Genomic DNA, 81,345 nt, shown 5'->3' on the forward strand with positions numbered 1-81,345 from the left:
CCTGGCACTTTAAGTGTCCTGAAGGGTTGTTCGAGACTAGAACGTTGATAGGCAGGGTGTGTAAGCGTTGTGAGGCGTTGAGCTAACCTGTACTAATTGCCCGTGAGGCTTAACCATACAACACCCAAAGGGTTTTGATGGACTCAAAGTAGAACATTGAATGTGTAGAGAACACAAAACAGCTTTCCAAGTTATTCTCTAGAAATAGAGAGAAAGAATTTGCTTGGCGACCATAGCGTTGTGGACCCACCTGATTCCATGCCGAACTCAGAAGTGAAACGCAATAGCGCCGATGGTAGTGTGGGGCTTCCCCATGTGAGAGTAGGACATCGCCAGGCTTTACATTTAGACTTAGTGTCTAACCAGTGCGGAGCGGTAGTTCAGTTGGTTAGAATACCGGCCTGTCACGCCGGGGGTCGCGGGTTCGAGTCCCGTCCGCTCCGCCACTTATTCAGACAAAGCCCTAACAGAAATGTTAGGGCTTTTTCGTATATGAAATATTATTGTTGGTCTGTGGCCAACGACTCCCAGCTGTAACCCTGAACTAACTCTCTCCACTACTGTTAGCCATTTATTGAGAAATTCAGCCCGCAGGCTGGGTTTTGTTGTTTAGAGACAATGGTGTCGATTATTTGAAAAGTGGCAGAGCCTCCCACGATAAATCTCCGGCCTTTGACTCTTAATGCTTTGTCATTCTAAGGCGACAACCTTAGTGACGAAGCCTTTGCTTATAATGATTTGTTGTGTGGAACAACTTAGTTTGATGACTAGGTGTAGTTACGAATACTACTTATACGCACAAAAAAGCCGACCATCAGGTCGGCTGAAGATAATATCGCTAGGGTGCTAAGCTTGGACTAACGTCAATGCTTTCTTTGATACTTCATGAGCAGCCTTCGTCATGTTTTGTTTTTCTAACGCATCAGCTAAAGATGAATAATCCGCTACGCTTGAGCGAACAGAAAGCGCTTTTTCTAAATGCTGTTGTGCCTCAGACCAGTTTTCATTTCTTAAATGGAACTGAGCAAGGGCACTGTGTGCGTGGGCGTTGTTACCATCTTTTTTGAGAGCCTCTTCTAGGAAGACTATAGCTGGATGTTCATCGGCCAAATTCATATCGGGTAATAAAGTGTATAGGTTGGAAGCTGGATGTTTCTTAAGGCTCTCTTTTACCAACGTGAAGGCCTCATTGTCTGCTTTACGAGCCATTAGCTGTTTTGCAAAACATTCGACTAAATGAGTATCGTTTTTTTGTTTACGGGCAAGATTGTTCCAATGGGTGATCAGCCCTTCACTGCCTTTTTGTTCCGCGACTTGCTCTAACAGACCGCACTGAGCACGTTGGTTCAATTGCTCCTGCTCATCTTTCGCAATGATTTTATTTTTTGCTAGGCTAGGCAAGGTGTCCAGCAGTGGCTGCCACATTTTTAGCTCGACATAGACAGTCTTAAGTAGGTTAAGAACAATGCGGTTTTCTGGGTAGTCGGATTTTAGTTTGGTTAGGGTGTCTAAAGCATGTGTGTATTGCGCTTCTCTTACCTGCTGTTTTGCTCTGGTCAATTCAACGGCCAGTTGAGCATGTTCCTGCTCAGATGCCAGCGTTAAGTAGTGATCACGTTTTTTCTTATCGCCCATTCCTTGAGCTGCTTCAGAAGCGACCAAGTAGCATAGTAGGGGCATGTCGTGATGATTAGCCCAGCGAGTGACTTTCTTCTCTGCCGACTTGAAGTCACCTTCAAGTAATTTGATGATCCCTTCATTGGTATAACGGCGAGAACGGCGCATCTTACGCACACTGAAATAGTTCCAAGTTGCTGAGCTGGCCGAGAACATTTTCTTGATTAAAAATTCCAAGCCAAAGAGTACGGCTAAAGTTGCAATAATGAAGATTACTAACGTTGTGACACTCATCTCGATGGTTTTATCTGCCACCGAGATCAGTACGTAGCCCTGCTGACCCGCATATTGGGTTCCGGCAAACAGCCCTGCCCCTAAGACAAGGAAGAGAAAAATGATTCTGAACATTATTTTTCCTCCGTAACCAGAGTGGTGACTTCACGGCGCAGGCGATCACGAATCACGTCGGACAGAATTTGCTGTGTTTCAAGTTTCACCGGGTAGTCGACTTGTACATTCTGCTTGCTTAGCATTTCCAGAGTTTTATTGAACTCGATAACGGTGTTGGCGTCTTGGTTGAAGAATGCACTCGACCATTTGTCGGCAGTGGTTAATGCTGTTTGATAAATATCTTGCTGCTCAACGTACACCGCTTTAATCGCTGTTTCTAATTTGGCCTTGATGTTTTCTTTAAGATAGAAATGTTGTTCAGGCGATAACAGAGGAATGACATTGCCATCTCGAGTGCGGAAGGTAATGAAATTCTCCGAGAAGTCTTTGAGTGAAGTCATCAGGTTATCTTTCCAATCATAGATGTCTTCGGAGACCTGTTGCTCTTTCTGCTCTGGTGCCTCAGGAAGAATGGCATTGGCTAACGGCAGGCTGTCAACTTGCTGTTGTAGTGCTGTTAATCTGAGAACAAGGCCCTCGCGGTCGATAATGGGCACAGACTTAAGCTTCGTAATGTCATTGGCCATTGATTTACGTAACGGCACCAAGCTTGGGTCATTCAGTGCTGCGATACGCTGATCGGCACTTTCCATCAATTTAGTGGCACTGACTGCATCATGTTCTAGAAATAACTTACGGCCTGCTAGTTTGACGAGGTAGTCTGCCTCGGCAAGTAGCCAATCGTTGGGGCGACGGCCTTTGACATCAGCAATTGCAAGTTGCAAACTTTCGATACTTTTCTGCTGTTGCGATAAAGCGGTTTCGGTTTTATGAGTGATTTCCGTTGCTTTTTCTAAGGTTACTTTCTGAGTAGCAATGAGGTCTTGCTTAACGGAGGCTGTGGTTTGCTCTAGTTGTGTTTTAAGTGATTCAATTTGGGATTGATATTGAGCGCTTTGTTGCTCCAACTGAATGGTTAAGCCGCCACCAAATATCAGTGAAATCACGATGGCGACAGCACCGAGTTTAACCCCGCGCTTTGCATTTTTTTCTTGTTTGGCAGTGTCTGTTGACGCTGTAGGCTCAGACTTTTTATCGGAAGACGTAGAGGGAGATTCAGACGCATTGGAAGTATCATTGGAAGACTGTTGAGTCTCAGCAGGTGACGCTGTTTCTTGGTCTTTCTCAGGTTCAATGTGGTCGTTTTTATTTTTACTTGTCATTGGTCTTGTCCTGTTCACTTTGGCCGGAGAGTAGCCAGTAAATCTTTATTGGAAGCGCTGCCGGTATTATTTACATGGAGAAACCCCAGCTGTCGCGCTTCATTCGCGATACGTTCACTCGGTACATAGAGTTGCAACCCGAATGCCCAGTTCAATTGCGCTGGCGTCAGCTGAGATACAAAGTAACTTAGCTGACCTGAACTGGTGATGACTAATTGTTGAATGTCTTTATCCTGCCATAGAGGTACCAACAAATCTGAGTCAAAAGCGAGGTTTTCTCGTTTGTAAACCTCAAAGTAGCGGACTTGAGCCCCTCTGGATTTGAGCGATTCATAGATGAGTTCTCGACCACCATTGCCTCTTAGGATTACCACCTTTTTGTCTTTGACGTTTTTAAGTATGTCCAGCTTGAGCAGGTGCTCGCTGTCACCAACGTCAGGGTAGTGTACTTTTTGCTGGCTAAGTTTGCTTAAAACATGTGCGGTTTTTTGACCGACGGCAATGTAGGACGCTGCTTTCGGCCATTTTTGTTGAGGTAGGAAAGCCTTTTGTGTGAGCGTCACCGCATGTTGACTGACAGCAATAATGAGGTCGAATTGTGCGAGCTGAGATGAAATGCCGGGGAGATCTTCCTCAGGTCGAATTTCAATAAGACAATGGTGTAACGCGCAGATTCCTGCGCGATTGAGTTGATGGCAAAGTTCGCGGCCTTGTTCACCGGGCCGAGTGACTAACACTGCCATCGGCTTACTCGTGATCCGCGTACAGTCTGGTCAATATATCACGCGCACCATCGTCAAGTAATTGGTTGGCTAAAGTGACACCCAGCTTTTCGGCTTCGGTACGTGGACCTTTGATCTCACCACGCACAATCTTTGAACCATCGGGCTCACCGACTAGAGCTCGAAGCCAAATATCATCACCATCTAGAAGAGAATAACTACCAATAGGCACCTGACAGCCACCTTCTAGTGTGAGGTTCATGGCGCGTTCGCACAGAACGCGATCGGCAGTATCTTTGTGGTTGAGTGGCTCAAGTAATTTGATCAGACGCTCGTCATTAAGGCGACATTCAATGCCAACAGCTCCTTGTCCTACAGCAGGCAGAGATTGCTCTGGTTCGATAAAGCTGCGGATTCGTTCTTCAAGTTCGAGGCGTTTTAGGCCTGCTGCGGCAAGGATGATTGCATCATATTCTCCGGCATCAAGTTTACCCAAACGCGTTCCAACGTTGCCGCGAAGCTCTTTAATCACTAAGTCAGGACGATATTCTTTAATTTGGCACTGACGACGCAGGCTGCAAGTACCCACTACTGCACCTTGTGGTAATTCGTCAATGTTGTTGTAGGTATTGGATACGAAAGCATCACGCGGGTCTTCACGTTCGCAAATCGTGACCAGCCCTAAGCCCTCTGGAAAATCAACGGGCACGTCTTTCATTGAATGGACCGCCAAATCTGCGCGTCCTTCTAACATGGCGACTTCAAGCTCTTTTACGAATAAACCTTTACCTCCAACTTTCGCCAGAGGAGTGTCGAGAATAACGTCACCTTTGGTGACCATGGTGACAAGTTCAACTTGTAAGCCGGGGTGTGCAGCTTGAAGTGCATCTCGTACATAATAGGCTTGCCAAAGGGCGAGAGGGCTTTTGCGTGTGGCAATTCGAATTGGAGTCGATTGTGTCATGATGGTCTTTGGATAACAGTTCAGATGGGCTAATCCTACCATTCTCTAAGAAAAAGTCTTCCTGCTAGATCGTCTCGTTGAAAGTGAGTTATTGGGCTAGCAGAAAATATTCAAAATAGTGTGATGAGTATCTCGTTTGCAAAATGGGCTATTATTACAAAAGGTAGATACGTACCACACTATGTCGCGAGAATATTGATGAACAAAACAGTGTCGATTCGATCGTACATTTCTTTACCAAACGAAATAAAAGTGTTAAATTGATCACGTTTTGTTAGTGCTTTAGAGCAATTTATCGTCAGAGCACAGTTAGGAATTAACCAAGGAATCACCCTTGCAGGCTTATACAAAGACGCTTATTCAAAGACTTGATAATCTAAACCAGCAGCGTATTGAGCGCGCGCTGGCTCTTATGGATATGCAAAGTCAGCGTGTATTCCATCTTATTCCCACTCTTCTTCATTTCAATCATCCAGTCATCCCAGGTTATTACGACTCCCAAGTCCCTTTTGGTGTATACGGTCTCGAATTTAATGAGGTGCAACAGCAGTTTGTCGAAGACACAGAATTGACGATTGGTCAGTCACTTCGAACCAGCGTTGAGCCCGCTATTCTTGGCTTGTATACCATGGGAAGTACTTCTTCCATTGGGCAGAGCACTTCAAGCGATCTCGATATCTGGGTATGTGTATCTCCCTCAATGAGCTGTGAAGAAAGAGAATGCCTGACCAATAAATGTTTGTTGATCACCGATTGGGCTCAGAGCCAAGGGGTTGAGGCGAACTTCTTCCTGATGGATGAAGAACGTTTTCGCACCAATCGTTCTGAAGAAATGACAGGGGACAACTGTGGCTCATCCCAGCACCTACTATTGTTGGATGAATTCTATCGTTCCGCGGTTCGTCTTGCGGGCCAGCGTTTGTTGTGGCAAATCGTGCCACCAGAGATGGAAGAGTGCTACGACGAATACGTGCGTGATCTGTGCAGCCAAGGTTACATTGATTGCTCACAGTGGATTGATTTTGGTCAGTTGAATCGCATTCCGGCTGAAGAGTATTTTGGCTCGAACTTATGGCAGTTGTATAAGAGCATCGACTCTCCATATAAGTCCGTGCTAAAAGCCATCTTGCTTGAAGCGTATTCATGGGAATACCCTCATACGCAACTTCTCAGTCTTGATACCAAACGTCGCTTCTTTGCTCATGAGCCAGATCTCTACGGCATGGATGCTTACTACTTGATGCTTGAAAAGGTGACCCGCTATCTTGAACGCATTGGGGACTACAATCGTCTTGATTTGGTACGTCGCTGTTTTTATCTCAAAACGCACGAGAAGTTGTCTCGTGAACCTGGAATGGGTTCCGTTGCTTGGCGCCGTGAAGCGATGAGCGACATGATCAAAACATGGAATTGGGACCACTCCGTGCTTGTTGAGTTGGACGATCGCCGTAACTGGAAAGTAGAGCAAGTTAAAGTGGTTCACCATGCTTTGCTTGATGCTTTGATGTTGAGCTACCGCAACCTGATTCAATTTGCTCGTCGTAATGACATCACTTCTGCCATCAGTCCACAAGACATCAGTATCCTAGCGCGTAAGCTCTATGCGGCGTTTGAGGTTTTACCGGGTAAGGTAACTTTGCTGAACCCGCAAATTTCTCCTGACTTACACGAGCCAGACCTGAGCTTTATTGAAGTTAGGCCGGGTCGTACAAACCGAGCGGGTTGGTACCTCTATAAGCAGCCCCTTCAGCCCGATCGTATCCTTGGTCAACCATTCCTTGAGCACAATGAATATCTCAGTAAGTTGGTTGCTTGGTCATTCTTTAATGGTTTGATTACAGAATCGACGCGTCTGCACTCAGTGGTTCGCGATGCTCATCTGGATATTGATAAGTTTTATCAGATGGTCAGTGATTTGCGTAATACCTTCTCATTACGTAAACGCCGCCCAACGATGCAGGCCCTAGCGAGTCCTTGTGAAATTAGCCAACTGGCGATGTTCATCAACTTTGAGGATGACCCAACAGCGGAGCTGAGTGGCCGTGCTCTGAAGGTAGACCTGAAAACGACCGATATTTTTAGCTTCGGCTCAAAGCAGACTTGTCTGGTCGGTAGTGTCGATCTGGTGTATCGCAACTCTTGGCATGAAGTCCGTACGCTGCATTTCAAAGGTGAAACGGCCATGCTCGATGCGCTGAAGACCATTCTGGGTAAAATGCACCAAGATGCGTTGCCTCCTGAGTCGGTTGATGTGTTCTGCTACAGTAAAAATCTACGTGGTGTGATGCGCAATATGGTGTATCAACTACTGGCGGAGTGCATAGATTTACGTCTCAAGCCGATTGAACAAGAGAAGCGTCGTCGCTTTAAAGCGCTGCGTATTGCTCAGCAAACCTATGGCTTGTTTTTTGAGCGTCGGGGCGTGTCTGTGCAGATGTTGGAAAACTCTATTGATTTCTATCGCAGCATCTCGACCAGCAAGTTAAAAGGACCGCCGTTGCTAGTCTTGGACAAAGAACAGGACTACCAGTTGCCGGAGATCGTTGACAGTTTTGCCAGTGAGGGGCTAATTCAGTTCTTCTTTGAAGATTCTGAACAGGGCTTCAATATTTACGTGCTGGATGAAGCGAATCGCGTTGAGGTATACCATCAGTTCAGTGGTATGAAAGATGAGATGATCGCCAGTGTGAATAGTTTTTACACGTCAGTCAAAGATGACAATCAGTTGTCGACTCAGTTTATTAACTTTAATTTACCGCAGTACTATCAAATTGTTCACCCTGAAGAAGGGGATTCTTATATCGTGCCATATCGTAATGATGGCGCGAACTATTCCAAGCCAAGTCGGGCGGTGAATGCGTAATTCGAATCGATGAAAAAGAGCACGTTATGTGCTCTTTTTTGTATCGGAGTTTTACAGGGAATTAAACCCACTCGATCTCTTCATCTGAATGCTTTTCACATTCCTGCTTAACCATCGCAATCAACTCTAGGCCTGTTTTGGAACAAACCCACTGCTCGTTGACCATCGCGAAGTGGAAGCCACCAGATTTGGATGCCAGCCAGATTTCTTTCATTGGTTCTTGGCGATTAATAATGATTTGGCTGCGATCTTCAAACTCTAGAGTCATTACATTGCCAGACGTTTCGTAATCAATGTCCGCGCCTGAATCATCAATCATTTCTTCGATGATTTGCATTTGAACATCTGCCTGCTGATGAAATTCAGTCTCGTTCATCTTTTTATCCTATTGCTTTTCCTGAGTGTGGTGCGATTATAGGGGGCATTGAAAGATTAATCACGACACAACCCATGAAAAAATCACTCATCGCTCTGTTTCTTTTATCTGTTCTGGGTTTGGCCGGCTGTGGTCAGACAGGTCCTCTTTATATGCCCGAAGATGCCTCCCAGAATGAGCAGCCTTCACAACAATAAATAACAACATAAGGGATAGCATTTTGGATTACTTCAACTATCAGGATGATGGCCAACTTTGGGCCGAAGATGTTCCACTGACAGACTTAGCAGAGCAATTTGGAACGCCACTATACGTATATTCCCGCGCAACGTTTGAGCGTCACTGGAATGCATTTGATAAATCCGTGGGTGAGCACCCACACCTAGTGTGTTATGCGGTCAAAGCGAATTCGAATTTAGGTGTGCTCAATACGCTGGCTCGTCTAGGTTCCGGCTTTGATATCGTTTCAGGTGGTGAACTGGAACGTGTTATTGCTGCAGGTGGTCAAGCAAGTAAAGTGGTTTTCTCCGGTGTGGGTAAGACGGCGGCTGAAATGAAACGCGCCCTAGAATTGGGTATCAAATGTTTCAATGTTGAATCTGAACCGGAACTAGAGCGCCTTAACAAGGTGGCGGGTGAGCTAGGGGTGAAAGCGCCTATTTCACTACGCATTAACCCAGATGTTGATGCCAATACGCACCCTTATATTTCAACGGGTCTGCGTGATAATAAGTTTGGCATTGCCTTTGATCGCGCGCCTGCGGTATATCAGTTTGCACAAAGTCTCGAGAATTTGGAAATCAAAGGTATCGACTGCCACATTGGTTCTCAGCTTACAGATATTGAACCGTTTATTGATGCCACTGATCGCTTGTTGGCGCTTATTGATGATTTAAAAGCGCAAGGTGTCAATATTGAACACCTTGATGTGGGTGGCGGTCTAGGTGTGATTTATCGCGATGAATTACCGCCTGAGCCTTCTGAGTATGCCAAAGCACTTCTAGGCAGACTGAAGAATCACCAAGATCTAGAACTTATTTTTGAACCGGGCCGTGCTATCGCTGCTAACGCTGGGGTGTTACTGACCAAGGTTGAATTCCTAAAACATACCGAACATAAAAATTTCGCCATTATCGATGCTGCGATGAATGACCTGATGCGTCCGGCTTTATATCAAGCATGGCAAGACATCGTCCCTGTCACTCCTCGTCAAGGGGAACCTGTGACATACGATCTGGTTGGCCCTATTTGTGAGACAGGCGATTTCCTTGGTAAAGATCGCGCTTTGGTGCTGCAAGAGAATGACTTGCTTGCGGTTCGTTCAGCTGGTGCGTATGGCTTTGTGATGTCATCGAACTACAATACACGTACCCGGGTCGCTGAAGTGATGGTGGATGGCAATAAAGCTCACCTAGTACGTCAGCGTGAAGAGCAGTCGAGCCTTTGGGCCCTAGAAAACATTCTTCCGGAGTAATTGGCGTCTTATGCATTTCCACTTTTCTAAAATGCATGGTTTGGGTAATGACTTTATGGTCGTTGACTGCATTACTCAGAACATCTTCTTTTCTCCTGATTTGATCCGTCGCTTGGCGGATCGTCATACAGGAGTCGGCTTCGACCAGCTTTTGGTGGTGGAAGCCCCTTATGATCCCGAAACCGATTTCCACTACCGCATCTTCAATGCCGATGGCAGCGAAGTGGAGCAGTGTGGTAACGGTGCGCGCTGTTTTGCCCGCTTTGTGCGTATGAAAGGTTTGACCAATAAATACAGCATCAGTGTCAGCACTAAAAAAGGCAAGATGGTTCTCAATATCGAGGAAGACGATCAGGTGACGGTTAACATGGGTGTACCGGAATTTGAGCCAAGTAAGATCCCATTCAAAGCCAAACAGACCGAAAAAACGTACATCTTACGAGCTGAAGACAAAACTTTGTTCTGCGGTGCGGTGAGCATGGGTAATCCTCATGTTGTGACCGTGGTTGATGACACTCAAACCGCCGATGTGGATACTTTAGGCCCACTGCTGGAATCTCACGAACGCTTTCCTGAAAGAGTCAATGCGGGTTTTATGCAGGTGTTAAGTCGCAATGAAGTCAATCTCAGAGTCTATGAGCGCGGTGCCGGAGAAACTCAGGCGTGTGGCAGTGGTGCTTGTGGTGCGGTTGCAGTGGGCATTGTGCAGGAACTGTTGGATGAGAAGGTCACCGTCAATCTGCCCGGTGGATCGCTAAAAATTAGCTGGCAAGGACCAGGTAAACCACTTTACATGACTGGCCCAGCCACACATGTATTCGATGGTCAGCTAAGCTGTTAATAAGAAAATAATTAAAGGAACGAACGTGTCGCAGATTGAAGCGGATGCGCTGACCGCAGAGGTTGTTGCTGAATATTTACGTGACAACCCAGATTTTTTTAGTACCCGACGTGACTTAGTTGATCGCCTTGCTTTACCCAATCAGGAGCAGGGCGCCGTTTCGTTGGTCCACGTCCAAATGACTAGGCAGCGCCAACGTATCGAAGAGTTGGAAGAAGAGATCACGACTCTGATGTCGCTGGCGAAAAACAATGATCGTACTTTTCATGAATTTATGAGCCTACAGGAGCACGTTCTGACTTGTGATGCGCTGCTTCCTGCGATAAAAGCCGTGGAAGAAATGGCGAAATCTCTAGGCTTAGTCGCCTATGTACGTTTGCTAGACAGTGAATCGTCGTATTATTCGCTCGATAAAGACAATTATCACCGATTCGCGACCAATCATCTCAATGGTAAAAGCGCTTATTTGGGAAGAATGCGTAAAGCGGATCGAGAGTTGTTGTTTGGTGAAACAACGCGTGCGCCAGAGATGGGGTCTTACGTTGTGTTGCCACTGAACAAGAAAACATTACAAGGTATTTTAGCCTTTTCCAGCAGTGATGGGGGGCATTTCCAGCCGCACATGGACACCTTATTCTTGCGCCATCTTGCTCTGGTGCTTTCGCATTTGATTGAAACCCTTCCATGGCAAAGCGATGACCATGAGCGACTCAGTAATACCTCTGCCTAACGGACTCCAAAGCCCTCTCAATCGCTTCTACGAGTATTTGAGAAGTGAGAAAGGGCTGAGTCTTCATACCCAGCGTAACTACAAGCAACAACTGGAAACCATGGCCCATCACCTAGTCTCTATGGGATTGACAAATTGGTCTCAGGTTGATGCGGCTTGGGTGCGTCAACTGGCAAGCAAAGGCATGCGTGATGGCATGAAAGCGAGCAGCTTAGCGACCCGATTGTCGGCGCTGCGTAGTTTTTTTGATTTCCTAATCCTGCGTGGTGAGTTGACTGCAAACCCTGCTAAAGGGGTGTCGGCTCCACGTAAGAAAAGGCCTTTACCCAAGAATCTTGATGTGGATGAAGTGGGTCAATTACTTGAAGTGAATGAAGATGACCCGCTGGCGGTACGTGACCGCGCCATGATGGAACTCATGTATGGGGCTGGTTTACGACTGGCGGAAATGGTCAGTGTTGATGTTCGCGATGTGAGTCTATCATCGGGTGAGATACGCGTTGTAGGTAAAGGCGACAAAGAGCGCAAAGTGCCTTTTGCTGGGATGGCGGAGGAGTGGGTAGCAAAGTGGCTCAAAGTTCGTAGTGCATTGGCTAATGCCGATGAAACTGCCCTGTTCGTGTCTAAACTGGGTGTACGGATTTCGCATCGAAATGTGCAGAAACGTATGGCGGAATGGGGACAAAAGCAGTCTGTTGCGAGCCATATTAGTCCGCATAAACTTCGTCACTCATTTGCTACTCATATGTTGGAGTCAAGTAATAACCTCAGAGCCGTTCAGGAATTGTTAGGACACGAGAATATTTCTACTACTCAGATCTATACGCATTTGGATTTCCAACACCTTGCTGATGTTTACGACCAAGCTCATCCAAGAGCCAAAAAGAAAGAGAGCGAGTAATGCATTTCTATCGTCAGCTGCCGGTCATTGAAGCGATGACGTTTGACCTTGATGACACCTTGTATGACAACCGCCCAGTGATACGTCGAGTCGAGACACAGGTGACGACTTGGCTGCACAAGCATCATCCGTTGTCTGCCAGTAAGCCTTCAAGCTGGTGGCGTGAATTGAAGATGGAGTTAGCAAAGGCCGATAGCTGGCTGATGAATGATATGACGCTATGGCGTCAGACTCAGATTGAACAAGGTCTGTATCGCCTTGGTTATGAGCAAGCCGAGGCTAAGCATGCTGCTGAGCAAGCGATTGAAGAAGTCCTCCATCTACGCAGTGATTTTTCAGTCCCAGAGCAAACGCATCAAGTGATGCAGCAACTGGCGAAACGCATGCCTTTAGTCGCAATCACCAATGGTAATGTGAATGCAGAGCGCATCGGTCTTTCCCCGTACTTTTCTTTAATCCTCAAAGCGGGCCCCGATGGATATGCTAAACCCCATCCACAGATGTTTAATAAAGCAGCCCAACATCTTCAATGCCCTGCTCATCGCATTTTGCATGTAGGTGACCATTTGGTGAGTGATGTCCAAGGCGCCAAGCGTAGCGGTTTGTCGGCATGTTGGTTTAACGATCAGAATGCCAGCCTTATGCAGCATCGTAGGGCTCGGACCCTACCTGATGTTGAGATTGCCAGTTTGTCAGAGTTACTGTTGTTGATTGAGAGCTAAGTGATGCCTTGATAAACAAGGCATTTGGCTATTTTAATCGGTGGCCGCTTTTGTCAGCTTGGAATGCTTGCATGTAGTGGCGGAGAAATGCACGCAGTTGCTCAGCTTGATGTTGTTGCCCTAAAGTGCGGATGATTTCCGCTCCTACTTCCAGTGTGCAGAGGTTTCCCGCCTCCTGATTCCGTCTGAGCTGGTAGCAAGACTCACTCTCAGGAGCGAGGTGAACGGTTGTCAATTCTCTGAGCCATGGGCTTTTGCGCAGCATCTTTTTGGCTTCCTTCCAAGTCCCATCCAAAATAATGAACAGTGGTATTCTTCCTTGCTGGCTGGCGTTCTCAGCCTTAGCCTTCAGAGGCTGACTTTCCTCACTGGGAAACACCAACAGTGGTTGGTATTGTTCATCTGAGATGAGTCTGCTCAGTTCAGGGCAGGGCAGTGTACGTTGCCAAACGTGTTGGCTGCTTGGTTGAACGGCTTTGAGTAGCCAGCGTCCGGTATTGGTTACGCGGTGTTGCTCATTTTCGTGTATGAGTGTTGCAATATAAAAAGAAGCACTCACGGAGGGTAAGTGCTCACATACACAATTATAGTTTAGTAAACAGCCTGGGCATGGAGTGAGGGCTTCCATATTAAAGTGTGACTCCACCCTGATGCGGCGTCAGTCCATCGGAAAAAAGTTGAACTGGGCTGATGTCATCATAATTTGCCACTGGAGCCATGCTTGGATTGAGTGGGTATTGGTTACCGTCAAATTGCAACGTATGTTGATTAGGGACGGCACCTCCGCCACTGACAAACATCACCAAGTCACGCCAATGATGATGCTCTTGTGTACCCAGATTTAATGGGGTTTGAACCAGCGTGATGCGACTGTTGAATTGCCACTTCTGATTAACATGGTTAAAAATCAATAAAGTGCAACCACCTGAGCCACACCAGTCTAACTGAGCCAGTAGCTCTTTTTGGCCATCACCATTGAGATCATAGGTGAGCCAGCGGTAGCGTGTTCCCGTTGGATCTTGTTTTTCGCTTTTGAAGTAGTCACGTAATGCCCGATCAACCTGGGGATTGAATTCGGCATTGGATGGAATTTTATTACCGCTCTCACTGGTGGTAGGGGGCAAGTGGACGTCGTTCGCCTTAAAAAGTGTCAGTCCACCATCGGCAATATCGTAGATAACGTCACCTACTTTTTCCTGTGCAGCATTCAATTGATTGTTCTTTTTGGTGTAGATACGCTCTGACTTTAATTTCTGTCCTTGTAGGTGAGTACTTACAACCTGGACTTGATGGCGGTTTAACTGTTGCCAGAAACCTTTCTCTACGGTATCTGCACCGCCATTTGGATAATGATAAGTGGTACTCGCAGTGTGATCTGAGTTCATAGACAAAGTAACGCTAAATGGAGAGCTTTGACTGGCTTGCGCTTGGTACGTGTCGGCCCATTGCTGAGTGGCGTCTTGATTAGACAGTGTGGCGCAGCCGCGATAGGTTTTCTCTCCTACCTTTAACGAAGCACGCCAACCATACAGACTGTCACTCATACCATCATTGCAACTGCGTTGATTTAGCTCTAATTCACCCTGTTGGAATGTATAACGGCGGCGATCAGCTTCAAGTTTGGTTGAGGTCAGTTCAAATTGTTGTGCTTCCTCACCCATCACAGTGAATTTCAAAGCATTACCCACAAATTGTACCGACCAAAACGGTTCATTACCGAATGCTTTGGTGGGTTGAGTTGGTTGAGTGCAGCGATGAGGGTTTTCAGCTGTGAGTAAGTTGATTTTGTCGACCACAAAGCGTGCTGCATAGTCAGCAGCGAAGCCCTCTTTCCCTGGGGCTTCAAGGTGACCAATCACTTCACCATACAAGGGTGCATAAGGCGAGCGTACGAGCTTCATTCCTTGCTGGAAACGGTCTGCAGGTAGATCCAACCAATATTGCTGTTGGCTACCACAGGGGACAATGGAGCGGACTTCATGGCCAAGGACGACTTCGCCACGCATAACAAAAGTCTGAGGTTTGATTGAGGAAGGGTTATTCAGTGACGCTTGTGGAGCCTGTAACTTTTCTGCATCGGATTGAAAACCGGAACAGGCCTGAAGGGCCAGTAAGATCGTGAGTGCGACTGGGTTTCTTAACGCCTTCATGCTATATCTTCCTCATCATAAAATCATTCGGACGTCATTATGGCATATTGGCTATTCAAAACAGAACCTGACACTTTCTCTATTGACACACTTCGAACACAAAATATCTCTTGCTGGGAAGGTGTGCGTAATTATCAGGCGCGCAACATGATGCGAGATGAGGTGAAAGAAGGTGATTTGGTATTGATTTACCACTCCTCTTGTAAAAAGGTTGGTGTGGCTGGGATCGCAAAAGTCGTCAAAGAGGCTTATCCGGATCATTTTGCCTTTGATCCTGAGAGTGATTACTTTGACCCTAAGTCGTCACCAGACAAACCTCGCTGGGTCATGGTCGACGTTGAATTCGTGCGTAAGACCAAGCGATTGATTCCTTTATCGGTCATGAAAGCGATGCCAGAACTAGAGAACATGCCGCTAGTGAAGCGATGCAATCGCCTGTCGATCATGCCGGTGACTGAGCAGGAATGGCAGGCGATCCTAGAGAAGGAAGTGCTCTGACTAGAACAGGTGAGTATGTAGGTAGTGAGCGACCGCATCGTCGGCATTGCTACCTATGACTTCATTCTCTGGTAAAGCCTGTTTTACTTTAATGTGGGACGTTTCCATCACTAAGCCTTTCCCTGCCATTGACAACATTTCGACATCGTTCATGCCATCACCAAAAGCAATGCAGTTTTCCAGTGTCAGATTGAGAGACTCAGCGACAACTTTAAGGGCTTCTCCTTTCGATACCTCTGCGGCCATTACCTCAAGACACCAAGGTGTGGAGAACGCGATATTGAGCTGGTCACCAAACTTGTCATTTAACTGTTGCTCAAACTTAACCAAGTGCTCGTGATCTTTGGCTGGATGAGTGAAGAAGATTTTTGCAATCCCGTCTGTGGGTGCGGCCTTTGCTTCAAAGAGTTGATAGGCAAAACCGGAGTCGCTATGAAATTTCGCTAGCATGTCGTCTTCACGGTCCAGCAGCCAGCTTTCGTTTTGGTACATGTGGATAAAAATGCCCGGATCTTGCCTGATCACATCGATCACTGGCTGCACAAGTTCTGATGGGACATTATGGCTGTACATCAGGTTGTCATGCTGATCATGAACCCGAGCCCCATTGGAAGTGATCATGTAGGCTGGGATCGCCGTTTGCTTTCGGATGCCCGCTACATCGACGTGGTGACGACCTGTCGCAAAGATAAAGGTGTAGCCTTTCTGATGCAGTTCACTCAGCGTTTGTTTCGAGAATTCACTGAGCTGGTGGTTAGGGGCCAGTAAAGTACCATCAAGGTCGGAAGCAACCAATTGGAAAGGCGTCTCTTTGTGTGTGTCTGTCATATCACCCTCATGCGTAATGCGTTAATAGCCCCCGGAAAGGCAGAACCGTCATTCTACTGGAACTGAAAGGGGAAAAAGAGGGTAAAGTTCACTCTCCATTGTTTCCTGTTTTATCAATGCTGATGGAAGAAAGATAGGATAGCGTCCAAGGCTTGATCGCGATATTCATCTTTCTCAAACAATACTTCATGACGAGCGTTGTAGATGATTTTGAGCGCACATTGATAATTGGTTTTAGCTAATTTCTTGATGAATTTGATCTGGGCTGGATTAGAAACAATTTGATCACCGCTGGCTTGAAGTAACAACAATGGAATCTTGATATGGCGAGTCATCAAGTGACACTTTTTGGCAGCCATCAACCCTTGCCATACCCACTGTGTACTGGCACCACCAATTTTCAGTTCAGGCTTTTGTTCATAGAGATCACGAAACCAGTGGTAGCGAATCTGGCTTTGAGTGAGGAAGTTACCGTCAAATGGTTTTGGGTAATAGGGAGCCTGACCGGGGGCAAAAGTCGGCTTAGGCGCAAGCGCTGTCATGATTTGGCCAAGGGGGATTGCGATTGGTTTTAGATGCCAGGGCAGATTGACGCCAAACATGGGTGCACTGAGTGACACCGCCGAAAATGAATGATCTGGATAGCTCTGCAGGTAACGAGTGGCGATATTGCCTCCCATTGAATGGCCGAGCAAGTAACGTTTATCGTAACCACTTAAGTCAAAGTGCTGAATCAAACCATGTAAATCTTGCACATAGTCTTCGAAATCCTCGACATAACCCATTTGCTGGTCTTCAATCAGTCGATCTGACAGGCCCTGACCTCGATGGTCGAAGGAATAGATATCATAGCCTTGTTGAAACAGGTCATAGAATAATTCCTGATATTTCCAGGTGCACTCTATACGGCCATTAACCACGACGATCGCTTTGGTGTGCTCAGGAGAGGTAAGTTTCACCCAGAACAGCCGGGTTTTATCAAATGATTTAATAAACCCTTCTTCACGAGAGTGCCAGAATTGAGCAATATTGCTATTGATTGCTTGCTCAAAATTCGACTCTTGAGTATAAGGTGACTTAATGCTGAAGCTCGATTCATTCATGATATCGGGGCCTGCTTTCAATACAGAGAAGTGAACACGTCTAAATTATGTGTGGCTAAAGTATTTTAGTCGAGAGGAAAACACGATGGATATGCATGTTTGGTTAGCCTATGTCGTTACCGCAGTGGTATTCAGCCTTGCACCAGGTTCAGGCACCGTCAATTCAATCAGTAATGGTTTGAGTTACGGAACTCGTAAATCATTGTCAGCAATAGCGGGGCTTCAGATTGGTCTGGCGTTGCACATTGTGTTGGTTGGGGCCGGGATTGGTGCCTTGGTGGCTCAATCGGCAACAGCCTTTACAGTGATTAAATGGGTGGGTGCGGCGTACTTAGTATGGCTAGGTATTCAGAAGTGGCGTGATACGTCGGGGCTGGCTACCGCTACTGAAGGGCAGAGCCTGTCGGGTAAAACCTTAATGCGCAACGCCGTACTGATTAACCTGACTAACCCTAAATCGATCGTGTTCTTGGTTGCATTATTCCCGCAATTTATTAACCCAGCCAAAGATCAACTGACGCAATTGGCAGTGTTGGGAGTGACGACGGTCGTGATTGATTCGATTGTGATGCTAGGATACACCTCGTTAGCCTCCCAATTGGGGCGTTTTATCCGCTCTGATAAGATTATGAGTAAGATCAACAAGGTATTTGGTTCCATGTTTGTCGGTTGTGGGGCATTATTAGCGGCTACCAAAGCATAGTATTTGGGGATGTAATAGCGAATGCGCGATACCTATGTGGCTCGTCAGCCCATTTTTAACGCCAAAAGACAAACTCTCGGCTATGAATTGTTGTTCCGTGACGGAGAAAACAATGCATACCCAGCTCATGTCGATTCCAACCGTGCAACGTATCGTTTAATTGTTGAGAATTTTCTATCTCTAGGTATGAATCCCGCTTTGCCGCAATCACGCAGTTTTATTAACTTCCCTTATAAGAGCCTGATCCGCCGTTTACCACTTGTGCTGCCTAAAGAGCAGATTGTTGTGGAAGTGTTGGAAACTTGCCCGCCAACGGATGAGTTGTATGAGGCAATCAAAGAGCTCAATTCCTCAGGGTACATCATTGCTTTAGATGACTTTGTATATAGCCCTGAATGGGAGCGCTTTCTGCCGTTCGTGCAGATCATTAAACTTGATATCATGGCGATGGGTTTAGAGGCGGCTTGCGAATTTGTCAAAGAACGGCGCTCACGGGGTATTCGACGTAAATTTCTTGCGGAGCGGGTGGAAACCGAAGAAGAGTTCTTAACCACACGCTCTGCTGGCTTTTCGTTTTTTCAAGGCTTCTTCTTCAGTAAACCTGAAATCATTCGTCAGCAGTACATCAGCCCAGAGCAAGTGATCGCAATGGAGCTGCTCAGTGAGGTGTGCAAGACCAACGTCGATTTTGAAAAGGTCGAAGCGATTGTTGCCAAAGATGTCGCCTTATCTTACAAATTACTTCGCTTTGTCAATACGATGTCGGAGAGGCTCGAAGTCACCATCTCATCGTTTAGGCAAGCTTTGGTGTACCTTGGCGAAGATAAGCTACGTATTTTTGTCTCACTGGCGGTGGCGTCGTTTATCTCCGCTAAAAAGCCTAAAGAGCTATATAACCTTTCCTTACAACGAGCTCAGTTTTGCCAGTTGATGGCGAACGAAAACCCTTTCAGCCAGTTCCGTGAACAGGCGTTTTTGATAGGTCTATTCTCTACTCTAGACGCTTTACTGGATTTATCGCTTGAAGAGTTAGTTCAGCAATTACCTCTTAATCAGGCGATTAAGGTCGCTTTACTTGAGCGCCAAGGGCCTTATGGCATCTTGCTTGGATTGGAAGAGTGCTATGAACGCGCAGACTGGCAGGGTATGCAAGATGCGTGTCAACAGCTCAACCTTTCCGTTGATGATGTCATGCCGCGCATTTCAGAGGCGCAGCGCTGGAGTCAGGATATCAACCGCCTCGTGTAAAGCGGCTTCTCCATTGTGTGAATATTTTATGACAATCTGACAGGGACATTGATCTTCACTTTTATTTAAATAAATATATACGCATATCCGTATATGAGTATGTATAAATGCTGCCACATCAGTTTTTCAAATTATTATCCGACGAAACCCGAGTTCGCTGCCTGATGCTGATAGAACGTGAAGAGTGTTTGTCAGTGGGTGAATTGACTGAAGCGCTGCAGGAAAGCCAGCCGAAAATTTCTCGTCATCTTGCTCAGTTACGATCGAGTGGAATTCTGGTTGACGTTCGTCAGGGCCAATGGGTGTTTTATCGTTTATCCGCAGATTTACCTGGTTGGATGAAAAAACTGATTGATGATCTTGTCGCGTCTAACTGCCTGAAAACAGAGTACCAACAAGATATAGAAAGACTTCATGCTATTCAGGCTCGTCCTGTTTGCTGCCAGTAATTTGAAATAAGAGAGATAGAAAGATGACAGTTAAAGTCGGAATTAACGGTTTTGGTCGTATTGGACGTTTAGCGCTACGGGCGGCGTTTGATTGGGAAGAGCTGGAGTTTGTCCAAATCAATGATGTGGCGGGTGATGCCGCAACACTCGCACACCTGCTGGAGTTTGATTCAGTTCAAGGACGTTGGAATCACGAAGTCAAAGCGGAAGGCGATAACATTTTGATTAACGGTCAGGTTATCAAAACGACGCAAGAGAAAGACATTGATGCTATCGACTGGTCTGGTTGTGACGTCGTGATCGAAGCGACCGGCAAACACCGTAAAACCTCGCTTCTTAACAAGTATCTAGCTCAAGGTGTGAAACGAGTCGTGGTTTCTGCGCCGGTTAAAGAGGAAGGTGTGGCGAACATTGTGGTGGGTGTGAATGATCATATCTTTGACCCTGCAGCACATCAGATTGTTACGGCAGCGTCTTGTACGACTAACTGTATTGCGCCAGTGGTTAAAGTGATTCATGAGAAATTAGGTATCGCGCAGTCTTCTTTTACCACTATCCATGACCTGACCAACACGCAAACTATTCTTGATGCGCCACATAAAGATTTGCGCCGTGCGCGTGCGTGTGGCATGAGCCTTATCCCGACAACGACCGGCAGTGCAACAGCGATTGTGGAGATCTTCCCAGATCTGAAAGGCAAGATTAACGGCCATGCGGTGCGCGTTCCTCTGGCTAACGCGTCACTCACAGACATCATCTTTGATGTGAAACGTGATACCACAGCGGAAGAAGTGAATGCGTTGCTTAAAGAGGCATCACAAGGTGAATTGAACGGTATTCTTGGTTTTGAAGAGCGTCCATTGGTTTCGATTGACTATAAAGGCGACCAACGTTCAACCATCGTTGATGCCCAGTCGACTATGGTGGTAGGTAACCGCATGGTGAAAATCTACGCTTGGTACGACAATGAAATGGGCTACGCAACACGTACCGCTGAGTTGGTACGTAAAGTGGGCTTGGCATAAGGAGTAATTGAGATGACACATCCGACTTGGCAATTGGACCTTGAGCAAGGTGCGTTAGTACTTACTCCTTGTCCAGGTACTAAAGGTGTTGATCTGGAAGCTTCGCTTGTTCAGCTAAAAGAGCAAGGTGTCGAAGCGATAGTGACGGCTCTAGATAACACAGAATTAGAGAACAAAGGCGTTGCTCAGCTTGGTGAAGCGACAGAAAAACTAGGTATGCAGTGGTTTCAGATTGAAATTGAAGATGACTGCGCACCGGGTGATGATTTCGCCGTGAAATGGCAGCAAGCCAGCTCTGCTCTGCATCAGGTTGTCGATAATGGCGGTAAAGTTGCGATGCATTGCATGGGCGGGTCAGGTCGTACGGGCCTGTTGGCGGCACATCTGCTGTTAGAAAAACAGTGGTCGCTGAGCGACATTGTCAAAGAGGTTCAAGCTCTACGTCCGGGTGCCTTTACCAAACCTGTTCAGGTTGATTACATCAACGCAGTCGCGACGAAATAATCCCTTGAGGAGCTTTTGGATCATAGGTGTCGGAAAGCTCCCATCGCTGTACATAAGAGAAAATTGGGTACTCTATGATCGCAAATCTGAGTAAGAGTGTGCGTCAATATATGCTGGTGACGTTCAATTACTGGAATTTCACCATTACTGACAGCGCGTTGAGAATGCTGGTGGTGCTGTATTTCCATGATCTGGGTTACAGCACGTTAGAAATCGCATCCCTGTTTTTGTTCTACGAGTTCTTTGGTGTGGTAACCAACTTGATTGGTGGTTGGCTTGGCGCGAGGCTTGGCTTAAACAAAACCATGAACCTTGGACTGGCGATGCAGATAGTGGCACTGGCGATGCTGGCAGTTCCCAATGTCTGGCTGACCATACCTTGGGTGATGCTGGCTCAGGCGTTGTCTGGTATTGCCAAAGATCTCAATAAGATGAGTGCCAAAAGTTCCATCAAGGCACTGGTGCCTGATGAGCAGCAAGGCGCTTTGTATAAGTGGGTCGCGATTCTGACGGGGTCTAAAAATGCCCTTAAAGGTGTTGGCTTCTTCATCGGTGGTTTACTGCTGTCTCTGATAGGCTTTAAGTATGCGGTGCTGCTAATGGCGGGTGTGTTGACACTGGTTCTGATCGGCAGCTTAATCGGCCTTGAAAGTGATTTGGGTAAAGCCAAAAACAAGCCTAAGTTCAGCCAGATTTTTTCTAAGTCGAGTTCAATCAATATCTTGTCTGCAGCACGTATGTTCCTGTTTGGGGCACGAGATGTTTGGTTTGTTGTCGCTCTACCTATCTATCTGGGCAGCGTGTTTGGCTGGGATCATCTTTGGGTTGGCGGCTTTTTAGCAACTTGGGTGATTGCCTATGGTTTTGTCCAAGGTTTTGCCCCTAAGATCACCGGTAAAGCACAAGGTAAAGTCCCTGACGGCAGTGCAGCGCTGATGTGGGCTGGCTTGTTGGCAGTGATCACCGCAGGAATTGCTTACGCAGTGCAAATTGGCTGGCAACCTCAGTTGGTTATCGTAGTTGGACTCTTGATTTTTGGCGCGGTATTTGCGGTTAACTCATCCCTGCATTCTTATCTGATCGTCAGCTATGCCAAAGGGGATGGCGTATCACTGGATGTCGGCTTCTACTATATGGCAAATGCCATGGGGCGCTTAATTGGTACAGTGCTGTCAGGCTGGATATTTCAGGTTGCGGGTTTGGCCGCGTGCTTATGGGTTTCCTTTGTATTTCTTGCGCTGACTACCCTGATTTCCATCAAGCTGCCTAAGGTGAGCAATCCCGCAACTGCTTAAATTAAGAACAATTTCATGACTAAAAGTTGACCAAGGTTACACCGTGGTCAACTTTTTTATTGCTATCTTCAATAAGTTAATCAATGAAGGTGGCTATATGAGAAATGGGTACTGTTCTTCGATTTGCTGCGATGTGTCGCTGCTGTGGCGGTTATCGCAATTCATGTTCTTGCCCCCTATCGACAGGAATTAGGCAGTATTCCTTTCTCTGAATGGGCCACCGCAATCGGTATAAATAGCATAAGTCGTTGGGCTGTCCCTGTGTTTATTTTGATCACCGGAGCGTTGATGTTCAGTGATACCCGGCCATTTGATGCCAAATACTACGTCAAACGTCGATTAGGCAAAGTTTTGGTGCCGTTTATTGTTTGGTCGCTGTTCTATGCGTATCTTTCGGGGTGGAGCTTGAACGGTTTTAATCCTGAAGAAACCAAGCAAGTGCTTGCCAATAGTGCTTTTCACGCCACTTATTATCATCTCGGTTTCTTCTACTACTTCATTCCTTTGTATTTCGTCATTCCGTTTTTTCAATATGTGATCAGGCAGTATGGTGATAGCTCGTTGTATTCCTATGTAGTGATTTGGTTGGTGACGACCTTACTGTTTTTAATCGGTATTGATGGGCCTTGGAGTCATCAAATGTGGCTCTACAGCGGCTATTTACCTCTAGGGTACTTGCTGTATAAAAGAGTGCCTCTGACTTCGCCTTATGTCGCCATGTTCGCGGTCGTGGGAATAGGGGCTCTTATCATGACGGGATACGCGGTCATCACCAACAGTGTTGAAGCACAAGAATATACCGTAGGGCGATGGCTGTCGTATAAGACACTCAATGTGGTACTGGCTGCGAGCATGATTTTCATGTTATGTCGTTATGTTGGTGAAAACTTGCCTGATAAGGCCAACAAAGTGATCGGCTTCATTAGCCAACACAGTCTTGGCATTTACATTCTCCATCCGATCTTTCTCTGGCCAATGAAAGAGTATGGCTGGTACCAAGGCCACCCCGCTTGGGTGATTCCTGTGTGGATTGTCTTGAGCGGTTCTGGTGCGCTAGTGATGAGTTGGATGGTGTCTAAATCCCGACGTACTCGCTGGTTGTTGCCTTAGTATTGCTGTCAGCTAGTCGCCATTGATTGGTGCTCGCTTATATTTCCAAAACCGTAACCGATTAAATTAAAAAGGTTTATGTCTAAAACATGGCATGAATCTGCCTGAATCATCAGGTTAATTGTTATATTGAATACTTAATCGCTGTGAGGTGAGCGGTAATACTCGTTCAGGAAGGGAATATGAACAGAAAATGGTTAGCGAGCTTAATGTTGTCAGTAGCCCCATTTGCCTACGGGTATGACGGCGGTTTTAATGATGCCGAGATCCATTATGTTGATTTTTTTCAGCGTACCGATGGCATCAAATATCTGGTGCATAAGATGGATCAAAGCAACATTGAACATGCGTTTGTAATGGGTCTGCCGATTATGAAAAAGTGGAATGCTCACGATCCTGTCGCACCACGTTATGAATTTGGCGATGACTCACCCGTCTATTACTACTCACGGACTGATGAGATTCTCTATCGAGCACTGAAAGACTCGCCGCATCAAGAGCGACTGTTTCCTTTTATTACCGGCTTTAACCCCACGGATATGTTCGCAGCGGAACAAGTCGAACAGATGATTGAAAGCGACCCCGGTTTCTGGAAAGGAATTGGTGAGATTCTGACTCGTCATGATGGCTTGTCTGCGCTGACATTAGGCGAACAAGCCAGAGCCAATCATCCTGCTTTGATGAAGGTGTATCAGGTTGCGGCGAAGCACAAAATGCCGGTGATTCTACACACCAATATCACGTCTGAGCGAGAAACGCACCCGTTGTACAAGCATGAGCTGGTGGAGGCGTTAGAAGAAAACAGCAAAACCAACTTTATCTGGGCGCACGCGGGGACGAGTTCGACACTGCTACGACGTCAGAATCTGTCGTTTCTCATCGATGAAGTCAGCGAGCTGCTGGATGATTACGATAATCTCTACATCTTGGCATCTTGGAGCTTGCGCGATGTGATACTGGCGAGCCCTGAATCAAAGAAAGAGTGGGTGGCGTTGATTAAAGAGTATCCCGATCGTTTCATGATTGGCTCTGATGTTGTAGGTCGCTTTAAAATTACGGGTGAAGTGTTATCTCGTTGGGATAAAGTATTGGAAGCGCTGCCGGATGACGTGGCCGAAAGCATGGCGAAAAACAACATGCTCAAGATGGTGAAGCGCTAGGTTAGCGCTTCATGGCAAAATGGATAAATTTATCACCTTGGTAGGTCAGTGTGCCTTTATCGCCAGGGTTTAAAGCGTGGAAATAATGAATGCCAACCTGAAACTCACGCTTTGGCCCTAAACGCCCTTTCTGTACGTAGATCCAATACTCCTGATCCTCTTGTCCTGGTTGAGTATCCTGAATATCTATCGACTGTTTATCCAGTACAGTCACATCTGCGGTTTGTTCTGGCGCATCTTCTCCTTGAATATGTCGACGATAGAATCGACTAAACGCCCAGCCGCTGGCTATAACAAACACGATAATAGCGATAAATAACGTTAATGGCATTGTCGCTCTCCCCAAAAAGCCGATGGGTTATTTTAGTGCTAATTTGGACTCAAGTTGGGGCTTTGAACACAACTGTGAGCCTCTGTTGTTGTCCTTTGTATCATTCTTCGAGACACATCACACGCTAGTAGTAATTTTGTCATTATGCTGATAAGGCTAGTCGTTGATTCCTTTACATTAATTTACTTGCAAAGGACAGTGAAAATGGGGCTATATAGTAGGTAATGAGACAGATTGTTATTGACTAAACTACTGGTTGGAAGAAGCCAGTTTCACCCCTTAGACTTACTAGTGATGGAGGGAAGCCATGTCTGATATCGAACAAGTGGTGACAAGGACACGTAAAATTGAAAAGCTGCTTCGCACGCAATATCACGCTGAAGGAAAGGGATTGCATCAGTTGATCACCAGCTGTGAAGAGCGATTACCGCATGATGTGATCGATAAGCTGCGCTATATCGCTACCATCCGAAATAAAATTGTACATGAAGAAGATTATAAATTAGAAAGCAGTCATGACTTTCTCTCTGTGTGTGATCAGTGTGAAAAAGAGCTCACGCCACGTAGTAGTCGCTTTATCTGGCGAGCTGCGATCACACTCATGACGCTGATTACCTTGGCTGCGCTATTTTTCTATTATGCGCACTGGGATATTTTGTCTAAACACTTATAACAAAAGCCTTAAAAGATAAGGTTTTAGCTAAATAGTTAAACTTAGAAATCCGTTGGATTTATAAGCGGGTTTTGTGTGAAAAATCTGCTGAATAACAAAAAGGGACGCTAAAGCGTCCCTTTTTGTTTTTGTATGTATGACTTAGTACATCATCGGCAGTGTCATGAGGCCAACAACAACCGCGATCATTACAAGTCCTTGTTTTTGTGAAGAAGTAATCATAACTCTGCTCCTATTTAGTGATGTTTAACTGTATGTAATTTAGAATAGCAGTATTTTTGTGCTTTGATCAAGTTTTTATTTTTCTAAGCCTTAAAAGTTTAATTTGTAAATCGATAAAATGATGGTTTTTAGTGGTTTTTTCACTGTGATTTCTATGCTTTTTACTCTGATTTAAAAGTGTTCTGTTCGTTGTGTTTTTGTTTTAAGTTGTTGATTTTAAGGTTTTTAATTATTGTTTGTTGTTTGTTAATTTAAAGAGATTGTTGTTTTTACAATAAAATTGGATTGTAAGTGTCATTGTCGGGTTAAATTGATAGTTATAGGCTTGGTGTTTCTTTAGATGAGAGTGATTCTCTATTGGGCTAAGTCTTAGTCCCCTTTTATAGACCGAAACTTTTAAGCTTTAAATGGCTAACCTTATGGTTTTGTTTTTATCTATTTGATTTTTTTTGTGTTTTTTTCTTTCTTTAAAGTGACCTGTTAGTTTTTTTAGGTTTGTTGTTGGCTAGGTGTTCAATTTGCTAAAAAGTCGGATTTCTATAACCTGAATGAGCAGCGAAGGCATAGAAGAATGGAGTGGTAGGTTTAAACCGCTAGTTTAATACTGGCAAAGTCAGTATTTCAGAAGCCAATCAAGATCCAAGTTTTGCTTTCCATTTCTGGACATCTTTATCTGCCTGCCTACACTGGCGACTCAGTTTAAAAGAGGTGGACCCATGTGGAGCTGGCTTTCAGTCGCGCTATCAGGATTTATTAGTATTTCTGCTAATGAAAGCAACCAGAACAAACAAGCGGTCGTGTTTAAAACATTGTCGTTAGCTATGCTCGTCGTCATGCTCTGGAGTCAGAGTGATGCGATTGGTATATCGGTCTGGTGGGTGACCCTAGGGTTGTTGGTATCCATGTTGGCTGATGGCCTTTATATCTATAAGCGACATCAAAAGCTGTGCTTTGCTGCGTTTGTTGGGGCTCAGCTTTGCTATAGCACCTCTTTTTGGCTCCAATTATCCGGTGAGATAGTCTGGTGGCTTCCTGCTATGCTGCTGGCGATTGGTATAGTGGTATTTTTCCTAATGCTACCTAAAATTGATCGTCTGATCTTTCCGGTTGTGATAATGGGCATGATGCTGTTGCAGCTCAACTGGGCTGCGGGTGAAGTCTGGTTATTGACTGGTACCTTGGCTAGCCTATTAGGTTTCTTTGGAACTCTGACACTTACTTTATCAGCAGGGCTTCTTGCCGTGCATGATTACAAACACTCCATTCACTATGGTCGGTATCTTATTTCGGGTAGCTATCTGTTGGCGCACTCACTGGTTACCGCTTCGTTGATTATTTGAAATCAAAGTTGACTTGATAGTCTCAGGTTATGCTCATTCCACTGATCATAAGTGGAGAAAGTTATGTCTAATGAAATACACGCACATCAAGTTCTAAACTTACTGCATGAACGACCAATGGCAATGCAGGAATTACGCGAGGCTGTTTGCGCTGCATTTGGTGAGCAAGCAAAGTTCCACACTTGTAAGCTGGATGGGTTGGATCTGGACGCATTGATGGCCTTTTTTATCGAGCGAGAGAAAATTGTTGCGGTGGGTGATAAGTGGGCGTTGAACTTAGAGCGTGTTTGCAGCCATTAAAAACTCTGCTTTTGGCCTCCAAATTGTCCAACTGTGTTGATATACTTCGCCGACTTTTTGCTCTGCTGTTGAGAATCTTTGGCTTTGGAGGCTAATTCATGGAAATTCTTTCTGCCGCAACCATGTTGTTCCTTATCATGGATCCGCTTGGCAATCTTCCTATCGTCCTTTCTATTCTCAAGCATCTTGACCCAAAACGCAGACGCAAGGTGCTTGTTCGTGAGCTGTGTTTTGCGTTGATCATTCTCATGCTATTCCTATTTGCAGGTAAGGCGATTCTGAGCTTCCTTCATGTTGAACCAGAAACGCTGAGTATCTCTGGTGGCATCATTCTGTTCATCATTGCGATTAAGATGATCTTCCCAAGTGCGGGCAGCATTACAGGCCTTGCGGCGGGTGAAGAGCCATTTATTGTCCCTATGGCCATTCCTATGATCGCTGGACCATCGGTGATTGCTGCATTGCTACTTCTGTCGACACAGCACCCGGACAAATTGCTTGAGCTGTCTGGCGCTGTCTTGCTGGCGTGGGGAGCGACCTTCTTTATTTTGATGTTTTATAACTTTTTCCACCGTATTTTAGGTGAGCGTGGTCTGAAGGCGATAGAACGCTTGATGGGGCTGCTGCTAGTGATGATTTCCACCCAGATGTTCCTAAACGGAGTTAAGGGTTACCTGAGTTAAAACAAGAACGCCGCTTATTATGAGCGGCGTTCTTATATTAGAGATGGTGATCTTACATCATGTACTTGCGACGAATATCGAGCAGGGCGAAAATGCCGAAAATTAGAATCGACCATTTTTCCCAACTGGTCATCTTAATCTTGTCACCAAACGCGCCGATAAAGATGGCTGATTGCAGGCCATGCATGATGAACAGGAAAGCCGTCATGATGTAAAGCGCAATCGCCGCTTTGCCCGGAAAGGGCATAAAGAAGTTCAGGATCAGGATGAACCACACAAAGCCAATCGCGGCTTTGGCCAGTAAAAGTAGAGCTTTCATGAGACTTCCTTTTTAGTCTTGTTGTCTTTCAAATAATCGGTAACTGACTTGGCCTGCCGTTTTTTCTCGGTGTAGGTGCCAGTTGGCTGGAATGCCTTCCAACTCAAGTTCTTTCTCAGTTTCAATGTAAATCATGGCATCGTTGGCCAACCAGCCATTACTTTCCAGCAAAGTGACGGTTTGTTCCAGCAAGCCTTTACGAAATGGTGGATCGATAAATACCACATGATGCGGTGCCCCAGCTTGTTGGAGAAAGCTTAACGCATCGCTGTTAATCGCGGTCAGGTTATCTGAATTAAGAGCCGCAATGTTTTTTTCTAACTGCTTGAATGCATTTGGGTTGAGCTCGATCATGGTGACACTATCAGCCTGACGCGAAGCCGCTTCAAAGCCTAATCCGCCGGAACCGGCAAACAAGTCGAGGCATTTTGCTTGAGGCACATCCTGAGCCAACCAGTTGAAAAGGGTTTCTTTTACACGATCGGTTGTCGGGCGCAGCCCTTCTGCATCATGAACAGGCAGTTTTCTCCCTCTCCATAAGCCGCTAATAATTCGAACAAAGCCTGTTGAAGGCTTTTTTTGTGATGTGTTTTGCTGGCGACGCCGTACCATAGATTTTTTGACCGCTAATAAAGTGATACTATACCCAGTCGCTCAGTGAGTTCATCCTGAGTACAGCCCAAATTTTGTTGATGACAAAGTGTATACCATCGTTATAACGCTGGAAACTTTTCACTCTGTTGTCATGTTTCTTTTCTTAACCGGGGCAATACCTCGGCGAAAAGTGTCAGAATAAATTAAGACAATCTAGGATATCCCCAGATGACGGAAAAAAAGAAGCGCGGATTACTTTCTTGGCTTGGCTTCGGTGACGAGGAACAACAAGCTAAGCAAGCTGCTGAAGAAACCCAATCGGACATTATTGAGGAAGTCGCAGCAGAGGCGCAAACCGTTGACGAAGCACAGTCAGAACCTCAGGCTGACTTAGCAGAAGCAGAAGCAGAAGCAGAAGCAGAAGCAGAAGCAGAAGCAGAAGCAGAAGCAGAATCGCCACAAGAACCTCGTGTGAGTGAGCAAGACAAGCCAAGCGAAAGCTTTTTTGCTCGCTTAAAGCGCAGCTTGGCGCGCACCAAAGCGAATATTGGGGCGGGCTTCTTTGGTCTATTCAAAGGCAAGCAAATTGATGATGAGCTGTTCGAAGAACTGGAAGAGCAGTTGTTGATTGCGGATGTCGGTATGGATACCACGATGAAAATCATCGACAGCCTGACTGAAAAAGCTTCGTGTCAGGATTTGAAAGACGGTGAAGCACTGTATGGCCTGTTAAAAGAAGAGATGGCAGGCATTCTCTCGACCGTTGAAAAACCACTTGAAATTGATACCAATAAAACCCCTTACGTTATCCTGATGGTTGGCGTGAATGGTGTTGGTAAAACGACAACGATCGGTAAGCTGGCTAAGCAATTCCAATCACAAGGTAAAAAAGTCATGCTGGCTGCAGGTGATACCTTCCGTGCTGCGGCTGTCGAACAGCTTCAAGTATGGGGTGATCGCAACCAGGTGCCTGTTGTGGCGCAGCATACAGGTGCAGACAGTGCATCGGTTATTTATGACGCCATTGAGTCTGCAAAAGCCAAAGGTGTTGATGTGGTGATTGCCGATACTGCGGGGCGTCTACAAAACAAAGCCAACCTGATGGAAGAGCTGCGCAAGATTGTCCGTGTTATGAAGAAAGTGGATGACTCAGCACCGCATGAAATCATGCTGACACTGGATGCGGGCACGGGCCAAAATGCGATTAGTCAGGCAAAACTGTTCAGTGACGTAGCGCCACTGACTGGCATTACCTTAACCAAGCTTGATGGTACCGCAAAAGGTGGCGTTATCTTTGCCTTGGCCGATCAGTTCCAGATCCCAATCCGTTATATTGGTGTGGGTGAAGGTATTGACGATCTGCGCCCATTTGAAACTCAGGAATTTATTGACGCATTATTCAGCCGCGAAGACTAATCAGTAGCTCAGGTAAGAGGAACGACGAGTGATAAAGTTTCAGCAAGTAAGTAAAGCGTACCGCGGCGGCAAGCAGGCGCTGCAAAAGGTGGACTTCCACCTACGTCGAGGAGAGATGGCCTTTCTCGGTGGCCACTCTGGGGCGGGGAAAAGTACTTTGCTCAAGTTGATTTGTGCTATTGAGCGTCCGACGGATGGCAAAATCAGCTTCAACGATCACGATATCACTCGTATTCCAAATAAAGACATTCCTTTCTTGCGTCGCAACATAGGCATTGTTTTTCAGGACCACCGCTTACTGATGGATCGCTCGGTATTTGATAATGTCGCGTTGCCAATGCGCATTGAATCCATCTCTGAGAATGAAATTAAACGACGTGTATCTGCGGCACTGGACAAGACAGGGTTATTGGACAAAGCAAAGTGTTTACCGAGTCAGCTATCTGGTGGTGAGCAGCAACGTGTTGGCATTGCTCGAGCCGTAGTAAACCGGCCAACGCTGCTGTTGGCGGATGAACCCACGGGTAACTTGGATCCGGATCTATCAAACCGAGTGATTAAATTATTTGAAGAGTTTAACCGAGCGGGTGTCACCATTTTACTGGCAACGCACGATATTGGGTTGGTTAATACTCGCCCGCAATATCGTCATCTAGAGCTGAACCAAGGCTTCCTGAGTGAGGTAGAAGATTATGGCTGCTAACGTGCGTAATAAGAAGGCGACTAAAAGTCGTCCCCAGAATCGAGTGAAGCGCGATAGTTTTTTTACCGTGCATTTCAAACAGGCGAAAGCTTCGTTCTCGATGATGTGGTCTCGTCCTTTAGGGAATATTCTTACTTTAGCAGTGATCTCCATGGCATTAGCTATGCCAGCGGTCATGTATTTGCTGGGAAAAAATTTGGCCGTGGCTTCTACTAATGTTACCAGCCCATCAAAAGTGAGTGGCTATATTGAGGAGCAAACGCCGGAAGCACGCGTTATGGTGCTCAAAGACCAGCTAGAAAGTATGGATGAGGTGGCCAAGGTGGAATACATTTCTCCTCAGCAAGGTCTGGAAGATTTAAGCCAATACTCAGGATTTAACCATGCCCTTTCACTCTTAGACGACTATGCGCTACCGGGTGTGTTGATCATCACGCCAAGTGTTGAAGATAACGAGAAGATCAAGCAATTGGCGGCGACGATTGCCAAGGAAGAAGAAGTGACGGACGTTCGTCTTGATGAAGATTGGTTAACCCGCTTAGATGCGATCAAGAATTTAGTCAGTGGTATTGTGATCACTCTGTCTGTACTGATGCTGGGATCGGTGTTTCTCATTGTGGGCAACACGTTGCGCTTTAACGTGCTTGCGAATAAAGAAGAAATTCAGACCATGAAACTGATCGGTGCGACTAACCGCTTTATTTTACGCCCTTATCTTTATTCTGGGATGTGGTTTGGCTTATTGGGCGCATTCACTGCTTGGGTCATGACCGCTATTATTACCGTAGTTCTGAACAGTAGCGTCGAACAACTGGCTCTGCTGTACGATAGTCGTTTCCGCCTGATTGGACTAAGCTGGGATGAAAGTTTGTTGCTATTGATGCTTGGTACATTCCTTGGATGCTTGGCTGCGAAAGTGTCAGCGCAGCGCCACTTGAAAGAAATTGAACCTGTCTAAATAGCAAATGTCTTACTCTTACTTGAAAAAGTACACGCTACCGTGTACTTTTTTACTTGTATAGCTGAAAGGTTTATGCATAATAACTTTCCCTGCTTGAATCTTGTTCATTTTAGGTTCAAGATTGTTGGGTTAAAACTTACTCCAGATCAGATATTGATGAGGAATTGAATGACTAACCAAGCGTATCCAATGGCTGTAGTGACACAAGATAGCTTAGATAGCTATATCCGCACAGTGAATGGCTATCCAATGCTAACTGCTGAAGAGGAACGTGAACTGGCTGAGCGACTACACTATGATGGCGAAATTGAAGCGGCAAAGGGCCTGATTCTTTCGCATTTACGTTTTGTAGTGCACGTAGCTCGTGGTTACTCTGGCTATGGTCTGCCCATGGCGGATCTGGTACAGGAAGGTAATATCGGCTTGATGAAAGCAGTAAAACGCTTTAATCCAGAAGTCGGCGTACGTTTGGTCTCATTTGCAGTGCACTGGATTAAGGCTGAAATTCATGAATACGTACTGCGTAACTGGCGTATTGTGAAAATAGCGACCACCAAAGCGCAACGTAAATTGTTCTTCAATCTACGTAAGTCTAAAAAGCGTCTTGGTTGGTTCAATAACGGTGAAGTGGAAACTGTTGCAAAAGAGCTGGGTGTGGAGCCATCTGAAGTGCGCGAGATGGAATCTCGTCTAGCCGCTCAAGATGCCGCTTTCGAAATGCAGAACGATGATGATGATTCAGGCGTATCTTACTCGGCACCTATGCTATACCTCGAAGATAAAGCCTCGGATGTGGCTGACAATGTTGAGGCAGCTAACTGGGAAGCTCATACCAATAACCGTTTAAGCTTAGCATTATCTAGCCTTGACGAACGCAGCCAGCATATTGTTCGTTCTCGTTGGCTGGAAGATAACAAGTCTACGTTACAGGAGTTGGCAGAAACCTACAGTGTGTCAGCAGAACGTATCCGCCAGTTAGAAAAGAATGCCATGAAAAAACTCAAAGCGGCAGTCGGCGACTTCTAACTTTTAGTTAAAGAAAAAATTCAAAAAAGCCGAGATCGAATGATCTCGGCTTTTTCAGTCTCTGGGATCCAGAAATTATCTATTTCTCTCTTTTTATGGATCGAATTTTGCCGTGTTGCCTGTGGGTAACTCTGTGATAAATTTCTTTGCTATATGTCAGAAAGGCGGGTGAATAAAGGTGTCAGGAGTAATGAGCCTATGGGGATACTTTTACTTTTACACACAAAAAAATAAGGATCATCACTACATATTGTGGATCCAGAATTGTAAAACTACTTTATCAACGTAATTCACAGCTTTATCCACAAACGGTGAATAAATGATCGCAAGTGGATAACCCTACAGCTGCGGTGTACTTGTTAACCACTGGATAGGTTACAATGACAATCAACAATGATTCTTTTCAAGAGACAGCAAATGGACCAGTTTCAACACATTGATGTCGCAGGGGCGCAGGCATTGCTGGAGCAAGGTGACGCTCGCCTTGTCGACATTCGCGATCCGCAGTCTTTCGCTGTGGCTCACCCACAGGCTGCATACCATCTAACGAATGACACGATTGTTCAACTTATGGATGAAGTGGAGTTTGAGCAACCTATTCTAGTGATGTGCTACCACGGCATTAGCAGCCAAGGCGCAGCACAATATTTGGTTAACCAAGGCTTTGAGCAGGTGTATAGTGTGGATGGAGGCTTTGAAGCTTGGCAACGCGCTGATTTGCCTATTGAATCTCACATGCCATAGGAACCGCTATGATAAGACTGATTTCGATTTCCAATCCGCGTATGGCACAAGCGTTCATTGATTATATGGCCTCGCGCCGTATTGATGTGAAAATGATGCCGGAAGGAAGTGGTCAGTTTGCACTGTGGCTCAGTGACTCTCAACATCAGGTGGAAGTCGAGGCTGAGCTACAGCACTTCCTCGATAATCCAAGTGATAGCAAATATCAAGCTGCTTCGTGGGAGATGGCAGAGACGTGCACCAGCCAATTTAGCTACCAGTCGCCGAGTATGTTGTCGATGGTCAAAGCCAAAGCAGGTCCGATAACATTAGCGGTTATGTTGATCAGTGTTGTGATTTTTACCTTGCAGCAGTTTGGCGCTGGGCAAGCAGTGTTTTCAGCGTTGCACTTTCCCGCCCTCGCTGGACAAGAATGGCAGTTATGGCGCTGGGTCAGTCATGCGGTTTTGCATTTTTCTGTCGTACACATAGCGTTTAACTTGTTATGGTGGTGGCAGCTTGGTGGTGATATTGAACAGCGCCTAGGAGCGAAAAAGCTTTTACAGCTATTTTTGGTGTCGGCAGCGCTTTCTGGAGCAGGGCAATACTGGGTTGAAGGTGCAAACTTTGGTGGATTGTCAGGTGTCGTGTATGCCTTGGTTGGGTATTTATGGATGCTCGGATACAAAGCCCCTCAGCTTGGCTTGAACATACCTAAACCGGTTATTGGTTTCATGTTAGTGTGGCTGGTGTTGGGGTTTGTTCAGCCGTTTATGGCAATTGCTAATACCGCTCACCTGGTGGGGTTACTTTCTGGAGTTGTATTGGGCTTGGTTGATGCCAGCCGAGCCAGAACATAAAAAAGCGGCTTCGGCCGCTTTTTTGCTCGTCAGGTTATTGATAGAGGTACTTGGTAAACAACAAGTCAGCAATAATGGTTCGCCCTGTTTCGGGTAGTAGAATCGAGTTCAATTGCTCGACTAAGTTTTTACGTAAGTCTTCACGACCAGCTAAAGAGGTGATCGTATCTGAAGACTGCTTGCCAAGTAGCTCGATCACCGCATCTCGAATCAAAGGCTGGTGAAGCTCGATGATTGCTAAGTCACTTTCGTTGGCCACCATGATATCAATACGAACCTGAATGTAGCCCAGCTTTTTGCCTTGGGTATAGAAATTAGTGGTGAGATCTGGCTCAAGAGTAAAGTACGCCAGTTTCGGCTCTCCGCTTTCTTCTGCCATGGATGGAAAACTGGTCAAGACGCACAAGGCGACAAATATTTGGACTAAGTAACGTTTAATCATATTTCTGTCTTTTCTTTCTTCTAATCACGATACTCGAATCGCCTGAGTCTTGTTACAATAGAGCATCTATTTGTAATAATTATGCGTTAAACACTCGATGAGTGGTTAACAACAAAGATCAAAGCTTTATTGTACGATGATAAGGCTACTTATTGAATACTAGTATGAATCAATCTACTTCGCTTTATTTATCTGCCCTTCGTCAGGTTGAATGGCAAGATCCTGATAAGTTTAGCTTTCCTACACAGAGTGCGGAAAATTGGTTGTTAGAACAGGGCTCATTGTCACGTTTATTGGAGTCCCACTGCCAAACGTTAAGTGTCGACTTATTGCACAACAAAGTGGTTAAAGCTGAGAAGCTCACGCCACAGGAGATTCAGTTACTGGCAAAAGAAGAATGTTTGCTGCGTAAAGTGGTCTTGAAAGGCGATAAGCAACCTTGGGTGTTGGGCAGAACCTTGATCCCACAGTCATCAATGGATGGTCAACAGTATGATCTGACCCGTCAGGGAGAGATCCCTCTGGGGCTCACGGTGTTTAATGCCGAAAATGTCCAACGTGATGCACTCCAAGTGGGCTGGGCAAAAACGCCCGATGGTGAGTTTCTTGCTCGTCGCTCTCGTTTATGGATGAACCACAAACCTATGTTAGTGGCAGAGCTGTTTTTGCCTACTGCACCAATGTACTCAAAGGAGAGCGTGTAAATGACGACGGCCACTAAAGCTCAGGCGTATTGGCAGTTGATGCGCATGGATAAGCCAATTGGCACCTTGCTGCTACTTTGGCCAACCATGTGGTCGTTAGTGATCGCGGCACAAGGCTTGCCTGATCCCATCGTGCTGGTTGTGTTTGCCCTTGGCGTATTGTTTATGCGTTCAGCGGGGTGTGTGATCAATGACTTTGCGGATCGTAAAGTGGATGGCCACGTTAAGCGTACCAGTGCGCGACCTCTGCCTTCTGGGCGTGTAACATCAAAAGAGGCTCTCGGCTTGTTTTTAGTGTTATCGGTGGCGTCGTTCTTATTAGTGCTGACGATGAACGCATTGACCATTCAGCTCTCTTTTGTTGGGTTATTTCTCGCCTTTATTTATCCTTTTATGAAGCGTTATACGCACTTACCTCAGTTGTTCTTGGGGTTAGCTTTTAGTTGGTCGATTCCGATGGCTTGGGCTGCTCAAGCGAATGAACTACCTACGATGGTGTGGTTTATCTTCGCGATCAATGCGTTGTGGACGATAGCCTATGACACGCAATATGCGATGGTTGATCGAGATGATGATTTGAAAATTGGTGTTAAATCGACAGCGATTCTATTTGGCCGCTACGACAAAATGATCATAGGAGCATTGCAGCTGGTGACGATGGCGATGTTAATTACGCTGGGTAATTGGTATCAACTGGGAGCGAGTTACTACTGGAGCCTATTGGTTGCGGGCGCTTTGTTTGTTTTTCAGCAGCACCTTATCCGTCATCGTCAGCGAGATTTGTGCTTCCAGGCATTTCTCAACAATAACTACGTTGGGATGGTTATTACTATCGGATTGTTGACGGCATTCTGGTAAGCAAAAAGGAAGGGCATCCAATGAGGATGCCCTTTTTATGTGTCTTACTCAGTGATCACACGGCTTCACTTACCTGACAAATACTTTCTTTTATTGTCAACCGCACTTCGGGATAAAGCATCGAATAAAGAAGATCGGCAAGTATCTGACTTTTATCCTGATCGCAATTGCCTTCATTGTCCAAATACGCTTGCTGTTTGAGAGTGGTAAACATGGACGAGAAGACACCTTTATCGAAAAACTCCGGTGCGTTGATACCATGCAAACGTCCCAAACGTTGTGCGATTTCTTGGCTCTTTTGCTCTAGATCCGCTTTACCCAGCTCAGGGTTGGCTGTCAGCAAGTTGAGAGTGATTGAGTAACGTTGCAAAGTTTCTGTGATCGTGCGGCCTAGCAGCATCAGCACCTGAGTATTCCCCTGCTTAAGTGACACGTTTTGCTCCGTATCAATCACCACCAAACCAAGACGAGCAATCTCTTCGATGTAGGCTTCGGTAACATCGCCAAGCTGCTCTTCTTCAATACTCAGGAACAACTCTTGTTTTAAGAATGGGTAAACCAAGGCCACATTGGCTTTGATTTTTTCCAGGTTCAGCTGCTGATGACGGATCAGCATTTGTGCGATGAGAGATGGAATTGCGAACAAGTGAATAATGTTGTTGCGATAGTAAGTCATCAGAATGGACTGATTGCGATCAAGAGAGACAATGTCGCCCATGGTATCTGACTCAATCACAAACTTATCTAGTGACTCGGCATGTTTGACTAGCGCTTCTGCATCCTCACTTGGCACTGTATACGTGGATGAATATGGCACGTTCTTAAGTAAAGAGAGGTAACATTCGATTTGTTTCACTAAGCTGTCGCGAGACAATGCGCGTTGACGTGAAGCCAGCAGCGCGGTAGCACACAAAGTTAATGCGTTAGTTGCAGCGGCATCATTGATGTGCGTCATCATCTTAATCGCAAGGTCATTGACCACAGGGTTTAGCCATTGTGGCTTGGTTGTGCCCATTGGGTCTATGTCTTGTGTCCATTCTGGCGCGTTCTCATTGAGATATTGATTCAGAGGGATAGGTTCACCAAAGTTCACGTAGCCCTGGCCGAAGTTACGTAGCTTACGAATTGTTCGTAGGACCAGCCCAGCGTTTTCTTTTTCTTTACGCTTACCACGCAGTTCCTTGGCGTAGGTGCTGACTTCCATTACGTGTTCATAACCAATGTATACTGGCACCAGTGTCACTGGGCGGTTGAGACCACGTAACATGGCTTGAATAGTCATCGCCAGCATGCCAGTTTTTGCCTGCAGCAGTCGGCCTGTACGTGAGCGTCCGCCTTCACTGAAGTACTCTACCGAGTAACCTTTTGAGAATAGTTCTGCGAGGTATTCACGGAAAATGGTTGAATAGAGTTTATTGCCTTTAAAGCTACGGCGAATAAAGAACGCACCGCCCCGACGGAATAGTGGTCCAGCTGGGAAGAAATTGAGGTTAATACCTGCTGCGATATGCGGAGGTACCATGCCTTCATGGTACAAGACGTAAGACAGCAGTAAGTAATCCATATGACTGCGATGACATGGAACATAAACAATCTCGTGGCCGTCTTGAGCTAGCTTACGCACGGTTGAGGCATTGTTTATGTTTAAGCCCTGATAGATACGGTTCCACAGCCAGCTTAGTAGTCGATCGCCATTTCTGACCAAAGAGTAGGAAAAGTCAGCAGCAATTTCATCCATGATGTTGTGAGCTTCTTGGCGCGCTTTATCAAGAGATATTCCCTTCGCTTTCGCCTCATCTTCAATTACTTTCTCAATCGCTTTGGACTTCATAAGACGATTAAATAGCGCTTGACGATTGGGTAAGTTAGGGCCAGAGGCCGCAAGCTTTTGCCGCGAGAAATGGATACGTGCGACGCGGGCTAACTTGTGCGCTATCGCCGTGTCGGTGCCGTGTGAGTCTGCCATATAACGTAAAGACACTACGGGGCTGATACGTACCAAGCAATCTCGACCTGATCTTAATACAGCTAACGCTTTTTCGGGGCCATTGAGTGACTGCAAGTAAGGCGTTTGCTGTGACTCTTTTCCTGGTTTCCGACCCCATAATACGGTGGCAGGAAGGACTTGAACGTCCAGTTCACGGTCAAATTTGTGCTGTTCTAGTAAATCAGAGAAGAGCGCAATGGATTCGTTAGGAACGCCTTGGTCGCTATTCATCACAGTTTGACGTGAAGAGGTAAAGACATAACGCTGGAACGACTTACCATTGATCTCGACGGGTTCAAGTGGATCTGGTAAGCCTAAGCGAATGACCTGCATTTGTAGCGTGATTAAATCGACACTTGAGCGATAAGGCAGGGCATAGATAATGGGTTTGTTTACATCAATGCTATGATCTTCAATAGGATTTGAAGGAATCGCGGTTCCTTTGACCATCACCGACAAAGGCAGCTTTAGTAAGGAACTCGATAGTGGTTGTCCGGAAGACATAAGGTTCTTGGCCTCAAAAAAACAGATAAATCGCAAAAGCCGTGTTCCATCTTCTTTATTGTAGAAGCAGACGCTGTACTTAAGCTGATATTTTCAAGGCTGCAAGGATATCAGAAACTGGTCGAACCTTTTACTGTAAATTGAACACGAAAACGCCAGTTTCACCAAACTCAAATCATCTACTTAATAATTCAAGAGAAAATGCTGTGCCGCAAAAAACACTTCATGGTTTTAAACGTATTAAAAATGCCACCCGTTACTCATGCCAAGGCTTAAAGGCCGCGTTTCAAAATGAACCTGCATTTCGAGAGGAAGTGGTACTTGCCGCGGTGATGATTCCCACGGCATTTTGGCTAGATGTCTCTCAAAGTGAACGCATATTGCTGATTGCGACTGTGATGCTGGTTTTGATTGCTGAGTTATTTAATAGTGCGATTGAAGCTGTTGTTGATCGTATAGGTCAAGAGCAGCATGAGTTGGCTGGTAGAGCGAAAGATATTGGATCAGCTGCGGTTATGATCACTATGCTATTGACTGGTTACGTGTGGGTGGAAGTATTGTTTTTCTAGTCAAAAGTTTAACTCTATCAAAAAACCAGCAATTGGCTTTTCATTTAAACCATTACTGGATATACTCACAGTTAACTGTATAAAAAGACAGGTGACTTATGAAGCCGCTAACGCCACGCCAGCAACAAGTATTTGATCTGATAAAGAGTAAAATTGATGACACAGGCATGCCTCCAACGCGTGCCGAAATTGCCCGCGAGTTGGGTTTCCGCTCTGCGAATGCTGCTGAAGAGCACCTTAAAGCTCTCGCGCGTAAGCAAGCCATTGAGATTATCCCTGGTGCCTCCCGTGGGATTCGTATCTTGCTAGAAGAGGCGGCTAATGATGGCTTGCCTTTGATTGGTCAGGTTGCCGCGGGTGAACCCATTTTGGCTCAGGAACATGTCGAGGCGCACTATCAGGTTGACCCTGCTATGTTCAAACCACAAGCAGACTTTCTACTGCGTGTGAACGGCGAAAGTATGAAAGATATTGGCATTATGGACGGGGACCTGCTTGCTGTGCATAAGACACAAGATGTTCATGACGGACAGGTTGTGGTCGCTCGGGTAGATGAAGATGTGACAGTGAAGCGATTGGAGCGTAAAGGTTCAACCGTGTTGCTGCATGCTGAAAATGAAGAGTTTGAGCCGATTAAAGTTGACCTAACTTGTCAGCACCTTGCAATTGAGGGCTTGGCGGTAGGTATTATCCGCAATACAGATTGGATGTAATACCCGTTAGTTATTGGCCGTAACGGTAGTTGTTTTCAACGTTAGTAATTAGAGTTACTGACGTTGAACGACTGATGACAGAAAAAATATCACAGTGACTCAGCCTTTTAGACTGAATTGAGATCTATTCTCAATATCTTGCCTTTGTAATTGATATTCATGATCATCTTCATTCTGGTATGGAAGGAAGATGATCATGACTGCTAAGCAAAAAGCATCAACTCATCGCTATCAAATCCCGGCTAATCTGCTGCAGCCTCTCTGGTTTCGCAGCAGAGAAAGCTTGGTAGATGATGGCTTAGTATACGACCCGATCGCGGCAAGTGCATGTCAGCGCTGTCAGCTTGCGCCGGAATGTTTATCCGGTGACGTCGATCAGAAACAACTCCTTCACGCTACCCTGACTCAAATTTGTGATGAGCAGGTCAACCATTTTATCTCTCGTAATCCTGATGGTTGGATAATTAACGTTGGTGCTGGATTGGATACACGCTTTTACCGTGTTGATAATGGACGCTGCCACTGGCTTGAACTGGACGTGACGGAGAATTTACTCTGGCGGCAAAAACTCTTCCATAAAAGTGAGCGTTACCAGCATATGTGTGGCAACGTTGACGACTTATCTTGGTTAGATAATTTACCTGTCCCAGAAAAATCCCCTGTTTTGATCGTTTGTGAGCATGCTTTGCTTGATTGCACCGAAAAGCAGGTAGGCAAATTCATACAGGCGTTGGGTTGCCACTTCGATTCAGCCAGAGCGTGTGTAGTGCTTGCTGGTGATTTAACGGCCAGTAAGTTAGGCCAAAAGACGGGAGCAGGCCGTTACAACCATGGCTACGTTTCTCCCGGAGATGCGACACTGAATTATCTGCCTTGGGCTCGCTGGGCGAAAACCTTCTCACCGCTTGATAAACACTGTGGGCGCTGGAAATTGTGGCAACGCTGGCTGACTAAATTCACTTCTCTGAAGCACAGACTTACTCCCGTAGTAGTTCAGCTTCGTTGGTAATCCGGTTACACTTTGCACTCTTCTTTTATGACGAGTGCAAACGTGCCATTACTTCAAACTCTTTCCGATAAAGCACTGCATAAGCAGGTTCTCCTGCTGGCAATTCCTATGGTGCTCTCCAACATTACCGTCCCTTTACTTGGGCTTGTTGACGCCGCGGTGATAGGGCACCTCGACCATGCTTGGTACTTGGGTGGCGTTGCTCTTGGCAGTACCATGATCAGCGTGACTTTTTGGGTGCTTGGTTTTTTGCGAATGTCGACAACAGGTTTGGCGGCGCAGTCCTACGGTGCTAAGGACGACAAGCAGCTCGGCTTAGTATTTGCTCAAGGCGTTGTGATGGCGCTAGGTTTTGCCTTAGTTTTTCTTATTTTTCACAAACTGATTGCTGATATGGTATTTGGGTTAAGTCATGCCAGTGATGAAGTTAAGCATTATGGAGATCTGTACTTTTCTGTCAGAGCTTGGAGTGCCCCTGCCGCGCTGGTGAATTTTGTTTTACTCGGATGGTTGTTGGGTACACAGAATGCACGAGATCCCATGTGGATGGTGATCATTGCTAACGTCACGAACATCTTTCTTGATGTCTTATTAGTGATAGGCTTTGGTTGGAAAGTTGAAGGCGCAGCCTTGGCGTCGGTGATTGCCGATTACAGTGGTATGAGTTTTGGCCTTTGGTGTGTATGGCGTACTTGGCATAAGCGTCAGCTACCGTCACTGGTCTCATTGTTGAAGGAAACTACCCACGGATTAAGCCGTTTTGTCAAACTCAACCGAGACATCTTTCTTCGTTCATTGTGTTTGCAAGCTACCTTTACGTTTATGACCTTTCAGGGGGCAAGCTTTGGTGATGATATTGTTGCGGCTAATGCGGTATTAATGAGCTTTTTGATGATCATTTCCTATGGCATGGATGGTTTTGCTTATGCGATGGAGGCTATGGTTGGCAAAGCCATTGGGGCTAGGGACAAACATCAGCTTAGTGCATCACTGGTAGGGACTTTTTTCTGGAGCTTGATCATTTGTTTGGGATTAACCCTTATATTTGGCTTTGCTGGTTCAACCCTGATCGGCATGATCACTGATATTCTTAGCGTCCATTATACTGCATTGGAGTTTCTGTCGTGGCTGGTGGCAATGCCATTGGTCTCGATGTGGTGCTTCTTGTTGGATGGAATATTCATCGGGGCCACTAAGGGCAGGGAAATGCGCAACAGCATGTTTTTAGCCATGTGTGTGTTCTTTGGTGTTTTTTTCGCTCTAACCAGCTTAGGTAACCATGCATTGTGGTTGGCGATGTTGAGCTTTATGGGGATGAGAGGTTTGACACTGGCGTTAATTTTTTATCAGCAGTGGCGCAGCGAACGTTTCTTTATCGCTTGAGATAAAGCCGCAGCGAAACTGCGGCTTTAGTCATATCTCGAATTAGAACAATCGGTTGAGACCATTCAGTGCTGCGACACGATACGCTTCGGCCATGGTTGGATAGTTAAAGGTCGTATTAACGAAGTATTCAATCGTATTGGCTTCGCCTTTTTGCTCCATGATCGCTTGCCCGATATGGATGATTTCCGCGGCACGTTCGCCAAAGCAGTGAATACCGAGAATTTCTTTGGTTTCGCGGTGGAAGAGAATTTTTAAGCTGCCGATATCTTTGCCTGCAATCTGCGCACGTGCCAGATGTTTGAAAGAAGAACGACCGACTTCATAAGGGATTTTCGCCGCCGTCAGCTCTTGCTCTGTTTTACCTACTGAACTGATCTCTGGGATGGTATAAATACCCGTTGGAATATCTTCAATCAAACGGCCGTCAGCTTGACCCTTGTTGATCGCTTGGGCAACAAATCGACCCTGGTCATAAGCTGCGCTCGCTAGACTAGGGTAACCGATCACATCACCAACCGCGTAGATATGTTCAACTTCTGTTTGGTAATTACTGTCGACTTTTAACTGGCCTCGAGAATCCGCATTGAGCCCCACCGCAGATAAGTTGAGCTTGTCGGTGTTACCAGTACGCCCATTGGCGTAAAGAATACAGTCAGCACGCATTTTTTTGCCCGACTCTAGGTGGATGATCACTCCATCTTCAGTGCCTTCAATTTTCTCATAAGTTTCGTCGTTGCGGATCACGACACCACTGTTCCAGAAGTGGTAGGAAAGCGCATCGGATACTTCGTTATCGAGAAAAGACAGTAATCGATCTCGGGTGTTGATAAGGTCAGTTTTCACACCTAAACCACGGAAAATCGATGCATACTCACAGCCGATAACACCGGCACCATAAATGATGATATGACGAGGATCGTGCTTCAGGCTCAAGATAGAATCGCTGTCGTAGATGCGTTCATGCATAAAGTCGACATCAGCTGGCTGGTATGGGCGTGAGCCCGTTGCAATCACAAATCGATCAGCGCTGTAGAGTTCTTCGGTGCCATCTGCTTGAGTGACGGCAATGGTGTATTTGTCCGTAAAGCGTGCAGTACCGAAAATCAATGAACACTGATTACGGTCATAGAAGCCTTGTCGTAGACGAGTCTGTTTATCAATCACAGACTTTGCGTGGCCCAGTATATTAGAAAAGGTCGAATGTAGGCTGGTGTTGTTATGGCAAAACAGCGGGTTGTTATTGAATTCGATAATCCGACTAACTGCATGACGCAGTGCTTTTGAAGGGATAGTTCCCCAGTGAGTGCATCCGCCACCGACGCTGCTCTCTTTTTCCACTATGGCGACATTGAGCCCCGCTTTGGTTAGCCCCATTGCTGCCCCTTCACCACCAGGGCCACTACCAATAACGATCACGTCAAAGTGGTTACTTTCCGCCATAACTTTTCCTTTGTTATATTGTCTTAACATTGCTTTAGCGAGATTTTAACTGATTTCACGATAGAGCACACGGTTGGCATACTAGAGAGTGGAAGTGATCACGCAGAAACTTACCAATCTGACTTTGGTACGGTGGTATGTCTCTAAACCAATGTTAAGTGGTTGAAAAAGATAGCAGGCTGAGTTTAATTGTCACGCGGTAGTCAAAGGTGACGATTTTGGCTTATGTCCTTAAGGCAATCGTTGTATATTAACTGCTATAAACAAATAAGTAGAAAACAGATGAAATCCATGGGAATCCGTGCACAGCAAAAAGAAAAAACGCGCCGTTCATTAATTGATGCTGCGTTTAGCCAGCTTAGCGCTGACCGAAGCTTTTCGAATTTAAGCCTGCGAGAAGTGGCTCGGGAAGCAGGGATTGCCCCGACCTCATTCTATCGTCATTTTAAAGACATGGATGAATTAGGGCTGACCATGGTTGACGAGGGAGGTTTACTGCTTCGTCAGTTGATGCGCCAAGCGCGGCAACGAATAGTCAAAGAGGGCAGTGTGATCCGCACGTCTATCGAGACATTTATGGAGTTCATTGACAACAACCCCAATGTGTTTCGTCTATTATTGCGAGAGCGCTCGGGAACATCGTTTGACTTTCGTACTGCGGTTGCGAGAGAAATTCAGCATTTTGCCGCTGAACTGACCGAGTATTTGATCAGCACCGGAATGTCGCGTGATGAAGCCTATACTCAGGCAGAAGCGTCAGTAACTCTGGTATTTAGCTCGGGCGCTGAAGCATTAGATTTGAATCGACGTGAGCGCGATGAGCTTGCGGAACGATTGATTATGCAATTGCGAATGATAGCCAAAGGGGCTTTATGGTATCGCAAAGAACGTGAACGTAACCGATTAAAAGGTGGGATTGATTAATGTCGAATGAAGTAAACCAAATTAATCGTGGTTCAGAGAAGAAAACCCTAGTATTGGCCTTAGTTGCTGGTATGTGTGGTGACGCTTTATTGTCTTGGCTGACAATGAGCGAAGTGTCTTTCTCTATTTTTCCACTGATTGCGCTTGTGCTGTCTGTGCAGGCGTTGTACCAAGAGTATCTACGTAACCCGGTCTCCGAAGACATTCCGCTGGTTGGCTTAGCATGTTTCTTCGTTGGCGCATTTGGACATTCTGCTTTTGTTAAAGCGCAGCATCCGGATGCGGGGTCTAACTTCTTTGCCATTATAGTATCGCTACTACTGCTGCTATGGATTGGTAAGAAGCTCGGCTTTATGGGCCGTTCCGCTAGCGCTGAGTAGTGTTACTTCTAACACAAAAAACGAGCCAAATGGCTCGTTTTTTTGTATTCGCTTATCAAGCTACGCTTTGCGTTCCAGTAGCACACCCGCTTCCATATGGTGGGTAAATAGAGCCTTTAGTCCGTCAAAGTCTACAGAGTAATATCTTTTAATTGTAAGGCTATGATTCATAATGCGTTTTATGATCTTATTGTCCGTTGGAGTCCAAAGCCGTACAATAGAAACTCGATGTTTCCCGTACCCCGCGCCGTACCCAGAAATGCAGAGGTTTCCAACGATGACGAAACGAATCAGTACCAATGCAACGTTGCAAGCATTGAAGCCACAGGATAAGGAATACTCGATCCCCGATAAGAAGGTCGAAGGATTGAACATTCGAGTTCGTCCAACAGGCACAATGACTTGGATCTTTCGTTTTCAAGTAGGGAAGAAACACGAAAAAATCTCTATGGGTCGATACATTAAGAGCAAACCAGAGCGCGGGATGACATTGGATCAGGCGCGAAAGGAAGCTGGCCGTTATCGAAGTTGGTTGGAGAATGGTAAGAACCCAAAGGTTGAACTGGATATAGAGAAACGAGCGCAAGATGAAGCGAAGACCTTTGATGATGCATTTATTAGCTTCGATGAGAAACGGCTATCAAAACAGCTACGGGGTGAGCAGTCGAGGACCATTTACAATCGAGATATCAAGCCAGTTCTCGGTAACATCAAATTGGCAGATTTAAGCATATATGACCTCAATAGGGTCTTTGATGCTAAGGTTGATAAAGACGGTAAGCGTATGGCGGGGGCCATTGGAGTTTGCCATAAAATCATCAATCAAGTGATTAACCACGCTCTAGCGCTAAATATGCTGGATACTCATCCTGCACCACAACTGAAAGCAAAAGACGTTGGCGGCGGCTCTAAAGTCACAAAACGTAATTTGAGCTTCTCAGAGTTAAAGACTTTGTTAACGAGTATGCCGTCATGGCGTACAGATCCCTCGAACATCCGTTTAATGCAGTTCCTACTTGGTTGTGGACAGCGTATTAGTGCTGTACTGGAAATGCGTTGGAGTGAATTAGATTTTGATGAGGGAATTTGGCTATTACCAGCCAGCTCAGAAGAGAGGCACACTAAAAGCCAAGACGCACGTAAAGTACCTTTAAGTGGCTACTTGCTTGCACTTCTAAAAGAGCAGCGTGCCAGTGTGCCAAGTAAGTGGAAGTTGGTATGGCCCCAGCTAATGGTCGATAAAGTGCAAGAACCTGCGGCAGTACGGGCATTGATAAAACGTAATCTACCCATCGATTTTGAGCGCTTTTCACCTCACGACTTGCGCCGTACCTTTATCAGTCGTTGTAGTGAAATGGGGTTAGATATCGTAGCGATTGAAAAGACAGTCGGCCACCAGCTGCCAGGTATGCTCAGAGTCTATAACCATCATGATTATATCGATGAGCAGTTGAAGGTTCTGGAGGCATGGGGTAACAAGTTGCAATCTCTAATGGAAACGAACGTCCACCCGTTACCTTCAGCTAAGATGGCTTAACTTACATAGCATAGAGTAAGAGTTGTGTTTCAGTAATAGTGCGTGCCCTTTTAATTCGTTGGCATGGATAACCGTTGTGTGGATTTGTTCTGTAGATTAGCAGTAGTGGTTGCTATTGCTATCAGATAGGGGGATCTTAATCCCTCATGTACGGTTAGTGTTATACTCGTGGCCGTTCCTTGTCTTGGCTAGCAAAGTTCTGTCCAGTATCTTCACAGTGACACTTTGTAACTCAGAAGTGCCCCAAAACTGTTTAGGGTAGATGCTCAAACGTACAGATCCAACTACGTAACCGTAAGCTCACAGATTGCAGCCACTAGTTGTTTGGATGAAAACGGTTTTTCCAAATAGGCATTCACACCCACTGCTTCACATTTGGGCCAAGCCTCGTGTTTGTTATCGGTCGATAAGACAATTATGGGCCGGTCATGATTAACGGAAGAAGCTCGGACTTGCTTCGTTAACTCTAGACCTCCTTGTATAGGCATATGTAAATCTGTAAGAATCACATCGACTTTCGTGTGTATCAATACATCCATAGCTTGCTGCGCACTCTTTACGGTGATTAACTCAACGGATGTCGGAGACAACATTGCCTTGAGTAAAACAAGGTTCATCGGTGTATCATCTACAGCGAGTATGGTTTTCTCCGCCAAGCTGTTTATTAAGCAAAGTATATCCGGCGATGAATGGCGTTTATTAGCCTCAGTTTTTGTCGCTAAGGAGGTTGGGATCACTATGGAGAACTTGGACCCCACCCCAAAACTCGACTGGACTTCAAGCTTACAACCCAATGTTTCGACGATTTCTTTTGAGATGCTCAGACCGAGCCCGGTGGAAGTTGCATCATCGTACTTTTCAGTGGCATCTTTTGAGAAAAAAGGTTTGTAGATGGCTGAGAGGTCATCTATACCTTGCCCAGAGTCACACACATCAACCCGTACTCCTTGAACGTGTTTTTCCAACACAACTGATATCGAACCCATAGCAGTGAATTTGATGGCGTTAGAAATAAGATTAATCAGTACTTGAAACATTCGGGAGCGGTCAGATAAAAGGTAATATTGCGTTGAATCCAATCGATTGATGACATCAAACTTCAGTCCTTTTTGTTCTGCTCTGTGAGAGAACAAATCGTATGCATCGTTTAATAAGGTAACCAAGTCATACTCACTGGACTTAATGTTCAACGAGGTATGTTGTAAACGGCTCGCGTCGAGTATGTTATTCACCATGTTCAATAGGTGAAAACCAGCATCACTGATGATCTTCAGTTTGTCCTGAATATCATTGGCGTTAGGTTCGTTTTGCACGACTTCCAATAACCCAAGCATTGCATGGAGAGGGGCGCGTAATTCATGTGACATAGTCGAGAAAAATCGCTCTTTTGCTTTGGTAGCTAATAATGCATCAAACTCGGCGCTTTTTAGCGCAGTCATATCCGCGTGGGTGCCTGTGAAACGTAGCGCGTTTCCTTCACTGTCTCGCTCTACCACTCTGCCGCGATCCAATATATACACCCAGCTTCCATCAGCATGCCTCATTCGATGCATATTCTCATAGAACTCGGTTTTGCCTTCAAGATGAGCTTGGATGTCGGCAAGGCAGGAATCCATATCGTCTGGATGAACGCGGGAGGACCAGTCATCCAAAGTCATGGAGAGATCGCTCATTTTTAAACCCAACATGTTAGCCCAGTTGGAGTCAAACACGACTTGATTGGTCACTGGAGACCAATCCCACATACCAAGTCGAGTACTATCCAAAACCAATTTTAATCTCTCGGTGGTGTTTTCAGTATTAAGTACTATTTTTTTCATGCTGAACGCTAACCCTGTTTCCCCACTATCGCTTCATCTGAGTATAGTCAACAACGCCCTATAGCCAGTTTTGCCTTCTCCATATCTCGTATGAAACGGTTTAGTTTGCTTGATCTTCAAATATAGTGAGTAGCTAGTGAGGTTGCGTAGATAAGCTAAAACGTTTCTTTCATCTTCGAGCTAGTTAATGTCGCTAGCTCAGATTTGTCCATCTTTGACTCAGCGAGATCTGCGCTGGCTCCATTTCTGTCCCAAAGTTTGTTGCGCTTCTAAGTACTTTAATAGAAAGTCGGCTAGTTCTTATATGCAAGAAGTAAGGCTCGGTAAAACTAAGCCCTGATCCTGTTCGCATTGTTCTCTATGGACATGCGATAGAGTTCATTGTTCTGCAGGATAGAAAGACACTTTAAACCCGCGGAGATTTGGATAAGACGTCAGAGATGACATACATGTATAGAGCAAGTACAAACGGGCCCATTAAGAGATTCCATATCTCTGTTCCAACAAAAATACTGGGCTCAGGAAAATCGAAGCGGGTTGCACCAATGACGACCAACCACCCTAGCGTTAGCTCTATAATCAGCACTATGAAAAAGACAGATAATATAACGATAGCTAGCTTATACGAAACAACGTTCTTTTCTTTGACAAAGTAAATTGCTAAGGGAGCTACAATTAGCGCTAACTCTATAAAGGGTATCATTCGCTTACCTCGACTGTCTTTGTGGGATGTCGTAGACAGTTTAATCATAGCTGAATAATAAACTCGCGACTGCTCGATACAAAGGAGCGTAACGCAGTAAAAAATGGGCACAGAGCGGAGAGGAAACACTATGCTAGTCAGAAATTATTTGTGCTTTTTTCACGCTATAACAACATAACAACATAACAACGAATTCGAACCTTCAACAATGGCGTTTTCTTACACTAAAGTCTTGCTACCCTGCGCATAGCATTTGGTCTACTATAATTGGATAATTATTACTAATTTTGTCGTTGGCTTTCAACAGCACAGGCGTTTGGAGAAAGCACTATGAAAGATAATGGACCCGTTACTCAGAGAGAAGTTTTCTTTGATGATAGAAACGATTTGGTTTCGGTCACCGACATTCAGGGAAAAATAAAGTTTGTTAACGATGACTTTGTGTCCATTAGTGGTTATTCACGAGAAGAATTGACAGGGGAAGACCATAATATTGTCAGGCATCCAGATATGCCGCCAGCCGCATTTAAAAGTTTATGGAGTAACGTTCGAGCAGGTAAAATTTGGCGAGGCATTGTCAAAAATCGCTGCAAAAATGGGGATCATTACTGGGTCGACGCTTTCGTATCCCCGATAATGAAGAAGGGTAAGCTGGTCGGTATACAGTCGGTCCGTTCACAACCGTCGAAACAACAGGTAGCTGATGCGGAAGCCTTATACAAAAGTATGCGCAGTAACGCCTCTCTTGATCTTCCTAGTCCAACAGTGATGGAGCGAGTTACATTCAACCAGTTTTTCTCACTCACTCATCTGATGTTGATTGTCGGCGGGGCACTTTTTGCGGGCCAATCTTTCTTTTCTAGCCACCTGACCAACGCTTTGGTCGCGGTGACTTTAACGGTTGTTGCCGCCCTCAATTGGTTCGTTATTCGACACCGAATCTTAACGTCGATGAAAGAGACCGAAGAGCTGGTCAAAAAGATGTCTCAAGGTGATTTGTCTACGAAAATCAACCTATCCAGACAAGACGAGATTGGTACTTTAAATCAATCGGTCAAAATGCTTCAAGCACGTTATAAAGCGATTCTTAGCCAAGTTGTTGGAGCGTCACAAAAAGTTGTCGAAGACTCAGACAGAGTGTCGTCGGACAGTTTCCACATGCAGCAGATGATGGCCTCACAATCATCCCACACTTCTCAAATCGCCAGTGCAATGACACAAATGGCGGCCACCGTGCAACAAGTGACGGAAAATACGATCCAAACCTCGCACACTGCGCTCGAAACGCAAAAAAATGTCCAGGCTGGTGATGAGCTTATAGAGCAGGGGTTAGAGAAGCTATCCAACTTCTTGGTCGAGCTAGATGCAACTATTACTCAGATAGCACATGTGTCAGAACAGAGCCAAAGTATAGGGCAAGTGACGAAAACGATAAGCGAGATTGCTGAGCAAACCAACCTACTGGCATTGAACGCCGCAATTGAGGCTGCTCGTGCGGGAGAGCAAGGACGTGGTTTTGCTGTAGTAGCTGATGAGGTGCGTAGTTTGGCACAGAGAACACAAACCGCGACAGAAGACATTAATTCGATGCTAGAAAGCCTACAGAAAGGCGTTCAAGACTCATCGACAAGAATTTCCGAAAACAACACTCTTGCTCAGGCGGCCTATGAGGGTGTCTCTAAAGCCAGAGAAACGTTCTCCGATATTATTCATCAAGTCAGCCATGTCAATGATATGAGTACGCAAATAGCGGCGGCATCGGAAGAGCAATCTACAGTCGTTCAAGATATGAACAAGTCGGTAGAAGTCATTAGCGAAAAAAGTGTTCACACTGAAGAGAGCGCCCTTCATCTTCAGAACAAAGCCAAAGCGTTAAGTCAGCAAGCCTTAGAACTAAGAGAACAATTAGCAGACTTCAAACTAGGTGGTGTTAAGCGCATTGATTTCACTGATATTAAAAACGCCCACTTAGCGTGGAAAACGAAGGTTCGTTCTTACTTGAATGGTGATCATGAAGCACTAGACAAAAAAGTCGCCTGTGATCATCATTTCTGTGCATTGGGCAAATGGTACTACAGAGAAGGGAAAAGCCTTTATGGTTCTGAGGCCACATTTAAAGCTCTAGAACCACCTCATGCGAAACTACATGGTGTCATTAAGGATGTACTCGAATTGATAGACCAAGGTCAACACGAAGATGCGAATAGAGTCTTTGAGCAAATAGAGCCAATATCGAAAGATGTTGTGCGTAAAATTTCCGATCTTGAACGAGCAATTAATCAGAAAATATCACGATGAAATGACACTTAGTGAATTGTTTCTTGAAAAACATGCATCAATAAGTTTCGGTAACATCGACAAACTTATATACATTGCTATTTGTTTTTGAATAAAGGTTTGGGCTAGTTTTACTATTTAACTTTTGTACTCTTTACATAAAAGGATTTTAAGCTATCAAGATATTTTTTAGTCCAGAACTAGCAAGTTAGAATCCTTACTCTAACGCGTTTTTGTCCAAAACCTTTCCAGCTGGCACTTCGTAACTCGAAAGTGTCCAGACGTGAGTTAAACTGAGCACATGGGCTAACGTGCTAGTTTGTGTTACGTAATCAAAATTGCCATGTCGTGTGCGAATGACTTATATTTTTAGTCACTAAAAAGTATGGAGAGCTTCCAGAAACTATGTCTCTTTGGTGAATACTCTTAATAGAGCTCTAGGTAACTTTCACACTAAAACTTTAAAGATTTGCTGCAAAACGGCTGGTGGTATCGGGTCCTTGCTTTTCACGATGAAATTCTTTAGATCGAGCCGTAGATCACTCAAGATTTCCAAAAATTGAAAATAACGCTTTTCAGGGGTGTCTTGCGATTGAGGTTCAGAACTTTTTTGTTGCTTTTTCTCTGACTCTCCCTCGGGCTTTTTTGGGGCAAAAAATTGTGACGAAAAAGTCTCTGTTACCTGTATAAAAGTGCCAAGACTGAGATTACCCCGTTTAGTTTCTTCTGTGTACAGCTTAACATAACCGAGTTCTTTGAGGCGTTTTAAAGTATCGGATACACGGCGAACACTCATCCCTAAAATGACCGCCATCTTGGTTTTGCTTATCCCTAATCCTAGGGTATTACGGTCAATATTCTTGGCTAAAAATGAGCAAACCAGAATCGATGCTTCCGCAGCTTCATAGCGAAGGCTTAGCTCGCTTTTCCAAAATGTGTTGATAATTTTGGTTTGATTAATCTCTCTTTCGGAATAGTTTTCTGTCGGCATATGGCTTCTTGAAATGGGAGCGTACGGTAGCAGAATAATCCATTTTTGACGTGCTAGAGATGGGTGTTTCTTGCATAGATAGGTCTCACGAAATTGTCCCATGGTCTTAACTCGACGCAACTCTTCATTGAAATTGGTTCTCTTTTGGGCACCAAATGGTAGAGGCATTGCTATGAGTTTTTTCTCCTTTTCGTTGTAGAAATAGTATTTGCTTCTGGTATCGAAATCGTTAATCAAATTGATGATATTCACCTCAGCGTCAGCATTGATAGCTGGCGTTTCCAGTATGGTCGGTACTTCTGAACGATTGGCTTCGTCTTTGTCAGTTAGTGTCATTCATTTACCCTGATTGTATGCAATAAAAACCGTAATCCGACGGTCAGGAAGTAATATTTTAATTGTAAACTATCACTTTTTATGTGAGTAAACTCTAGAAGAAAAAATGCATGAACCGAGATTTTTACAAAATAAATAGGGTTAACTGGATAGATTTAGATGATGTGAAGGCTCAGTAATCACCTAAAAATAGAAGGTGAGTAAATTGAGGGGGGATCGGTAATTAATAATATACCTACCCATCTACTAACCTAATCCCACACCTCAACCAACGACCTCATCACACGATATCTTGGTAGGGGATGGGTTCCCCTACTCAAAGAGAGACTTAGAAAATAACGTCACTCACAGTACCTATGTCATTAACAAAACATAGGTCACCATCATGTCTAAGAATCTAACCATCACACACGAACCTACTTTCAACGGAAACAAGGTATACATCGACAAGGAGGGCTTGGTCGTTGAATACCTAGAAGGGATCGAATCAGTCCTTGAGAAAGCTCTAGAGCAATACGCGAGACTTTTTATCGTTCGAGTAGACCTTAACTTACCAACAGACTTTAGAGGGGATGATTCAGCAGTGATGACTCGTTTCTTTCGATCTCTTAAGTCTCAGGTAGCGGCATATCGAAGACGTAGTGCTCGGTTAAATGGCAAACCCTATCGAGAAACCACCATTCGATATGTCTGGGCGAAAGAGTGTGATACCTCAACAAGCAGCCACTATCATGTTGCACTTATCTTTGACAGAAACGTATTTCGTTCTTTAGGGGATTTTGGTGAATATCAGCAAAGTTTGGCTAACCGTATCCGTAATGCTTGGAAGCGATCTGTGGATGCCATCTACTCAGGCAAAGAGAAACCCTCTATCCATTTCTCCAAACAAGGCCAGTATCACTTACTACGTAACTCTGAGGAGTTTGAGGAGGTGTTTCAGTCCGTCTTTTATCGACTAAGCTACCTAGCGAAGAGAAGAACGAAGCACTTTGGCAAACGAATGAACAACTTCGATCATAGCCGTAAGTAGCTTAAAAATAACAGCAGTCACAGTTCCTGTGGGATTAACAACAAACCATAGGAACTCATCATGCTTAATCACCCTAATGTTACTCACAACCGCTTAGAAGCGTCTAACCACCTCACCATCACCCATGACAGAACGTTTAATGGAAAGCCACTCTACTACCACAAAGGTGGTCTTATCGTTGAGTACTTGGAGGACATCGACCGAGTGCTGACTGAAGCGCTCGGCCAATATCCTAAACTTTGTGTCGCTCATTTTAATGTACGTCTACCAAGTGACTTTGATGGAAACCATTTTGAGGTATTCAGTCGTTTCTTTCGTACCTTGGAGTTGGAAACCAATGAGTTGTGCCTAATGAAGTACAGGCGTAGGCCTCACCAATATCATCAAACGGTCATACGCCATGTTTGGTTCAAGGCGTGTGAGTCCACCAGCCAGTATCACCTTGTCTTATTTTTTGATAAGCGGCTATATCATTGTTTAGGCAAAAGCTGGGACGGGAGGAGTCGCTACTTGTCCAGAGTCAGTAAAGCATGGGATAGAGCTGTTGAAGAAGACCATGGGAGAAAATGTTCAGGACTGGCGTATTCTCCATCTGATGACGTGTACGAACTTCTAAAAGGGGATGAAGCGTTCCCATTACAGTTAAATGAGCTCTTCTATCGGGTGAGTCGTCTCGCGAAGCCTAACACCAAACACGCCGATAACCGCAGCATGAGTTTTGGTTGCAGTCATGGCTCACCTTAAAAAATACAGCGCGAGTAATACCTATGTCATTCACACACTCAGAGGTATTACTCATGTCTAACAATACTTACCTTCCCAACATTACCCATTCAAAAACGTTTAACGACTTCCCCGTATTTTTCAGTGACAAGGGGTTATACGAATCGGCCTTAACCAGAATGACGGAAGTCTTTGAACAAGCAATGGAGGAGTTTGACGCGGCTTTGGCAACGCGTTTGGATTTGTTTCTACCAGAAGACCATCAAGATACCGACCTCAGCATCATTAACGATTACTTTAAGCTGCTTAAAGAAAAGCTCGATACGGAGTCTGTGTTCTATGTATGGCGTAAGCGAGAGGACAAGGTGCCATCCAACAACTACCGCGTGATGCTGTTTACTGACTACAGCCAGCATTTTGGCCCCGCCATTTGCTGGGAAAAACGCAACGAATTGGTTGAGCACCTTAAAGAGGCTTGGCAAGAAGCGATAGAGAAGCACTACAGCGGCAAAGCGCGCTCATTGGTGTTTCTCAATGACCGAGGCAACTATGGCTTAGGGACACGCTGTAGGGAGCAGGACAAGAACATCAAGCGTTGTGTCTTTCATCGCATGAGCAGTCTTGCTGAAGCATGGAATGAGCAGCGTTACTTCTTTGGCTCTAGTTCAGATTAGACCGACTGCACTTTTTTACATTGGCGGCTTATCACATGGGTATATACAAAGTAGGAGACGATTCCCAATGACAATGAGATTTCTACGAATCCAAGACGTGATGTCACTAACAGGGCTAGGCCGTTCCACTATTTACAAATTCATGGCCGATGAAACCGACTTCCCAAAGAGTGTGCCACTCGGTGGACGAGCAGTGGCTTGGGTAGAAAGTGAAATTGAGGAATGGATGGAGTCGCGTCTGCGTATGCGAGACAACCAAGAATCCTTTCAGTAACACAAACATCAAATCAAACCAAACCATCAACGGGGCGCTGGCTAAGTAAAGTCATGCGCCCTTTTTCAATTAGAGAGAGATAAAAAATGAGTTATTCAATTTACGTAGACGGCGCAGCACCAAACAACCAACACGGATGTACACGAGGTGGCATCGGGCTGGTGGTCATGGATGAAGACAATGAGATTGTTCATGAAGAGAGCTTCACCATCAATCGAAAAACTGACAGTGCTGAGCTTGAGCTACTGGCCTTAATCGAAGCCTTGGAATACGCAGAGGATGAGGATGTCATCTATTCGGACAGTGATTATTGTGTAAAAGGTTTCAACATCTGGATGGACGATTGGAAAGACCGAGGTTGGCGTCGAGCGGATAAGAAACCCGTTAAGAACCGCCAACTGTGGCAACAAGTGGATGAGTTGAGTTCTAGGAAGTATGTCGAGGTATTTAAGGTTAAAGCTCACTCTGGTATCGAAGGGAATGAGAGAGCAGACTTGTTAGCGGTTGAAGCCGCTACTGAATAGAAAGTACTGGGTAAAAAGCGGAGTGTTGTCATCAACACTCCGCGCACTCTTATTCTGTTTTTTATCGATAATATATAACTCAATATCGATGAATTGCGACGAAAGACCGGATAAGAGAATAGGTACACTTGGAGCACTGCAAATTTAATGTGAGTCTTATCACGATAGAAACACACCATCCAAGAGAGTGGACTGACGAAAGCACAGGTGTTTAATGTGTAATCACTAAGGTTTTAGTAAATGGTCAAACTTATTGGTGAGTCTTTATCGATGATTCCCCCGAGTTTGCAGCAATTCCGTCAGTGGGGCGCATGCCAATGCGATGTTATATTTCCTCTCCAAATGTACTGGGAGCGCTCTATATTGAACACCTTGTCTAACTTTGCTGAACAGACTTCAAAAAAACACGCCCGTATCGGATGGGTAAAAGAAATCCACCCTGAAAGTCATCGTGTGAAAGTGGATTTTTATGGGAATGCCTACGGGCAACCCGTCTGGGCTGCTTTAGGTCGTGGTTTCACTCGTTCAGAGATTCATTTGGCAATAGACAACCAGCTTGATTGCCGTATTGAGTTCGTCGGTGAGGATTTAGATGTGCCTATTCTCACGGACATTTACCTCTCGTTAGCGGAACAACAAGAGCTCGTCATCAAGGCCAAACGTGTGGTTCTGGAAGGCAAAGAAGAAGTCACGATTAGATCTGGCGAGGTCGCAACTAAGTTCAGTGGCAATGATGGTCGCATTACGACGAAGGCGACACACATCTCAAGTCGTGCTGAAAAAGTCCACAAAATCCAAGGTTCAAAAATCACACTGAATTGACCGAGCTTAATAAGGAGTAAATATGTCAGTCACCATCAATGCGAACGGGCTGAGCATCGTTCACAAAGGCTCTGGCGGGGAGGCCAATGCCACGTTACCTGATGTGTGTCTTACAACCGTCGGCAACGCAGTAGTCCCTATCCCTTATGGAAACAATGCCAAGTCAGCGGATTTAGTGGAAGGCACCACGACCGTCACCGCAGATGGCGGCAACAGCATTGCTTTAAAGGGCAGTAAGTTTGCCAAGAGTACTGGCGATGCGGGCGGGGACAAAAAAGGTGTGGCATCGGGCACGATTGAATCCGAAGCCGAATTCATATCCGCGTCACCGAATGTCATCATCGAAGGGAAAGGTGTGGCAAGGCTGTCTGACCAAATGACGATGAACAAGGCCAACACCATGTGCCTCGGCGGGGTTCAAAACCCCGCCGTCACAGTCAATGAAGATGAAGAAGGGACTTACACCGTCTACGTTAAGGCCAGATACCCGGATGGCGTGCTTCTCATGAACGCTGACTTTGATATTACCGATGTCTCTGGTGGTTCTCTGTCTCCCGGTCATTTTGACGACTCTGGCAAAAGCAAAGTGTCAGGGCTAAAGCCCGGTCAAATCAAAATTCTGGCTAAAGAAAGTACGGATGAGTTTGCTACGACCCCTGTTCGTATCACCAACCCGCACTACTTGCCGGATTACAATGACTATGACTTTTTTGATAGGTCTGCTCAGGGACAGCAAACCTTCTGGCACCCGAACCGTATTGCCCCGCCAGTAGAAGGCTGGGGAACCATGGGGCCTAGTCTCACCGCTGACCGGTATTTTGCCGATATTGTAAAAGCCGAAACGAAAGCCCATTTTGAATTTAGACACCCTGATTTCCAGTTCAGCGTATTGGCAGAATCGCTAATCGCGGGAATTGATAGTCTCTCTGATACCAGCTTTGATTGTGTACTGGCGAACGGCCTACCTATGGTGATGGAAGAAGGGGAAATACTCTCTGTCTTATTTCGTTTACCCAAACATGAAACCGCAGACCGTATGCTGGCTTACATGCGCGCTCGTGGTAAAGGCAATCCACAGGCTTTCATTAATAGCTACCCTTGGGATAAGGCTAAGAAAACACTCAACTCTGAGCTTGAAGGTCTGCTTAGTAAGATAAAGGGGCGGGTCGAATCCCTGAAGTCAGAAGCCAGTCGGTTGAATTACGTTTACTTGTCTTCTGATATCTATGAGAAGCATGTCAGTACCATTGATACTTATGCTAAAAAGCTGTCTGATAACCTCAGCCAAGCTTTCAAGCGTATGGAGAAGAAAGCTAGCCAACTTATGAGTGATGTGTCGGGTGTCTCGGTCATTCAAGCGCCTGACCATGTTTATTCTGCCGAAGCAGGAACGATTGAAGTGGTGGTGAATGCGATACCAAAGATAGATTTAGAGGAGCAGAAATGGGTCAAGGTCCGCGCAATATACTCCGATCGATGGCAGACACCTATCTATGCTCAAAACCTCAAAATAACCGCTAACTCGGTGGTGCATGAAGAGAACGCGTCACTTAATGCTTTACCTTTGAATAGTACGGAATCTGAAACCATAGATTTGGCTGTAGAAACAAACCAAGTTGAAGGTGGTGTAGCGGTATTTGACACATTAAAGCCTAACACAGATATCGTGACTGCAGAGTTCGTTGGTGAGCCAGGTATTGAGGAGCAAATAGTCAATATCCAAGACAGCGTTGAGGCAACACTTGATGGTACATACAACGCACTTGTTGAGGACATGAAAGGGTTCCAACAACAATGGGATGAAGAGGGTTACTGGACTTTAGGCGATGGTGTGATTGACGGTGCACAAGCTTGGGGCGCTGATATTGTTGATATGTTGTCACCTAGTTTTTGGGGAGATGCTGCGGACACTATTTCAGATTTATCTTCTTCTGCTGTCGATAAATTGGCGATTTATTCAGTCGATAAGTTCAATTCCATCACCAAGGCAATGCTTAACGAGAAGGGGCAACTGAAAAATCCGACTTGGGTATTGGAAACATTAGGAAGAGAGTTTGACTCATTCCAAGACAGTGTTTTTGAATCTGTCGATGAAGCGATTGAAGATGTGAGTAAGCTGTACGCGGAAAGTCAAGATGTGGTGCGAAAGCTAGAGTGTATTGCTAAGCATCGACAGACGATTCTAGATCTGCCACAGAAAATCTCAAATGGTGATGTCGATGCGGTCGAAACCTTTGTTGATACGGTGCTGATGGAGCTTGATCCTGACTGGGCACAGGAAATAAAGAGCCACGAGCAGTTCCCTAACGCAATGGCAATCATAGAAGATCACGACACGATTCTGACCTATGTGACTTATCTGTCTTTAATGCTTGAGGCAATTCCACCTAACTTCTATTTCTACTACGGCGGTAAAGCGGGCACATATTTGATTCTTGAACTGATTCTCACCGTTGTGCTGGCCATTTGTACGTTAGGCGCAGGAGCAGCGGCTCGTATTGCGACACTGGTAGCACGTTTTGCGGGAGGTGCTAAGAAGGTCAAGGGAATAAGAAATGCGGCTAAAGCTTTAGATTCATTTATTAAGGCTGTGGAAAGCTTGATTGATGTACTGTCGGATTATCAGGAACTAGCGGAAAAACTGGTTAAACGCCCACTTGGGAAATTTAAAGGCAAGCCTGTTACAACCATGACAGCGAAAAAGAAAGCGGTGAAACGAGACGCAAGCTGTAGGCTTTGTCATTCCAACCAACATAAAACGCCTCGTTATAAACGGGGTGAGCTGGATTATATCTAAGGTTTATTTTTTATGGGATATAGAGAGAATTTGTTGAATGCTATTGAAGGAGATAAAGATCATCCTTTGAATTGTGGTATTCCAATGCAAGTGCATCACTTACTATCAAAGCAAGCTGCAACTAATTCAGGCATAAAGGCGTTACTTGAATCATATGGTTACGACATTAATGAGATAGGCAATCTAGTCGCGTTGCCTTGTACATTTGCTGGCGCATGTCATTTAGAAGTTCAGTTACATCGTGGTAATCACACATCCTACTCTAATGATGACGACGAAGAGCACGGTGAGCCGTATCACGCTCATGCAACGCGGTTGATGATAAAAGCCATGGAGTTGATTGAGAAAAACTGTGAAGAAGGTGACGCTAAAAAAGTCCAAAGTCGCCTAGATCAAAGAAGTAGTACGATGCTAGGCGACATTAAAACATATCGTATTAGGTTGACTAGAGTACATAGTTATTTTAAAAGTGGCGATGTCGGGTGTAACGGATTAGGAAAGAAACCTGGTAAGTTTAGTATTGACGATTTAGTTGAATCAACAAGTATTGACACTGACTGTTGCGATAGAAACCATACCGAGTTTAAGCTTTTTACAAAAAGAAAATATGATTTAGAAGTTGGGAAGTAAAATGAAATACGATCATGAATACTACATTATGAGTCCAGATTATGATGTTGAAGGATATTCAGTAATACCTTCTGATTCTACCGGTCTTCGCAGGTTTCATTACCGTGAACTCGTCTATGGAGAGCCAGCTTTAAGATTTAGCACTAAGAACAGCCAAACGTTAGCTGATGATGTAGAGATGTTATTCTGCACACCTAGCTTTATTATATCTGAAGATCTAAAAGAGATTTTTGATGACGGTGTTTATGGCGGAAAACTGTATCCGGCAATAATAAACAACACCAAACATAGTTACTTTCTAATTAATATATATGAAGCTCTTGATTGTTGGGATAGGAATCGCTCAGTTTATGAGCATGATGATCCTGATGATGAACCACATGTCACAAAATACAGCCTTAATCATGTTATTCTCGATGAAATTCCGGAGTCAGATAGATTGGTCTTCAAGATGGGGGGAGATGACTTAGCTCCAATAGTTGTACATAAAATCATCAAGAGGAAGCTGGAGAGAAAAGTTCCTTATCTCAAATTTTATTCCATTGAAAGTTATCAGCTTGGAGATGAATACTAAAGGGAATGGTATTTTTTTGATTTGTTTATTCTGGAATGCCAAAACGATCATGTACCAAGTCAGGCTCCTAAGGTAGGACAATGTGTCTATACAACGAACAATACTATATTGTTTTTAAAAACTATGATGAAAATACTTTGTACCTAACTACGCATGACCGTTCGGACCATCGTGATTATGAGTACACCAAGTTGACTGGAAGTGAACCAATGTTTTTTGTCAACGCCTATCGCGAAGAAGATTTGGCGAGAGGGCTATTTCGGCCAATTAAGCAAGCGCATATGAGCATCGCTTATCCAGTATTTTCTGATGAAATTAAACAATCCCTTGGCAATATAGACAATTCATGTTGTCAGGTTTACCCCGGTGTGATTGTAGATGATAACGGTAACAGTCATGACGACTACTGGGTGTTTAACGTATTTGAAAAAATGGATGTGTTGGATATGGATAGGTGTGCTATTAGGAAAAGAAACCCTAATAGAGAGGGGCAGAAAATTCAAAAATACTGTTTGAGTGATGAAAAGTTAGAGGAAGTGCCAGAAAAAGAGCGTTTGATCTTTATGCCTAAATTCAGTAGTTACCCTCATATCATGGTGCATGAGAAAGTGGTAAAAGCGTTTAAGAAACACAACGTGGATACGCTCAACTTTGTAAAAGTGTCTGATTGGGTTATGGGCCTTCAGTTTGTAGAGTCTTGATTATACAGTTGAGGGTGCTCTCTTGACTTTAAGTATCAAAAAAATAGTGGGGAGCGTAATTGCTCCCCATTGTCATTTTTTATCGTCGCTGGCGGTCTTACTTTTCTTTGATGACTTCACAGCCAGCAGGAACGGTTATAGTCGATGCGTCCATACCTGCCTCTTGTGCCGTTTTTACATCCATCTTGTACTGAGTGCATTTTCCAACGCTGACGTTGACTGCACCTGTTTCTACAGATGGGTTACCTCCTAATGCGCCCCCTCCCTGAGCGAAAACAAAAGGTGTAATTAAGGTTGCGAGTAGAACGAGAATATTCGTTGTAGTGTGACTCATGGTGTTTCCTTATTGGGTAAAGTTGGATTTGTCGAGAGTTAGAAGGTGTAGACAAAGGTGCCAGCGTTTGACGTGACTTCGATTTCTTTCACGCTGTCTACGGTGCAGTTGTTACTGTATCCGGTATAGGTTTCACCGAATTTCAATGAAACGTTTCTAGAGAGCTCTGAGGCTGTACCAGCGGGTAGACGGCAGTTGCCTCGATTGATAATGACATTGCTTATTACTGTGCTGTCAGTGACGGCTTGAATATCAAAGACCAGTGTTCCCCAGTGTTGGTTGGTGGATATCGACACTTCAATATCGGCGGTGACGGTTTGCGCTTCTTCCTGTTCGCTGCAAGCGGTGACTCCGAGGATCAGTACACTCAGCATAATGGTCCGAGTTAAGGTATTCATAGGTATCTCTCCGTAGTGGTGAGTTAAATTTGGGATGCACGGATTTCAGCGTGTTCACGCATGAACTGCTCTAGATTGAAATCAGTGGGATAGATAAAAGAAAACGTCGATACACTGGCCTCATCAATCAAAGGCAAGGCTAGGGTGCGTATCGTCGGATGACCGGATAATCGAAAAAGCAGCAAGAGCGCGTCACATTGAACCGAGAGTCCTAGTGGTTCGATGAGCGCTTTCTCTTGCTGCAAAACTTGACTCGATATCTTGAGCATACGGTTGTTCAGTAGTGCCGTGTGTACCGCATTCAATACTTGCCGCTGCTCATGACTCCACTCACAAATATTGGGCAGTGACACATGGACTTTCGCTAACCATGCTTGTTCTTTTGAATGCCTTGAACCCTTATGGAGTAAGGGTTTATCTCTCTCCGAGAAGCGACCTTGCCCATAATTCAGTGCATCAGGAACAAGCGGCAATAAGTACTTGTTGGTCAGTTGCCAATAGAGCATTTCCTGTTTGTTGAGCTTCCATAATTGCTCTGAGGTTTTTCGATAGACATGGGGCATGCTCATCGAATCACACTCCACGTTAAACACCTCCACAATGATGTCATCAAGGTAGCGTTTAATGCTGCGAGTGGTGCGGTGGATATCGAGTAGTGCTAACTGCTGCTGCAACTCCCTAACGGTAATCCAACGATGTTGAGGAATAAGCATCAGCGTGTGCAGCAAAGCGGATAACCCTTCAATGCTGGTTTTATTGCTCATGACTACACTCTCAATACATCAAAGCTCCAAGACCGGAGGTGGACATTTAATGTCGGGAGAGTAGAGGTGAGTCAGACATATAATGTCCAACGGTGGAAATGCCATCAATCGGCAACACAAAAGCGTGAGCCGATTAACATTAACGAGGCTTATGCTTATCACTGAACTCGGCAATCGCTGCCAATACTCCAATCAACAGCACCACCAGAAAACCTAACGTTGTTAGAGTTCCGATAGCGCCAAAGAAAGGAGAGAGGGTAAACAAAGTAATAAGAGCGGTGACAAGCTTAATGGTGTTAAGGAGAAGGGAAGTCATGAGCTAATGCGGGGTGACGGCTATCTCGTTGTAGGCGTCCGTATCGACATAAGCTAGAAAGTTACATTCCCACAATCGATAGAGCTCTTTGGCATCAGGGCTACCTTGTATTGGTAGCCAACCACGATAGGCCACAAAGAACTGTCCAACCCGAAAATCAAAATCTAAATTTCGCTCTAGCTCTGGGTAATGGTTCCCCATATAGGCAAAGTCAGTGATGTATTCAATGCTCCATTCTCCTGCTGAGGTGTGGCAAATTGCAATCTCAACCGGATGGAAGCCGCCGTCATCAGCGCTGTAACTTTTATCGCGAAAGTTGAACACCAGATAACGGCTGGTGGCGAGAGTTTCATTGTTAAGTAGATGAGTGGTGAACAGCTTGCTAAGCAGTGTATGCAGATTGCTTGATACAGGTAGCATGGATGCCGTAAAGGTTAATTTGGACACAGTGAGTCCTCCTTGTTTCAGGATTCAAATAAGAAATGAGAGAGTGAGAATTAGTGGAACGTGCCAACCATCGTCAGTTGCACGTCATCAAAGACGTTTCTGGAAAAGTGGCGAGCAAAGGCTTTCATCCAGACCGAGAGCAGCTCTTGTATCTCTGGGTGGGATAAATCGGTGCTCCCTACATCGGGTTGATAGCACCAGCGGTTAGTAAGGTGGAAGTACAACTCAGGCTCAACGGATGTGCTGTTGTCGTCGGGATATGAGAAGCTGGCAAAGAACACCACCAGCCAAGGGCTTGATACAGACTCTCGTTTAAGCTGCACCTCAATAGGGTGCAAACCTTGTCGGTGTCGGTAGTAACTCATCTGACGGCAGTTCAGTACGAGTCGCTCTGCGTTATCAGGGAGAGTGTATCGATTCAGAAGTGCTTCCAGTGATGCATGTAAAGCGTCATCAATAGAAAGCTCACCATAATGTTGTTCAATCATAACCACCCCCTTTCAGCAAATGAGGTGCAGGTATCGCCTGTCACAATATGGTCAAGGACACGGACATCCACCAGTGCGAGCGCATCTTTAAGTCTTTCGGTTATCCGTCTGTCAGCTTGGGAAGGGGTTGAATCTCCTGATGGATGGTTGTGGGCGAATATAACCGCTGAGGCATTCACTTCTAGCACCGCTTTTACGACTTCACGCGGGTAGACGCTGGCCGCATCCACTGTTCCTTGAAACAGCTCTTTGAACTCAATCAGTCGGTTTTGGTTATCCAGCAGCAACAAGGCAAACACTTCACGCTCATAGCTGCCTAGCTTACAGTGGACATACTCTTTAGTGGCTTCAGGTTTAGTTAGGGCATCACCACGCACATAGCGTGTTGCCAGTATCTCAGCGGCATGCTCTAGGATTTCATTTTCCTGATAGCGTTGCTGCTTTTGGTAATCGGAAGTTTTTGGATTCATTTCGGGCTCCTGTCGGAATCAATGATGGGGTTTCACATTGATGACATATGCCTGAAAAATTTTGGATTTCATGTAGGTTGTAAAGAAAGGTTGTTTAGCTGGGTGTAAGGTGGACATTTCGAGTGCTCGGTGAGGCTACTCTATTCAATCATGGCTAAGCCCTTGGATTCCTTACGAGTCTTTTACACAATATATTGGATATGGGCGCTTGGACAAGTGAAAGGCTGATTCTGCGTGGTAGTATGTCTCTAAATTGACGACTCAGACGCATATACGTTCGTTTTCGAGTGTATCGATATAAGGTTTAGCGTGACATATGAATTTGAGAGAAAGTATCTTTTGCCATGAAATGTTTCTTGCTTCTAATGTAAGTTCTAGTTGCAGTTACGGTTCTAGTCATATACGACAAATAGAAGAAACCTGGGATTTCGAAGACGACGAGTTTTACGATGAAATCAAGAGCCTTGAAATGGAAGGCTTGATAAGAAAAGATGGGGATCATGAGTGTTTTCAGGCAACGAAACAAGGACTCATTGCCCGAGAGAAAAGTTACCAAGAGAGAGGGCTGCGTCATCCTGCTCTACAATCTCAAACAGATAGTATTTCGGACATGATTATCGCATTAATGTCGAGCAATGAAAGAATAGGAATTGAGGCATTAGAGTATACAGAATTTGACTTGGATGCGGTTAATATTTACTTGTGGAAACTGTCTGAGAAAGAGATTGATTCGGCGGTTAAGTACTTATTGGATAATCAATTTATAGAGAAGGAAGCGTTTGGCTTTTATGATGGGAATTACCATCACCTCACAGCTAAAGGCCGTAGGTATTATGCGAAAACAGTTACAGGTCTTCTCAATATATCACCTCCTCGTACTATTTTAAGCGCGGTGCCGGATTGTATTGAGCCTCCAGCTTTCACTGGTGATTATGCGGAAAATTTAGTCTATCGTTGGAATGAGGCAGAAAAATGCAGAGATGCAGCTGCTTGGTTATCTGCCACAACTATGTATGGTTCAATTTTGGAAACAGTGTTGATTTCTGTTTTACAAGCGAGAGAAGAGGATGCATATGCCTCCAGTCATTCACCAAAAAGAAGAACTCCGATAGAGCGGTGGAGACTGGATGATATGCTAAAGGTTGCTAACTGCATTGGCATCATCGATAACACATTAGCAGGGTATGGGAATGTGTTGCGAGATGCTCGAAACTTAATACATCCTTCGAAACAGATTAAGGAAGCCAGCTATCCAGATAAAGAAAGTGCAAAAATTGCGGCTGAAGTTGTGCGGGCTATAGTGGCAAAAACCACGCAGTTGTATGTTTAAACACAGTGTATAGAGCTCAAATAGGTTTATGGGATCTTTGGAATTATTACGCTTAACCTGAACCTATGACCTGAAAGCTAGGGCTACAATATAAAAAAGTAAGCGCTGACTTTTGCGAATAATCATTAATGTGCCTTTCATTTTGGTTAAATAGACATAGTTGTTCAACTGGCAACCTCAACCATCAGAAATATGAACTTTAGTTTACTGAAACTTGATCAATCAATAAGTAATCTTTACCTTCCTATCTTAAACTCTACACCCTAATTAAAGGTTTGTTTTTTGCGAGGAATGGTGTCGCTTTGGAGTTTTTGATTTTTATTGGTGTTTGTTGGTTGCTTTCCAAGCTATTTAGTGGGACTAAATCTAGCTCATCAACAGCTAACTCCACAAGGAATACTAGAAATACACGTAATTCTTCTCATCGAGATACCACCTCGACTCCATTACAAACGAAGCCAAGTACTCCCCCTCAGTCTTATAGACCGACAGCAAGAACGTCTTCTGTTACAAATAGGCCTGCTATCAGATTTTCGGAAGGGTCGAGCGGTTTTGATGTTGCTAGTACGAGTTTAAACAGTAGTAGCTCTGGAGTGGTCAACGTCGATCTCTCCGGATTGCATGATGCATTCACAGGAGCCCCATTAGACAAAAACTTGGGACTGCACCAGTGTCAGCGTTGTAAGGTATTTTATCACTCTGAGAGTGTTACAGTTCTTAAAGAGGCGAATGCTGGTCAATGTGTAGCATGTCCATCTACACAAATCCGAGCTGTTAATGTTGGGCAAGAGAAAAAGTCTGGTCGAGATTACACTCCTGAAGTCATTACGTTAAGTAATTACAGGGAGCACGTAGGCTCTGTAGTAACGTTTGAAGCGAAGGTTATTGAAGTGAAGGAGAGTCGTCGAGGTAGTGATTTTGCTGTGATGTTCGAGCGCAAGTCATGGACCCAAGGTTTTAAACTCGTATTTTTCCGCAGAGCAGTAACAAAAGTGGGTGGTAAACCTTATATTTCTAGCTTAGGTGGTAAGACTGTCAAAGTGCGAGGTTTAGTCGTAAATCATCCTAAATATGGTTATCAGATTATTGTATCTGAAAAATCAATGATATTGGGAGCACGTTGATGAAGTGGACAGATATAAGCACGACACAAAGCGGTTATAGAGGTGAGTTAGAGGTTCTCGAAGGCCAAACTCCCCATGAACGTTTAGGAATTTCAACAACTGCAACTTTAAGTGAAGCTAAGAAAGCATATAAAGAAAAAGTGAAGCTATATCACCCTGACCGTACCGATGATTTTATGTCTCAATACAGTTCAGAAGTGGTGAAGCTATTAAATGATGCGATAAAAAGGATCAAAAAGGCACATGGAAAGTAAAAGTGGAAGGTATCAAAGGCATGAGTTGATTGATTGGTTCCCTCAGCATGCAGTACATGAGGCTAAAGTTGCAGTAGTTGGTTGTGGGGCTGTCGGAAACGAAGTTGCTAAGAACTTGGCGTTGTTGGGAGTAGGTCACATTGACTTGTATGATTTCGACACCATAGAAATCCATAACCTAACAAAAAGCGTTCTTTTTCGAGAGGAGGACGTTGGAGAGGAAAAGGTTACCGTTGCTAGAAAAAGGCTCATAGAACTAGAACCAAATCTTTCTGTGAATGCTTTTCACGGAGATGCATGGGAACTATTGCGTTTCGCGCAATTAGAAAGCTATTCGTGTGTCTTGTGTTGTGTCGATAACTTTGAGGCCAGAATCAAACTTAACCAGTTATGCTTACTTTCTGGCACACCACTGATTAATACGGGCATAGATAGTAAATACTGCCAAATTGAGGCGTATCCTTTCGGAAAGGATAACCAAAATGCATGCTATGAGTGCTCTTTACCACTGTCAGTCTATGAAAGAGTGCAGGAAAGGTATTCTTGTGGTTGGTTGAAGAAAGTCGCTTTTGAAGAGAAAAAGATACCTACGACAATTTTAACGTCGAGTATAACTGGTAGTTTTGCCGCTTCTTTAGCGATGAGTTTCATCAAAGGTGATTTTAACAGCAACGCTACACGTATACTTCAAAACTCTACAACTGGACATTCATCTTTATCAACTTTGCAGAGAAGTGATCATTGTCCATGCTGCTCAGAAGTTTCAGATACTCCGCACATAACTTCAAGCGGGAGGAGTATTCTAAAATTGGGCGGTAATTTGGGAGCCAATTATGACGCATTGGTAACAAGTAGCGAACCAATTATTGTATCAGCTGAATGCTCGTTATGTGGTTTGAAAAACAATTCAGTAGTATTCACAAGGGCTGCTGATTCTGATTCTAGTCTTATGTGGTGTGCAGACTGCAAAACAGAGTCTGTCTTAGTTGATATCAAAGACCACTTTACGATACAGGAGCTAAAAGAAAATTACCTTAATAAATCTTTCCCAGGGAAATTTGTACAAATGCAAGTTCATGGGAAAACAGTAGTTATTGAATTGAGGGACAATTAATGTCTGAAGTTAAAGTAATCATCCGAACCGCAGATCAAACTCGCAAAGCAGAAGTTGTATTAGATTTATCTAACACTGGAGCTGATGTTATCCAAGCGTCTGTAGATAATTGGTCACTTCCTGTTGATACTGATTATAGCTTAGTAAGCACTAACAACGGCAAGACACTTACACCATCATCGACACTTAGTAGTGCCGAAATTAAGGATGGAGATATTCTAGAGGTTCAACCAGTTTTAGTTGCAGGGTGATGAAGAATGAGTGCATTTGCTACAAGGGTTCAGGAGGACCTAAGAAAGTTAGACGTTTTAAGTCGCGAAACGGGCGGAAAAGTAAAAGTTGTATCGAAAACGGGAAGCCCTGTAAGAGAGCTTCTTATTGAACTCGCATACCCTACGGCAGGTTCTAGTAGTTTCCCAAGTACAGTCCAACATAGGACGACTGTTAAGATTGAGCTTTTAAGCCGATATCCTTTCCAAGAGCCGAGTGCAAAAATTACTACGCCAATCTACCACCCAAATGTGTATACATCAGGACAGATCTGTTTTGGCACCAAGTGGCTGCCCTCTCAAAGTCTAGACTTATTGGTGAAGCGCATAATTAAAATAATTACTTTTGATGAGAGTATTCTGAATGAGTCTTCTCCTGCCAACGGAGCAGCATTGAGCTGGTATCGCATCGCCGTAGCTCAATACCCGAATAGTTTCCCTACAACTAAATTAGGCTATGAGCAACAGGCGAAGAAGACAATGTCATGGAATAACATCGAAACAAAAGTAGTGGTTAATTGCACACATTGTGAAACCTCTTTGCGCTTACCAAGTGGTCAGAAAGGAAATGTTAATTGCCCTCGTTGTAGAAAAGGATTCTATGTTGAGACATGAAATGGACAGATAAAAAACCTGATATCTATGCAAAGCCAATAACACAGGCCTTTTCTGAAGTACCTGTGCTATCACTATTGGAGATATTGTCTAGTAGCATAGAAGCCCCACATGTCTTCATTTCGGATACGGTTAAAAAACAAATTATCGAACATATAACTGAAAACGAAACTGAGTCGGGAGGGTTGCTTCTTGGAGAAGTACTAAGCGTAGATAATTTAGAGTCAGGTGTAGTTGCTGTACACGTAACAAAATCGGTTCCGAGCGAAGATTTTGATGCTACGAGTGTTTCTTTATGTATGGGAACGGCAGTGTGGGATACCGCTCGACGGCATACCACAAAGAGCAATTTCGTAGTTGGGTGGTATCACAGTCATCCTAATTTAGGTGCATTTTTTAGTGGTACAGATCGTCAAACGCAGGCTGCATTTTTCAATAAAAATTATCATCTCGGGCTTGTTATTGATCCGATACGAGATGAAGAATGTTGGTTTGTTAGTGGAGAGTCTTCTCCAGTACCTCTCACCCATGTTTGGAGTGGTTACAGCGAGTTATTAGCTTAAGTCATTTAAGTTTAATAGTTGGTGAATGAGGTAATAATGACACCCCTTATCCATTTGGGTCTTCTATGGGCTTTTGAAGGCATCTCCTCAGTTTTTGGTGTTCACACCATGCTTTTTTGATGCTTGTTTTTTCGCTTCTTCCTTAATATTTAACCTGCAAGCCCTATGAAGCAGTGTTGAATAAAACCCTTACCATTACATGCAAAACTCAAGCGGCATTTGTGCTGAAGTTTATCATCAAAAGTGACGGTTGCCTTTGTTTTATCATCCCCGTCTATAGCGATAAGTTGTGCGTCTGGTTTCATTTGGATTGGTGTGGCTAACGTATTAGTATTAGAGCGGTTAAAAAGTTGCTAGAAAAAACTGAACTTTCAATGTTTTGGCGTGATTTAGTAAGTGTGTAGTGGTCAAATGTGGATGGATACGATAGAGAAACATAGCCTTTGGGAGTTGGAGGTTGAGAATTTTGATCGAGTAGTACTAGCGAGTGAGCTAATAGATTTCATGAGCTCTGAGACTTCCGATACAGATGTTTCTCAATCTATTTTGAAGAGCTTTATTGCCAAGAGTCTTGCTGAAAGTGGTGTTTACGCAAAGTGCAGCAATTGTGGATGTCCTGTACATTTTATTGCTCGTAATGCGACCACAGAAGCGTATTTCCGACACATACCCAGTCGTGCTCCATCTATAGAAAAAATGCAGCGATGTTCTTTCTATTCAAACTCAGAGACTTTTTTTGGCAAAGGACAAATTTACAAGGGTGAAGGGAAATGGCACTTCGAGACAAAGCACTTCCTTGCGGAACATTTAAAAAACATTGGCTACAAACACGTTTATGTTGAGAAGTTTATCTTTTCTAAAGATCCTGAAGCTGATAAAAGACGCAAACCTGATATCAGCTTTGTGGATGTAGAGGGAAATCGCTTTGTCATTGAGTTAACCCGCTGGTGGATGAGCCCTGAAGTTGTTTACGAACGAGAAAAATTCTTTAGAACGGAAGGGTATAACCTCATTTGGTTATTCAGTCCTAATTGCGAAGAAGCCAACCCCGTAACGTTAAATATGATTCTGTATGGCTCCGCAGCATCTAGAGAAGAAGCATCTGCCGATGTGCTGTCAAAGGTTGAGTGTAATGCTTTTATACTGTCTGATGAAGCAATACGTAGAATGAAAGTGCATCGTAATCTGACATTCGAAGTGATGTATCCTGTCCCTACGTATAACCCTACCTTACAGCACATTGATATCGATAAGCACAGTCAGTGGGCTCTTTTGGAAGAGCTTAATCTAGATCCTAAACGCAGACTTCCCTTCGCTGTGAAAACTTCCAAGAGCTTTAACGATGCCATGGATGAAAAACGGTTTAGTGAACGTAATGCTCTCGCAGAAAAGATAATACAGCTTAGAAAATGGGCCCTTGCCGAACCGACCCTTGCAAGCGAAGGTGAGTATGATGCTAAGATGCAGCAAGTTCGTAGCATGCCAAGTTATAAAGGTAATGTGCGATGTGCTCGGCGTTTAGTAGCATATGAGCAAATAGCGATTAAGAATCTTGGCAAGGCTCACGCGAAATTCATAGCAAGTAAAACGCGTAGGCAAGCGGCAAAAGATATTCGTTTTGTTCGTAGCGCAATCAGGGAGCACTTGCTTGATATCGCACAGCTTCAATCGGAGAGCTTTCTTCAAGCTCGATATAACCGAATAACAAACTTAGCAGATAGTGTGACGCAATATCAATCTATACAGTTAGTTGCGTTTATCAGTAAATCTCTTGCTAAAGTGGAAAGCCAGTTACAAGAGATCAGAGCAAAACGCACGGCAGTTACGCGAGCCGAACAGGCCAGTAAGCAGAAATCACTTGATAATCACATAAACGAACGAGAGATATTTATAGAGGAATTGAGAATCGGTTTCTCTGACATTCCAGAAGACCTGTCGGTGCTTCGAATGAAAAAAGATCGTATTGTACGCAAGGCGAAGGAGCATGGATTTTTTGGTAGGGCGGATGATTTAGAGTTGACATTCAATACAGCAGTTAACAATGCTTACCATGATTACTGGAAGAAATATTATCCCAAGATGTCAAAGGGGTGGGTGTCTGAACAGAGATATAAAACCGAGCTAGATGCGGCTTTTACTCTATGCATGAAGACGCTACACAAAAGAGACCCTCAAAAGAAAAAAGTGGACGCATATCAGCAAGCGACGCGAGTGCTACTTTCTCAGTTTAGAATTAGCTTGAACGAACAGATAGGGCGTTTTTATCAAGATCTACAATGTGCAGATCAACCTACCTTTGCTTCATTGCTAACAAAGAATGCAGCAACCGTGAACCGGATGAAAGAGTGCTTTGCTTATATGCAGTCCCATGGGTATCGGAGCGATAGTGCTATACAAATGCAGTTGGATATTATGTGTGAATCTATAGAGCACTTTCATCGAGGAGGTGATCTTCGTACGATAGTGAGACTTTTTTCTGATGCAAACCGGAAGTATTTTGGCTTAGGCGAATAGGCAGATGTTGAAGCCTTAAATTGTAATAGATGAGCTCACGTGAGCTCATCTATTTTTAACCTACTTAACAAGGGAGAGTTGTGCAGTACTTTTTCGGTCTGGTTCTATTGAATTCTGACTAACAATGGATAGATTGAAAAAGGTATTATTGAATGTCAGGCTAGATATTTCGTCAAGAGGGAGTGCAAGTTCTCTGGCTATATCATTGCGCCGAACTCCCTTTTCTTTGAGGGATGCGAATACTTTTTCAAGGAGAAGAGATTGTTCTCGTTTCTCTAGTCCAATTGGTTCACTAGAGCGATAACCTTCTTTGTTTGCTTGTATTGTCAGTTGTCGGTATTGCCATTCTGTTAAGCAGTTCAAGTCATATAGGCGTCGAATCATTGCCATTGCAGATACATGCCAGTTCTTTTTAAGATCAATAATATCAGTTAAAGAGGCATTGCCATTTGGGCGAACTTTTGAAAGTACACTCCCTCTAGGTATGAGAAATGCTGAAGCAAATCTATCGGCTTCTAACTCCGCTTCACGTCCTTTGTTTTGGCTACTATGCTTATGAAGAATTAAGTGTGCAAGTTCATGAGCTGCATCAAATCTACTTCTTTCTGGCGTTTTAAATTGATTAAGAATGACAAATGGCTTTCCACCTTTCCAAAAAGAAAAGGCGTCAACTTCTTTGCAATCCTCAGATAGTGAAAATACTCTAACCCCTTTGGACTCCAGAAGGTGGACTATATTTTTTATGGCAAGTTCACCTAGCCCCCACATATCACGTAGCTCAGAAGCTGCGGCTTCAGGATCATGTCGATTGTCGTGAGAGTAATCCGGTAAGTCTACTTTAGGGAGCTTACTAAATTTACTATCAATCCACTCTGAGAGTTCAAAGGCATTGATACTGGCAGACTCTGTCGCCAGTTTCAGTTTACTAGAAAGAGTTGTAACTGCCCTGTAGCTGATTGATTCAGAACTAATAATCTCTGTAGATTTTTTATAAAAAAACTCAACGGGATATCCAAGGCATTGTGCGAAGCTCTCAATTGTCTCCTCTTGCAGCTCGAATAAAGGTTGACTACTTTCGTACACCGAAATGGTTTTTGAGCTTACTCCTACTAAATCAGCAAATGCTTTCTTGGTAAGTTTGCGACGCTCTCGTGCTTGTTTTAAACGTAATGGGTTAAACATGGTTAGTTAAATGAAATATCGAGATCAATATCTTCGGAGAATCCACTCTCAGGGCTCTCATCTGTGTCAATCAATAAGCCTGAATTGAAGTCGGTCATGTCTATCATGAAACGTTTGCTAAACCCATTTACAAACCCTTTTTGGGAACAAAAGATAGGCTTAGAAAGCTCAGCTTTGACAATCAGACCCTCATCTTTAGATTTTTCGACATTGAGCAATAAGAACCATACATCATATGGACATAAGTTGTTTGAGGAATAGTTTGGTAGCTCGTTGGCGAACATATCAATTTGATTGATATCAGCAGTTGCCAACCCAAAATATTCTTGGGATCGAGGTCCTTTAGGTCTCAGCGTGGAAGGATAACCGGATGGTAATCCGGCTTGCTCGTCACCACGGCAAATATGAATTGCAAATTTATTATCATTATTTGCTGTTAATTCAATGTTATATGGAGATTCTTTTTGAAATCCCAAAGTCTTTAAAGACTGCCGTAAAGCCAAGGTGGCTTTAGCCGAAATAGTGTAGCCTCTGTAACCTGCTGGTTCATCACTAGTGGTGTTATTGTAGTGAGCAATACCTTGCTGAATTGCATGTTTGACTTGTTGGATGGACAAGTTTTTTTCATTCAGAAACATTTCTAATGTTTCTGGATTTGTATCTAGGGTTACAGAGTTTAAATTTGTCATTATAAGTCTCTTTTTGTTTCACTTCCTATATCTTAAACTCATTTGAGGTGAAATAAAAGGAAGTGAGCTAAAGATTTACTTAGTTTTTATTACTAACACTACAGCTAGCAATAGAATATAAAGTATAAACTTCCCGTACCCAGAGCCGTACCCAGAAGAGTTTGATATAGGTTTGAAATCTCTTGTAATCCTTATTTATTAAGCTCCAGTAGGACACCTGCTTCCATATGGTGGGTATAAGGGAACTGATCAAACAGAGCAAAACGTGTGATGTTGTGTGTTTCGCTTAAAACGTCAAGATTGTCCTTGAGTGTCTCTGGATTACAGGAGATGTAAAGGATGCGATCATAGCCTTGAACCATCTTACAGGTATCGATATCCATACCTGCGCGAGGAGGGTCGACAAAAATCGTGTTGCAGTTGTAACTCTTCAAATCGACGCCCGCGTCTTTTAAGCGGCGGAATTCACGTTTACCTTCGATTGCCTGAGTGAATTCTTCCGCGGATAGACGCAGGATTTGCACGTTATCAATGTTATTGGCTGCAATATTGTACTGCGCAGATTCAACGGAAGGTTTTGCCAGTTCGGTTGCCAGTACACGATTAAAGTTCTGCGCGAGTGCCAGTGAGAAGTTACCGTTACCACAGTAAAGCTCGAGTAAATCGCCTTGGCTTTCGTTGGTACAGTCGATTGCCCACTCCAGCATCTTTTCAGCTACTTTGCCGTTGGGTTGCGTAAAGCTGTTCTCGACTTGTTGGTAAACGTAGGGTTGGCCATTGACGTCGAGTTTTTCAATCACGTAGTCGCGATCCAGAACAATCTTCATTTTACGTGCACGACCAATCAGGTTCAGGTTGAAGCCTTCATCGTTCAGACGTTGCTTGAGTGCTTTTGCGTTCTTCGTCCACTCATCATCCAATTGACGGTGGTACAAAAGAGACACCAGAATCTCACCGCTCAGTGTTGATAGAAAATCCACTTGGAACAGTTTACGTCGCAGAGAGTCGTTTTCTTTCATTGCATCAATCAGCAATGGCATTAGATCGTTGATCAAACGGCTCGCCGCAGGGAACTGGTCAACGCGGTACTTTTCACGCGTCTCTTGATTGAACATGATGTAATAAAGGTCTTCACCTTCATGCCAAACACGGAACTCAGCGCGCATACGATAATGTTGATCTGGAGACTCAAACACTTCCAGTTCTGGGACGTGGTAGGGCGCAAACATCTCATTGAGACATTCGACCTTTTCCGCCAGTTGTTCTTGGTAGCGCTGTGGATTTACTTCAAGAGTCGCCATGTTTATTACCTTTCAGGTGCTGAGTGCGTTTGTTTTAGGAGCGCAGATTTTATTCAATATCTGCGACATGTCCAGCTTTGTCACTCTCCTCGGTTCAACATCGTGTGTAAACATGTTTCCATGTGAGAGTGATAAAGCCATTGGTTATATAAAAGCACAATATTGGCTGGACAAAGGAATGATAGCTGAATAACATTTGCGCCTAGCTGGTGCTATCTAGCAGTATAGATGGCTGAAAAGGGAATCTGGTGGAAATCCAGAACTGACGCGCAGCGGTAAAAGAGAACGAAAGCTCAAATGACACTGCATAGAGATTTATGTGGGAAGTCGAGTGATTAGGTGGTGATACTGAGCTCTTGAGTCCGAATACCTGCCAGCAGCTGAGCCAATCAATGGAAGCAAGTGCTCCAAGCTCGGTAGGATTTACGCGATTTAGGATTATAAAAATGAACCGTTCTATTCTGGCGATAGCAGTGGCATCGCTACTTCCGCACGCCTCCCTTTCATATGCCCAAGCAGTATCAGCCGATGAGACTATGGTGGTGACGGCGAACCGTTTTGAGCAGTCAAGTAGCGATGTTATCGCCCCAATCGAGATTGTTACCAAGGAAGAAATTGAAGCAATCCAAGCAAAGTCTTTAACTGAAGTACTCCGCAGACTTCCTGGTGTCCAGATTGCAAGTAATGGTGGTTATGGACAAACAACAAGTGTATTCATTCGTGGTAGTGAGTCAGACCATGTACTGGTTTTGATGAACGGTGTCCGTATCGGTGATGCATACTCTGGTGGTGCCGCTATTAATGCCATTTCTTTAAACGGTGTTGAACGTATCGAATATATCCGTGGACCAAGAACGGCCATATATGGTTCAGATGCTCTAGGAGGCGTCATTAATATCATCACGAGTTACACAGACCCCCAGATTGAGGTTTCGGCAGGCCTTGGTAGTGATAACCTAAATCAGGTTCAACTCTTAGTTGCAGAAGAAATTACAGAAAACACTTGGGGTAAGCTATCTCTAAATCGCTTAGAGACGGATGGTTTTGATGTCACAGTCAGTGATGCTGGTGATCAAGGAGATGATGACGGGTTTAAAAGTGAAGATGCTGCCCTCGAATTAGGTGTTCGCTTCAACGAAAACTGGACGGCAAGACTTAATGGTGATTATGCCGATACATTCGTAGAGTATGATCAAGGTGAAATTGAACAAAGGCTATATAACCTTTCTCTCGTCACGCAGTATCAAACAGAAAGCTTTCATTCAGATCTTGTTTTGGGAACTAATGAAGATAAGAAGTATTACCCAAGCTTTGACAGCAATTATCAAACCAACCGTGACACGATGACTTGGAGTAACTTCTTTGCTTTAGCCAATGATATGTCGGTAAATGCTGGCATTGATTGGTATAAAGATGATGTATCAAGTACATCGAGTGATTTGGATGAAACAAGCCGAACAAACACCGCGGTATATCTAACAGGTTTGTACAACGGAGACGTTCTTCAGCTAGAGGGGAGCGCTCGAACTGATGATAATCAAAGATACGGTCGTAATAATACTTGGCAATTAGGGCTTGGATATAGATTTTCAGAACATTATCGAGTGACAGGTAATACAGGTACGGCATTTAAGGCTCCTACATTTAGTGACTTATATAGTCCTCTAGTTTGTTATCCGACTTGCTACAGTGGCAACCCAAACCTAAAACCAGAAGAGTCTAAAAACTATGAAGTTGCTATAGAGGCTGACTATAGTTACCTAAGTGTTAGGTTAGCGGCTTATCGAAATGATATTGATAACCTTATTTTGGGTGATATTAAAGAGAATGTCGGAGAAGCTCGTATCGAAGGTATTGAGATAAGCTCAACGTTCGAAACTGGGCCTATTAGCCATTCAGCTAGCTTTGACTGGATGGACCCTAAAGATTTAGATAATGATGAACAGCTAGCACGCCGAGCGAAGCATAGTGGTAAATGGAATATGACGTACTTTGGCTCTGACTGGCAAGTGGACATTAGCTATCTCTACCAAGGAGAGAGACCAGACTTGACGGCTAATGACATTACCTTAGATAGTTATTCATTAGTTGATTTTGCGGGAACTTATTTTGTTAGTGATAGCTTTAGTGTGAGAGCTCGCATCTCTAATTTACTTGATGAAGAATATGAAACTGCTGGTGGCTACAACACCCAAGACCGCAGCTATTTTGCATCAGTGAAGTACCAATTTTAGTTTATTTTAAGCCGCCTAATGAGGCGGCTTTTTTCAATGTGATGTACAAACTATGTCAAAACGCACCATTATCAGTTGGTCGAGCGGTAAAGATTCGACTTTGACCTTAGAAAGGTTGATTGAAAGCGAAGAGTATCAAGTGGTCGGTCTATACACGACTTATGTCAAAGATGAAGTCCCATTTCAAGCCACACCTGTTGAAGTGCTCGACATGCAAGCTGCCTTACTTGGTTTGCCTCTAATAAAGATTGAAATGCCGGAAATATTTCCGCCTAATGATGTTTATCAGTCGGCCATTATTGATGCACTAAAGAACAGTGCGCTCGATATTCAAGCTGTGGCTTTTGGTGACATGTTTTGTAATGGGATTGAAGCCTATCGCCGCAGCTATATTGAACCTGCTGGTTGGGAGTGTGTTTTTCCTCTCATTGGACAACACAGCCAAGACCTTGCGGATGAGATATTAGAGCGTGGCATTAAAACCTTGGTGGTAACGACGGATGGTCAGGCTCTTGACCCAACTTATTGCGGGCGATGGTATGACCGAACCTTCATTGATTCTCTACCGCGCGGCGTGGATCCATGCGGCGAGGATGGAGAGTTTCATACGTTAGTCACACAAACCCGTAGCTATCAAGGCAAGATAGAGTTGAGCTTAACTACCCTTGACGTCGGAGAGCGTTTCTCTCATCAACGTTACCAAGCGAAGATATTGCCAAACTAATTTGTGTGAGTATGATTGCCACATCGAAATGTGTGGGTATATCAAGTGTCACAACAACCAAAAGTATTAATTTTTGACTCTGGCGTCGGTGGGCTTTCTGTTTTCCAAGAGATAGAAAAAAAGCTCCCTCAGCTTGATTATATATACCTGTTCGATAACGCTGCCTATCCCTACGGTGAGCTGAATCATGAAACTTTAGTTTCTCGAGTGGAAGCGTTGGTTTCGCAGTATGTCGCTGAGCACCAAGTTGATTTAGTTGTGATTGCATGTAATACCGCAAGCACCATTGTGCTACCTTCATTGAGAACGTTGCTCTCTATTCCGGTTGTCGGTGTCGTACCTGCGATTAAGCCAGCTTCCAATTTAGCGAATAAAGCGGTTGGCCTGATAGCAACCCCTGCGACGGTGACACGTCAATACACGCAGGAATTGATTCGCGACTTCTCGCAAAGCAAACCCGTTGAATTGTTGGGCTCTACTCGACTGGTTGATATGGCAGAAGAAAAGCTTCGTGGTATCCCAATCTCTACTCAAGAACTGACGGATGTTTTATCCCCCATGATTGGTAAAGTCGATGTTGCCGTACTCGGGTGTACACACTTTCCGCTTATTAGGGAAGAAATTCAGTCGGTGCTGAGTGAGCAGGTTGTATTGATAGACTCGGGAGAAGCCATTGCACGCCGTGTGCAGGAGCTACTGAATCTTGAAAGGATAAGAGAAGAGAAGGGGAAACGAGAGATTTTCTCAACGGCTCCCCCTTATGAAGAAGGAGCGTTGAATCAAGCGTTACAAGTTTTAGGGTTTAATCCAGTTCAGCTTGAGATTTTGGATCGTTAGCAATACGTACTTTTAACGTACGCTGCATATAATCCTTGTCATTTAATCCTTCTATGGCACCGGCAGCATCGGTCGCTGCCATTACAACAAAACCAAATCCTCTTCTTTTACCTGTGCGTTTGTCTTTCATCAAACGTACAGCGAAAACTTCCCCATGTTTGGCAAATAATTCTTTTACGTGTGACTCATTTGCTTTGTAAGGAAGGTTGCCGACATAAAGAGTTTTGGTCGCGGGTTCATTAACGGTTGCTGGCTCAGTTGAGGTGTTTGAAAATTTAAAAACAAAAGCAGAAGCAAAAACACCGATAACAAAGCTGAGCGCAGGAGAAATAGCAACCTGCGAAAAGATGATTCCACCCAATACCGCTAGGGCGATAATCATTAAGGTCGATTTATTTGAACTCATATTCGAATACAACTTTGTAGTTTAAGAAAAATGTCTAGATGTTAACAAAATAGACACACGGATCTTACGTATATGGTTGTTGTTTTTCCAACCTATTGATGTGACATGATTCAAATGTTGAAATTTTATTCTATTTTCAGTCCTTTGTTTTCTTTTTAACCAAACAGAAAGTAATTTCTAAAAAACACTTGTCATCTTCTCAGACCTCCCTATAATGCCGCCTCACCGACACGGAGTGAGACGAAAGTCACAAACCAAATCGGAATTTAAAGAGGAGAGAAAGTTAAATAAAACGCTTGACTCTTTAAGCGGGAAGCGTAAGATACGCACCCCTAGCCAAGAGGTATTAAATATCGATTTGGTTAGCACAGCTCTTTAACAATATAAACCTATCAATCTGTGTGGGCACTCGTTGATGATAATCCAAATAGATACTTCGGTATCAATTTAGGTTTCAATGAAACGAAGTGACCATTGAATCTTCGGATTCAGCACAGTCAATTCAAACATTACTTTATGTAATGTTCAGTATTCATTGAGCCGACAAAATCTTAAATTGAAGAGTTTGATCATGGCTCAGATTGAACGCTGGCGGC

The 81,345-nt window shown here is 44.5% G+C and carries 84 protein-coding genes, 1 tRNA gene, 2 rRNA genes, 1 pseudogene and 1 riboswitch; of the genes and pseudogenes, 60 read left to right on the forward strand and 28 right to left on the reverse strand.

The features are described 5' to 3' along the window. The 3 genes from L1D15_RS17890 to L1D15_RS17900 form a co-directional block, all read left to right on the forward strand. Positions 1-117: ribosomal RNA gene (locus L1D15_RS17890) — 23S ribosomal RNA — on the forward strand; the annotation flags it as partial. A 105-nt stretch (positions 118-222) separates the two neighbouring features. Then, positions 223-338: ribosomal RNA gene (rrf, locus tag L1D15_RS17895) — 5S ribosomal RNA — on the forward strand. 31 nt (positions 339-369) lie between these two features. After that, positions 370-446 (forward strand) — tRNA-Asp (locus L1D15_RS17900). A gap of 400 nt (positions 447-846) precedes the next feature. Here L1D15_RS17900 and L1D15_RS17905 read toward each other — a convergent pair. Genes L1D15_RS17905 through hemC form a run of 4 tightly spaced genes read right to left on the reverse strand, consistent with a single transcriptional unit; the run spans position 847 to position 4,916 of the window. Next, on the reverse strand, positions 847-2,025 hold the full coding sequence (locus L1D15_RS17905) for a heme biosynthesis HemY N-terminal domain-containing protein (protein WP_239876587.1): 1,179 nt from the start codon (positions 2,023-2,025) through the stop codon (positions 847-849). Further along, positions 2,025-3,230 carry a uroporphyrinogen-III C-methyltransferase gene (locus tag L1D15_RS17910; RefSeq protein WP_239876588.1) on the reverse strand — a complete coding sequence of 402 codons (1,206 nt, stop codon included), beginning with the start codon at positions 3,228-3,230 and terminating at the stop codon, positions 2,025-2,027. Before L1D15_RS17910 ends, L1D15_RS17905 begins: the two co-directional genes overlap by 1 nt. A 14-nt stretch (positions 3,231-3,244) precedes the next feature. Further along, positions 3,245-3,973, reverse strand: coding sequence for a uroporphyrinogen-III synthase (locus tag L1D15_RS17915; protein WP_239876589.1), 729 nt, complete (start codon positions 3,971-3,973; stop codon positions 3,245-3,247). A gap of 4 nt (positions 3,974-3,977) precedes the next feature. After that, the gene (gene hemC, locus L1D15_RS17920) at positions 3,978-4,916 is read right to left on the reverse strand and encodes a hydroxymethylbilane synthase (protein ID WP_239876590.1); all 939 of its coding nucleotides are present in this window, start codon (positions 4,914-4,916) and stop codon (positions 3,978-3,980) included. A 334-nt stretch (positions 4,917-5,250) separates the two neighbouring features. On the opposite strand from hemC, the gene L1D15_RS17925 reads away from it, so the two are divergent. Next, positions 5,251-7,779 carry a class I adenylate cyclase gene (locus L1D15_RS17925; RefSeq protein WP_239838971.1) on the forward strand — a complete coding sequence of 843 codons (2,529 nt, stop codon included), beginning with the start codon at positions 5,251-5,253 and terminating at the stop codon, positions 7,777-7,779. A gap of 61 nt (positions 7,780-7,840) precedes the next feature. Here the strand turns inward: L1D15_RS17925 and cyaY are convergent, their stop codons facing one another. Further along, the gene (gene cyaY / locus L1D15_RS17930; RefSeq protein WP_239838972.1) at positions 7,841-8,155 is read right to left on the reverse strand and encodes an iron donor protein CyaY; all 315 of its coding nucleotides are present in this window, start codon (positions 8,153-8,155) and stop codon (positions 7,841-7,843) included. Here cyaY and L1D15_RS17935 point away from each other — a divergent pair. From L1D15_RS17935 to yigB, 6 genes and pseudogenes are all read left to right on the forward strand, one after another. Further along, a pseudogene (locus L1D15_RS17935) lies at positions 8,135-8,352 on the forward strand (lipoprotein). The gene cyaY and the pseudogene L1D15_RS17935 overlap by 21 nt on opposite strands. Positions 8,353-8,375: 23 nt before the next feature. After that, positions 8,376-9,629: a diaminopimelate decarboxylase gene (gene lysA / locus L1D15_RS17940; protein ID WP_239876591.1), complete on the forward strand. Its 1,254-nt coding sequence runs from the start codon at positions 8,376-8,378 to the stop codon at positions 9,627-9,629. Positions 9,630-9,639: 10 nt separating this feature from the next. Then, on the forward strand, positions 9,640-10,470 hold the full coding sequence (gene dapF / locus L1D15_RS17945) for a diaminopimelate epimerase (RefSeq protein ID WP_239876592.1): 831 nt from the start codon (positions 9,640-9,642) through the stop codon (positions 10,468-10,470). 25 nt (positions 10,471-10,495) lie between these two features. Next, the gene (locus tag L1D15_RS17950) at positions 10,496-11,200 is read left to right on the forward strand and encodes a DUF484 family protein (RefSeq protein WP_239876593.1); all 705 of its coding nucleotides are present in this window, start codon (positions 10,496-10,498) and stop codon (positions 11,198-11,200) included. After that, the gene (xerC, locus tag L1D15_RS17955; RefSeq protein WP_239876594.1) at positions 11,172-12,101 is read left to right on the forward strand and encodes a tyrosine recombinase XerC; all 930 of its coding nucleotides are present in this window, start codon (positions 11,172-11,174) and stop codon (positions 12,099-12,101) included. The genes L1D15_RS17950 and xerC overlap by 29 nt, the downstream gene beginning before the upstream one ends. Continuing rightward, positions 12,101-12,823 carry a 5-amino-6-(5-phospho-D-ribitylamino)uracil phosphatase YigB gene (gene yigB, locus L1D15_RS17960; RefSeq protein ID WP_239876595.1) on the forward strand — a complete coding sequence of 241 codons (723 nt, stop codon included), beginning with the start codon at positions 12,101-12,103 and terminating at the stop codon, positions 12,821-12,823. Before xerC ends, yigB begins: the two co-directional genes overlap by 1 nt. Positions 12,824-12,851: 28 nt before the next feature. Here yigB and L1D15_RS17965 read toward each other — a convergent pair whose 3' ends face one another. Then, positions 12,852-13,451: a DTW domain-containing protein gene (locus L1D15_RS17965; RefSeq protein WP_239876596.1), complete on the reverse strand. Its 600-nt coding sequence runs from the start codon at positions 13,449-13,451 to the stop codon at positions 12,852-12,854. Between the two features lies 1 nt (position 13,452). Further along, positions 13,453-14,973: a hypothetical protein gene (locus L1D15_RS17970; protein ID WP_239876597.1), complete on the reverse strand. Its 1,521-nt coding sequence runs from the start codon at positions 14,971-14,973 to the stop codon at positions 13,453-13,455. A 39-nt stretch (positions 14,974-15,012) separates the two neighbouring features. Between L1D15_RS17970 and L1D15_RS17975 the strand changes: the two genes are divergently transcribed. Beyond that, positions 15,013-15,471 carry an EVE domain-containing protein gene (locus L1D15_RS17975; protein WP_239876598.1) on the forward strand — a complete coding sequence of 153 codons (459 nt, stop codon included), beginning with the start codon at positions 15,013-15,015 and terminating at the stop codon, positions 15,469-15,471. Here the strand turns inward: L1D15_RS17975 and L1D15_RS17980 are convergent, their stop codons facing one another. Beyond that, positions 15,472-16,299, reverse strand: a complete 828-nt coding sequence (locus tag L1D15_RS17980; protein ID WP_239876599.1) for a Cof-type HAD-IIB family hydrolase — start codon at positions 16,297-16,299, stop codon at positions 15,472-15,474. A 113-nt stretch (positions 16,300-16,412) separates the two neighbouring features. Further along, the gene (locus tag L1D15_RS17985) at positions 16,413-17,402 is read right to left on the reverse strand and encodes an alpha/beta fold hydrolase (protein WP_239876600.1); all 990 of its coding nucleotides are present in this window, start codon (positions 17,400-17,402) and stop codon (positions 16,413-16,415) included. A gap of 85 nt (positions 17,403-17,487) precedes the next feature. Here L1D15_RS17985 and rhtB point away from each other — a divergent pair, with 85 nt between their 5' ends. The 8 genes from rhtB to L1D15_RS18025 all read left to right on the forward strand — a co-directional run bounded on the left by rhtB (position 17,488) and on the right by L1D15_RS18025 (position 24,896). Then, complete coding sequence (gene rhtB, locus L1D15_RS17990) at positions 17,488-18,105, forward strand: homoserine/homoserine lactone efflux protein (RefSeq protein WP_239876601.1); 618 nt, start codon at positions 17,488-17,490, stop codon at positions 18,103-18,105. Between the two features lie 21 nt (positions 18,106-18,126). After that, complete coding sequence (locus L1D15_RS17995) at positions 18,127-19,353, forward strand: HDOD domain-containing protein (protein ID WP_239838984.1); 1,227 nt, start codon at positions 18,127-18,129, stop codon at positions 19,351-19,353. A 107-nt stretch (positions 19,354-19,460) separates the two neighbouring features. Then, entirely contained in the window at positions 19,461-19,802 is a 342-nt protein-coding gene (locus tag L1D15_RS18000; protein ID WP_239838985.1) for a metalloregulator ArsR/SmtB family transcription factor, read from the forward strand. Positions 19,803-19,825: 23 nt separating this feature from the next. Further along, positions 19,826-20,827: an ArsJ-associated glyceraldehyde-3-phosphate dehydrogenase gene (locus L1D15_RS18005; RefSeq protein WP_239876602.1), complete on the forward strand. Its 1,002-nt coding sequence runs from the start codon at positions 19,826-19,828 to the stop codon at positions 20,825-20,827. A 12-nt stretch (positions 20,828-20,839) separates the two neighbouring features. After that, on the forward strand, positions 20,840-21,331 hold the full coding sequence (locus tag L1D15_RS18010; protein WP_239876603.1) for a cyclin-dependent kinase inhibitor 3 family protein: 492 nt from the start codon (positions 20,840-20,842) through the stop codon (positions 21,329-21,331). Positions 21,332-21,405: 74 nt separating this feature from the next. After that, the gene (gene arsJ / locus L1D15_RS18015) at positions 21,406-22,626 is read left to right on the forward strand and encodes an organoarsenical effux MFS transporter ArsJ (protein ID WP_239876604.1); all 1,221 of its coding nucleotides are present in this window, start codon (positions 21,406-21,408) and stop codon (positions 22,624-22,626) included. Positions 22,627-22,737: 111 nt separating this feature from the next. Beyond that, the gene (locus L1D15_RS18020) at positions 22,738-23,736 is read left to right on the forward strand and encodes an acyltransferase (RefSeq protein WP_239876640.1); all 999 of its coding nucleotides are present in this window, start codon (positions 22,738-22,740) and stop codon (positions 23,734-23,736) included. Between the two features lie 182 nt (positions 23,737-23,918). Continuing rightward, positions 23,919-24,896, forward strand: coding sequence for an amidohydrolase family protein (locus tag L1D15_RS18025; protein WP_239876605.1), 978 nt, complete (start codon positions 23,919-23,921; stop codon positions 24,894-24,896). A gap of 1 nt (position 24,897) precedes the next feature. On the opposite strand, the gene L1D15_RS18030 is transcribed toward L1D15_RS18025, so the two are convergent. Next, positions 24,898-25,227 (reverse strand): DUF2500 domain-containing protein, encoded by a 330-nt coding sequence (locus L1D15_RS18030; RefSeq protein WP_239838991.1) that lies wholly within the window; start codon positions 25,225-25,227, stop codon positions 24,898-24,900. A 307-nt stretch (positions 25,228-25,534) separates the two neighbouring features. On the opposite strand from L1D15_RS18030, the gene L1D15_RS18035 reads away from it, so the two are divergent. The 4 genes from L1D15_RS18035 (at position 25,535) to L1D15_RS18050 (ending at position 28,445) form a co-directional block, all read left to right on the forward strand. Next, on the forward strand, positions 25,535-25,900 hold the full coding sequence (locus L1D15_RS18035; protein ID WP_239838992.1) for a DUF4145 domain-containing protein: 366 nt from the start codon (positions 25,535-25,537) through the stop codon (positions 25,898-25,900). Between the two features lie 938 nt (positions 25,901-26,838). Continuing rightward, positions 26,839-27,462 (forward strand): lysoplasmalogenase, encoded by a 624-nt coding sequence (locus L1D15_RS18040; protein WP_239871223.1) that lies wholly within the window; start codon positions 26,839-26,841, stop codon positions 27,460-27,462. A 63-nt stretch (positions 27,463-27,525) separates the two neighbouring features. After that, entirely contained in the window at positions 27,526-27,762 is a 237-nt protein-coding gene (locus L1D15_RS18045) for a YecH family metal-binding protein (RefSeq protein WP_239871220.1), read from the forward strand. A gap of 98 nt (positions 27,763-27,860) precedes the next feature. Beyond that, positions 27,861-28,445 carry a YhgN family NAAT transporter gene (locus L1D15_RS18050; RefSeq protein ID WP_239871217.1) on the forward strand — a complete coding sequence of 195 codons (585 nt, stop codon included), beginning with the start codon at positions 27,861-27,863 and terminating at the stop codon, positions 28,443-28,445. Between the two features lie 52 nt (positions 28,446-28,497). On the opposite strand, the gene L1D15_RS18055 is transcribed toward L1D15_RS18050, so the two are convergent. Both L1D15_RS18055 and rsmD read right to left on the reverse strand, forming a co-directional pair. After that, positions 28,498-28,764, reverse strand: coding sequence for a DUF1145 domain-containing protein (locus tag L1D15_RS18055; RefSeq protein ID WP_239871214.1), 267 nt, complete (start codon positions 28,762-28,764; stop codon positions 28,498-28,500). A gap of 12 nt (positions 28,765-28,776) precedes the next feature. Further along, positions 28,777-29,376 carry a 16S rRNA (guanine(966)-N(2))-methyltransferase RsmD gene (gene rsmD, locus L1D15_RS18060; RefSeq protein ID WP_239876606.1) on the reverse strand — a complete coding sequence of 200 codons (600 nt, stop codon included), beginning with the start codon at positions 29,374-29,376 and terminating at the stop codon, positions 28,777-28,779. Positions 29,377-29,586: 210 nt separating this feature from the next. Between rsmD and ftsY the strand changes: the two genes are divergently transcribed. The 6 genes from ftsY to glpG all read left to right on the forward strand — a co-directional run bounded on the left by ftsY (position 29,587) and on the right by glpG (position 35,047). Continuing rightward, positions 29,587-30,774 (forward strand): signal recognition particle-docking protein FtsY, encoded by a 1,188-nt coding sequence (gene ftsY / locus L1D15_RS18065; protein WP_239876607.1) that lies wholly within the window; start codon positions 29,587-29,589, stop codon positions 30,772-30,774. Positions 30,775-30,802: 28 nt separating this feature from the next. Beyond that, positions 30,803-31,477: a cell division ATP-binding protein FtsE gene (gene ftsE, locus L1D15_RS18070; protein WP_239871204.1), complete on the forward strand. Its 675-nt coding sequence runs from the start codon at positions 30,803-30,805 to the stop codon at positions 31,475-31,477. Beyond that, positions 31,467-32,435: a permease-like cell division protein FtsX gene (ftsX, locus tag L1D15_RS18075; RefSeq protein ID WP_239839000.1), complete on the forward strand. Its 969-nt coding sequence runs from the start codon at positions 31,467-31,469 to the stop codon at positions 32,433-32,435. The genes ftsE and ftsX overlap by 11 nt, the downstream gene beginning before the upstream one ends. A 171-nt stretch (positions 32,436-32,606) precedes the next feature. Next, positions 32,607-33,464 (forward strand): RNA polymerase sigma factor RpoH, encoded by an 858-nt coding sequence (gene rpoH / locus L1D15_RS18080; RefSeq protein WP_239839001.1) that lies wholly within the window; start codon positions 32,607-32,609, stop codon positions 33,462-33,464. Between the two features lie 417 nt (positions 33,465-33,881). Next, on the forward strand, positions 33,882-34,208 hold the full coding sequence (gene glpE, locus L1D15_RS18085) for a thiosulfate sulfurtransferase GlpE (RefSeq protein ID WP_239839002.1): 327 nt from the start codon (positions 33,882-33,884) through the stop codon (positions 34,206-34,208). An 8-nt stretch (positions 34,209-34,216) separates the two neighbouring features. Beyond that, positions 34,217-35,047 (forward strand): rhomboid family intramembrane serine protease GlpG, encoded by an 831-nt coding sequence (glpG, locus tag L1D15_RS18090; RefSeq protein WP_239876608.1) that lies wholly within the window; start codon positions 34,217-34,219, stop codon positions 35,045-35,047. A 34-nt stretch (positions 35,048-35,081) separates the two neighbouring features. Here glpG and L1D15_RS18095 read toward each other — a convergent pair whose 3' ends face one another. Further along, positions 35,082-35,489, reverse strand: coding sequence for a flagellar basal body-associated protein FliL (locus L1D15_RS18095; RefSeq protein ID WP_239871197.1), 408 nt, complete (start codon positions 35,487-35,489; stop codon positions 35,082-35,084). Between the two features lie 164 nt (positions 35,490-35,653). Between L1D15_RS18095 and L1D15_RS18100 the strand changes: the two genes are divergently transcribed. After that, positions 35,654-36,193 (forward strand): chorismate lyase, encoded by a 540-nt coding sequence (locus tag L1D15_RS18100; protein ID WP_239876609.1) that lies wholly within the window; start codon positions 35,654-35,656, stop codon positions 36,191-36,193. Further along, the gene (ubiA, locus tag L1D15_RS18105; protein WP_239876610.1) at positions 36,194-37,051 is read left to right on the forward strand and encodes a 4-hydroxybenzoate octaprenyltransferase; all 858 of its coding nucleotides are present in this window, start codon (positions 36,194-36,196) and stop codon (positions 37,049-37,051) included. A 55-nt stretch (positions 37,052-37,106) separates the two neighbouring features. On the opposite strand, the gene plsB is transcribed toward ubiA, so the two are convergent. Then, positions 37,107-39,542 (reverse strand): glycerol-3-phosphate 1-O-acyltransferase PlsB, encoded by a 2,436-nt coding sequence (gene plsB, locus L1D15_RS18110; protein ID WP_239839007.1) that lies wholly within the window; start codon positions 39,540-39,542, stop codon positions 37,107-37,109. Positions 39,543-39,748: 206 nt separating this feature from the next. On the opposite strand from plsB, the gene L1D15_RS18115 reads away from it, so the two are divergent. From L1D15_RS18115 to dinF, 4 genes are all read left to right on the forward strand, one after another. Then, positions 39,749-40,111 carry a diacylglycerol kinase gene (locus L1D15_RS18115; protein WP_239871185.1) on the forward strand — a complete coding sequence of 121 codons (363 nt, stop codon included), beginning with the start codon at positions 39,749-39,751 and terminating at the stop codon, positions 40,109-40,111. A gap of 98 nt (positions 40,112-40,209) precedes the next feature. Further along, positions 40,210-40,824 (forward strand): transcriptional repressor LexA, encoded by a 615-nt coding sequence (lexA, locus tag L1D15_RS18120; protein ID WP_239839009.1) that lies wholly within the window; start codon positions 40,210-40,212, stop codon positions 40,822-40,824. Positions 40,825-41,014: 190 nt separating this feature from the next. Beyond that, on the forward strand, positions 41,015-41,833 hold the full coding sequence (locus tag L1D15_RS18125) for a class I SAM-dependent methyltransferase (RefSeq protein WP_239839010.1): 819 nt from the start codon (positions 41,015-41,017) through the stop codon (positions 41,831-41,833). 27 nt (positions 41,834-41,860) lie between these two features. Beyond that, the gene (gene dinF, locus L1D15_RS18130) at positions 41,861-43,216 is read left to right on the forward strand and encodes an MATE family efflux transporter DinF (RefSeq protein ID WP_239876611.1); all 1,356 of its coding nucleotides are present in this window, start codon (positions 41,861-41,863) and stop codon (positions 43,214-43,216) included. A gap of 42 nt (positions 43,217-43,258) precedes the next feature. Here the strand turns inward: dinF and sthA are convergent, their stop codons facing one another. Further along, positions 43,259-44,689 carry a Si-specific NAD(P)(+) transhydrogenase gene (gene sthA, locus L1D15_RS18135; RefSeq protein WP_255905945.1) on the reverse strand — a complete coding sequence of 477 codons (1,431 nt, stop codon included), beginning with the start codon at positions 44,687-44,689 and terminating at the stop codon, positions 43,259-43,261. Positions 44,690-44,941: 252 nt separating this feature from the next. On the opposite strand from sthA, the gene fabR reads away from it, so the two are divergent. From fabR to L1D15_RS18150, 3 genes are all read left to right on the forward strand, one after another. Then, on the forward strand, positions 44,942-45,583 hold the full coding sequence (fabR, locus tag L1D15_RS18140) for an HTH-type transcriptional repressor FabR (RefSeq protein ID WP_239871174.1): 642 nt from the start codon (positions 44,942-44,944) through the stop codon (positions 45,581-45,583). Further along, on the forward strand, positions 45,583-45,963 hold the full coding sequence (locus L1D15_RS18145) for a YijD family membrane protein (RefSeq protein WP_239839014.1): 381 nt from the start codon (positions 45,583-45,585) through the stop codon (positions 45,961-45,963). Before fabR ends, L1D15_RS18145 begins: the two co-directional genes overlap by 1 nt. 277 nt (positions 45,964-46,240) lie before the next feature. Then, positions 46,241-47,500, forward strand: coding sequence for a site-specific integrase (locus L1D15_RS18150; protein ID WP_239876613.1), 1,260 nt, complete (start codon positions 46,241-46,243; stop codon positions 47,498-47,500). A 284-nt stretch (positions 47,501-47,784) separates the two neighbouring features. Here the strand turns inward: L1D15_RS18150 and L1D15_RS18155 are convergent, their stop codons facing one another. Next, positions 47,785-49,320 carry a PAS domain-containing protein gene (locus L1D15_RS18155; RefSeq protein WP_239876614.1) on the reverse strand — a complete coding sequence of 512 codons (1,536 nt, stop codon included), beginning with the start codon at positions 49,318-49,320 and terminating at the stop codon, positions 47,785-47,787. Positions 49,321-50,353: 1,033 nt separating this feature from the next. Here L1D15_RS18155 and L1D15_RS18160 point away from each other — a divergent pair. Continuing rightward, positions 50,354-52,321, forward strand: coding sequence for a methyl-accepting chemotaxis protein (locus L1D15_RS18160; RefSeq protein WP_239876615.1), 1,968 nt, complete (start codon positions 50,354-50,356; stop codon positions 52,319-52,321). Between the two features lie 427 nt (positions 52,322-52,748). Here the strand turns inward: L1D15_RS18160 and L1D15_RS18165 are convergent, their stop codons facing one another. Continuing rightward, positions 52,749-53,627, reverse strand: coding sequence for a hypothetical protein (locus L1D15_RS18165; protein ID WP_239876616.1), 879 nt, complete (start codon positions 53,625-53,627; stop codon positions 52,749-52,751). 385 nt (positions 53,628-54,012) lie between these two features. Between L1D15_RS18165 and L1D15_RS18170 the strand changes: the two genes are divergently transcribed. The 10 genes from L1D15_RS18170 (at position 54,013) to L1D15_RS18215 (ending at position 62,376) form a co-directional block, all read left to right on the forward strand. Further along, positions 54,013-54,657, forward strand: coding sequence for an inovirus Gp2 family protein (locus L1D15_RS18170; RefSeq protein WP_239876617.1), 645 nt, complete (start codon positions 54,013-54,015; stop codon positions 54,655-54,657). 60 nt (positions 54,658-54,717) lie between these two features. Further along, positions 54,718-55,401 carry an inovirus Gp2 family protein gene (locus L1D15_RS18175; protein ID WP_239876618.1) on the forward strand — a complete coding sequence of 228 codons (684 nt, stop codon included), beginning with the start codon at positions 54,718-54,720 and terminating at the stop codon, positions 55,399-55,401. A 53-nt stretch (positions 55,402-55,454) separates the two neighbouring features. Then, positions 55,455-56,054, forward strand: coding sequence for an inovirus Gp2 family protein (locus L1D15_RS18180; RefSeq protein WP_239876619.1), 600 nt, complete (start codon positions 55,455-55,457; stop codon positions 56,052-56,054). A 73-nt stretch (positions 56,055-56,127) separates the two neighbouring features. Further along, positions 56,128-56,328 carry an AlpA family transcriptional regulator gene (locus L1D15_RS18185; protein WP_239876641.1) on the forward strand — a complete coding sequence of 67 codons (201 nt, stop codon included), beginning with the start codon at positions 56,128-56,130 and terminating at the stop codon, positions 56,326-56,328. A gap of 86 nt (positions 56,329-56,414) precedes the next feature. Beyond that, positions 56,415-56,852, forward strand: coding sequence for a ribonuclease HI (locus L1D15_RS18190; protein WP_005424717.1), 438 nt, complete (start codon positions 56,415-56,417; stop codon positions 56,850-56,852). Between the two features lie 240 nt (positions 56,853-57,092). After that, positions 57,093-57,674: a hypothetical protein gene (locus L1D15_RS18195; protein WP_005424762.1), complete on the forward strand. Its 582-nt coding sequence runs from the start codon at positions 57,093-57,095 to the stop codon at positions 57,672-57,674. A 22-nt stretch (positions 57,675-57,696) separates the two neighbouring features. Then, positions 57,697-60,471 (forward strand): DUF4150 domain-containing protein, encoded by a 2,775-nt coding sequence (locus L1D15_RS18200; protein ID WP_239876620.1) that lies wholly within the window; start codon positions 57,697-57,699, stop codon positions 60,469-60,471. Between the two features lie 12 nt (positions 60,472-60,483). Beyond that, the gene (locus L1D15_RS18205) at positions 60,484-61,101 is read left to right on the forward strand and encodes an AHH domain-containing protein (RefSeq protein WP_239876621.1); all 618 of its coding nucleotides are present in this window, start codon (positions 60,484-60,486) and stop codon (positions 61,099-61,101) included. 1 nt (position 61,102) lies between these two features. Beyond that, positions 61,103-61,675: a DUF1629 domain-containing protein gene (locus L1D15_RS18210; RefSeq protein ID WP_239876622.1), complete on the forward strand. Its 573-nt coding sequence runs from the start codon at positions 61,103-61,105 to the stop codon at positions 61,673-61,675. An 80-nt stretch (positions 61,676-61,755) separates the two neighbouring features. After that, complete coding sequence (locus L1D15_RS18215; RefSeq protein ID WP_239876623.1) at positions 61,756-62,376, forward strand: DUF1629 domain-containing protein; 621 nt, start codon at positions 61,756-61,758, stop codon at positions 62,374-62,376. 97 nt (positions 62,377-62,473) lie between these two features. Here the strand turns inward: L1D15_RS18215 and L1D15_RS18220 are convergent, their stop codons facing one another. From L1D15_RS18220 to radC, 7 genes are all read right to left on the reverse strand, one after another. Continuing rightward, positions 62,474-62,710 (reverse strand): hypothetical protein, encoded by a 237-nt coding sequence (locus L1D15_RS18220; RefSeq protein ID WP_239876624.1) that lies wholly within the window; start codon positions 62,708-62,710, stop codon positions 62,474-62,476. Between the two features lie 38 nt (positions 62,711-62,748). Continuing rightward, a complete protein-coding gene (locus L1D15_RS18225; RefSeq protein ID WP_239876625.1) occupies positions 62,749-63,108 on the reverse strand; it encodes a hypothetical protein in 360 nt (119 codons plus the stop codon). A gap of 23 nt (positions 63,109-63,131) precedes the next feature. Beyond that, positions 63,132-63,872 (reverse strand): transcriptional regulator, encoded by a 741-nt coding sequence (locus tag L1D15_RS18230; protein ID WP_239876626.1) that lies wholly within the window; start codon positions 63,870-63,872, stop codon positions 63,132-63,134. A gap of 139 nt (positions 63,873-64,011) precedes the next feature. Next, positions 64,012-64,188, reverse strand: a complete 177-nt coding sequence (locus tag L1D15_RS18235; RefSeq protein ID WP_239876627.1) for a hypothetical protein — start codon at positions 64,186-64,188, stop codon at positions 64,012-64,014. Between the two features lie 3 nt (positions 64,189-64,191). Continuing rightward, complete coding sequence (locus L1D15_RS18240) at positions 64,192-64,635, reverse strand: DUF2787 domain-containing protein (RefSeq protein WP_239876628.1); 444 nt, start codon at positions 64,633-64,635, stop codon at positions 64,192-64,194. A 50-nt stretch (positions 64,636-64,685) separates the two neighbouring features. Then, a complete protein-coding gene (locus L1D15_RS18245; RefSeq protein ID WP_239876629.1) occupies positions 64,686-65,123 on the reverse strand; it encodes a DUF2787 domain-containing protein in 438 nt (145 codons plus the stop codon). Then, complete coding sequence (gene radC / locus L1D15_RS18250; protein ID WP_239876630.1) at positions 65,120-65,593, reverse strand: DNA repair protein RadC; 474 nt, start codon at positions 65,591-65,593, stop codon at positions 65,120-65,122. The genes L1D15_RS18245 and radC overlap by 4 nt, the downstream gene beginning before the upstream one ends. A gap of 316 nt (positions 65,594-65,909) precedes the next feature. Here radC and L1D15_RS18255 point away from each other — a divergent pair, with 316 nt between their 5' ends. The 8 genes from L1D15_RS18255 to L1D15_RS18290 all read left to right on the forward strand — a co-directional run bounded on the left by L1D15_RS18255 (position 65,910) and on the right by L1D15_RS18290 (position 73,376). Continuing rightward, entirely contained in the window at positions 65,910-66,923 is a 1,014-nt protein-coding gene (locus L1D15_RS18255) for a hypothetical protein (protein WP_239876631.1), read from the forward strand. A 593-nt stretch (positions 66,924-67,516) separates the two neighbouring features. Then, positions 67,517-68,047 (forward strand): hypothetical protein, encoded by a 531-nt coding sequence (locus tag L1D15_RS18260; protein WP_239876632.1) that lies wholly within the window; start codon positions 67,517-67,519, stop codon positions 68,045-68,047. Next, complete coding sequence (locus L1D15_RS18265; protein WP_171352580.1) at positions 68,047-68,301, forward strand: J domain-containing protein; 255 nt, start codon at positions 68,047-68,049, stop codon at positions 68,299-68,301. The genes L1D15_RS18260 and L1D15_RS18265 overlap by 1 nt, the downstream gene beginning before the upstream one ends. Beyond that, entirely contained in the window at positions 68,291-69,415 is a 1,125-nt protein-coding gene (locus tag L1D15_RS18270) for a ThiF family adenylyltransferase (protein ID WP_239876633.1), read from the forward strand. The genes L1D15_RS18265 and L1D15_RS18270 overlap by 11 nt, the downstream gene beginning before the upstream one ends. Continuing rightward, positions 69,415-69,666 carry a hypothetical protein gene (locus L1D15_RS18275; protein WP_239827227.1) on the forward strand — a complete coding sequence of 84 codons (252 nt, stop codon included), beginning with the start codon at positions 69,415-69,417 and terminating at the stop codon, positions 69,664-69,666. The genes L1D15_RS18270 and L1D15_RS18275 overlap by 1 nt, the downstream gene beginning before the upstream one ends. 6 nt (positions 69,667-69,672) lie before the next feature. Next, positions 69,673-70,299 (forward strand): ubiquitin-conjugating enzyme E2, encoded by a 627-nt coding sequence (locus tag L1D15_RS18280; protein ID WP_239827226.1) that lies wholly within the window; start codon positions 69,673-69,675, stop codon positions 70,297-70,299. Continuing rightward, on the forward strand, positions 70,296-70,862 hold the full coding sequence (locus L1D15_RS18285; RefSeq protein WP_239827225.1) for a Mov34/MPN/PAD-1 family protein: 567 nt from the start codon (positions 70,296-70,298) through the stop codon (positions 70,860-70,862). Before L1D15_RS18280 ends, L1D15_RS18285 begins: the two co-directional genes overlap by 4 nt. 417 nt (positions 70,863-71,279) lie before the next feature. Then, a complete protein-coding gene (locus tag L1D15_RS18290) occupies positions 71,280-73,376 on the forward strand; it encodes a hypothetical protein (RefSeq protein WP_239876634.1) in 2,097 nt (698 codons plus the stop codon). Positions 73,377-73,436: 60 nt separating this feature from the next. On the opposite strand, the gene L1D15_RS18295 is transcribed toward L1D15_RS18290, so the two are convergent. The 3 genes from L1D15_RS18295 to trmA form a co-directional block, all read right to left on the reverse strand. Next, positions 73,437-74,558: an ImmA/IrrE family metallo-endopeptidase gene (locus L1D15_RS18295; protein WP_239827223.1), complete on the reverse strand. Its 1,122-nt coding sequence runs from the start codon at positions 74,556-74,558 to the stop codon at positions 73,437-73,439. Between the two features lie 2 nt (positions 74,559-74,560). Further along, a complete protein-coding gene (locus L1D15_RS18300; protein WP_239876635.1) occupies positions 74,561-75,247 on the reverse strand; it encodes a hypothetical protein in 687 nt (228 codons plus the stop codon). A 191-nt stretch (positions 75,248-75,438) separates the two neighbouring features. After that, entirely contained in the window at positions 75,439-76,548 is a 1,110-nt protein-coding gene (gene trmA / locus L1D15_RS18305) for a tRNA (uridine(54)-C5)-methyltransferase TrmA (protein WP_239876636.1), read from the reverse strand. A gap of 190 nt (positions 76,549-76,738) precedes the next feature. Continuing rightward, a riboswitch (cobalamin riboswitch) is annotated at positions 76,739-76,941 on the forward strand. A gap of 53 nt (positions 76,942-76,994) precedes the next feature. Here trmA and L1D15_RS18310 point away from each other — a divergent pair. Genes L1D15_RS18310 through murI form a run of 3 tightly spaced genes read left to right on the forward strand, consistent with a single transcriptional unit; the run spans position 76,995 to position 80,343 of the window. Next, positions 76,995-78,782, forward strand: coding sequence for a TonB-dependent receptor (locus L1D15_RS18310; RefSeq protein ID WP_239876637.1), 1,788 nt, complete (start codon positions 76,995-76,997; stop codon positions 78,780-78,782). Between the two features lie 52 nt (positions 78,783-78,834). After that, positions 78,835-79,506 carry an adenine nucleotide alpha hydrolase gene (locus L1D15_RS18315; RefSeq protein ID WP_239876638.1) on the forward strand — a complete coding sequence of 224 codons (672 nt, stop codon included), beginning with the start codon at positions 78,835-78,837 and terminating at the stop codon, positions 79,504-79,506. 45 nt (positions 79,507-79,551) lie between these two features. Further along, the gene (gene murI / locus L1D15_RS18320; protein WP_239876639.1) at positions 79,552-80,343 is read left to right on the forward strand and encodes a glutamate racemase; all 792 of its coding nucleotides are present in this window, start codon (positions 79,552-79,554) and stop codon (positions 80,341-80,343) included. Here the strand turns inward: murI and L1D15_RS18325 are convergent. Continuing rightward, positions 80,309-80,749: an RNA-binding protein gene (locus tag L1D15_RS18325; protein WP_239871100.1), complete on the reverse strand. Its 441-nt coding sequence runs from the start codon at positions 80,747-80,749 to the stop codon at positions 80,309-80,311. The genes murI and L1D15_RS18325 overlap by 35 nt on opposite strands. Positions 80,750-81,345: the final 596 nt, after the last annotated feature.

It is taken from the genome of Vibrio sp. Isolate25, assembly GCF_022398025.1.
Lineage (GTDB): Bacteria > Pseudomonadota > Gammaproteobacteria > Enterobacterales > Vibrionaceae > Vibrio > Vibrio coralliilyticus_A.

Coding starts and splice junctions, on each gene's coding strand:
- L1D15_RS18265 (WP_171352580.1), top strand. CDS start 68,047: ATGAAGTGGACAGATATAAGCACGACACAAAGCGGTTATAGAGGTGAG.
- glpE (WP_239839002.1), top strand. CDS start 33,882: ATGGACCAGTTTCAACACATTGATGTCGCAGGGGCGCAGGCATTGCTG.
- arsJ (WP_239876604.1), top strand. CDS start 21,406: ATGATCGCAAATCTGAGTAAGAGTGTGCGTCAATATATGCTGGTGACG.
- L1D15_RS18225 (WP_239876625.1), bottom strand. CDS start 63,108: ATGAATACCTTAACTCGGACCATTATGCTGAGTGTACTGATCCTCGGA.
- L1D15_RS18170 (WP_239876617.1), top strand. CDS start 54,013: ATGTCTAAGAATCTAACCATCACACACGAACCTACTTTCAACGGAAAC.
- L1D15_RS18315 (WP_239876638.1), top strand. CDS start 78,835: ATGTCAAAACGCACCATTATCAGTTGGTCGAGCGGTAAAGATTCGACT.
- L1D15_RS17985 (WP_239876600.1), bottom strand. CDS start 17,402: ATGAATGAATCGAGCTTCAGCATTAAGTCACCTTATACTCAAGAGTCG.
- rpoH (WP_239839001.1), top strand. CDS start 32,607: ATGACTAACCAAGCGTATCCAATGGCTGTAGTGACACAAGATAGCTTA.
- lexA (WP_239839009.1), top strand. CDS start 40,210: ATGAAGCCGCTAACGCCACGCCAGCAACAAGTATTTGATCTGATAAAG.
- L1D15_RS18000 (WP_239838985.1), top strand. CDS start 19,461: ATGCTGCCACATCAGTTTTTCAAATTATTATCCGACGAAACCCGAGTT.
- L1D15_RS17915 (WP_239876589.1), bottom strand. CDS start 3,973: ATGGCAGTGTTAGTCACTCGGCCCGGTGAACAAGGCCGCGAACTTTGC.
- cyaY (WP_239838972.1), bottom strand. CDS start 8,155: ATGAACGAGACTGAATTTCATCAGCAGGCAGATGTTCAAATGCAAATC.
- L1D15_RS18270 (WP_239876633.1), top strand. CDS start 68,291: ATGGAAAGTAAAAGTGGAAGGTATCAAAGGCATGAGTTGATTGATTGG.
- L1D15_RS18045 (WP_239871220.1), top strand. CDS start 27,526: ATGTCTAATGAAATACACGCACATCAAGTTCTAAACTTACTGCATGAA.
- plsB (WP_239839007.1), bottom strand. CDS start 39,542: ATGTCTTCCGGACAACCACTATCGAGTTCCTTACTAAAGCTGCCTTTG.
- L1D15_RS18055 (WP_239871214.1), bottom strand. CDS start 28,764: ATGAAAGCTCTACTTTTACTGGCCAAAGCCGCGATTGGCTTTGTGTGG.
- L1D15_RS17975 (WP_239876598.1), top strand. CDS start 15,013: ATGGCATATTGGCTATTCAAAACAGAACCTGACACTTTCTCTATTGAC.
- L1D15_RS18210 (WP_239876622.1), top strand. CDS start 61,103: ATGAAATACGATCATGAATACTACATTATGAGTCCAGATTATGATGTT.
- L1D15_RS18325 (WP_239871100.1), bottom strand. CDS start 80,749: ATGAGTTCAAATAAATCGACCTTAATGATTATCGCCCTAGCGGTATTG.
- xerC (WP_239876594.1), top strand. CDS start 11,172: ATGAGCGACTCAGTAATACCTCTGCCTAACGGACTCCAAAGCCCTCTC.
- L1D15_RS18010 (WP_239876603.1), top strand. CDS start 20,840: ATGACACATCCGACTTGGCAATTGGACCTTGAGCAAGGTGCGTTAGTA.
- L1D15_RS18295 (WP_239827223.1), bottom strand. CDS start 74,558: ATGTTTAACCCATTACGTTTAAAACAAGCACGAGAGCGTCGCAAACTT.
- L1D15_RS18025 (WP_239876605.1), top strand. CDS start 23,919: ATGAACAGAAAATGGTTAGCGAGCTTAATGTTGTCAGTAGCCCCATTT.
- L1D15_RS18125 (WP_239839010.1), top strand. CDS start 41,015: ATGATCATGACTGCTAAGCAAAAAGCATCAACTCATCGCTATCAAATC.
- L1D15_RS18040 (WP_239871223.1), top strand. CDS start 26,839: ATGTGGAGCTGGCTTTCAGTCGCGCTATCAGGATTTATTAGTATTTCT.
- L1D15_RS18005 (WP_239876602.1), top strand. CDS start 19,826: ATGACAGTTAAAGTCGGAATTAACGGTTTTGGTCGTATTGGACGTTTA.
- L1D15_RS17970 (WP_239876597.1), bottom strand. CDS start 14,973: ATGAAGGCGTTAAGAAACCCAGTCGCACTCACGATCTTACTGGCCCTT.
- L1D15_RS17965 (WP_239876596.1), bottom strand. CDS start 13,451: ATGGAAGCCCTCACTCCATGCCCAGGCTGTTTACTAAACTATAATTGT.
- L1D15_RS17910 (WP_239876588.1), bottom strand. CDS start 3,230: ATGACAAGTAAAAATAAAAACGACCACATTGAACCTGAGAAAGACCAA.
- ubiA (WP_239876610.1), top strand. CDS start 36,194: ATGACGACGGCCACTAAAGCTCAGGCGTATTGGCAGTTGATGCGCATG.
- L1D15_RS18095 (WP_239871197.1), bottom strand. CDS start 35,489: ATGATTAAACGTTACTTAGTCCAAATATTTGTCGCCTTGTGCGTCTTG.
- L1D15_RS18195 (WP_005424762.1), top strand. CDS start 57,093: ATGGTCAAACTTATTGGTGAGTCTTTATCGATGATTCCCCCGAGTTTG.
- rhtB (WP_239876601.1), top strand. CDS start 17,488: ATGGATATGCATGTTTGGTTAGCCTATGTCGTTACCGCAGTGGTATTC.
- L1D15_RS18165 (WP_239876616.1), bottom strand. CDS start 53,627: ATGACACTAACTGACAAAGACGAAGCCAATCGTTCAGAAGTACCGACC.
- hemC (WP_239876590.1), bottom strand. CDS start 4,916: ATGACACAATCGACTCCAATTCGAATTGCCACACGCAAAAGCCCTCTC.
- L1D15_RS18050 (WP_239871217.1), top strand. CDS start 27,861: ATGGAAATTCTTTCTGCCGCAACCATGTTGTTCCTTATCATGGATCCG.
- radC (WP_239876630.1), bottom strand. CDS start 65,593: ATGAATCCAAAAACTTCCGATTACCAAAAGCAGCAACGCTATCAGGAA.
- L1D15_RS18035 (WP_239838992.1), top strand. CDS start 25,535: ATGTCTGATATCGAACAAGTGGTGACAAGGACACGTAAAATTGAAAAG.
- L1D15_RS18275 (WP_239827227.1), top strand. CDS start 69,415: ATGTCTGAAGTTAAAGTAATCATCCGAACCGCAGATCAAACTCGCAAA.
- L1D15_RS18190 (WP_005424717.1), top strand. CDS start 56,415: ATGAGTTATTCAATTTACGTAGACGGCGCAGCACCAAACAACCAACAC.
- L1D15_RS18175 (WP_239876618.1), top strand. CDS start 54,718: ATGCTTAATCACCCTAATGTTACTCACAACCGCTTAGAAGCGTCTAAC.
- L1D15_RS18255 (WP_239876631.1), top strand. CDS start 65,910: ATGAATTTGAGAGAAAGTATCTTTTGCCATGAAATGTTTCTTGCTTCT.
- L1D15_RS18100 (WP_239876609.1), top strand. CDS start 35,654: ATGAATCAATCTACTTCGCTTTATTTATCTGCCCTTCGTCAGGTTGAA.
- L1D15_RS18230 (WP_239876626.1), bottom strand. CDS start 63,872: ATGAGCAATAAAACCAGCATTGAAGGGTTATCCGCTTTGCTGCACACG.
- L1D15_RS18215 (WP_239876623.1), top strand. CDS start 61,756: ATGTGTCTATACAACGAACAATACTATATTGTTTTTAAAAACTATGAT.
- L1D15_RS17905 (WP_239876587.1), bottom strand. CDS start 2,025: ATGTTCAGAATCATTTTTCTCTTCCTTGTCTTAGGGGCAGGGCTGTTT.
- dinF (WP_239876611.1), top strand. CDS start 41,861: ATGACGAGTGCAAACGTGCCATTACTTCAAACTCTTTCCGATAAAGCA.
- ftsX (WP_239839000.1), top strand. CDS start 31,467: ATGGCTGCTAACGTGCGTAATAAGAAGGCGACTAAAAGTCGTCCCCAG.
- sthA (WP_255905945.1), bottom strand. CDS start 44,689: ATGTTAAGACAATATAACAAAGGAAAAGTTATGGCGGAAAGTAACCAC.
- L1D15_RS18145 (WP_239839014.1), top strand. CDS start 45,583: ATGTCGAATGAAGTAAACCAAATTAATCGTGGTTCAGAGAAGAAAACC.
- L1D15_RS18285 (WP_239827225.1), top strand. CDS start 70,296: ATGAAATGGACAGATAAAAAACCTGATATCTATGCAAAGCCAATAACA.
- L1D15_RS18310 (WP_239876637.1), top strand. CDS start 76,995: ATGAACCGTTCTATTCTGGCGATAGCAGTGGCATCGCTACTTCCGCAC.
- L1D15_RS18150 (WP_239876613.1), top strand. CDS start 46,241: ATGACGAAACGAATCAGTACCAATGCAACGTTGCAAGCATTGAAGCCA.
- yigB (WP_239876595.1), top strand. CDS start 12,101: ATGCATTTCTATCGTCAGCTGCCGGTCATTGAAGCGATGACGTTTGAC.
- L1D15_RS18300 (WP_239876635.1), bottom strand. CDS start 75,247: ATGACAAATTTAAACTCTGTAACCCTAGATACAAATCCAGAAACATTA.
- rsmD (WP_239876606.1), bottom strand. CDS start 29,376: ATGGTACGGCGTCGCCAGCAAAACACATCACAAAAAAAGCCTTCAACA.
- glpG (WP_239876608.1), top strand. CDS start 34,217: ATGATAAGACTGATTTCGATTTCCAATCCGCGTATGGCACAAGCGTTC.
- dapF (WP_239876592.1), top strand. CDS start 9,640: ATGCATTTCCACTTTTCTAAAATGCATGGTTTGGGTAATGACTTTATG.
- L1D15_RS18280 (WP_239827226.1), top strand. CDS start 69,673: ATGAGTGCATTTGCTACAAGGGTTCAGGAGGACCTAAGAAAGTTAGAC.
- trmA (WP_239876636.1), bottom strand. CDS start 76,548: ATGGCGACTCTTGAAGTAAATCCACAGCGCTACCAAGAACAACTGGCG.
- ftsY (WP_239876607.1), top strand. CDS start 29,587: ATGACGGAAAAAAAGAAGCGCGGATTACTTTCTTGGCTTGGCTTCGGT.
- L1D15_RS18220 (WP_239876624.1), bottom strand. CDS start 62,710: ATGAGTCACACTACAACGAATATTCTCGTTCTACTCGCAACCTTAATT.
- L1D15_RS18030 (WP_239838991.1), bottom strand. CDS start 25,227: ATGCCATTAACGTTATTTATCGCTATTATCGTGTTTGTTATAGCCAGC.
- L1D15_RS18245 (WP_239876629.1), bottom strand. CDS start 65,123: ATGATTGAACAACATTATGGTGAGCTTTCTATTGATGACGCTTTACAT.
- L1D15_RS18185 (WP_239876641.1), top strand. CDS start 56,128: ATGAGATTTCTACGAATCCAAGACGTGATGTCACTAACAGGGCTAGGC.
- L1D15_RS17980 (WP_239876599.1), bottom strand. CDS start 16,299: ATGACAGACACACACAAAGAGACGCCTTTCCAATTGGTTGCTTCCGAC.
- L1D15_RS18235 (WP_239876627.1), bottom strand. CDS start 64,188: ATGACTTCCCTTCTCCTTAACACCATTAAGCTTGTCACCGCTCTTATT.
- L1D15_RS17995 (WP_239838984.1), top strand. CDS start 18,127: ATGCGCGATACCTATGTGGCTCGTCAGCCCATTTTTAACGCCAAAAGA.
- L1D15_RS18205 (WP_239876621.1), top strand. CDS start 60,484: ATGGGATATAGAGAGAATTTGTTGAATGCTATTGAAGGAGATAAAGAT.
- L1D15_RS18155 (WP_239876614.1), bottom strand. CDS start 49,320: ATGAAAAAAATAGTACTTAATACTGAAAACACCACCGAGAGATTAAAA.
- L1D15_RS18200 (WP_239876620.1), top strand. CDS start 57,697: ATGTCAGTCACCATCAATGCGAACGGGCTGAGCATCGTTCACAAAGGC.
- L1D15_RS18160 (WP_239876615.1), top strand. CDS start 50,354: ATGAAAGATAATGGACCCGTTACTCAGAGAGAAGTTTTCTTTGATGAT.
- L1D15_RS18290 (WP_239876634.1), top strand. CDS start 71,280: ATGGATACGATAGAGAAACATAGCCTTTGGGAGTTGGAGGTTGAGAAT.
- L1D15_RS18180 (WP_239876619.1), top strand. CDS start 55,455: ATGTCTAACAATACTTACCTTCCCAACATTACCCATTCAAAAACGTTT.
- fabR (WP_239871174.1), top strand. CDS start 44,942: ATGAAATCCATGGGAATCCGTGCACAGCAAAAAGAAAAAACGCGCCGT.